Source organism: Pseudomonas sp. S3_C06, from assembly GCF_054667675.1.
Map to the genome: position 1 here is coordinate 6,557,295 of NZ_CP162747.1, position 113,443 is coordinate 6,670,737.

Sequence of the window (113,443 nt, forward strand, 5' to 3'; positions counted from 1 at the left end):
CACATTCATTTCCCTGACAACCTCATTTCCGATAATTTGCTCAGACAGCAACGGATTCCCTGCCTTTGCAAGGTTTCAAAGCAGTTCGAAATTTCCTTCTCGGATACGGTCCCTGAGTCATCCGGGATCGTATCGGGCTGGAGTCGTGAGGAACTGGAACGACGGGCGGTCGCCGGGGCGGGTGGTCAATACACTCACTATGCCAATAGTCTGATTACGTTAAGTAAAATTAGCGAAGGCCTTTACCAAATCATTGATCTTGAAATGTTCTACCGAAGCTTTGGTTGGTGCGCTGTTTTCCGGGATGGACAATACGCACCCGCAGGAAATTTCTGGGACGATGAGCCAACGCAAAACTAAAACGCCCCGAACTCTATCGGGGCGTTTTCATTTATCAGGCCGAGCCAGCAACGTGTTCACCGAAACGCCGGCACCACATGCTTGATAAACAACTCCAACGACTTCTTCTTCTCCTCATGCGGCAAGCTGTTGTCACACCAGAAACTGAACTCATCCACCCCCAATTCCTGGTAGTACTTGATCCGCGGAATAATCTCTTCCGGCGTACCAATCATCGCGGTCTTGTGCAGACTTTCCAGCTCAAACTCCGGACGTCCGGCAAACTTCTCTTCCGGGCTTGGCGCGAGGAAACCATTGACCGGCGTTTCCTTGTTGCCAAACCACGCATCGAACGTGCGATAGAAACGTGAGATCGCTTTTGCGCCAACTTTCCAGCCATCCGGATTATCAGCGGTGTGCACGTGGGTGTGACGTAGCACCATCAATTGCGGACGCGGCACATCCGGGTTGTTATCCAGCGCAGTCTGGAACTTGTTCTTCAGGTCGAGGACTTCTTCGTCGCCCTTCATCAGCGGTGTGACCATGACGTTGCAGCCGTTGGCCACGGCGAAGTTGTGCGAATCCGGGTCGCGGGCGGCGATCCACATTGGCGGGTTCGGCTGCTGGATCGGTTTTGGCACGCTGGTGGAGGTGGGGAATTTCCAGATGTCGCCGTCGTGGGCGTAGTCGCCTTGCCACAGGGCGCGGACCACCGGGACCATTTCGCGCAATGCCTGGCCGCCAGATGAGGCAGGCATGCCGCCGGCCATGCGATCGAATTCAACCTGATAGGCGCCACGGGCCAGGCCGACTTCCATGCGGCCGTTGCTGATCACGTCGAGCAACGCGCATTCACCGGCGACGCGCAGCGGGTGCCAGAACGGCGCGATGATGGTGCCGGCGCCGAGGTGGATGGTGGTGGTTTTAGCGGCGAGGTAGGCGAGCAGTGGCATCGGGCTTGGCGAGATGGTGTATTCCATGGCGTGGTGTTCGCCGATCCACACGGTGCTGAAACCGCCGGCCTCGGCCATCAGGGTCAGTTCGGTGAGGTCTTCGAACAGTTGGCGGTGGCTGACGCTTTCGTCCCAGCGTTCCATGTGGATGAACAGGGAAAATTTCATGACGCTTCCTCGGATCTTTTGTTGTTGAGGCTACAAAACTTGTAGGAGTGAGCCTGCTCGCGATGGCGGTGTGTCAGAAAACATATCGACATCGGATAAATCGCTATCGCGAGCAGGCTCACTCCTACAGTTGATTTGTGCGGGGCTGACGATCAGGCCAGGACGGGCAGGGCGCCCATCTTGCCGTGGCAATACACCAGCGGGCCGGTGTGCTGCTCGGGGACGATCAGGTTCTTCACCGCGCCGACCATGATGGCGTGGTCGCCGCCTTCATATTCGCGCCACAGTTCACATTCGATGATAGCTGTCGCGTTGGCGAGGATCGGGTTACCCAGTTCGCTCAAGGTCCACTCGATGCCTTGGGCCTTGTCTTTGCCTTTGCGGGCGAAGGCGTAGGCCTCGCTTTGCTGGCCGCCGGACAGAACGTGGATGGCAAAGCGTTTGTTTTTGATCAGCACCGGGTAGGAATCAGAACTGTAGTTGGGGCAGAACAGCACCAGCGCCGGGTCCATCGACAGCGAGCTGAACGCGCTGGCAGTCAGGCCGACGATCTGACCGTCATCGTCCAGGGTGGTGATAACGGTTACGCCGGACGGGAACGAGCCCATGACTTGTTTGTAGATGGCGGCATCGATCATTGGTCGGTCCTCGGGTGTGGTGCTGCTGTTTTTATGTGTTTGTTGGTCTGATGGTATACCAGTATTCGATCTTTGCAAGGCCTTTTAAGCTGAACCGATAAACGTGCTGCGTTCGTCGGAAACTCAGTATTTACGGGGCTTGCGGCTGGTCTGCACGCCACGGTTTCAGCGAGGATGGCGTATCAGTTGGCACCGCAAACTACGGATCAGTCTTGTGAATTGTTTGGAATACCATAATATGGTCTGCATCTGAGGGGCGGCCAGAGAGTCCCCCCGGTTTGGCTTCAAACAACGATAAGAACAGACAAACTCGAGTTCATGCATATGTCCCAGATGTCCCGGCAAGATCCGTTGATCGAGAACCATACGGTCGACTACGTCCCACTCGCGGAACGCCACGGGAAGGCCCGCGACCTGTTCACCCTTTGGTTCAGCACCAACATTGCGCCACTGCCCATCGTCACCGGCGCCATGGTGGTTCAGGTGTTCCATCTCGATTTGCTTTGGGGGCTGCTGGCGATTGCGCTGGGGCACCTGATCGGCGGTGTGGTGATCGCGCTGGCGTCGGCGCAAGGCCCGCGTATGGGCATTCCGCAAATGGTCCAGAGTCGCGGCCAGTTCGGTCGTTACGGCGCGCTGCTGATCGTGTTCTTCGCCGCGCTGATCTACATCGGTTTCTTTATTTCCAACATCGTCCTGGCGGGTAAATCCATCGTCGGCATTGCGCCGTCGGTGCCGGCGCCGCTGAGCATTCTGATCGGTGCATTGGCGGCCACGGCGATCGGCGTGATCGGCTACAACTTCATTCACACGCTGAACCGCATCGGCACCTGGGTGATGGGCAGTGCGTTGCTGGCCGGGTTCATCTATATCTTTGCCCATGACTTGCCGGCGGACTTTCTCACTCGCGGCAGTTTCAACTTGTCCGGTTGGCTGGCAACGGTGTCGCTGGGGATCATCTGGCAGATCAGTTTCTCGCCGTACGTGTCCGATTACTCGCGTTACCTGCCGGCGGATATCGGCATTGCCAAGCCGTTCTGGGCGACTTATCTGGGCGCGACGCTGGGCACGATTCTGTCGTTCAGCTTCGGTGCGGTTGCTGTGCTGGCGACCCCGGAAGGCACCGAAGCGATGGTCGCGGTCAAGCAATCGACCGGGTGGCTGGGGCCGATTCTGATGGTGCTGTTCCTGCTGAATATCATCAGCCACAACGCGCTGAATCTGTATGGCGCGGTGCTCTCGATCATCACCTCGATCCAGACCTTCGCCAGCCAATGGACGCCGAGCATCAAGGTGCGCGTCGTGTTGTCGAGCGTGGTGCTCGCCGGTTGCTGCGTGGTCGCGCTGGGTGCGTCGGCGGATTTCATTTCCGAGTTCATCGGTTTGATTCTGGCGCTGTTGTTGGTGCTGGTGCCGTGGGCGTCGATCAACCTGATCGACTTCTACCTGATCAAGCGCGGCTGCTACGACATCAGCTCGATCTTCCGCGCCGATGGCGGGGTTTACGGGCGCTTCAACCTGCACGCGATCATCGCTTATTTCATCGGCATCCTCGTGCAACTGCCATTCGCCAACACGTCGCTGTATGTCGGACCGTACGCCAATCTGGTTGAGGGTGCGGACTTGTCCTGGCTGGTGGGCCTGGTTGTCACCGTGCCGTTGTATTACTGCTTGGCAACACGCAGCCAGACACAGCAGAGCAGGGCGGCGAGATTGGGTTACACCGACTGAGCTGATCTGTTACTCAACAATGCCCGGCCAAGTGCCGGGCATTGTTGTTTCCGCATCCCGGCGGTCAATCAAATTGGCCACATCGATCCCCTTTTGGCCCATCCCCCACTGTGCTCCAGCTACGCTGTCAGCAAGAATCAAAACCATAACCAGACGCTGAACCTTTTTTACCCTTGGCTACCTTTACAGCCGCTGCCGTGTACAGAACATAAAAACCATCGAACTCACGCTGCCTTTTGGGGAACAACCATGGTCACGATGAAACGCATTCTGGGTGCCACTGTGTGTGGGCTGACGCTGCTGGCCGGGGCCGTCCAGGCTGAGCAACGCGAACTCCGCGTGTACAACTGGGCGGATTACATCCTGCCGTCCGTGCCCAAGGATTTCGCCGCAAAAAGCGGCATCAAAGTGACCTGGGACACCTTCGACACCAACGAATCCTTGGAAGCCAAACTGCTGACCGGCAACTCTGGTTACGACCTGGTGGTGCCGTCGAACCAGTTCCTCGAAACGCAGATCAAGGCTGGCGTGTTTCAGAAACTCGATAAATCGAAGCTGCCGAACTGGAGCCACCAGGATCCGGAACTGTTGAAACTGCTGGGCAAGAACGATCCGGGCAACCAGTACGGCGTGCCTTACATGGTCGGCACCGTGCTGATCGGCTTCAACCCGGCCAAGGTCAAAGCCGCACTGGGTGACAACGCGCCGGTGGACAGCTGGGATCTGGTGTTCAAACCGGAGAACATGGAAAAGCTCAAATCCTGCGGCGTGGCGATGCTCGATTCGCCGACGGAAATCCTGCCGCTGGCCCTGCATTATCTTGGCCTTGACCCGAACAGCCAGAACCCCGCCGACTATGAAAAAGCCAAGGAGTTGATGCTCAAGGTTCGTCCGTACGTGACCTATTTCAACTCGGCCAAGTACATGACTGACATCGCCAACGGCGACATCTGCGTGGCCATCGGTTACTCCGGCAGTTTCTACCAGTTTGGTAACCGCGCCAAAGAGGCCGGCAACGGTGTGGTGGTCGACTGGCGCTTGCCGAAGGAAGGCGCACCGATCTGGTTCGACACCTTCGCCATTCCGAAGAGCGCGAAGAACGTCACCGAGGCGCATGAGTTCCTCAACAACCTGCTCGACCCGAAAGTGATCGCGCCGATCAGCGACTTCCTCGGTTACCCGAATGCGAACAAGGATTCGATGCCGCTGATCAACAAGGAAATCACCGACAACCCGAACCTGACGCCGACCCCGGAAGCGCTGAAAAACCTCTACGTTGTGCAGCCGTTGCCGCAGAAACTTGAGCGTGTGCGTACACGGGTGTGGACCAGCATCAAGTCCGATAAGTAACCACCACCGCAATCCAAATGTGGGAGCGAGCCTGCTCGCGAAAGGGGAGTGTCATTCAACTTCGATGTTGACTGGTCCGACGCCTTCGCGAGCAGGCTCGCTCCCACAGGGTTTTGTGCGGTGTCATTCAGTGCTGCGGTCGCTCTCTCTGGTGGTCAATAGGCTCAGCAAAACCGAACTCAGGATGACCCCGCCCACCACCGCCAGCGACCACTCCACCGGCATGTGCAACCACGGCATCAACACCATCTTGCCGCCGATAAACACCAGCACAATCGCCAGCCCATACTTGAGCAAATGAAAGCGGTCCGCCATGTCCGCCAGCAGGAAGTACAGCGCGCGCAGGCCCATGATCGCGAAGATGTTCGAAGTGAAGACAATGAACGGGTCTGTCGTCACGGCGAAGATCGCCGGGATGCTGTCCACCGCGAACATCAGGTCACTGGCCTCGATCAGCACCAGCACCAGAAACATCGGCGTGGCCCAGCGCACGCCGTTCTGCAGGACGAAAAACCGTTCGCCATGAAACCCGCTGGTGATGCGCATATGCCCGCGCACCCAGCGCAGCAACGGATTCTTGTCCAGGTCCGGTTGGTGGTCGGCAAACACCAGCATCTTGATCCCGGTGAAGATCAGGAACACGCCGAACGCATACAGCAGCCATTCAAACTGCGACACCAGCCACACCCCGGCAAAAATCATCACCGCGCGCATCACGATCGCCCCGAGCACGCCGTACAGCAGCACCCGCCGCTGTAACTCCGGCGGCACGGCGAAGTAACTGAAGATCATCACGAAGACGAACATATTGTCGATCGACAGCGACTGCTCGATCAGATAACCAGTGAGGAATTCGAGGGTCTTCTCCCGCGCGATTTCAGCGCCGAACGCGCCGTGCAGATACCACCAGAGCAGCGCCGCGAAACTCAGTGCCAGCAAGCACCAGGCGATGACCCAGGACAAGGCTTCGCGCACTGAGACCCGATGCGCCTTGCGCCCACCGAAGACAAACAGGTCCAATGCCAGCATGGCAAGCACGAAGACGATGAAGGCGGCCCACATCCACGGTTCGCCGATATTGATGTTTGTGGCTGGCATGTCACGCTCCCTGTCTATTCTTCGATTGGGGTCAGACGAGGCCATGCTAGCGACGGGATTGCCGCAAAGAAAAATCGTTTATTTCTGCGCAACAGTTCGATAAAAACGAACTATCCGCCCTCGTTAACAGCTCGGGCACTTTTTACGGAGCAATGTTTTCAACGATGAATACCGACATTCTCGAACCTCAAGCGGTGTGCAGTCCGATCACCAGCAGCGCGATTTTCATCGTCGCGACGTTGAATCCGGGGGCTGAAGCCGCGCAAACCGTCAAAGACTGGTGCGGCGATGTCGCCGGGCTGGTGCGCTCGGTTGGCAAGCGTGTACCGACCGGCAATCTGACTTGCATCTGCGGCTTTTCCTCGAACGCCTGGGATCGCCTGTTTGGCCATCCGCGCCCGGCGTCGCTGCACGGTTTTCGCGAATTTGGCGGGGAAGGGCGACATGCCCCGGCAACCCCGGGTGATCTCCTGCTGCACATTCGCGCCGATCAAATGGACCTGTGTTTTGAACTGGCCACGCAGATCATGGCGGTTCTCGGCGATGCGGTGACCGTGGTCGACGAAGTGCAGGGTTTTCGCTATTTCGACATGCGCAGCATCATCGGTTTTGTCGACGGCACGGAAAACCCGGTCGGGCGCAAAGCGCTCAACTTCGCCATCGTCGGTGACGAAGACCCCGACTTCAGCGGCGGCAGTTACGTGCTGGTGCAGAAGTACCTGCACAACATGACCGCATGGAACGGCTTGAGCGTTGAAGCGCAGGAACGCGTGATTGGTCGCACGAAACTCTCCGATATCGAACTGGATGACGCGGTCAAACCGAGCAACTCGCACAGCGCACTGACCACTATCACCAACGCAGCCGGCGAGGAAGTGAAAATCCTCCGTGACAACATGCCGTTCGGCCGTCCGGGAGCAGGGGAGTTCGGCACGTTCTTCATCGGTTACGCGCGCTCGCCCGAGCCGATGGAGCAGATGCTGGAAAACATGTTCGTCGGCAAGCCACCGGGTAACTACGACAAGTTGCTGGATTTCAGCACGGCGGTTACCGGCAGCCTTTATTTCGTGCCGTCAGCGGACTTGCTGGAAGAACTGGCGGATCGCTGATCAGCGAAAAAACTCCCCCGGCGTTTCACCAAACTGCTGTCGAAACGCCGCGATAAACGCCGACGTCGAGTCGTAACCACAGGCCAGCGCAACATCGGTAACGCGTTCACCTTTCTCCAACGGCGTCAGTGCGCCAAGCAGGCGCAAGCGCTGGCGCCAGGCGCGGAAGGTCAGGCCGGTGTCGCGCAGAAACAGACGGGTGAGGGTCTTTTCGGTGACGCCGAACTTCTCGCTCCAGTGGCTCAGCGTGGTCTGCTGTTCCGGATGTTGTTCCAGGCTCTGGTAGATCTGCTTCAAGCGGGCGTCTTGCGGCAACGGCAACATCAGGTCGATCTGCGGCGCTTCGGCCAGTTGATCGAGGATCACTTGGGCGAGACGTCCATGCGGGCCGCTCTGGTCGTATTCCACCGGGACCTGACTGAACGCGCGGATCAGTTCTCTGAGCAGATCGCTGACGCCGAGCACGTGACAACGCTCGATTGCCCATCCGGCGACGCTGCAATCGATGTACAGGCTGCGCATTTCGGTGTGCGGCGAGCTGAACACCCGATGCGGCACGCCCGCCGGGATCCACACCGCGCGCTCCGGTGGGGCGACGAAACGGCCGGCGCTGGTCTGTATTTCCAGCACACCCTGAATCGCGTAGGACAACTGCACCCACGGGTGACTGTGGCGCCGAGTAAGGGCGCGATTGGGCAGCGATTCGGTGCGCCCGTAGAGTGGACGCGGCAGGCTGGGCAGCCCGGGAATGCTGCGGCGCACGCTTTTGTCATGTCCTTTAGGCGGCATCTTGTGGCCCTTCGGCGTTAGTCGGTAATTGGCAGTCACGTTAGAGTCGTCGGCACGCACTGGCAACCCCCGGATGAACCGACCATGACTCGCCCCCGCTTTTTGCCCGACAACTTCACCCTGACGCTGATCGGCGTCGTATTGCTGGCCAGCTTCCTGCCGGCCAGCGGCCAGGTCGCCGTCGGCTTCGGCTGGCTGACCAACATCGCCATCGCGCTGCTGTTTTTCCTGCATGGCGCCAAGCTCTCGCGCGAATCGATCATTGCCGGCGCCGGACACTGGCGCCTGCATTTGCTGGTGTTTGGCCTGACGTTTGTCCTTTTCCCGTTACTGGGCCTGGCGCTGAAACCGCTGCTGTCACCGCTGATCGGCGACAAGCTGTACATGGGCATGCTCTACCTGTGCGCACTGCCGGCCACGGTGCAGTCGGCGATCGCGTTCACCTCGCTGGCCCGGGGCAACATTCCGGCGGCGATCTGCAGCGCGGCGGCATCGAGCCTGTTCGGGATTTTCCTCACGCCGCTGTTGGTCACGTTGCTGCTCGACGTCCACGGTGATGGTGGTTCGACGCTGGATGCGATCCTGAAAATCAGCGTGCAATTGCTCCTGCCATTCATTGCCGGACAGATCGCCCGGCGCTGGATCGGCGCGTGGGTCGGACGCAACAAGAACTGGCTGAAGTTCGTCGATCAGGGCTCGATTTTGCTGGTCGTCTACGGCGCGTTCAGCGAGGCCGTCAACGAAGGCATCTGGCATCAGATTCCGGTCGTTGATCTGCTGGGATTGGTGGTGGTCTGCTGCATTCTTTTGGCGCTGGTGCTGCTGGCGTCGACGTTGCTCGGCAAGGCATTCGGCTTCAGCCAGGAAGACCGCATCACCATTCTGTTCTGCGGTTCGAAAAAGAGCCTGGCCACCGGCGTGCCGATGGCGCAGGTGTTGTTTGCCGGCAGCACCATCGGCGTGCTGATCCTGCCGCTGATGCTGTTCCATCAGATCCAGTTGATGGTCTGTGCGGTGCTGGCGCAGCGCTACGCCAAGCGCCCGGAATCGGTGCCAGAGCTGATGGCACAAGTCGATCCATGACTCCGACTCGGGTCTATCGGAGCGCTGATGACGAAGTATTAGCCCGGTTGCACCGCGAATGCAGGTGGTCGCAAGGCGTCTTTCAGGCGCTTAGCTGAAACGTGCACCACGCCGCACTGTCGTTGCGCTCCTTTACTCCCACGGGTGCTCCGTCGTGGTAGATACGAACATCTGTAGTGGGCGAACGACTCCCTTTGGCGTTATTCGCGACGTGTACGACTGTGCGACCGACAGACAGAGCACGGAGCTTGGCACCGAGAATATGCCAACGGCCCATCAGTGAGTGGGCCGGATTCACCAGAACGTCAAAAGGCAGTTGGATTTCAGCTTTCGCCAAACCATCGGTGTTGAAGGCGTTGATTTCACCGCAGAGTATGAATGAGACCTCACGATGGCGGATCTTGAACGTCCGGCCCTGAAAACTCGATTCCAGTTGTCGCAAGTTTTCAGCGTTTGGGGCTTGAGCAAAAATCTGCTTTGGCATCCCGATGATTTCCGTCGGGGAAACGAGCCAGGGAGTGACTGATTGCTTCTTTCCCGACTCCAGGAAAACCTTGGTGCCGGGGTGGAGTACTTTCTGAATGGCCGCTGCAGCAGGAATGTTTTCTGCGAAGCCTGGCAGTACAACGAGGTCTGAACGAAGGGTCGATATCAGGTCGACAATAGACTGCGGTGTTGCGCTGTTCAACGGTGAAATGGCTGTGATTTTCATGCCTTTTTCTTCCTGAAATTATTGACGGCCAGTCCAGTGACGACGGTGTTTTGCCACTTCTCGACGAGCAATGCTCTACGGCAAAGATCGGCGCTGATTGGCGCTTGGCACGAGGCGGGCACAACGTTACAACACCGCGCTGCACCGTTGCCAGCAGCGATTGCACTTCATACGATGTCGTCGATCAGAATGTGGTTTACCCCACGGCTGCACTGCTCGATGCGCGCCTCAACCTTGTAGACATCGCGCAGCATCTGTTCGGTGATCACCTCATTGCTCGGGCCGCTCCCCTGACTGGTGCCATCAGCAATCACCAACACCTGATCGGCGAAGCGCAACGCCTGATTCAGATCATGGATGGCAATGAACACAATCACCTCGCGTTTGCGCGCGAGGCTGCGCATGAAGTTCAGCACTTGCACTTGTCGATGCATGTCGAGGGCGCTGGTCGGTTCGTCCATCAGCAGGATTTCCGGCTCGCGCACCAGCGTCTGGGCAATGGAGACCAACTGCTGCTGACCGCCGCTGAGTTCACCAAGGTTACGAAACGACAGCCCGGTGATGCCCAGCGCGGCGAGAATTTTGTCGACCAGTTTCAGCTCATCATCGTGGACCACCCAGCCTGGCGTCAGTTGCTTGCGCGCCAGCAGCACGGATTCGTACACCGTCAAACGCGCACTGGCATTCAGGCCTTGCGGCATGTAGCTGATACCGGTCGGGCCTTTTTTCGAGTCCTGCAAAATCACCTGCCCGGGGCCTTCGATCAGCCCGGCCATACGTTTGAACAACGTCGATTTGCCGGCCGCATTAGGCCCGACCACGGCAACCACCTGACCGCCAGAAAACGTTGCCGTCGAGACACCACGAATGATCTCGCGCTGACCGTAGCGGGCGCCGAGATTTTCCAGTTGCAGCGTCACCATGAGTTTTTCTTCCCGCCGAGAATCAGTGAAATGAAGAACGGCACGCCGATCAGTGAGGTGACCACGCCGATAGGGAAAATCGCACCGGGGATCAGGGTCTTGCTGACCACCGAACTGGCCGAGAGAATCAACGAGCCGGTGAGCAAGGAGGCCGGCAAAAAGAAGCGCTGATCTTCACCGATCAGCATGCGCGCGATGTGCGGCCCGACCAGTCCGATAAAGCCGATGGTGCCGACGAAGGCCACGGGAAACGAGGCGAGCAGGCTGACCATGATCAGCGTCTGAAAGCGCAGGCTGCGCACGTTGATGCCGAAACTGGCAGCCTTGTCGTCGCCCAGGCGCAGGGCGGTCAAGGCCCAGGCGCGTTTGGCGAAAATCGGCAGGGTGATCAGGATCACCAGACAAATCACCCCGAGTTTCGGCCAGGTGGCTTTGGTCAGGCTGCCCATGGTCCAGAACACCACGGCGGCGACGGCTTGCTCGGTGGCGAAGAACTGCACCAGCGCCAGCAGCGCATTGAAAGTGAATACCAGCGCGATGCCGAGCAGCACGATGGTTTCGGCAGTGACGCCACGGCGCATGCTCAGAAAGTGAATCAACAGCGCCGAGAGCATGGCCATGATGAAGGCGTTGAGCGGCACCATGAATTGCGCGGCCAGCGGGAACAACGCCACACCGAAGGCCAGGCCCAGCGCCGCGCCGAAACTGGCGGCGGCGGAAATACCCAAGGTGAACGGACTGGCCAGCGGGTTGTTGAGGATGGTCTGCATCTGCGCGCCGGCCAGCGACAGCGCCGCGCCGACCGCCACTGCCATCAGCGCCACCGGCAGACGAATGTCCCACATCACCACGCGCACTTGTGGAGACGCGCTGTCCGGTGAAAACAATGCGCCAAGCACTTCGCTGAAACTGTAACTCGCCGGGCCCAGTGCCAGATCGAGCAGCACACTGCACAGCAACAGAACCACCAGCCCTGCGAGGATCAGGCGTTTACGCAGCACCAGTCGCCGATAGGTTTCGCGCTGCACCTCGACGGTCTCGGTCAACGAACTCATGGTTTGACCTCAGGATTACGCAGGCTGACGAAGTAGCCCGGCTCATACGGCACAGGCAGAAAACGCTCGTGCAGTTCGCGGAAGGAGTCGTCCGGGTCGAGATCGGCAAACAGCTCCGGGTGAAACCATTTGGCCAATTGCTGAATGGCCACGAACTGATAAGGGCTGTTGTAGAACTGATGCCAGATGGCGTGGAAGGCTTGTGTCTCCTGAGCCTTGATCCCGGCGTAGGCCGGACGCTGCGTATACCACGCGAGTTTTTTCCGTGCCTGGTTCATGTCGGCGCCGGGCCCGACACCGACCCAGTGGCCACCGGGTGCAAAGGCTTCCCAGTTGGCCGTGGTGACCACCACGTGCGCCGGATTGGCGACGATGACCTGCTCGGGATTCAACTGGCCGAACGTGGTCGGGATGATCCCCCGGGCGATGTTGTTGCCGCCGGCCATGTCGACAAACAGACCAAAGTTCTCGTTGCCGAAACTCAGGCAGCAATCGTCGGTGTAGCCGCCAATGCGCTCAATGAACACGCTTGGACGCGGTGGGTGCTGTTTCTCGATGACGTCGGTGACGCGGTGAATCTGCTGGTTGCGAAAATCAATGAAGGCTTCGGCGCGTTGCTCTTTACCGAACAGTTTGCCGAACAGACGCATGGTCGGTTCGGTGTTCTGCATCGGGTTGTTGCGAAAGTCGACGTACACCACCGGGATGCCCAAAGCGTCGAGCTTCTCGATGTAGCGTGCATCTTCGGTGGCGTGCTGCGCTTCGATATTGAGGATGATCACATCCGGGCGCTGCGAGATCGCTTGTTCGATATCAAAGGTGCCGTCTTCAAAGCCGCCGAAGGTGGGGATTTTGGCAATGCCGGGGAATTTGCGCAGGTAGGCATTGTAGGTGTCCGGGTCGGACTGGATCAGGTCCTTGCGCCAGCCGACGATGCGTTCGATCGGATTCTGTGTGTCCAATGCGGCGACCAGATACAACTGCCGGCCTTCACCGAGGATGACCCGTCTGACCGGCAGATGCACCTTGACCTTGCGCCCGAGCAGATCGGTCACTTCGGTGCGCGCCGTATCCGCTTCGGTGGCGTTTGCATTGCGCGGCGCCAGCGCAGACAGGCTCAGCAGTCCTGCCAGTAACAGCGCAGCCAACGCGAGGCTGCGTCGATCGAAAATCACCATGGTCAAAGCCTTTGCAAAGGTCAGTTCGGCCAACGGCTCACACCGCTGTCCGGCTGAACGTTTCAGAAATCGACAGTCGCCGACAGTAATAAGGTGCGCGGTGAGCCTTGGGAGAACGCGCCGTAGGAAGCGACGCCCGACCAGTACTCGTGATCGAACACGTTCTGCACGGTGGCGCGAAACGTGGTCGGTCGATCATCGATGCGCGTGCTGTAGCGGGCGCCGACATCGAAGCGGGTCCAGTCATCGAGTTTTTGTGTGTTGGCCTGGTTCACGTACTGGCTGCCGGTGTGGATCGCGCCTCCGGTCAGTGTCAGCCCTTCGACCCAAGAGGTGTCCCATTCGGCCCAGAGGTTGACCTGAACCTCGGGCACGCCGACCGGTTTGTTGCCGCGGTTGGCGGCCACGCCGGTTTTCGTCAGTTCGGCATTAAGCAGGGTCACGCCGCCGAGCAGGCGAGTGCCCGGCGTGACTTCGCCGAACACGTTCAGCTCCAGCCCGCGATTGCGTTGTTCGCCCTGCACCGAGAACACCCCGGAGGCCAGTTCGCCGCTGGGTTTGGTGATCTGAAACAGGCTGATGGTGGAGGTGAACGTGCCGTAATCGGCTTTGACCCCGAGTTCGTGCTGGCGGGAAACATAAGGGGCAAAGATCTCGCCAGCGTTGGACGCGGTGGAAGGCGCGATGTCGCCCTTGCTCAGCCCTTCGAGGTAGTTGTAGTAGAACGAAACGTGGTCCCAAGGCTTGATCACCGCGCCGAACAACGGGGTCGTCCGGCCGTCGTCGTAGGACGTGGTCACCACGCCGGCGGCGTTGTAGTTGTCGGATTTGATGTTCTGTTTGCGCAAGCCCAGGGTTACCTGCGCGCGGTCATCGAGAATCGACAGCGTGTCGGCAAGCGCCACGCCAGTCAGTTCGCTCTGCGAGACCTTCGGCGTATCCGGCTTGGGGATGTAAGGTTGCGGGCGATCCACCGGGTGATAAATGTTCGACAGGATCGGTGCGCCGGAAATGATCCCGCGCGACAACACATCGCGATAGCGACTGACCTGCACAGTGGTGCGGTGACTGATCGGCCCGGTATCGAAGCGCAGCCGCGCACCGGTATCAACGGTGTAACGCTCGACTTCGAACTTGTAGTAACCGGGGATCGATGAGGTGTCGCCTGCGGCATTGATAATGGTCGGCGTCTGGTCGGACATTCGCGCCACATCCGATTTGCCGCCGCCGGCATGGGCGAACACCGTCAATGCGTCGCTGAGGTCATATTCGCCGCTGAGCAGCGCCGATTTGTCACGGGTTTTCGACCAGCCCCAATCCTGACTGACGTTGCTGCGACCGTTGGCGGCGGAAGGAATGTCCACGCCCGGAGCAATCAGGAACGGCCGCGAAGCGGCGTCGAAGCTTTCTTTCTGGTTGAGCCAGTCGAAGGTTGTGCGCAGGCGTTCGCCCTGATAGTCGAGGGAAATCGCGCCGATGTCGACGTGGCGCGATTGATCGTCGATCGCTGTGTTGCCCAGTTGCGTACTGCCGTTGAAGCGCACACCAAAACGACGCTCTTCACCGAAACGTCGACTGACATCGAGATGGCCACCGGCCTGAGCATCCATGGCGTAACTGGCGGTGAAACGGGTCAGGTCTTCATCGAGGGAGCGTTTCGGCACCACGTTGATCACGCCGCCCACCGCGTTGTTGGGTGACATGCCGTAGAGCAGGGCGCCGGGGCCTTTGACCAGTTCGATGCGCTCGGCGTATTCGGTGAACACCCGATAGTTGGGCGCCACACCGTACACGCCGTCGAAGGCCAGTTCACCGAGGTTGCCTTCGCCGACGGGAAAGCCACGGATGAAGAACGAGTCGACAATCCCCCCGGTCTGGCCAGTGGAGCGCACTGAAGAATCACGTTCCAGCACATCGCCGACGGTGACGGCCTGTTGATCCTTGATCAGCGCCGAGGTGTAGGTGCTGACGCTGAATGGTGCGTCCATGACATCCGTATTGCCAAGAATGCCCAGGCGCCCGCCGTTGGCCACCTGGCCACCGGCATACACCTGCGGCAGGGCATCGCTGCGCTTGTCGGTGCCGATCACGGCGGTTTCATCCAGCGTCACCCGGCGCTGCACCAATGTGTAGCTGCCGTCGCTGCGCAAGACCATGTCCAGGCCACTGCCGGCCAGCAAGCGATTGACCGCCTCCTGCGTCGAGTAATTACCGATCAGCGCAGGGCTGGTCAGGCCTTCGGCCAGCGAGGGCTGGAACGACAGGGCAATGTTGGCGTCCACGGCGAAGCTCGACAGGGTCGCACCCAGCGGCCCAGCGGGAATGTTGTAGGCACGAACCGCGACAGCGTCCAGTTGCACCGGCACGGCGGCCAAGGCAAACGGGCAAACGGCACCGATCAGGACAAGGCTTAGCAACGCACTGCGAACAACGGGTTTGAGCTGACGTTCCGGGCGCAGGTGGCGTGCGGCAAGCATGGATGAATGAGCCTATGAACAGGACGAAAAGGTGCTTCTCCCCAATAGCCAGTCGAGATCGAAAAAAGTATCACCGCAGCGGCAATTATTTTTTCACTCAGGCCGGGGAGAGCATGACCCAGTAGCCATTCAAATGGCCGCTGACGAGGATCGGGTAGGTTTGCGCCAGCATGTTCAAGGTGCGCTGGCTGTCGCTGATCGGGTAGGCGCCGGAAATGCGCAGATCGGCAAGCGCCGGATCGAGGCGTACGAAACCGCGGCGATAGCGCGTCAGCTCGTTGACGAAATCGGCCAGGCGCATCTTGTCGGCCATCAGCATGCCTTGCGTCCAGGCACCGACATAACGGTCGGCAACGCTGAGCTGGCCGAAGGTGTCGGAAGAGAAATCAGTGCGTTGACCGGCGTTGACGATCAGCGGCGTGGTCTGGCGATTGTCCGCGAGCTCGACTTTGACCGCGCCTTCCAGCACGGCGAGGTGGGTGCGCGGTTGCAGTTCGCGCACGGTGAAACGCGTGCCCAGCGCCTGCATGCGACCTTGGCGGGTGCTGACCAGAAACGGTCGCGCCAACAGTGAAATGTCCGGCGCGGTCTGCACCAGTATTTCGCCTTCGCGCAGGTGGATGAGGCGTTGATTGGCGTCGAACAGCACGTCGATGGCGGTGTCGGTGTTCAGGGTGATTTTCGAGCCGTCGGCCAGGGTCAGCTCGCGTTGCTGGCCAACGGCAGTGCGATAGTCGGCTGACCATTGCTGCGACTCTGCCAGCTTCCAGCTGCCCCAACCGGCCGGCAGGATGGCCAGAATCATCGCCAGTTTGCCCAACGCCGCACGGCGCTCCGGGCTGCTCGGGCGATCGAGCGCCGACATCGCCAGTGACGGTGGCAGGCCGCCGAGTTTGCTCTGCAACAACTGCGCCCGCGCCCAGGCACGACCGCGCTCGGGCGTGCTGGCTTTCCAGTATTCCCATTCGCCGCGCTCGCTGTCGCTGAGTTCACCATCACTCATGCGGATCAACCAGTCGGCCGCTTCCTCGAGGGCCTGATGATCAAGGTGTGGTTCATTGCGCCGTGCGAGCATTTACTCCACCAGCAACAGGCACTGCACGAAGGCTTGCTTCATGTAGCGTTTGACGGTGATCAGCGACAAGCCCAACTGCTCGGCAATGTCGTCGTATTTAAGGCCGCTGATCTGCGACAACAGAAAGGCGCGTTTGACCAGCAGCGGCAGGGCGTCGAGCATCGCGTCGATTTCGTGCAGGGTTTCCAGCACCATGAAACGCACTTCCGGCGAAGGCACTTCCGGCGCCGGCACATGGGCGAGGGCGTCCAGGTAGGCACGTTCCAGCGCCTTGCGTTGATACCAGTTGACCAGAATGCCTTTGGCCACGCAGCTCAGATACGCGCGCGGCTGCTCAATGACGGTGACTTGCGAGGCTAGGATGCGCGTGAAGGTGTCCTGCGCCAGATCCGCCGCATCCATGGAGTTTCCCAGTTTTTTCTCAGCGTCGCGTACAGCCAGCCGTGATGGCCGCTGTACAGGGCTTCGATCGCGCGCAGGTGATTGGCATTATTCGCGGGAAGGGTTTCGCTCATGGCTGCAGATTTTCATGCAATTGAGAAGTATTCCCAATGCTAGTTTACAACCCCTCTTTGACGCAAGCGCCGATTGGCGTCCTGCTCAGGCACCCTGCAAACCGCGCAGTGCAGCAACCATTGTGTCGATTTCCGCCTCAGTGTTGTACGCATGCACCGACGCACGGCTGACCTCCAGCAAGTCCCTGTGCTGCATGTCGAGCAGGGTCGAACGGAACGTCGAGGTGCTGACGTTGATGCGCTTTTCCTGGCCGGCCAGCCACTGCTGAACGTGCGCGGCGCTGCTGTCGCGATGAGTAAACGTGACGATGCCGGACTTCTGCACCCCGAGGTCTCGCGGCGTGATACCGGGGATATCTGTCAGTTGCCGGCGCAGGTAATCAGCCAATTGCTGAATCCGCTGCCACATCGGTTCGATGCCTTGCGCCAGCGCGTATTCCACCGCCGCACCGAGGCCCAGCTTGGCGGCGACGTTGCATTCCCAATTCTCGAAACGTCGGGCATCGCCGCGGATTTCGAACGTCTCGGCGTCCTGCAATGAGGCGGCATGCAAATCGAGAAATGCCGGTTCCAGGTTCTGGCACAGGGACTTTTCGACATACAAGAAGCCCATCCCGCGCGGCCCGCGCAGGTATTTGCGACTGGTGGCCGCGAGCATATGACAGCCGATTTTTTGCACGTCGATCGGCATCTGCCCGACACCCTGACAGGCATCGAGCAGAAACAGCACGCCAGCCGAACGGGCGAGGGCACCGATCTGCTCGATGGGTTGCACCGGGCCGCCATTGGTGGCGATCACCGGCAGGGAAATCAGCGCAACCCGATCATCGTCGAGCATGGCCGTTAGTGCCGACATGGAAACCTGGCCGTGTTCATCGTTAGGAATGACCCGAATCTCGATACCACGCCGCTGCTTCATTTGCAGATAAGGAATGTAGTTGCCGGCGTATTCGGTGGTCGATGTCAGCACTACATCGCCGGGTTGCAGCGGTAACGAATAGAACGCCATGTCCCAGGCGCGGGTCGCGTTCTCGATCACCGCAATTTCGTCAGGCTGAGCGTTGATCAATTGCCCGATGGCGGCGTAGACATTTTCCACTTCGGCCGATTGCTGCCCGGCGGCTTCGTAGCCGCCCAGAGTCGCTTCAAGCTGAATATGACGGGTCATGGTCTCGATCACCGGCGCGGGCATCAGCGCCGCGCCGGCATTATTGAAGTGGATCAGTTGCGCGACGGCGGGGGTGTGGGCGCGCAGTTGTTCAATGTTCAAAAGCAGACTCCTTTCATTCCCCGTCCGGGGCAGGGCTCGGTTGCATCGCCGCCGGCCAGTAGCGCAACGCGACGATCGGGATCAGTGCGACGACGTAAGCGAGGCAAACAAACAGATAGGTGTACTGCAAACCGTAGACCTGACTGAGCAGGCCGCCGGCGGAAATCCCCGCAATCGAAGCGAATTGCGCAGTGCCCTGAGCGATGCCCAGTACATGACCCTGTTGCGAGCTATCGGCGGTCTTCGAGATCAGCGCCATCAACACCGGCGTTGTTGCACCGAGCAGTACGCCCCAGATGAAGTAGGCGACCACGAACACCAGCGGGTTGTGAGTGATTCCCGCCACCGCAGTGAGGACGATGCAGCCGATGACCACGTAAGTCATGCGCTGCAAGGTGTCCTGCTGACCACGGTGTTCGAAATAACGCGACCACGCCGTGGCCGACAGAATGAAGCCCAGCGCCAGCAAGCCGTAGCAGAGACCGACCACCGAATTGCTGACCTCGAACACCGAGCTGACATACAGCGAAAACGAGGTCTGCGGCAGCATCCGCGCCAGCAACAGAATACCCATCACACCGAGCAGCGACAGCAATGGCGAGCCTTGCCAGAGGCTGCCGGAACGAACCGGCGCAGTTTTGTCGACGATCACGGCTTTCTTCACCGGCGGCACGTCCGGCAAGGTCACGGCGGCGATCACGGTACACACCGCACACAGCGCCGAAGCGATGATGTTGATCCAGAAGAACGTCGCGTAATCGAGGATCAAGCCGCCGACCACCGCACCCAGCAGCGAGCCGACATTGGTCGAGATTTGCAGAATGGCGAACAGCCGAGCGCGCCGCGACGGCGCTTCAATGCTGACGCCATAGGCCTGTGCCGGCGCGATATAGCCGGCAAACGCGCCTTGCAGAAAACGCAGGATCAGAATCACCCAGATATCACTGAAGAGCGCCAGCCCAAGCTGGGTCAACGACAAGCCGGCGAGGGCGCGGATCATCATCAACTTGTGGCCGTAGCGATCACCGATCCGGCCCCAGAATGCACTGGTGAGAATAATGCCCAGCATCGGCCCGACGTACACGGCGATGCTGGCGAAGCTGAAAAGCGACTCTGACGTCGTCAGCCCACGCAGGTGGACAGGCCAGAACGGCCCGCTCATTTCCATCGCGCCCATCGATACCAGCTGGATCGCAAATAGAAGATAAATCAGGATTCTTACTCTCGAACCCTGGATGGCACCTGCTTGGGACATGAGTCAGCCTCGGTTAAACGCTAGCGAGCGGGTTGGTCAGGGTGTGTTGCAAACGATAGTTGCTGTACTGCATCAAGTGCATGCGCAACAACGAACGGGTTGGCCAAGCCTCTTCGACGAACGCCTTGTGCTCGGTTTCCCACACGTCTGCCGCGACCCGGTCACGCACCGCTTCGAAGGCGAGGTCGGTTTCCTCGCGCAACACCTGCCAGAGCCGCGTGTTGTTGAAAGCGTATTCCTTGGTCAGCCACAGGGCGATTTCATGCAGGTGCGTGAGGAACGCCGCGTCGAGCACAAACATGCGTACTGGCTCGATATCACCGGAGAATACTGTCGGCAGAATACCCGGCTGCACGTGCGGTTGCAGGCTGTAACCACGGCCCTCGAGCAACGGCGCGTAAGTGCGGCCATCGCCGAAATCGCGGATCAGCAGACTACGTGCTTTGCCGTCCGGGGAGAACAGCACCATGGTGTTTTGCTGGTGCGCCTCAAGGCCGATGCCGTACATCAAGTAGATCGCCACCACCGGGTGAGTCACCACTTTCGCGTACTCGCGAAACCAGTTCTCGACCTGCGCAGTATTGGCGCGCACACCGTCACGTTCAATCAGATCAGTGAACAGCGGACGACCGCTGCCGGGCAACCGGGTGAACAGTGAAGCCACGGTTATCGGCAGACACTTATCGTTGCGTTCGAACGCTGGTGCGCTGGCGCGATACACCACGGACAGATGACGGCCCGGGTGATCGTCCTGCGTCACCGCGTTTTTGTAACGCACACCGATTTCTTCCGGGAAGATTTCCAGGCGCTGATCGAAGCCGTTTTCCGTCTCGAGAATCTTGCTGATCACCGTACTGATGCGCGGACCCATGTGAATCGACTTGGCTTGCAGGCTGCGCAGTTCGCTGGTCATCCATACCGCGATGGGCAGTTTGATCAGCGGCGCGGATTCGTCCAGTACCGGCATCATCGTGCGATAGGACATGGTCGGCAGGGTTGGCAGGTCCGGGCCATCGGTGATCAGAATGCCGTCGGCGATTTCCTGCGCGAAGGTTTCCAGCACGTAGGCTTGTAAATGCCAGCTGTGGATCGGCAAGGGCAGCCACTGGTTTTCGTCCAGTCCCTTGCTGTTGAGCGAGGCTTTCCATTGCGCCCATTGCGTCGGGAAATGCTCGGCGAACCAGGCGCGGTAATCGATCACGTGCGGCATGCTTTCGCTTTTCGCGTTGTCGGCGCGCAGTGCGGCGATGCGCAGGGGCACCTGTGCGTTGAACTCGGGCGACAGTTGCTCGACCTCTTCATCGGTCAGGCCCGGGCGGGCTTTCCAGGTCGGGTAATAAGGATGGCCTTCCAGCGAACCCCACTGGTCGAGAAGAATGGCGGCGTCCTTGGTTTTGGCGTGCTGGCGCAAGTAATCAGTAAAGCTGTGCAGTCCTTGATCCTTGGCGGCTTGTGCCAGTCGGGCGTTCCAGTGCTGGCGATGCTGACGGGCGTGGGCGTCGTTGGTCAGGCTGTTTTCCATGTCGGACTTGAGCCCGGCCACGCCTTCGTCGGTCGGGGCGAAGTCGAAACTGTCGCGCAGCACATCGAGCATGTCCTGGTGGCTGGTGATGAGCTGGCGCACGCCTTCATCGGTCACCAACACCACGTCGCCGTCGTTGACCACGGTATCGGCCGGGCTTTTGGCGATGTCGGAAAAGGCCAGATGGGCGCGTCCGCCCTTGAGCGGGTAAGTCGCCTGGTGTCCCTCGACGGAAAAGCTCAGGGCCGAACGGTCGAGGATGTTTTCCGCAAACAGGCAACGCACCAGACGGCGCATGGCGTTTTTGCGGGAGTAGGCGATCAGTGTCTTGAAGTCATCCATATCAGCGGTCTGCTCATCGAAAATTGAATAAAAAGATCAAGCGGCGGCGCTTGTCGTGTGCGGCCATTGGCGCGGGAAATAGTCGAGTGCCGAGCCGCGCAGGCCTTCCATGTAGGCCACGCTCCACTGCAGGACTTCCTCGATGTAAGGCACCTTGAAGTCGAAACGCTTGGCCATTTCCACCAGCAGCACCAGGCCATAAGCGACGTCTTCGTTGAAGGCGCGGCTCTCGCGCTCGATCACGTAACCGGCGCGGTTGTCGGCGGCCGGCACCATCGGCGCGAGGATGTCGTTGTAAGCCTGATTGGTACGCAGGATCGAGAGCATGCTGCTCGGGTCGCGGATCTGCTCGCCGTAAGCCTCGACGATTTCCTGTTTCAGCGATTTCACCGAGGACAGGTCGATGCCCAGTCGCTGGCTGATCACCGCACACAGTTCCTGGCTTTCCTGATCCATGCGTTCAAGGAAATACGCGCCGAGTTCCGGGCATTCGGTCCACCAGCACATGCGTTGCGGGAAGATCTTGCGGTGCCACTGGCCGTAGGGGCCGATCAGGCCGTAGATCACCGAGCTGTGCATGATCGGGTTGCCCGGCGTCAGGGTGATTTCCAGAAAATGCTTGAGCATCGTCACGCACGGGCCGTACAGCCGCGTGAGTATTTTTTCCAATTGGCGGCGCGCGGTTTGTGGCTCCCGGGCGTGGGTCGCGACGTACAACTGGCTTTTGCCGCCGCCCATTTTGATCGAGCGTCCGGGGGTCAATTCGAACGCGGTGTGCGGCACATCCTTCATGCCCCAGATCACCACGTTCGGTCGATCGGGCAGGGTGGCTTCGGCCAGCCAGTCGAAACCGCAAAAACCGGGAATAGCGCCGATGAACACCGGTTTGCTGGTGGTCAGATGCGGCGCGATATCTTTCAACGTTTGCGGACGCGCATGGGCCGGCACGGTGATGATGACGATGTCGGCATCTTCCACCGCGGCTTTCGCGTCGCTGGTCACCCGGTCCAGTCGGGCGCTCAGCGACGAGCCGTCCGGCAACAAGGCCTGCATCGGCGTGTGACGGACGTGGTGTTCGATGACCTCCTGATTATGGGTGTGCATCGAAACCTGAACATTGGGTAGCTGCTTGAACAGGATGGCGTTGAGATGGCCGGTCCTGCCGCCACCACAGATGGCGACTTTCAACAGATTCATCGAGAGGCGTTCCTGTGTGAAGGGTGGGTCATGCGACGCTCAGTTGCAGCGGCGCGGAAACGCTGTCCAGCCAGTGGGTCTTGCCCAGCCAGGCGTCCAGTTGCGGGGCGATGCTCGGGTCGATCAGATCGCGCTCCTGCAGCCACTTGTCGTCGAACACGGTATGCAGGTATTTCTCGCCGCCGTCGGCAATCGGCACCACGACGTTGCCGCTCAGCACGCCTTTGTGGATCAACTCCAGTGCCTTGAAAATCGCACCGCCAGTGGAGCCGCCGACTAGCAAGGCGAAGTTGCGCGCGATATAGCGCGCGGTTTCGAACGCCTGCGAATCGGTGACTTGCACGCCCAGATCGATGCAGCTGTAGTCGAGCACCAGACCCACGGTGTCGCCGGCCGGTGTACCGGTGCCGGATTGGTAGTACGGGTAGCCGGGGTGACCGAAGACAATCGAACCGGCCGGCTCCACCGCGACGGTGACGGTGTCCGGGTTGTGCACTTTCAAGCCGCGCGCAATGCCGGTCATCGAACCGCCGGTGCCGACACAACCGACGTAAGCACCGACAACACCTTCAGCCTGCACAATGGTTTCGCGGACGAAATCGCTGTAACCGCCGGCATTGGCCGCATTGTCGGACTGGTTCATGAACACCGCGCCGGGAATCTCGCTCGCCAGCTCGGCGGCCATCTGTTGGCGCTCGACCACCGCGACTTCATCTTCGCGATAAGTGCCTTTGACGAAACGAATGTCGGCACCGAGGGCCTTCATCACGGCGATCTTGTCTTGCGCGGCGTGGTGATCGACTACGGCGATGAAATGCAGACCGAACTCGACCGCGGCCATGGCCAGACCAATCCCGGTATTGCCCGACGACGACTCGACAACGACACCGCCGGGTTTCAGGCGACCGGACTTGAGCGCCGCCAGCACCATGTTGCGCGCCATGCGGTCTTTGATACTGCCGCCGGGATTGTTCTTTTCAATCTTCAACAACAATCGCGCGTTGGTATCCGGAACATCGATGCCCAACATCGGTGTATTACCAATAAGGTCAGAGACTTTATTCAAGATCATTGCAATTGTTCCCTTTAGTAGTCAGGTGAAAACGCATAGTTACCTTCCGTACAACAGGTCGCCGTCAACCGCCGGGGCAGGGGATGGCGATGAAACTCGTTTTCCAGCAAGTCCATCTGGTAACCGGCGGTGTTGATATAAATCAATAGGTCACCGGTTTGCGGTGCCGTCGCAAAGTTGATCAGGCGATGGGTAATGACGTCATCGTCCAGGCAACTATGGCCGGCGATATAAGCCTGAGTCGGGGTGTTTGGCTGTTGTGTGGTGCTGATGAGTATCGGATCTACCAGATATTCCGAGGTAAACCAGGTTTCGCAAGCGCTGAAACTGCTGCCCTCCACGAAGATCACGGTTTTATTGTCAGCCAATTGTTTGCTGCGCGTGACGCGAAATACTGACATGGCGGCTTGATCGACCAGACTTCGGCCGGGTTCGAGTGCGAGCGTTATATTCTGAGCCTGCAAGTAATTGGCAATCGACAAACCCTGCGAATGCTCGGCTTCGAGCAATAATGTCAGCCATTGTGTCGCGGTCAGTTCACTGCCGTAAGGATAATAAGTGGCGGGAACTTTCTGGTTGTAATAGTGGCTCGGGTTATTGTCATTTTGCAGGAACTGAGCGTAGGTCTCAGGTTCGACATAACGAATCGGCAAGCCACCACCGATGTCGATCATCTGCGGATTCAAGCCCATTTCCCTGGCCGCTTCGATAAATCCGCTGACCTCGCGAAAGGCTTGTGCGCGGGATTCGAATCCATAGTCGCCGAGGTGAAAATGGAAACCTTCAAAGTGAAAAAGCTCAGGTTGTTCTGTTAACCGTTGCAGGCATTGCAGCAGGTCTTGCGAGCCCATTCCGAATCGGCTCTTCTGGCTGCTTTTCGGTCTGTAACGCAATAGAACTCTGGTTTTCGTCGGTCCTGGCTGTGTTGGAATCACGCTATGCAGGTGATCGAATTCCTCCCGCGAATCCACACAAATCAGTGAACCGGCGCTGATCAGCGCTTGATGGAAAACGGCTGTTTTGGCCGGTCCTGTGGCACAGATATTTGCGCCTGGCACACCTGCGCGCAGGGCAGCATTCAACTCGTGAATGCTCGACACATCGACGCCGATCCCCGAATTCGCTGCAGCGCCGAGCATGCATTGCGACTTGTTGGCCTTGGCCCCGTAGAAAATGGCATGGGGCACTTGGTATTGCTTCAACACGTTCAGCAGCGCTTGCGTGTTTAATTCAAACGCATGGGGCCAGACCAGATTTAACGGCGAGCCCTGTTGTTCCACCAAGTCTGTAAGTTTGTTCGGGAACTTGTTGATAAGCGTGGAAATAACCGGGTCGATCAGCGGCGTTAACATCTCCGGGTGAAGAACTTTATACGGCTGTTCAACAGCAGATTTATTTGTTGTAGGCATAGTTAACCCCTGGCGTCGAAAGTTGCGTCGCCATTGATAGTTCGAACACCGATCGTTATCGATGCAGGTCGTCTTTTTTACTCGTCAGCGTCGAGGCTTTAAACAACGTGGAGGCGGATGCCAAGTGAAATTCGTTATTGGATCTGTAGCCCTGATCGTAATAAATGGTTCACAAAACAATTGCATGAGAACCCCATTCCATAAGGTTTGTGCGGATGTACTGAATGGCCATTAGTTGCTGGCCATTGCCCTGTAGCAGCCTGTAGCTGATGTTTAAGTGACATCACTGACAGGTACTTTTGCAGATGCCGATGACTTGCTTTGAAACGAGAATAGTTCCTCTTGGCGGCGTGAACAATATTGCGAACAGGAACGATTATCAAGTAAGGTTTTCAAATATTTTTCAATAACAACCTGCTCAAGGCGAATCCATGAACGTGTATTTACACGCTCAAGGACTCGTTCGTCCCGAGATTAAAAAGTCTCTTAATTGCTTGATCAATAAGGCGTTAAGGGCTGTTGCGATAAGCCCCGGAACGGCAGGCAAATCTGCCGTTGAACGGGCCTGAAAATTTTCACAAACCACGACGGGTTCACGTCAAAGGAGCAACGCCATGCAATCCGATCGACTCAGCCGCAAAGCGCCACTCGCGATCAGCTACCTGTTCGTGCCGGGCAACCGCCCCGAGCGTTTTTCCAAAGCCTGCGAAGCAGGGCCGGACGCGATCATTCTCGACCTCGAGGATGCCGTTCATCCTGACAGCAAAGCCGCCGCCCGTGACGCCATCCAGGCGTGGCAGGAGAAAACGCCGAGCGTTGCTTGTGAGCGTTACATTCGCCTCAACAGCGTCAGCAGTTCGCTGTTTCGCCAGGACCTGAGCTGGCTCAGCGACATGCGTTACCCCGAGCGTTGCAGCGGGATTTTCCTGCCCAAGGCCGAATGTCCCGAGACGCTGGCGCGGGCGGTCGAGCGCTTGCTGGAGTGGCAACCGACGCTGGCGATCGTCGCGATCATCGAGACCGCGAAAGGCCTGCAGCAGGTCGAGTCGATCGCTGCGATTGCGGGCGTGGCGCGGCTGGCGTTTGGCTCGCTGGATTTCTCGCTCGATATCAACTGCAGCCAGGTGCCCGAGGCGTTTCTGTTTGCCCGCAACCGCATCGTGCTGGCGTCGCGCACGGCGGATCTGCCGTCGCCGATCGACGGCGTGACGCCGGCAATCAGCGACTTGGCGGTGGTTGCCCAAGACGCGCAATACGCGCGTTCGCTGGGCTTCGGCGCCAAACTGTGCATCCATCCCGGGCAACTGGCGACGGTGCAGCGCGCCTTCCTGCCAGACTCGCGCCAACTGGCGTGGGCCGATCGCGTGATGCGAGCGGTCGCCACGGGCAGCCACGCGGTGCAGGTGGACGGCGAGATGGTCGACTTGCCGCTGATCGAACACGCCCAACGCCTGCTCGATGTGGCCAGCCAGCATGCGCCGGTTGCCCGCGCCGATGCCTGCTGAATCCCCGGCGAATCAGGAGATCATCATGGATCACGGTTATCAGATTGCGCTGCGGCCACTGTGCGACGTGTTGCAGTCGGAGCAGGTCGATCCGGCCAACGTGACGCTGCTGCGCGAGTCGATTGTCCGCGCCGGGCATTGGCTGGAACCGATCATCGTCGAGCGTTCGCGCGGCATCGTGATGGATGGTAATCACCGTTTCACCGCGGCGTTGCAGCTGGGTTTGAAACGGGTGCCGTGCATCCAGCTCGACTACTCCGATCCGCGCGTCTGTGTGCGGCATTGGCAGACCGGGCAGGCGTTCGAGGTGGCGCGGATTTTCACCACCATCGCTCGCGGCGAGATTTTGCCTTACAAGACCACCCGGCACGCGTTTGACCCTGCGTTGCCGGTCGTCGCGATCCCCCTGGAAAGTCTCTACGCCTGACCCTGATCGAGCCACAGCAAAAAAACTTTACTGCGGGTGATACTTTTTCGCAGATCGACTGGCAATAGGAGTGATTACCATTTTCCCTCGATGAAAAGGATCCTCACGTCATGCCTGTTGTCAGTCGTCCTTGCGGTGAGCGGGTGTTAGCACTCGCCGTGCGTACCGCCATGCTGAATTTCGTTTTGGTCGCAGGAAGCGCCAACGCTTGGGCCGCCAGCCCCGAGCAACCAGGCGTTGCCGCCGACCCGACTGCGAACGCCGCGCCGGACGCGCTGACCCTCGACACCACCAACGTCAACGCCCGTTACAACGGCGCGACCGCGTTGCCGGAAACCCTCGCCGGCGGCCAGGTGGCGCGCGGCGCACGGCTGGGCATGCTGGGCAACAAAGACGTGATGGACACGCCGTTCAGCGTCACCAGCTACACCGCCAAAACCCTCGCTGATCTGCAAACCGTGACCGTCGCCGACGCCTTGGAGCGCGATCCTTCGGTGCGCTCAACCGGGCAGACTGGCGGAATTGTCGACTCGTTTTTCATCCGTGGCTTCCCGATTGGCGAAGGCAACCTTGGTGAGCTGGCGTTCGACGGTGTCTACGGTGTCGCGCCGAATTATCGGGTGTTCACCGACTACGCCGAGCGCGTCGAAGTGCTCAAAGGGCCGGGCGCGCTGATGTATGGCATCTCGCCGAACAGCGGCGTCGGCGGCGTGATCAACATCGTGCCCAAGCGTCCGCTGGATGAAGACCTGACCCGGTTCACCGGCACCTATGCCTCGGATTCTCAGGTCGGTGGGCATCTGGATCTGAGTCGGCGCTTCGGTTCGGAGAACCAGTTCGGCGTGCGTTTCAACGGCAACCTGCAGGGTGGCGATACCGCCGTCGATGATCAGCATCGCGACCTCGGTGTCGGCGCGATCGCCCTGGATTATCGCGGCGAGCGTCTGCGCCTGAACCTCGATTACATCAGCCAGAAAGAAAGCTGGGAGGGCGCTTCGCGGCCCTTCACCATTGCGCCGGGCGTTGATGTGCCGTCTGCGCCGAACGGCCGCACCAATCACTCGCAGGACTGGGGCTGGTCGGATACCAAAGAGCAGTCGGCGTTGCTCGGTGGCGAATATGACCTGACCGACAACGTCACCGTGTTCGCTCATGCCGGCGGTGGTAGATCCGACGTCAAACGCCTGTCCGACCAGGTGCCGAGAATTCTCAATGACGCCGGTGATACCAGCAACATTCCCGGCTACTACAAATTCAACGTTGATCGCTCGACGGCTGACGTCGGTATGCGTGGTGTGTTTGCCACTGGCCCGATCACTCACACCACCACGGTCATGGCGACCCGGTATCAGGATGAGCTGTCACGCGGCATCAACAACGGCACGGCCATCCTGTCGAATATCTACCACCCGATCGACAGGCCGCAGCAGTACATCAACTCGCCAAAGGTGTTGCGCGTTTCCGAATCGGAGCTGTCCGGCGTGGCGTTGACCGACACAATGTCGATGCTCGATGACCGCTTCCAGTTGACCCTTGGCGTGCGTCGCCAGGACATCGAATCGCGTAACTACAACGCGGCCGGTGCGGTCAGTTCGAAATACAAGGACAACGCCACGAGCCCGCTGGTTGGCGTGGTGGTCAAGCCTTGGGAAGACGTTTCGCTCTACTACAATTATGTCGAAGGCTTGAGCAAGGGCGACATCGCCCCGGGCACGGCGTCCAACGCCGGCGAAACCTTCGCCCCGTACGAATCCAAGCAGCATGAGATTGGCGTCAAGTACGAGCACGGTACGTTCATGACCACGCTGGCGTTGTTCCAGATCGAGAAACCCAGTGGCGAAGTCGGTGCCGACAACGTGTTCTCGGTGCAGGCCGAACAACGTAACCGTGGCGTTGAATTGAGCATGTTCGGCGAAGTGGCCCCGGGCACTCGCCTGATGGGCGGCGTGACCGTGCTCGACGGCGAGCTGACCGATTCGGCGACCAAGGCCAACCGTGGCAACAAACCGGTCGGCGTGCCGGACGTGCAAGCCAACGTATGGGCCGAATGGGACACGCCATGGCTTGAAGGCTTCACCCTCACCGGCGGGGCGATCTACACCGACAGCCAGTACGTCAACCAGGCTAACACTCAGGAACTGGATGCCTGGACCCGCGTCGACGCCGGCGCGCGTTATGCGACCAAAATCGAAGGCCGGCCAACGACGTTCCGCGCCACCGTGCAGAACGTCTTCGATCGTGAGTACTGGTCGGGCGTGGCGTCCTACGGCGCGTTTTCTCCGGGTTACCCGCGGACCTTGCAGCTGTCGGCCACGGTCGATTTCTGACGGGGCGGGAGGGGCGGCGCTGTCGTGAGCTTCTATATAGATAGTCACGATCACGTTGCCTGTCCGACACGTGGTCGGCAGGCGGGCAGCAATTGCTGTCCGCCTGAACCTTTAAAACAAGGAGTATTCGCCATGTTTAACAACCCAGGCGTTGGCGCGGTAAACGCACCGTTGGCTTTTCGGACAGCGAACAACCCATTGGCCTTTGAGTTTGATCGCAGCGCCAATACGCATATTCGCGAACTGCTGCGCCACTTCGGACTGCGCACCAGCCTGATCCGCTTCAAAGTCATCAATGCACTGGTGGTGGCCGGCCGCGACGGGCATGGGATCGGGGTGAATGGTGTGCATGCGTTTGTCGAGTCTTCATCGCCCGAGCTGTCGTTCGTCAGTGTGCGTGAAGTGCTCAAGCGTCTGGGTGAAGAGGGGCTGATCGTGCTCGGGAGTGACAAGACCTACCGATTTTCCTCTGAGGCCATGGAATTGCTGCAGCAACACACAGATCCCGTGTAGGAGCTGCCGAAGGCTGCGATCTTTTGACTTTGTTTTTTAAAAGACAAGATCAAAAGATCGTCCGATCGCGGCCCGAGCCTTCGGCAGCTCCTACAGAGTCCCCGTGTATTTCACGGCGGCGGCCGCTCGCGAGGGCACGTTCAGCGTGCGTAATAAAGAAGACACATGAATCCGCACCGTGAACGGTGAAATATCCAGTTCACGGGCGATTTCCTTGTTGGTCTTGCCTTGGGCGATCAAGCGCAGGACGTCTTGCTGACGAGGCGTAAGGGCGGCGCCGGTTTCCAGCGGCAACAGCCCGGACGGCGCGAACTTCACCAGCACCTCTCCTTCACGAATCGCCAGAATCGCTTGGCCGATTTCGTCCGGAGCGATGTTTTTGCCGATAAAACCGTCGATACCGGCGGCCATGACTTCGCTGATCAACGACTCGTCATCGACCATCGACACCACAATCAGCGTGGTACGCGGCAAGCGTCGACGAAGTTCGGCGAGCTGGCTCACACACGTGAGCCCGGGGAAACGCAGGTCGAGAATCAATGTGTCCGGCTCATCACCCAAAGGCAGCAGCGCCAGCACAGCGTCGAGATCGCCGGCTTCGTCGATAACGGCCTCGGGCAGCAAACGCTGTACCGTACGCAGCATCGCCTCGCGAAACAGCGGGTGATCGTCGGCTATGATAATTCGGCATGTCATGGCGTGACCCTCCCTGGGTCAGGCGTTACTCAAGGCTTGCACCTTAGCACCGGGCGCGAAGGTTGCCTGTAGGCTGATTCGGAAACTGACGATTGCCGCACAAGGACGTTTAACCATGAAGTTCGAGAAAAACACCGAACTCGACCAGGCCAATCTGCGCATCATCATCGCCAGTATTGCCGTGGTTTACATGCTCATACTGGGTTTTTTGCCAGGCCAGCGCTTCGATACCTATCTGCCGGTTGTCACCTACATCATCCTGTTTTTGCTGGCCTCGATCGGTTTGCGTCAGGCGATTGCGCGCTGGCCGGGGCATTACCCGGCGCGGCGGATTTTCGCCATGGTCCACGATTACACCGGCACCTGCTTTGGCCTGGTGGTCGGTGGCGAGGCGGCGTTGCCGCTGTATGCGGTGATCATCTGGGTCAACCTCGGCAATGGTATGCGCTATGGCTCGCGTTATCTGGCGATTGCCACGGCATTGGCGTTGCTGGCGCTGGTGTGTGTTTATCGCCTGACCCCGGTGTGGCAGGCGCAACCGTTCATGGTGTTGATGCTGATCATCACCAGCACGGTGATCCCGTTTTATGCGCATTTGCTGCTGGAGCGTACGCGCAAGGCCTCCGAAGAGGCGGTGGCGGCGAATCTGGAAAAGTCGCGGTTTCTCGCCCAGGCCAGTCATGATCTGCGCCAGCCGATTCATTCGATTGGGCTGTTTACCGCGTGCCTGCGGGAGTCGCGGTTGGGCGATGAGGAGCGGCGTCTGGTCGATAACATCGATCGATCGCTGCTCAATGTTTCGCAACTGTTCCGCTCGATTCTCGATCTGTACACCCTCGATAACGGCCGGGTTCTGCCCAAACTGCAAACCGTCAATTTAGGTGAGTGGCTCGCGGATCTGATTCGCCAGAACGCTGAAGCAGCGCGTTGGGCTGGAGTGGAGTTGCGGTTGCGCCCCTGTGAGTATTGGGTGCAAACCGATCCGGCGTTACTGGCGACCATGGTGCAGAACGCGCTTTCCAACTGCTTCAAATATGGCGCGCATCGGCCGGTGCTGATCGGTGTGCGCCGGCGCGGGGCAGGGCTGGCCATCGTGATTTATGACCGCGGCAACGGTATCGCCGAAGAACATCTGACCAAGGTGTTCGAGGAGTTTTATCGGGTGCGCCAGGTACGCGACAAAGACGTCGAAGGCGTTGGGTTGGGGCTGTCGATCGTCAAGCGTCTGGGCGAGTTGATCGGTGTCGGCGTTGCCCTGCGGTCGCAGCTTGGACGGGGTACGGCGGTGACTTTGTACGGCTTGCCGATCACCGCGCCGCCGCAGGTGACGGTCAATCGGGATGAAGCACGTCAGGTCGGTTTGCTGACCGGGTTGAAGGTGTGTCTGGTGGAGGATGATCGCAACGTATTGCTCGCGACTTCGGCGCTATTGGAGCGTTGGGGCTGTGTGGTTCAGGCCGAGTTGACGGCTCAGGACCTGGTCACCGATTGCGACATCATCGTCGCTGACTATGACCTCGGCACTCATGCCACCGGCATCGAATGTATCGACGACGTACGCAGGCGGAGGGGCTGGGCAGTGCCCGCGATGATCATTACCGGACATGACGTCGAAAAAATCCAGGCCGCCCTGCACGACCGCCACATCGCGATCTTGTCCAAGCCGGTGCGCCCGGCCGAGCTGCGCGCGACGTTGCGAACCTTGCGCGACCGCCGACCGCAAACCCGAGCCTTGTAGGAGCTGCGGCACGCTGCGATCTTTTGATCTTCATTTTCAGGATCAAAATCAAAAGATCGCAGCCTCGTTGCACTCGACAGCTCCTACAACGTTAATGCGTGCTCAGCGTTTGCACAGGTAATCCTGGGTGATAGTGGTTTGCAGGCAGTTGTACTGGCCCATGGTGCGGCAGATGTTTTTCTCGGAGCCGGTGACCTCGGCGTTTTTATAACCCCAGGTCTTGCAGCGTTGGGCGGCGACGGTCAGGCCTTGTTCGGCGCTGGTCTGGCCGCTTTCGAACTGGCCCAGTTCATAGGAGACCTGGACAACGCCATCGTTTTTGCTGCCGCCGGTGGCTTCCCACTGTTTCGGCGTGGCGCAGCCAGTGAGGAAAAGGGCGCTGAGAGTGAGTGTTGCGATCAGGGTTTTCATGGGCGAACGGTGTCCTTTACCGGGCGGAGAAGTTATTGCAGTGGGATTGGCGAAGCGCCTTTCGGCAGGCACGACAGCGGCGGCGACATAATGCCCATGCTCGCCACGGCGATGATTACGCCGCTGGGCAATTCACAGTTGTATTCCCCGGCCGGGGTGTACGCGGTGTAGTAGGTGAGGGTGCTGTCGTTGCGGATGTTGTCGATTTTCGACACCGGTTTACCAATCACCGTTTGCGCGCGTTCTTTCATGCTCGCTTCAGTGGGTTTGACGGTCTGGCAGCCGGCCACGCCGAGCAGCACGGCGCCGACCACGGCGATCTTGCAGAGGCCTGCATGGAGTTTCATGGTGTTTCTTCCTTGGTGTTGTTCTGATTTCCAGGCACAACGATCCCGCACGCTGCGAACAGGCAGCGTTGAGGAACATCGTGGGTTGCGGGGGAATATAACGTCAGCTGACAGGGCGGTCGATTAGCACAAATGTGCTAGTGCAGTGGGGGGATCGACGGGCATTAGGCGCTTCTCTTCCTGCCCGATTCGGGCAAAGCTCAAATCGGTCTAAAAACGCCGGGGCGATCGGGCGAGCCTTTGCTAGGCTCAAAGATGTAGGCGAAGACGCAGACTGATGCGCAATCGGATAGCAAGGGGGCGTGGGGCGCGCTCCGAAAGGTACACGGTTAGAAAGATCTCCGCGCTGAGATCCAGCCCTTATGCCGTGTGAAGCAGTTGAGGCCGTACTTTTCATTGGGCCCGGCTGTGGGAAGCCCGATAAACCTTGTAAGCCAGAGACCAGCACTGGCCGCCTGCTCGAACACCAAAGCCCGCGTCGTGCGGGCTTTGTCGTTCCTGCAAGGTCAGATCGATTGCAGCGCCTGCGCCAGGTCGGCGCGCAGGTCTTCGACGTCTTCAACGCCCACCGACAGCCGCACCAGACCATCGCCAATCCCCAGTTTCGCGCGGGTATCAGCCGGAATGGTCGCGTGGGTCATGATCGCCGGGTGCTCGATCAGGCTTTCCACGCCACCGAGACTTTCCGCCAAGGCGAAGATCTTCACGTTCTCAAGGAAGCGCCGCGCGCCCGCCAGATCACTGTTCAGATCGACGGAAATCATCCCGCCGAAACCGCGCATCTGCCGCTTGGCCAATTCATGCTGCGGATGCGAGGCCAGCCCCGGGTAGTAGACGCGTTTGACCTGTGGCTGCTGTTCCAGCCACCGCGCCAGATCCAGCGCGTTGCTGCAATGACGTTCCATGCGCAGCGCCAGGGTTTTCACCCCGCGCAGTGTCAGAAACGCATCGAACGGCCCGGCAATCGCACCGACGGCGTTCTGCAAGAAGCCCAGCTTCTCGGCCAGTTCTTCGTTCTGGCCGACCACGGCGATGCCGCCGATCACGTCGGAGTGACCGTTCAGGTACTTGGTGGTCGAGTGCAGCACGATGTCGAAACCCAGCTCCAGCGGTCGCTGGATATACGGGCTGGCGAAGGTGTTGTCGGCTACGCAAATGATCCCGCGCGCCCGGCAGATGCGCGCAATGGCGGCCAGATCCGAGAGGCTCAGCAGCGGATTGGTCGGGGTCTCGACCATGACCATGCGCGTGTCGTCCTGCAACGACGCTTCGAACGCCGACAGATCGGCCAGATCAACGAAGCTGAAGCGGTGCCCGGCGCTGCGCTGACGGACCTTGTCGAACAGGCGGAAGGTGCCGCCGTACAAGTCATTGCCGGAGACGATGTGCGAGCCGGCATCAAGCAATTCCAGCACCGTGGAAATCGCCGCCAGCCCGGACGCGAAAGCGAACGCGCGGGTGCCACCTTCCAGATCCGCCACGCAGCGCTCAAGGGCAAAACGCGTCGGGTTGTGCGAGCGTCCGTAATCGAAACCCTTGTGCACGCCGGGGCTGTCTTGCAGGTATGTGGAGTTGGCGTAGATCGGCGGCATCAGCGCGCCGGTGGTCGGATCCGGCGTCTGCCCGGCGTGGATCACCCGGGTCGCGAAGCCTTGGGAATTTTCGTCGTGCTGACTCATGCGAGGGATCTCCGTAATTGGTTGAGCATGTCGGTGCGGGTGATCAGGCCATGGAAGCCCGACGCGTCGGCGATGATGGCGACGAGGCCACGGCTGAGCACCGCTTCCAGCTCGGAAAGGCTGGCACCGGGGGCAAGGGTTTGCAGCTTGTCGGTCATCACGCTGGACACCGATTGGCTGAAGCGCGCGGCGTCTTCGTGCACCGGCAGCAGGATGTCGGATTCGTCGATCACGCCGACCAGTTGTTTGCCTTCCACCAGCACCGGCAATTGCGAAACATCCGCAAGGCGCATGCGCTGGAACGCGGTCAGCAACGTGTCGTCAGGGCCGACACTGATCACACGGCCGTCTTCGAAGCGGCGGGCGATCAGGTCACGCAGGTCACCGTAACCTTTGCGCTGCAACAGGCCTTGATCGGTCATCCACTGGTCGTTGTAGACCTTCGACAGATAGCGCGTACCGGTGTCGCAGACAAAGCTGACAACGCGTTTCGGCTCGGTCTGTTCGCGGCAATAACGCAGCGCCGCCGCGAGCAGGGTGCCGGTCGACGAGCCGCCGAGAATGCCTTCGGCCTTGAGCAACTGGCGGGCGTGATCGAAGCTTTCTTCATCGCTGATCGAGTAGGCGTGACGCACGCTGGAAAGGTCGGTGATCGACGGAATAAAGTCTTCGCCGATGCCTTCCACCGCCCATGAACCGGGCGTCGGCAGCGAGCCGTCACGGCTGTATTGCGCCATCACCGAACCGACCGGGTCGGCCAGGACCATTTCCAGATCAGGTTGCACACGCTTGAAGAAGCGGCTCAGGCCGGTCAGCGTGCCGGCCGAACCGACACCGACGACGATCGCGTCCAGATCATGTTCGGTCTGCGCCCAGATTTCCGGCGCGGTGCTGCATTCGTGGGCCAGCGGGTTGGCTGGGTTGTTGAACTGATCGGCGAAAAACGCGCCGGGAATGTCTTTCGCCAAACGGGCGGCGACGTCCTGGTAATACTCGGGATGGCCCTTGCCGACGTCGGAGCGGGTGATGTGTACCTCGGCGCCCATGGCCTTCAAGTGCAGGACTTTCTCGGTGGACATTTTGTCTGGCACCACCAGCACCACGCGATAGCCTTTGGCGCGGCCAACCAGTGCCAGGCCCAGGCCAGTGTTGCCGGCGGTGGCCTCAACGATGGTGCCGCCGGGTTGCAGGCGACCATCACGCTCGGCGGCGTCGATCATCGCCAGACCGATGCGGTCCTTGATCGAACCACCGGGGTTCTGCGATTCAAGTTTGAGAAACAGCGTGCACGGCCCGGTGTCGAAGCGGGTGACTTGCACAAGCGGAGTATTGCCGATCAGCCCAAGTACGGCAGGGCGTGATTCCTTTGACATTTCTTCACCTCTTTGTGGTGTTGATCGCGTTCCAATCGCGGGGAAAAGACTCGCGTGCAACATAGGCTCAGACATCGGCTGTCGCAACCTTTAGTCGGTCGCCAATACAGCCATTTCGATCTAACGATAGATCGAAATCAAAGACCTGCCGGGGCGGGTTCGAGAGCGTTTACACAGAGGCGTCATCGAGTTTTCAAAGAGCGTCTTCATGGCAACGAACAGCTTGAATTGCCGACAAGTTTCCTGCCGAAAAAAACGTTCAGCCGTCCCAAGCATTCTCACCTCAGCAGTATTTTCAGGAGACAGACTGCGATCATTTGATCATGAGGGAAACTTGTGTTGATCAAGATTAAAATGAGTTTGTCTCAATAATGACCGATGCCGACAATGGCCGCCATCAACAAGACATTGGAGTTGTTTGTTATGGCACTGGCCCATTCCCTTGGATTTCCGCGCATCGGTCGCGACCGCGAACTGAAGAAAGCGCAAGAGGCGTTCTGGAAAGGAGAACTGAACGAGGCCGGCCTGCGTGATGTTGGCCGTGAGCTGCGCAAGGCTCACTGGGATTTGCAGAAAAACGCCGGCATCGAATTGCTCCCGGTCGGCGATTTCGCTTGGTATGACCAGGTGCTGACGCACTCGCTGATGTTTGGCGTAATCCCTGAGCGCTTCCGCCCGCACGATGGCAAAGCCAATCTGCAAACCCTGTTCGCCATGGCCCGTGGCGTCAGCGACAGCTGCTGCGGCGGTGCGCACGCCCAGGAAATGACCAAGTGGTTCGACACCAACTATCACTACCTGGTCCCTGAATTCAGTGCTGATCAGCAGTTCCAGTTGGGCTGGGATCAACTCTTCGAAGAAGTCGAAGAAGCCCGCGCGCAGGGCCACAACGTCAAACCGGTGATCATCGGCCCGATGACGTATCTGTGGTTGGGCAAGGCCAAAGGTGCCGAGTTCGACAAGCTGGAATTGCTTGATCGCCTGCTGCCGTTGTACGGGCAGATCTTCGCGCGTCTCGCCGCCCAAGGCGTCGAGTGGGTGCAGATCGACGAGCCGATTCTGGTGCTCGACCTGCCACAGGAATGGAAGAACGCTTTCGAGCGTGCCTACAACCAGATTCAGCGTGATCCGTTGAAAAAACTGCTCGCTACTTACTTTGGTGGTCTGGAAGAAAATCTTGGTCTGGCGGCGAACCTGCCGGTCGACGGTTTGCACATTGATCTGGTGCGCGCGCCGGAGCAGTACCCGACCATTCTTGATCGTCTGCCAGCCTATAAAGTGTTGTCCTTGGGCGTGGTCAATGGCCGTAACGTCTGGCGCTGCGATCTGGAAAATGCCTTGGCGACGTTGCAGCATGCCCATGAACGTTTGGGTGATCGCTTGTGGGTGGCGCCGTCCTGCTCGCTGCTGCACAGCCCGGTGGATCTGGGCCGCGAAGACAAGCTCGACGCCGAATTGAAAAGCTGGTTGGCCTTCGCTGTGCAGAAGTGCGAAGAAGTGGCGATTCTGGCGCATGCCGTCAATGAGCCCGAAGCGCCGAAAGTGCTGCGTGCATTGACTGAAAGCCGCTCGGTGCAGGCTGCACGTGCAGCTTCCCCGCGCATTCACAAACCGGCCGTTCAGGCCCGTGTCGCCGCGGTTACAGCCAAGGACAGCCAGCGTCAATCGCTGTTCGCCCAGCGCATCGCCAAGCAGCGTGCCGGTCTGGATCTGCCGCTGTTCCCGACCACGACCATCGGTTCGTTTCCGCAAACCGCGTCGATTCGCCTCGCTCGTCAGTCGTTCAAACAAGGCAAGTTGAGCGAAGCCGAATACACCGAGGCCATGTACAGCGAGATCCGCCACGCCGTGGAAATCCAGGAACGTCTGGGCCTCGATGTGCTGGTACACGGCGAAGCCGAGCGCAACGACATGGTCGAATATTTCGCCGAACAACTGGACGGCTATGTGTTCACCCGTTTCGGCTGGGTACAAAGTTACGGTTCGCGTTGCGTGAAACCGGCGGTGATCTTCGGCGACCTCAGCCGTCCGAAAGCCATGACTGTCGAGTGGATCCGCTACGCCCAAGGCCTCACCGACAAGGTCATGAAAGGCATGCTGACCGGCCCGGTGACCATGCTGATGTGGTCGTTCCCCCGTGAAGACGTCAGCCGTGAAGTGCAGGCGCGGCAACTGGCGCTGGCGATTCGCGACGAAGTGGTCGATCTGGAAGCCGCTGGCATCAAGATCGTGCAGATCGACGAAGCCGCGTTCCGTGAAGGTCTGCCTTTGCGTCAGGCGCAGTGGCAGCATTATCTGGACTGGGCGACTGAGGTGTTCCGCCTGTGCGCCTCTGGTGTGCGCGACGAAACGCAGATCCACACGCACATGTGCTACAGCGAGTTCAACGATGTGATCGAATCCATCGCGGCGATGGATGCCGACGTGATCACCATCGAAACCTCGCGTTCCGACATGGAATTGCTGGATGCCTTCGAAGCCTTCGCTTACCCGAACGACATCGGCCCGGGCGTTTACGACATTCACTCGCCACGCATCCCGGATGCTGCGGAAATGGCTAATCTGCTGCGCAAGGCCGCCAAGCGGATTCCGGCTGAGCGGCTATGGGTCAACCCGGATTGCGGTTTGAAAACCCGTGGCTGGCCGGAGACGGAAGCGGCGCTGGTGCACATGGTCACCGCCGCCCGGCAGCTGCGTAAAGAGTTGGCGTAACCCTCACCCGGCATGAAACACAACACCTGTGGGAGCGAGCCTGCTCGCGAAAGCGTCCTGTCAGTCAACATCATTGTTGGATGATCTGCCGCCTTCGCGAGCAGGCTCGCTCCCACAGGGTTTTGTGCAAGTCATGAGATTGGATGGCTTCGCGGGACCTGTTGTTGCTACTGTGGCCAGCCGCAGTCCAGGCGCTTTCGCTACATGAAACATCACCCCTTTATTCAAGCTGTTTCCGACGCCGACATTCCTGCCGTGCTGGATTTTGTCTTCAAGGCCCGTGCCGAGCTTTTCCCCAAGCTCAACGCGACCGGCATGCCTGACGATCTGGCGCGTTTTGCCGAGGTTTATCTGCGTGGGGAAGGGCGCTTTCTGATTGCTCGTCACGAAGGGCAGATCGTTGCCTCCATCGGCTATCTCCCTTACGACCGGCGCTTCCCGAACCTTGATTATCCCGGCCGCAAGGTAGTGGAAATCGTGCGCCTGTTCGTCGTGCCTTCACAACGGCGTTCCGGGTTGGCCGCGGCGTTGTATCGATCACTCAAAGACCTGGCACTCGCCGACGGAGTCGGGGTGATCTACCTGCACACCCATCCGTTTCTGCCGGGGGCCATCGAGTTCTGGCAGCGGCAGGGTTTCGAGATTATTGACGTCGACGCTGACCCGGTGTGGCAGACCACGCACATGCACAACGTCATGAGTGAAATCTGAGAATCTGCGCCCCATCAAACGGATCTGTCAGATAGTGCGCCCTGACCCCGAAAGTGTCTTGTAACCGCTGCGGTGTCAGCACTTCCAGCGGCGCGCCCAGCGCCACCAGTCGCCCGCGCTCCAGCACCGCCAGACGATCGCATTTCAACGCCTGATTAAGATCATGCAAGGCGATCAGCGTGGTCACCGGCAACGCCTGCACCACGTTGAGAATGGTCAGCTGATGCTGAATGTCGAGGTGGTTGGCCGGTTCGTCCAGCAACAGGATTTGCGGTCGCTGCGCCAGGGCCCGAGCGATGTGTACCCGTTGTCGCTCACCACCGGACAGGCTGCGCCAGAGACGGGTGCGCAGGTGCATCGCGTCGACGTCGGTCAGCGCCTGCTGAACAATGGCGTCGTCGGCCGCGGACCACGGTTGCAGCGCCGACAGCCAAGGCGTACGCCCCAGCGCCACCGCATCGAACACGCGAATGCCGTCGTCGGTGTCGGCCTGTTGCTCGACCACCGCAAGCTTTTGCGCAATGCTGCGCCGGGCCATTTTGCCCAGGTGCTGACCTTCGAGCAGCACCTCGCCAGCGCTCGGTTCACGCAGCCCGGCCAGCAGTTTGAGCAGGGTGGATTTGCCGGATCCATTCGGCCCGACGATGCCGAGGGTTTCGCCGCGCTGAACTTCAAGGCTGACACCGCTGAGCAACTCGGCGCCGCGCACTCTGAAGCTCAGACCAGAACAACTCAAAACACTATTCATCGAGCGGACCTGCGGCCTACCAGAATCAAGGCAAACACCGGCGCGCCGACCAGCGCGGTAATCACCCCGACCGGAATCACCTGGCCCTTGATCAACGTGCGCGACAGCACATCAGCGGCAATCAGAAACACTGCGCCGCCCAACGCACTGGCCGGCAACAAGCGCGCATGCCCGGTGCCGAGCAACAGCCGCGCGGCGTGGGGAATCACCAACCCGACAAAACCGATCGAACCGACAATCGACACCATCACCGCCGTCACCAGTGCCGCGCAGCCAATCAGCAGAATCTGCACACGTCGCACCGGAATGCCGAGGGATGCCGCCGAATCCGCACCAAAGGTAAACGCATCCAGCGCCCGCCGATGCCACAGACACACAACCAACCCCAACACGGCCACCGGCACCGCCAGCCACACCGAAGGCCAGCGCACGCCGCCGAGATTGCCCAACAGCCAGAACATGATGCCGCGCGCCTGTTCAGAGCTGGCCGAGCGGGTGATCAAAAACGCCGTGAGCGCGTTGAACAGCTGCGAGCCGGCGATCCCGGCAAGAATGATCTGCCCGGTGCCGCTGGCCGAACCGCTGACTCGCGCCAGTACAATCACCAGCACGAACGCCGTGACTGCGCCGGCAAATGCGCCGACTGACAACGAGATGATCCCGGCGCCAACACCGAGTAACGCCACCATCACCGCCCCGGTCGAGGCGCCGGCAGAAATCCCCAGCAGATAAGGATCGGCCAGCGGGTTGCGCAACAGCGACTGCAAAATCACCCCGCACGTCGCCAGACCGGCACCGCATGCAGCCGCGACCAGTGCGCGGGTCAGGCGGTAGTTCCAGACGATGCCTTCGTCGATAGGATCCAGCGCGTACCCGGCGCCCCACAATTTGTTCGCCAGCACTTGCACGACCACGCCCGGTTCAATCGAGGTTTCGCCGATGGCCACACCAGCGACCACTGCAATCAACAGTGTCACCAAGGCCAGCAGCGTACGGATCAGACTGGCACTCATTGCGACAGGTCATTGCCGTTGATGGCCGTGGCCAATTGCTCGATGCCATCGAACATGCGCAGGCTCGCCTGCATGGCCATGGCGTCAAGAATGATGATGCGGTTGTGCTTCACCGCGTCCATGTTGCGCGTCACCGGGTCAGTGCGCAGGAAGGCGAGTTTCTTTTCATAGTCGTCGGCGGGGAAGCGTCGACGGTCCATGCGCGCGATGACGAGAAAGGTTGGATTAGCCTTGGCGATGGTTTCCCAGCCGACCGTTGGCCACTCTTCATCGGACGCCACCACGTTACGCACGCCGAGGGTGCTGAGCATGAAATCGGGAACGCCTTTGTGCCCGGCCACGAACGGCTCGATGTCCATTTGTGCGCTGGAAAACCAGACCAGCGCGCTGGCATCCTTCAGCTGTTTGCCTTGGGCTGTGGCAATCGATTTGGCGAGGCTGGCTTTGAGCTCGTCGTTGAGCTGCTGGCCACGCTCCTGAACATCGAAGATCTGCGCCAGTTGGCTCACGCTTTTGTAAATCGTCTCGATGCGAAACGGCGCCAGTCGCGTGCCATCGGCGCCGACGAGGTTGTCCTTGGCTTCGCAATCGGAAGGCAGCAGGTAGGTCGGAATCTTCAGTTCATGAAATTGCTCGCGAGTGCCGACCGCGCCTTGCGGGCCGACCATCCATTCCAGCTCCACGGCGACCAGTTCCGGGCGCTTGCCGATCACCGATTCGAAACTTGGCTCGTTGTCAGCCAAACGCTCGATCTTGTCGTCCTGGGCTTTGTATTTGGCCAGCACATTGTTGAACCACAACGAGGTGCCGACGACTTTGTCGCCCAGGCCCATGGCGTAGAGCATTTCCGTGCCGGCCTGGCCGATGGTCACGGTGCGCGTCGGTGCGTGCTGGAAGGTCAGGGTGCTGCCGCAGTTTTCGACCGTCAGCGGATAGACCGTCGGTGCCGCATGCGCCATGGCGCCAAAGCTCAGGCCGGTGATCAGGGTGGCAACGCGGGGCAGCAGCATGGGGCAGTCTCCAGGGGAACCGTACGGGAGCGGGAGAGTACGGATTGGAAACACACCATCGAACGCAGTCAGGAAAACAGCGCAAGGCCGGGCAGCCAACGAAGACGCGCACGGCACGATGTCCTTCCCGGACACCCCGCCGGTTAGTAATCACTGTGCCGGCAGGTCTCCTGACTGATGCGTCATCGCCTGGCTCCGGCCTTCCCGGGATTCACCCAGTGGCAGTCGTGGAGCAGGCTCGGCATCTACAGTTGCGGGGGCAGTTCCGATCAGTGCTGAGCAAGCACCTCGGATTCCCTGTTAGTCCCGTTCGGGAACCGGCGGCGGCATGGTAGTCGATCGAGCCGCTGAAGGGGAGACGAATCTGCCGTGACGAGGATTAGTGCTGGCTCATCAAACCGTGCAACACGCCTAAACGCAGGCCCGGTTCGGAGGGCAGCATTTGCGCGATGCCGAACACCTTGAACGCCGCCAGCATCAACACCAGACCGCCGGGCAGAATGCTTTGGCGATGCGCTTGCAGGCCGGCGAGCTTGAGCTGTTGCACGTTGTTCACCTTCAGCAGAAGCAACGACAGGCGCAGCAGTCCGCCGTAGGTGATACCGTCCTGACCGTAGTCGTTGAGGCGATTGGCCTTGAGCACTTTGGCCAGCATGCGCGCGGTGCCGGACGAACCGATGGTTTGCTGCCAGCCCTGAGCGCGATAGCGTCGGGCAACCTTTTCAAACTGCAGGATGGCAAAGCGTTCGGCCTCCTGTAGGGCACCGGCGGACACGTCACCGCCGCGAAAGAAGCGCGTGCTCAAGGTGCCACTGCCGATGGCGATGCTTTCGGTGAGCAATGGTTGTGAGCCTTGGCCGAGGATCAGCTCGGTGGAACCGCCGCCGATATCGACCACCAGGCGCAGGTCTTCAGCGCTTGGCAAGGCGTGGGTCACGCCGGCGTAGACCAGCCGCGCCTCTTCATGGCCGCAAATGACGTCGATGGGAAAGCCCAGATGCCGCTCGGCACTGGCCAGAAACAGTTGCGCATTGTCGGCCTCGCGCACTGCGCTGGTCGCCACCGCGCGAACCCGGCCGGCCTCGAAACCGCGCAGCTTCTTGCCGAACCGCGCCAATGCCTGCCAGCCGCGATCCAGTGCCAACGCATCCAGCGCACCACCATCAAAACCTTCGGCGAGACGCACGGGTTCACGCAGGGTTTTCACTTCCTGAATCTGCAAGCCCTTTCGACTGCGCACTGACTGGCCGATCATCAGGCGAAAGGCGTTCGAACCCAGGTCGATGGCGGCAAACAGCGAGGCGTCGTCTTTCATGGGAATCCTTGCAATGCATCCGTCGCGAGGCTCAAGACGGTTTGCGAGGATTCTGCCGTGATCTTGATGACATCCTGATGACGGGGGGCGGGGCGGTCGAATGAATGTGCGGCTGTCATGACACTGTCATTATCCGGCGTCTATGCTGAGGCCAATACATCGCGTGTTCTTAAAGTTTTTGCTGCCAGTTTTGGCAGCTTTTTTTTGCCTGCGATTTGGCAATGCCGCGAACTGATCGTTCCCACGCTCCGCGTGGTAATGCCTCTAGGGACGCTCCGCGTCCAGTGACGCGGAGCGTCACGGGCTGCATTCCCACGCAGAGCGTGGGAACGATCAGGGGTAGGGGCTACTCAGCAGGCTTGCGGGGTTTCGCCCCGGGCCAGACGCGCATTGATGTCTTCGATTACCTCGGGCAACTCGGCGATGGTGTCGATCAGATAATGCGGGCGCGAGGGGGCGAACATCTTGCCGATCCGCGCACGTTCTTCCGCCAGTCGATCCGACGGCAATGCCTTGTATTGCTCATAGCTCAGGCCCAGCGCGTTGCCGGAACAGGTCAACGCCACCGTCCACATCCCCGCGCTACGCCCTTCAAGAATTCCGGGCCAGGTGTCATCAACCTTGACGCACGCGGCCACATCATCGATGCCCAAGGCAATCACGTTAGCCAGTGCCTGCGCCGGATGCGGGCGGCCATTCGGCACTTCATCGGTGGCGACGACATGGTCAGCGACGTAGCCATTTTCCCGCGCCAGTTCGACGACCTTGGCCATCACCACCGCCGGATAACCGGAGCACGAACCGATTTTCAAGCCCTTGTCGCGCAACGCGGCAATCGCCTCGAGCGCGCCCGGAATCAGCGCCGAATGCAGGGCGATTTTCTCGATTTGCAACGGCATGAAGCGCTCGTAGATCGCCGTCACATCGTCATCGCTCGGCACGCGGTCGAATGCTGCACGATAACGCTCGGCAATCTGTGGCAAGTTGCACAGCGTGCGGATGTGATCCCACTTGCCCATGCCCATCGGCCCGCGCGCTTCTTCCAGCGACACGGCAACGCCGAACTCGGCAAAGGCCTCGACAAAAATCTGCGTCGGCGCAAACGAGCCGAAATCGACAACGGTGCCGGCCCAGTCAAGGATCGCGGCTTGCAGGTGAGTCGGTTGTTGGTACTGCATGGTCAATCTCCGTTTTCAGGTAAGCGTGGGCCGTCCCTCGGTAATGAGGTAGGCGGTTCAAGGGGCAGTGCTGATCAGGTCAGCGGTGGATTCGCATCAAACAGTTCGGCAATCACTGGCCGGTTCCTGCGGATGCCGAGGCAGCACAGGTGGTATTCGATAAAGAACGGGTGGTCGACAAAGGTGATCGGCGTGGTGCCGGGTGTTTCGGCGTACTCGACGGCCGAGACAAACCCGATGCCGATGCCCTTGACGATGGCGTGCACGATGGCTTCGCGGCTGTTGAGTTGCATGACGCAATTGAGCTCGATATCGAGGCGCTTGCAGCTTTCTTCCACCAGTTGGCGGGTGCGCGCACTTTGCTCGCGCATCACCCATTTTTCTCGGCTGATTTCGTTGATGTGAACCTGCGACTGGCTGGCCCACGGATGGTCATCGCGCACCACGGCAATGATCGGATAGCGGTGATACAGCCGCGTGTGGAAGCGCTCATCGAATTCCGACAGCGCCAGAATCGCCACGTCGATGTCGAAGTTGAACAGCCGCGCCAGGGTGTCCTTTTCCGAGGAAAACGAGGTTTCCAGTTCAATGTCCGGATGTCGCTGCATCAGCTCGTAGGTCAGGTTCATCGCGATCGGCGGCGACACCGCGCCGAGGCGCAGCATGCCGTTTTTGCGTTGCTTGAAGCTCTGCAGCAGTTGCACCGCTTCATCTTCCTGGCCGAACAGACCTTGAGTGATCGCGTAGAGCTTGTGCCCGGCGGCGCTCATCTCGATGTAGCGTCCACGGCGATGGAACAGCTCGACCGAGAAGGTTTTCTCCAGCGCGTTGACCTGCTCGCTGACGGTCGGCTGACCGACGCAGAGGTACTCCGCCGCGAGGGTGAAGCTGCCGGTCTTGGCCACCGCATGAAACGAACGCAACCACTTGTGATACTGGTACATGCAAGCCCCGTCAGCGTCGGATGAACAAGGCCACTGCCGCACTGCACAGGCAGGCGCTGGTGACCACTATGAAGATCAGAGACGTATTTGCCGTGGTGTCAAGCAGACGCCCGATCAGTGGCTCGGCCAATCCGGCGAACAGGTAGGAGGAAAAGTTCATGATCCCGGTCGCCGTACCGGCGCGTTTGGCACCGACCAGATCCGGGCACAGCGCCCAGAAACTCGACGCTGGGCCGTAGACGAAGAAGCCGCAAAGGAACAACGCGACCAGGCCGATGATGCTGTGTGGCGGCAGGCTCCACATCCACAGGCTGGTGGCGGCGCCGAGGAACATGTAGAGCATGATCGCCAGATACCGCTTGGAGCCGAACAGTTTGTCCGACACCCAGCCGTTGCTCAGTGCACCGACCGCCATGCCGACGGGGAGGGCGACAGTGATCCATTTCGGATCGATCATGCCGTCACCACTTTTCCAGTCAGCGCCGAGAAAGTGCACCGGCACCCAGACGATCAAGCCGTAGCGTGCAGCGTTCTGAAAACCCAGTGACAGCGCGGCGATCAGCAGCCGGGGATTTTTCAGCACGGCTTTGTAGCGTTGGGCCGAGGACTCGACTTCGCCCTGCGCGGCTTCCTGATGCTTGTCGTCAGCGTTGGCCACACCGGTATCGCCCACCGGTTCGAAACCCATATCCTGCGGCCGTTCGCGGGCAACCAGATAGAAAATGATCCCGCCGGCGAGCATTAGCAGCACCGGCAAACGGAAGATCCAGCGCCATTCCAGTTGCAGCACTTCAAGCACAACGATAGAGGTGACGTACGACAGAATCGACGCGCAACCGGCGGCGAAAGTGTAGAAGCCATAGACCTTGCCGCGCTCGCCCGCCGCCCACCAATTGGCAATCAACCGACCGCCCGGCGCCCAGCCCAAGGCCTGAAAGTAGCCGTTGACGCCCCACGGCAGAATCAGGCTGGTGAAACCGCTGGCGAAACTGGTCACCCAGTTGGCACCGCAGGACAACACCGCACCCAGCGTCATGATCCGCCGGCCACCGAACTTGTCGGCGAGGTTGCCGTTGATGGCCTGGCCAATGGCGTAGGCCCAGAGCATCGCCGCAGAGGCCCAGCCGAGGGTTTCCTTGCTCAAGCCAAATTCAGCCTGAATGCCCGGAATGGCAAAACCGAAGGTCTGCCGCCCGGTGTAGAAAAACAGGTAACAGAACATCGCCGCCAGCAGCATGCGCCACTGCGCGACCCGGAACGAGGCAGAACGGACGGCGAGACCAGGCATTGTTTCGGCACGATTCATGATCTTTTCCTTATTGTTGTCGGTTCCCGTCGGTTGTCGTCGGCGGGTGCACTCTTTTTCGGTGCGGCAGGAAATCACCGCGGCGTTGTACGCCGCCGGCTGTGCTTGGGTCGTTCAGGTTGCGGGCGAGGTCAGGCGGCTTGTGAACCGATGAAGTTCTTGCCGCGCGCGCCCTGCATCGCGAGGTGGATGATGTCTTCGGCATCCTTGGCCGAGACGCCGTAATCGGCAAACTCGGTCTTTACCCCGAGGCTGTGCAGGAACTCGCGCAATTGCTGTTGCGCAGTGAGCAGATCTTCGCCGAATACCCGTTGCAGGATGCGGTCACGCGTTGCGTCATGACCCCAGGCCAGGCCGAGCACTAACGGCAGGGTGAAAGAGCAGGCGATGCCGTGGGGCAAACCATGGCGTAAGGTCATCTCATAGGAAATCGAATGCGCCAGCGCGGTTTTGGTGTTGGAAAACGCCAGCCCGGCCTTGAGTGCGGCCAGTGCCATGCGCGTGCGCAACTCTTGGCTCGACAGATCTTTTTGCAGACGCGGCAAGCATTCGAGAATGTCTTCAATCGCAGAAATGGCGAAGGTGTCGGAGACCGGATTGGCGTTCACGTTCCAGATCGCCTCCAACGCATGGGACAGCGCATCGAGACCGGTGGAAACGGTCACGCCGGCCGGTACGGTGAGCATCAGTTGCGGGTCAATGATCGCCACCCGTGGCCAGGTGCAGTCCAGGTGCAGCGAATATTTCTTCTGGCTGGCGCTGTCCCAGATCGTCGCCCACGGGGTGACTTCGCTGCCGGTGCCGGCGGTGGTTGGTGCGGCGATCAGTTGTTTGCAACGGGCCGGGGTGAACGGTTTGCCGATCGACAGCAGGCTCAACAGTTCATCGAAACGGCCGGATTCGGTGCCGACGATCAACGCCTTGGCGGTATCGATGGCGCTGCCGCCACCGACCGCGAGCACCACGTCGCAAGCAGCGGCGTGCTGCCAGAAATGCTCGTAGGTGTTGCGCAGATGGGCGACGTCGGGGTTGGGCTGAACGTCTTCGAACACGTAGACCAGCCGCTCACCGAGCAAGGCTTGCAGGCGATCGACCAGCCCCAGGCTACGGGCCTCAGGGAAGGTGACGAGGGCCACGGTTTGCTGGTCGGTAATGGCAGCGAGGTCTTGCAGGCTGCCCCAGCCGAAACGGGTATCGACGGGGTTCTGGAAGCGGGCAGTCATGGTGGATCCTTATTGTTGTTGTCGTGTGGCGCCATACTCAGCGCCCGTCGACAACGGCTCAAATCGATAATTCGCAGGTTTGAATCGGCTCAGCCGATAGCCGCTCGACGTCAGTGTGCCGAACCGCTCTGGATCGCCGCGCGCAGGCGACTGGAGATGGCGTCGGCGACGATCACCATGAAGGTAATGACGATGATGCAAGTCGCGGTTTCCTGGTATTTGAACAACTTCAGGCTGCTCACCAGTTCGAAACCCAGGCCGCCGGCGCCGACCATTCCCAGCACCGTGGCCGAGCGCAGATTGACCTCGAAGCGATAGAGAATCACGGCAATCCACGCCGTGATGACCTGTGGCAGGACGCCAAACACGATCACCTGCAACGGCCGCGCACCGGTCGCTTGCAGCGCTTCAATCGGGCCTTGGTCGATCTCTTCGATGCTCTCGGCGAAGAACTTGCCGAGCATGCCCAGGCCATGCAGCGCCAGCGCCAATACACCGGGGAACGGCCCGAGCCCGACCGCCGAGACGAAGATCAGCGCGAGGATCAGTTCGTTGATGCTACGGGTGAAATTCAGCGCCTGACGGGTGGCGTGAAACACCCAGCGATTGCGGCTCAGATTGCGCGCGGCGAGGAAGGATAGCGGAATCGCCAGCAACACGCCGAGCAGGGTGCCCCAAATGGCGATCTGCAAGGTTTCCACCGCTGGCGCGAGCAGACGCGGAAGAATGCTCAGATCCGGTGGGAAGGTGCGCGAAAGGAAATCACCGATCTGCGGCAATCCCGCTGCCAGTTCACCAAGGCTGAGCTGCGCGCCCTGAGCGCTCCAGTTCAGCGTCCACAGCACGATCAGGACGACGGCGCCGGTGGTCAGCCAACTGCGTGGGCCACGGGGACGATCGCCGACCCACTGGTAGTTTTGCGATTGCATGTTCAGGCCCTCGAGGCAGCGCGGTAGGACAGGGTGGGCGTCGGGATGTCAGCGGAGAACTCTGTGGGTTGCCCCGGATAGATTCGCGCCAGATCCGCTTCGGTCATGCTCGACGCTTTGCCATCGAACACCAGGCTGCCGTGAGCGAGGCCGACCACGCGGTCGCCAAACTCGCGGGCGTATTCGACCTGATGCAGGTTGCACAGCACGGTGATGCCCAGCTCGCGAGTGGCATCGCGCAGATACTGCAACACCAGTCGCGCGGTTTTCGGGTCGAGGCTGGCGATCGGTTCATCGGCCAGAATCACCTGCGGTCGTTGCGCCAAGGCGCGGGCGATGCCGACGCGCTGCTTCTGCCCGCCGGACAATGAATCGGTGCGTTCGCCGGCCTTGTGCGCCAGTTCGACGCGCTCCAGGCATTGCATTGCCAGCGCCACATCGTCACGGCGGAACAGTTGCAGAATCGAGGCGAGGGTACCGACGGAACCGAGGCGACCGGTCAGCACGTTCTTCAGCACACTCAGGCGTGGCACGACGTTGTGGTGCTGAAAAATCATCGCCACTTCACGGCGCAAAACGCTGGTGTCAGGGCAGGAGAGGGCGTCGATGCCGGCCACGCTCAGCGTGCCGCTGTCGGCCTGCGCCAGACGATTGATGCAACGCAGCAAGGTCGATTTACCGGCGCCTGATTGACCGAGCACCACGACGAATTCGCCCGCAGCGACTTCAAGGTCGATGCCGCGCAATACCGGGTTGCTGCCGTAGTGTTTGGTCAGTTGGCGGATGCTGATCATTTCATGCTCCGCAAATCGAGATCGAGCACCTTGGCGGTTTCGCGCACCACGTCATACGACGCGTCGGTGGTCGGCTGGAAACCATTGAGCACGCCCTGATCACCCCACGGCACGTCATTGATCGAAGCCAGTGCGTCGGCGACTTTTTTCTTCAATTCCGGATCAAGCGCCTTGCGCCAGACCATCGGCGATTCGGGAATCGGCTTGGAACTCCAGACAATTTCGAAGTCATCCTGCTTGACCACGCCTTTGGCCACGGCGCTGGCGAAGATGCGGTCAGCCACGGCGGCGGCGTCGACTTTCTTGTTCTCGACCGCAAGGATGCTGGCGTCGTGGGAGCCCGAAAAGATCACTCGTTTGAACAGCGTGTCCGGCGCAAATCCTGCCTGCTCCAGACCTGCTTTCGGGAACAGATGACCGGAGGCCGAACTCGGGTCGACGAACGCGAACGTATGGCCCTTGAGGTCGGCCAGCGTATGAATACCGCTGTCCTTGCGCGCCAGAATCACGCTTTTGTAAGCGCTCTGGCCGGTCTTCTTGGTCACCGCCACCGAGAACGCTTCGACGTCCGCCACCGAGGTCGCCAGCACGTAAGAGAACGGCCCGAGGTAGGCGACGTCGAGTTTGCCCGAACGCAGCGCTTCGATGATGCCGTTGTAGTCGGTGGCCACGAACGGCACCACCGGCATGCCGATTTTGGCTTGCAGATCGTCGAGTACCTGTTTGCTCGATTCGATCATTGCCTGGGAGTCTTCGGAGGGGATCAGGCCAATGGTCAGTTTGTCCTTGGCCCACACCTGACTGGCACTCAGGGCAAGTACGGCAAGGCTGGCGACACGTAGAAACTGGTTAATTGTTTTCATGGCATTCCACGGTGTGGTTGGGAGTTGCCACAGGCTAGGTCTGTCACGTGACAGTCATTCAATCAATTCAATATGCGAAACCGCAGCTAACTATTGATGGAGTCTATGGATGTCGAGCGCCAAATTGCGGGCCTTTCTCGCCGTCGCCCGCCACGGCAGTTTCAGTGCCGGGGCGCGGGCGTCGGGGCTGAGCCAACCGACACTGACCACGCAAGTGCAAAGTCTGGAGCGACAGCACAACGTCGAACTGTTTCATCGGCGTGGGCGGCGGATTGAATTGTCGGATGTCGGGCGGCAGTTGCTGCCGATCGCGCAACGGCTAGCCTTGCTGGAACTCGAAGCGCACAACCTGCTGCGCGACTCCGGGCGGCTCGACAGCGGCCAGCTCAAGGTCGGTGCGGTGGGGCCGTTTCATGTGATCGAAATGGTCGACAGTTACCTGCAACAGCATCCGAATATCGACGTGTCGATCCGCGTCGGTAACTCGGCGCAAGTGTTATCGGATCTGGAAAATTACGTCACCGACATCGCCGTGCTGGCCGGGCGTCAGGACGATCCGGCGTTGTGTTCGGTACGTTATGCGCGGCACGCGATCATCCTCTTTGCCCACCATGAGCATCCGCTGGCCAATCGCGGCAGCGTGCGTCTGGAGGAATTGGAAGGGCAGCGCCTGCTGCAGCGCGAACCCGGCTCGACCACGCGGCTGGTTCTGGAGCAGGCGCTGAATGCGGCGCAGGTCAAACCGCGCATCGCCATGGAAATCGGCAGTCGTGAGGCGTTGCGGGAAGCGGTGGTGCGTGGGTTGGGGTTGGGTGTGGTGTCGGAAGCGGAGTTTATTGCTGACCCCAAAATACGCACGATCAGAATCGAAGGCGAGGAGCTGTTTACGGAAACGTATTTGTATTGTCTGGCCGAGCGGCGTTCCAGTCGGCTCATCTCATCGTTTTTCGACGCGGCGCTGGGTTGATTTGCAATTTCGCATAAGGCTTGGCTAATATACGTTCCATATACACATCGTATCGGATTCATATATGGGCATCGTAAAGATTTCAGAGGACATGCACGAGAACCTGCGTATTTCCAGCAACGCCCTCAGCCGCTCGATCAACGCGCAAGCCGAGCACTGGATGCGTATCGGCATGCTCGCCGAACTGCACCCCAACCTCGACCACAGCGCCATTTGCCGCTTGCTGATCCGCGCCGAACAAAATGGCGGGCTCGACCTGCAACAACTGACTCAGGAAGCCGTCAGCGCATGAGAAACCAGATCAAGATCAACACCCCGGCCGACATCGCGCAATCTCGCGCTGCCGGCAAACTCGCCGCTGAAGTGCTGGCGATGCTAGTGCCACACGTCAAGGCCGGCGTCACCACTGATCAGCTCGATCAACTGTGCAACGACTACATCGTCAATGTGCAAAAAGCAGTGCCGGCCAACGTCGGTTATCACGGTTTTCCGAAAACCGTGTGCGCCTCGGTCAACGATGTGGTGTGTCATGGCATCCCATCGGGGACGCCGTTGAAGGATGGTGACATCGTCAACCTCGACATCGCGGTGATCAAGGATGGCTGGTTCGGCGACACCAGTCGCATGTACGTGGTCGGTGAGGCGACGCCTGAAGCGCAGCACCTGATCAAGACCACTTATGACGCGATGTGCGCGGGTATTCGTGTGGTGAAACCAGGTGCGACGCTGGGTGATATCGGCCATGCGATCCAGACGCTGGCGGAGAAAGAAGGCTTCAGCGTGGTGCGCGAGTATTGCGGGCACGGGATTGGCAAGGTTTATCACGATGAGCCGCAGATTCTGCATTACGGCTTTCCCAATCAGGGCATGAAGCTCAAGGCCGGGATGATTTTTACCGTGGAGCCGATGCTCAATGCTGGCAAGCGCCATGTGAAAAACATGCCGGATGGCTGGACGGTGCTGACCAAGGATGGCTCGTTGTCAGCGCAGTGGGAGCATATGGTGGCGGTGACGGAGACGGGCTTCGAAATCCTCACGGCGTGGCCGGACGAAATCGAAGGCTACCGCGCTATTGTCTGATACCGCGTCGACTGTTTCCCTCACCCTAGCCCTCTCCCAGAGGGAGAGGGGACTGACCGGGTTGTTTTGGCGTTATACATCGACTTGAAAGTCCTGAGTCGAACTCAGGTCCTGAAAAGCCCCCGATCGGCTCCCTTTCCCCCTCGCCCCCCTGGGGGAGAGGGCTGGGGTGAGGGGGTAGATATCACAGACAACACGATTTCAGTGGGAGCCGGCGGCTTTGTTGAGGTCGCTTTCGGTCCATTCGGTGTAGACGCAGGCATCAGCGGTGGCCCAGCGCACTTGCACCGGATCGCCAGCCTTGAGCGGCATGCCGGCGGCGGACAATGCTTTCACTGTCATTGATGTGCCGCCTGAGGTGACCACGCTGCAAGTCTGGCTCTCACCCAGAAATAGCACTTCCACAACCTTCGCTGAAACCTCATTCCAACCCGACGGCAACGGTTCGCTAATCGCCTGCGCCACGCTCAACGCCAGTGCCTTTTCCGGCCGCACCATCAGCAAAACATCCTGATCGCTGTGCAACCCAGCGGTCAGGCGAATCGACAATGACTGTCCTTCAAACGAAGCCGCCGCATTGCCCTGCGCCTTGAGCTTGAGGAAGTTCGAATTGCCCAGAAACGACGCGACAAACGCATTCGGCGGATTCTGATACAGGTCATAACCGCTACCCAGACCAACAATCTTGCCGTGACTGAAAATCGCAATGCGTTGCGACAAACGCATGGCTTCTTCCTGGTCGTGGGTCACGTAAACAATGGTGATGCCCAGACGACGGTGCAATTGGCGCAACTCATCCTGCAGATCTTCACGCAGCTTTTTATCCAAAGCACCGAGCGGTTCGTCCATCAACAAAATGCGCGGCTCGTAAACCAAGGCACGGGCAATGGCGACACGTTGTTGCTGGCCGCCAGACAGTTGCGAAGGGCGGCGATGGGCGAACTGCTCAAGCTGCACCAGTTTCAACATCGCATCGACGCGCTTCTCACGTTCAGCCGCCGCCAGTTTGCGAATCGCCAAAGGAAAGGCAATGTTGTCGCGCACCGACAGATGCGGGAACAGCGAATAGCGCTGGAACACCATGCCGATGTCACGCTTGTGCGGCGGCACATTCACCAGCGACTGACCGTTGACGAGGATCTCGCCGCTGCTCGGCGTTTCAAACCCGGCGAGCATCGACAGCGTGGTGCTTTTGCCTGAGCCGCTGGAGCCGAGGAAGGTGAGGAATTCTCCGTCCTTGATGTCCAGCGAGATGTTGTCGACGGCGGCAAAGTCGCCGTAGTGTTTGTTCAGATTGCGCAGGCTGACCAGGGGTTTGTCGTTCTGCTGGGAGGCGTCTTTGATCACGGCACTCATGTCGTACTCCTGGGCGCTCAGGCGCTGATTTCGTTGCGCCGGCGCAATGCGGCGGCGATGACCATGACCAACACCGACAAGCCGATCAGCAGCGTCGAAGCGACGGCGATCACTGGCGTCAGGTCCTGGCGCAAAGTGGTCCACATTTTCACGGGAAGGGTTTGCAGGGTCGGGCTGGCCATCATCACGCTGAGCACCACTTCGTCCCACGAAACCAGAAAGGCGAAGAGGGCGCCGGCGACCATGCCCGGACGAATCGCCGGGAACGTTACCTTGAACACCGCTTGCAGGCGTGAAGCACCGCAGATCACCGCCGCGTCTTCAATAGACTGATCGAACAGCTTCAGCGAGTTGATGATCGAGATGATGGTGAACGGCAACGCGACAATCACATGGCTGACCACGAAGGCGAACATGGTCCCGGTGTAACCGAGCTTGAGGAACAGCGCGTACACCGCCACAGCAATGATCACCAACGGCACGATCATCGGCAGGGTGAACAGACCGTAGAGCATTTCCCGGCCAGGAAAGCGTCCGCGCACCAGCGCAAATGCAGTCGGCAGACCGAGGGCCACGGCGCAGATCGTGGTCAGCACGGCAACCTTGAGGCTGGCCGCGGCGGCGTTCATCCAATCGGGGTTGGAGAAGAACTGGCCGTACCATTTCAGCGTCCAGCCCGGCGGCGGGAATACCAGCCACTGCGATGAACCGAACGACAGCAGCACGATGAACACGATCGGCAACAGCAGGAACAGACCGATCAGCCCGGTGGTTGCATACAAGCCGAAGCGCATGCGTCGGCTCATCGCATTGGGGGTCAGGAGCATGTCGGCTTACCTCGCGTTACTGGCGCCAACCGGGGATTCCGGCTGAAGCTTCAGGTAGAAGTAGAACAGCACCAAAGTGATCGCGATCAGCAACGCGGCGCCGGCACTGGCCAGGCCCCAGTTGAGGAACGATTGCACCTGCTGAATGATGAACTCCGGCAGCATCATGTTCTGCGCCCCGCCGAGCAGCGCCGGGGTCACGTAGTAACCGAGCGACATGACGAACACCATCAAGCCACCGGAGGCCAGACCCGGTCGGCACAGCGGCAGGAACACCCGGAAGAAGTTGCTCCACGGACTGGCACCGCAAATCGAGCCGGCCTGCAGAATCATCGGGTCGATGGCCTGCATGGTCGCCTGCAATGGCAACACAATGAACGGGATCATGATGTAGCTCATGCCGATCACCACGCCGGTGAGGTTGTGCACCATCTCCAGCGGCTGATCGATGATGCCCATCGCCATCAAGGCTTTGTTGATCACGCCGGACGCTTGCAGCAGCACCAGCCACGAATAGGTGCGGGCGAGCAGGCTGGTCCACATCGAGAGCAGCACGATATTGAGGATCCAGCGTCCCCAGCCGCGCGGCACCAGGGTGATCGCCCAAGCCAGCGGAAAGCCCAGCAGCAAGCTGAACAGCGTCACCAGCCCGGCTACCGAGAAGGTGTTGAGCAGGACCCGGGCATACGCCGAGTTGGCGAACAGTTGTTCATAGTTGCCAAGGCCAGGCGTCGGTTCGAGCACGCCGCGCAACAGCAGGCCAATCAACGGCGCGAGAAAGAACAGGCCGATGAACAACAGCGCCGGCGCGAGGTTGCCGGCGCCGCGCCAGCGTTGTCTGAGGGACAGGGTTTGCTGCATCGCAACCGCCTGTGTTCCGTGGGCCGAACCGGCAGCGCCGTTGGCGCTCCCGGTGGCAGTGGAGGGACGGGACGCGGTGGCCGCCATTTTCATTTGACCAGCCATTCGTTCCACCGTGTCGCGATGGCCTGGCCGTTTTTGGCCCAGTACGCGAAATCAAGAGTGATCTGATCCTTAGCGTAGGCAGTCGGCAGGTTGGGGGCCAGCGTCGAATCCAGACGCTCCACACTGTCGAGGTTGACCGGGGCGTAGGCGGTCAGGTTGGAGAAGTCAGCCTGGCCCTTGGCGCTGCTGGCGGCGGCGAGAAACTTCATCGCCGCGTCCTTGTTTTTCGAGCCTTTGGGGATGACCAGAATGTCGGCCATGACCAGGTTCTGTTTCCAGCTCACGCCGACCGGTGCGCCGTCTTCTTGCAGGGCGTGAATGCGGCCGTTCCAGAACTGGCCCATGCTCGCTTCACCGGACGCCAGCAGTTGCTGCGACTGCGCGCCGCCGCCCCACCAGACGATGTCTTTCTTGATGGTGTCGAGTTTTTTGAAAGCACGATCCAGATCCAGCGGGTAGAGCTTGTCAGCCGCTACGCCATCGGCCAGCAGCGCCAGTTCGAGCACGCCAGGGCTTGGCCATTTATACAGGGCGCGTTTGCCGGGGTAGGTCTTGGTGTCGAACAGCGCGCTCCAGTCCTGCGGCTTGTTGGCGCCGAGTTTGCCCTCGTTGTAGCCGAGGACGAAGGAGAAGAAGAACGAGCCGACGCCGTGATCGCTGACGAAACGCGGGTCGATCTTGTCGCGCTGAATCACTTTGAAATCGAGGGGTTCGAGCAGGCCTTCAGCCGCGGCGCGCAGGGCGAAGTCGGCTTCGACATCGACCACGTCCCACTGCACGTTGCCGCTCTCGACCATGGCTTTGAGTTTGCCGTAGTCGGTCGGGCCATCCTGCACGACGGTGATGCCGCTGGCCTTGCTGAACGGATCGGCCCAGGCCTGTTTCTGCGCATCCTGGGTGCTTCCGCCCCAGCTGACGAAATTCACGCTTTCGGCAGCCATTGCAGCCTGGCCGGTGACGCTGAGCAGTCCCGCAAAAAAGATCGCGGTTGCAGCTTTGTTCAACACCATGTTCACGCCCTCATTGTTGTGTTTTTGAGCGGGCTTGCGTTGTTGCCCGCCTATCGGGAGCAGTAGATGGACGTTCGTTGGAGTGTCCGGTCTATGGAATATCATATTATGGTATTCCAAACTTTGTGCAAGCACTTTGCCTTACCGGTTATCTGGCCGGGCGGTTATTTGATGCGTTCGGCTTGGATGTTTTTTGTGAATGTTAGATCCAGCCCCTCACCCCAGCCCTCTCCCTTCGGGAGAGGGGGCCGATCGGAGGCTGTTCAAAACCTGAGTTCGGCTCGGTATCTCAGGTCGGTGTATAGCGACTAAACAACTCGGTAGCTCCCTCTCCCTCCGGGAGAGGGCTGGGGTGAGGGCAGCTTTATTCAGTGAACGGAATACTCTCAACCACCTCCAGGTCATACCCGGTCAGGCCAGCGTATTTCAGAGGAGGGCCCAGGTGACGCAGTTTGCCAACCCCAAGGTTCTGCAAAATCTGCGCTCCAGTCCCGACTTCCGAATAAATCCGCGATTGCGAACGGCTGAACTGCCGTGGCGGCTGGGTCAATTGCGGCACCCGCTCGAGCAACGCCTGCGACGACTCATGATTGGCCAACACCACAACAACCCCATGTCCCTCAGCCGCAACCCGTTGCAGTGCCGCCCACAGCGTCCAGTTGGTCGGCCCGCTATATTCCGCGCCAACCAGATCCCGCAGCGGATCGATCACATGCACACGCACCAGCGTCGGCTCTTCGCGGCGCAGATCGCCCATGACCATCGCCATGTGCACGCCGCCCTCGATGCGATCCTCAAACGTGATCAAACGGAACGTGCCATGCACCGTCGGCAGCTCGCGTTCGCCAATCCGTTCGATGGTGTGTTCGGTGCTCAGGCGGTAGTGGATCAGATCGGCGATGGTGCCGATCTTGATCCCGTGCTTGCGCGCGAACACTTCCAGATCTGGCCGACGGGCCATGGTGCCGTCGTCGTTCATCACCTCGACAATCACCGAGGCCGGAGTGAAACCGGCCAAACGCGCCAGATCGCAACCCGCTTCTGTGTGACCCGCGCGAGTCAGCACGCCACCTTCCTTGGCGCGCAACGGGAAGATATGGCCGGGCTGCACCAGATCTTCAGCGCGAGCATTCGGCGCGACGGCGGCGGCAACCGTGCAGGCGCGATCCGCCGCGGAGATGCCGGTGGTCACGCCAACCGCCGCTTCGATCGACACGGTAAACGCGGTGCTGAACACGCTGCCATTGGCCGGCACCATTTGCTCCAGACCCAAACGCTGGCAATGTTCGTCAGTCAAGGTCAGGCAGATCAGCCCGCGCGCTTCACGGGCCATGAAGCTGATGGCCTCGGGCGTGCAACGGTCGGCGGCCAGCAACAGGTCGCCTTCGTTTTCGCGGTCTTCGTCATCGACCAGCAAGACCATTTTGCCGAGACGATAATCTTCGATGATTTCTTCGATGCTGTTGAAGGCCATGCTGGACTCTCAGGGTTCGTTGGAAATATATTGGTATACCATAATACAAAATTAACAAAGAGGTCACTATGAAGGCGTACTGGATAGCTCATGTGGATATAGCCGATGCCGATCACTACAGCCAATACACCCAGCGCGCGCCGGCAGCCTTCGCCGCGTACGGCGCGAAGTTTCTGGCCAGAGGCGGGCGCAGCGAGGCGATGGAAGGACGCAAGACGCCGCAGCGCAGCGTGGTGATCGAATTCGAAAGCTATGAGAAAGCCGTGGCGTGCTACCACTCGGCGGCGTACCAAGAGGCGAAAAGTTATCGCGAAGAATGGGCGAGGGCGGAGATCATCATCGTTGAAGGCATCGCCCCAGTTTAAGCAACACCACTAAACCCCCGTATTGATCGTTCCCACGCTCCGCGTGGGAATGCAGCCCGGACGCTCCGCGTCCCTTTCAAAGCCGAACGCGGAGCGTCCGAAGAGGCATTCCCACGCGGAGCGTGGGAACGATCAGGCAGAAAGCGAAGCGTTGTCAGCGGATGAAGTGGATCTTGCCGCTGTCGTCATTGCCCATGTAAATCCCGTACACCCCAGCCTCGCGCTCTTCGATATAGCGCTCAAGAATCTGCCGGATCGCCGGGTAATAGATCTGTTCCCACGGAATCTCTTCAGGCGCGAAGAATTTGTAATCCATGGTTTCGGGGCCGTACTGCCCGGTGATCTCCAGTGCGATCGCACGGAAGATGATGTACACCTCGCTGATCTTCGGCACGCTGAAAATCGAGTACGGCGAGACGATTTCCGCGCGTACACCGCTTTCTTCCCAGACTTCACGCAGCGCGGCTTGCTCAGTGGTCTCGCCGCTTTCCATGAAACCGGCCGGCAGCGTCCAGGTGCCCGGGCGCGGTGGGATCGCGCGTTGGCACAACAGGTATTTGCCGTCCTGCTCGATGATGCAGCCGGCGATGATCTTCGGATTGACGTAGTGGATGTAGCCGCAGCCGCGACACATCAGGCGCTCGTGCGTATCGCCCGCCGGTATCTGCTGACCGAGGTCAGGGCCACCGCATTTCGGGCAATAGCTCGGGCTGAACATATCAGTGACCTATACGGGGTTCTTTCAAGGCGATCGGCAGGGTGATTGGCGGGGTAGCCCCGGTCTCTTCCTGTTTGCGCTTGAGATAGTCGAGCGCCACGGCAGCAGCGGCACGAACGTGATCAACACAGGCCTGATGCGCCGCCAGCGGATCGCCGCTTTTGATCGCTTCGACCATTTTTTCCATTTCGTGGTTACTCGCGCCACGACGGTTTTCCTGGGAAACCGAGGTCGCGCGCAGGTAGCTGATGCGCGCCTGCAACTGACGCAACTGAGTCGCCGCGACATGGTTGCCCGAGCCTTCGAGCAGCACGTCGTAGAAGCCTTGCACCGAGTCGATCACCTGCTGCAGCTCGCCGTCCTTGAGCGCCTTGCGGTTGTCGTCGAGGGCCTTTTCCAGGGCTTTGATGTCCTTGGCCTTGGCGCGCAGGGTGAACAGCTGGACGATGAGACCTTCCAGTACACAACGCAATTCGTAGATATCGACGGCATCGGCGAGGGTGATGATTGCTACGCGCGGGCCCTTGGCATCGGCGAACTCGACCAGGCCTTCGGATTCCAGGTGACGCAAGGCCTCGCGCACGGAGGTGCGGCTGACGCCGAGGCGATCGCACAGATCGCGTTCGACCAGACGATCGCCTGGCATGAGCTGGAAATTCATGATCGCGCTACGCAGTTTATCCAGCACGATTTCGCGCAGGGTAACGGGGTTGCGATTGACCTTGAAGCTGTCGTCGAGTGGCTGGCGTTTCATGGGGTCCGCTCTTTAAGTTGGCTGTCCATGCCAGACGGGCATCTAAACAGCCGAGGGGTTGACTGAGGCTTCGGCGTCGGCTTCGGCAAAGGCTTCACGGGCCAGCCGGAAACTGTCCACGGCTGCCGGAACGCCGCAATAAATGCCGACCTGAAGCAGAATTTCGCGTATTTGCTCACGACTCAGGCCGTTACGCAAGGCGCCGCGCACATGCAGCTTGAGTTCATGCGGGCGGTTGAGCGCCGAGATCATCGCCAGGTTGATCATGCTGCGCTCCTTGAGCGACAACCCCTCGCGCCCCCAGACATGGCCCCAGCAGTATTCGGTGACCATTTCCTGGAGTGGGCGGGTGAAGTCGTCGGCGTTGTCGATTGAACGCTGCACATAGGCTTCGCCGAGCACCTGAGTGCGGATCTTCAGGCCTTTCTCATACTTCTCATTACTCATAAATCCTCCAGTCACCACAAATCCCTTGTAGGAGTGAGCCTGCTCGCGATAGCGGACTGACATTCAACATGGATGTCGACTGATCCACCGCTATCGCGAGCAGGCTCACTCCTACAGGGTTTTGTGTGAATCCGTCAGGCCAGGGTCGGCAGGGGGCCGAGCTTGCCTTTGTGGTAGATCATCGGCGTCACCGGTTGCGCCGGCAGGATCAGGTTCTTCACCGCGCCAACGATGATCGCGTGATCGCCGCCATCGTATTCCCGCCACAACTCGCACTCGATGATCGCCGTGGCCTTGGCCAGAATCGGGTTACCCAATTCGCTTAAATGCCACTCGATGTCTTTGGCCTTGTCCTTGCCTTTACCGGCAAACGCATAGGCCTCAGCCGTCTGGTCAGCGGACAGCAAATGGATCGCGAATTTCTTGCTGTCACGCAGCACCGGGTAGGTGTCGGAAGCATAGTTGGGGCAGAACAGCACCAGCGCCGGGTCAATCGACAGCGCACTGAAGGCACTGGCGGTGATGCCGACGATGCCGCCTTCGGGGTCAACGGTGGTGACCACCGTAACGCCGGACGGGAACGAGCTCATGACGTCTTTGTAAATGCCGGGTTCGATCATTTCGCTGGACTCCTAGCGCATCACAAACGGATCAGGCATCGGTGCCTGAGAGAGGTTGATCCACACCGTTTTCAGTTCGGTGTAGGCCAGCACCGAATCGATGCCGCTTTCGCGTCCATAGCCACTGTTCTTGAAGCCGCCGATCGGCGCCATCGCTGACACCGCGCGGTAAGTATTCACCCAGATAATCCCCGAGCGCACATCGCGCGCGAGGCGATGGGCGCGACCGAGATCGCGGGTCCAGATGCCGGCGGCGAGGCCAAACTGCGAGTCGTTAGCAATGGCCAGCGCTTCGGCTTCATCTTTAAAGCGAATCACCGAAGCCACCGGGCCGAAGACTTCTTCTTGCATGATCTTCATCGAATTGCGGTCGCACTCGAACAGCGTCGGCTCGTAGAACCAGCCTTCGCCGAGATCCGTAGGGCGCTTGCCGCCGGTACGCAAACGCGCGCCTTCAGCGATGGCATCAGCGACCAGACCTTCGACCACCGCCAATTGTTGCGCAGTGGCCATCGGGCCCATTTCGCTGTTGTCTTCTTGTGGGTTGCCGATGCGAATGCGCTGAGCGCGTTCAACCAGTCGATTGACGAACTCGTCGTAGATCTCGTCCTGCACCAACAGCCGCGAACCGGATACGCAACTTTGACCGGAGGCGGCGTAGATCCCGGCAATCGCGCCGTTGATCGCGCTGTCCAGATCGGCGTCGGCGAAGATGATGTTCGGCGACTTGCCGCCCAGTTCCAGCGACAACTTGGCGAAGTTCTCGGCGCTGCTGCGCACCACATGCCGCGCCGTCGCTGCGCCGCCAGTGAAGGCGATTTTGCGGATCAACGGATGGCGGGTGAGGGCGGCGCCGGTGCTCGGGCCGTAACCGGTGACGACGTTGACCACACCCGGCGGGATCCCGGCTTCGAGGGCCAGGCGCGCCAGTTCAAGAATCGTTGCGGAAGCGTGCTCGGAGGGCTTGATCACAATCGTGTTGCCGGCGGCCAGCGCCGGGGCGAGTTTGATGGCGGTCAGATAGAGCGGGCTGTTCCACGGAATGATTGCGGCAACCACACCCATCGCTTCATGCACGGTGTAGGCGAACAGGTCGGGCTTATCCAGCGGCAGCGTGCCGCCTTCGAGCTTGTCGGCGAGGCCGGCGGTGTAGTGGAAGAACTCCGGCAGATAGCTGACTTGCCCACGGGTTTCGCGGATCAGTTTGCCGTTGTCGCGGCTTTCCAGCTGCGCCAGTTGTTCCTTGTTTTCCGCGATCAAGTCACCGAGACGACGCAGCAATTTGCCGCGTGCGGTGGCGGTCAGACCTCGCCATGCCGGGCTGTCGAAAGCGCTCTGCGCGGACTGCACGGCGCGTTCGACATCGGCCTCGTCAGCGTCGGGCAGTTGCGCCCAGGCTTGCGCCGTGGCCGGGTTGAGGCTTTCGAAGGTTTTGCCGGAGAGGGCGTCGACCCATTCTCCGCCGATGCACATCTGGAAGCGTGCGAGTGTCATGCAACGATCCCCTTTATATGGTTTTGTCGGGAGTGTGCGAATTGGAGAAATTCCAGCAGCGTCTGATTGACCAGACGCGGCGACTCTACGGGCATCATATGCCGTTGCTCGGGCAGCACAGCAACCTTCGCACCGGGGATGCGCCGGGCCAGTTGCTCGGCCATTTCCGGGGTCGAACCCGGATCGAGTTCGCCAGTGGCGATCAGCGTCGGCGCCTGAATGCTGCCCAGGTCGTCGGCGCGGTACATGTCTTGGGTGGCGAACAATTCATAAGTGGTCAGGTAACCCTGCGGATCATTATTGGCGAGGGTCTGGCGCAATGCGGCGATCTGCGCCGGATTGGCCGCCTGATACTCGCGACTGAACCAGCGTGACAACGCCGCTTCGGCATTGGCGTCCGGGCCATGTTCGGCCGCTTGCGCGGTGCGCGCGATGACGCCGGCACGCTGTTCTTCACTGCGGTTGAACACGCTGTTCAACACCACCAGGCTTTGCAGGCGCTCCGGGTAATGCAGGGCAAAGGCCCGCGCGACCAGACCGCCCATGGAGAAACCGATCACCGCTGCCTGCGGCAGATTCAAGTGATCGAGCAACTCCAGCAACTGATCGGCGTAACCGAGCAAGGCAGTGCCGCTGGCCGGTCGCGGGCTGGCGCCATGACCGAGCATGTCATAGGCGATCACCCGGTATTGGCTGGACAGGCCGACAATCTGGCCGCCCCACATTTCTTTGTTCAGGCCCACGCCGTGGATCAAAACCACGGGCTGGCCTTGGCCGGTCGCCAGGTAACTGGTGCCAGCCGGGGTGAGTTCAGCGGTGAGCCGAATCATGGAGCGCTCCTGCAGTGCCTTTTTATTGTGATTACTGGGCTTTTTCGGCGGCCAGTTCTTCCAGATCGATGTAGCGGTTGCCGATGCGCGGGTGCAGGCGACCACCGTCGGCGCAACCCAGCACGACGACGATTTCGTCGGCACGCGGCGCGTCTTCGATCTGCATTTCCAGAGTGATGTAGTGCGAACGCTGACCTTCGTCGTCCTTGTGCATCATCGGGATCTGAATCGAGGTGCCCGGACCGCCGCGCTTGTTGGTGAAGCTCAGGTAGCTCTTGGCGTTGACGGCTTCGCGGTAGTGGTTGCCGAAACGCAGGGTGTGGATCACGGCGGAGGCGTGTTCGATCTCGCCATCGGCACCGACCACAGCGGCTTTACCGTAAGCCTCGATTTTTTCCGCACCGCCGATGATGCCGACCAGACGTTCGACCATCAGCACACCGAGGTCGGAGCAGTTGGCGCGGATCTGCGGCTTGAGGTCTTCAACGAAACCGTTGCCCACCCAAGGGTTTTTCATCACCACGGCGAGGCCGACCATGGTCACTGGCTTGTCGGTGGCTTTGCCGCCTTCGATGAAGGTTTCTTCGACATAGCTGACGATCTTGCGAATTTCGAAACTCATGAGCTGCTCCGTAGGGGGATTGAGAGTGTCTGTGCGTCTGATGGTATACCATAATACCAATCGTGCAAGTCCCCCGCGCAAGAATTGCGTCATACATCCGGCGAATGGCGCCGCATTCACTGACAACCACAAATACCAAGACCACCCCTAACCCCTGTGGGAGCGAGCCTGCTCGCGAAAGCGGTGGGTCAGCCAATAAACTGGGTGACTGGTGCACCGCATTCGCGAGCAGGCTCGCTCCCACAATGGAAATCAGCGTCGGTAGAGGGCCGCTTTCGGTTAACAAAAGATAACGTGGCGCCGATTGTCAGACGTTTCGAAAGCCCGATAGGATGAGCCAGCTTCCGAAGTGGCTCTGGATTGCGGGTTTCAGGACTATGCTCCTGAGCAGCCATCAGCGGAGCACACTTGCGGCGCCCTTGAAGGTCAGATGGCCTAACAATAATAAATAGGGGAAGGTCTATGAGTCGTTGCCGCCCGCCGGCGTTACGCAACACCGCGTTGCTGGCCACAGCACTCTCTCTGCTGGGCTTTGCCACGTTGTCGGCACCCGTGATTGCCGCCGAGGCCCCGGCCGATGTGGTCTATGCCACCGAATCCGCCAAAGCCGCGAAAAGCCTGATTCTCGACGTCGTCCACGCCGGTGCGCGACTGGTCGCGGTCGGCGATCGCGGGCACATCCTTTATTCCGATGACCAGGGCAAAACCTGGAAACAGGCCAAGGTGCCGAGCCGGCAGCTGCTGACGGCTGTGTATTTTGTCGACGACAAGCACGGCTGGGCGGTCGGTCACGACGCACAAATCCTCGCCAGCGCAGACGGCGGTCTGACCTGGACCAAACAATTCGAAGACCTCAAACGTGAATCGCCGCTGCTCGACGTCTGGTTCAAGGACGTCAACAGCGGCCTCGCCGTCGGCGCTTACGGCGCGTTGATGGAAACCACCGACGGCGGTAAAAACTGGCAAGACGTCAGCGACCGCCTCGACAACGAAGATCAATTCCACCTCAACGCCATCGCGGCGGTGAAGGATGCCGGGCTGTTCATCGTCGGCGAGTCGGGCAGCATGTTTCGCTCCGCCGACGACGGCCAGACCTGGGAAAAACTCGAAGGCCCGTACGAAGGTTCGCTGTTCGGTGTGATCGGCACGGCGCAGCCGCAGACCCTGCTGGCGTACGGCTTGCGCGGCAATCTTTATCGCTCCACGGATTTCGGCAGCACCTGGGAGCAGGTCGAACTGAAAGCTGCACGCGGGGCGCTGGAGTTCGGCCTGTCAGGTGCGACCCTTCTTGAAGACGGCTCGATCGTGATCGTCGGTAACGGCGGCTCGGTGATCAGCAGCAGCGACAACGGCGAGACCTTCAGTGTGTTCAACCGTCCGGACCGCATTTCGCTGTCATCGGTCACTGCGGCCGGCGACGGCAACCTGATTCTGAGCGGGCAGGGCGGCGTTCACACCACACTGCCTAACGGTGCCGAGATCAATAACAAGAAGGCGGGGCTATGACTTCCTTGATCACTCCTCAGCAGGACAAGGCGACGTTTCTTGAACGCCTGATCTTCAACAACCGCCCGGCAGTAATCCTGATCTGTCTGGTGGTGAGCATTTTCCTGTTCTGGCAGGCCACGCTGATCCGGCCTTCCACCAGTTTCGAAAAAATGATCCCGCTCCAGCATCCGTTCATCGAGAAGATGATGGAGCACCGCAATGATCTGGCGAACCTCGGTAACACCGTGCGTATTTCGGTGGAAGCCAAGGACGGCGACATCTTCTCCAAGGAGTACATGGAGACCCTGCGGCAGATCAACGACGAGGTGTTCTACATCTCCGGCGTCGACCGCTCCGGCCTGAAGTCGCTGTGGAGTCCGAGCGTACGCTGGACCGAAGTGACCGAAGAGGGTTTTGCCGGCGGTGAAGTGATCCCGCAGAGCTACAACGGCTCGCAGGACAGCCTCGATCTGCTGCGCAACAACGTGCTCAAATCCGGCCAGGTCGGGCGTCTGGTGGCCAACGACTTCAAGTCGAGCATCGTCGACATTCCGCTGCTGGAGTCCTACCCGGATCCGGAAGACCAGGGCAAGTTACTGGCGCTGGACTACCGCAAGTTCTCCCATGAGCTTGAAGACAAGATCCGCAACAAGTTCGAAGCGCAGAATCCCAACGTCAAAATCCACATTGTCGGTTTCGCCAAGAAGGTCGGTGACCTGATCGACGGTCTGGTGATGGTGGTGCTGTTCTTCGGCATCGCCTTCGTCATCACCCTGATCCTGCTGCTGTGGTTCACCAACTGCGTGCGCAGCACCATCGCCGTATTGAGTACGACGCTGGTGGCGGTGGTCTGGCAGCTCGGCTTGATGCACTTCTTCGGTTTTGGACTCGATCCGTATTCGATGCTGGTGCCGTTCCTGATCTTCGCCATCGGTATTTCCCACGGCGTGCAGAAGATCAACGGCATCGCCCTGCAATCCAGCGAGGCCGACAACGCCCTGACCGCAGCGCGGCGTACCTTCCGGCAACTGTTCCTGCCGGGGATGATCGCGATTCTGGCGGATGCGGTGGGTTTCATCACGCTGCTGATCATCGACATCGGCGTGATCCGTGAATTGGCCATTGGCGCGTCGATCGGCGTGGCAGTGATCGTGTTCACCAACCTGATTCTGCTGCCGGTGGCGATTTCCTATGTCGGCATCAGCAAGCGCGCGATTGCCCGGAGCAAGAAGGACGCCAACCGCGAGCATCCGTTCTGGCGCCTGCTGTCGAACTTCGCCAACCCGAAAGTCGCCCGCATCTCGGTGCTGCTGGCATTGATCGCCTTCGGTGGCGGCCTCTGGTACAGCCAGAACCTGAAAATCGGTGACCTCGACCAGGGCGCACCGGAACTGCGTCCGGACTCGCGCTACAACAAGGACAACAACTTCATCATCAACAACTACTCGACCAGTTCCGATGTGCTGGTGGTGATGGTCAAGACCAAGTCGGAAGGCTGCTCACGCTATGAAGCCATGGCGCCGATCGACGAGTTGATGTGGAAGATGCAGAACACCGAGGGCGTGCAGTCGGCGATCTCGCTGGTGACCGTGTCCAAGCAGATGATCAAGGGCATGAACGAGGGCAACCTGAAATGGGAAACCCTGTCGCGCAACCCGGACGTGCTGAACAACTCGATTGCCCGCGCCGACGGTCTGTACAACAACAGTTGCTCGCTGGCGCCGGTGCTGGTGTTCCTCAACGATCACAAGGCTGAGACCCTTGATCGTGCGGTGCACGCGGTGCAGGAATTCGCCAAGGACAACAACAAGGACGGCCTGGAATTCATCCTCGCGGCCGGTAACGCCGGGATCGAAGCGGCTACCAACGAAGTCATCAAACAGGCTGAGCTGACCATCCTGATTCTGGTGTACATCTGCGTGGCGGTGATGTGCATGATCACCTTCCGTTCGTGGGCGGCGACCTTGTGCATCGTCCTGCCGCTGGTGCTGACCTCGGTACTCGGCAACGCGCTGATGGCGTTCATGGGCATCGGCGTGAAGGTTGCGACCTTGCCGGTGGTGGCGTTGGGTGTGGGGATTGGTGTCGACTACGGCATCTACATCTACAGCCGTCTGGAAAGTTTCCTGCGTGCCGGGTTGCCGTTGCAGGAGGCCTATTACCAGACGCTGAAATCCACCGGTAAAGCGGTGCTGTTCACCGGCCTGTGCCTGGCAATTGGTGTGTGCACCTGGATCTTCTCGGCGATCAAGTTCCAGGCCGACATGGGCCTGATGCTGACCTTCATGCTGCTGTGGAACATGTTCGGTGCGCTGTGGCTGCTGCCGGCACTGGCGAAGTTCCTGATCAAGCCGGAGAAACTGGCGGGGCAGAAGGGGAACTCGCTGTTTGCCCACTGATCTGCAAGCCTGAAACGACAAAGCCGCAACCTTAGGGTTGCGGCTTTTTTTGTGTTTTAAGATCAAGAGCCCCTCACCCTAACCCTCTCCCGGAGGGAGAGGGGACTGACCGAGGTGTGCGGCTTGATCCATCGACCTGAGATACCGAGTTGATTATGGATTCACAGCAAATCGTTCAAGTCGGCGTAAATCTCGAATATCCCCCAATCGGTCCCCTCTACCTCTGGGAGAGGGCTAGGGTGAGGGCAGAGGATCTCAAGCGTTAAGTGAGTTCAGCGCCAAGCACAACACTCAACGCACTACGCGCATCATCCAGCTGCACCAACGTCGCATGCCGAGCACCCAGCGCATCACGATTCTCAATGGCGGTCAAAATCGCCTTATGCCGTGGCAACGCCAATTCATGCAGATTCGGCCGCTGATTCGAATGCTTCAATGCCTCGGCAATCGCCACCGACAACATGTTGCACAGGTTCGCCAGCAAATCATTGTGCGTCGCATCGGCAATCCGGCTGTGGAAGTCCAGATCCGGCTGCAACAACGCTTCCGGCGTCGGCGCGGCTTCCATGCGCTGGTAAGCCTCACCGATCCCGGCAATTTCGGCATCGGTGGCATGCTGGGCGGCGAGGGCAGCAGCGGCCGGTTCGATAATGCTGCGCACACTGGTCAGCACATTGAAGAATTCATTCTGCGGGCTGCTTTGCATCAGCCAGTGCAGAACGTCCGGGTCGAGCATGTGCCATTCGCGGCGGGCCTTGACCACCGTGCCGACGCGTGGCTTCGAATACACCAGACCCTTGGCTACCAGTACTCGCGTGGCTTCGCGCAACACTGGCCGGCTGACCGCGTACTCCTCGCACAGCAGGGCTTCGGCGGGCAGTTTGTCGTCGGGCTTGAAGCGTCCGGAGACGATCTGCATGCCCAGTTCCTGGACGATGCGCGAGTGCATGCTTTTGCGGTCGGAGGGTTTGCGGTAATCCATGGGGAACGGCGCGATCCTGAGCGATGGAGATGCCGCGCATCATAGCAGGCACGGCACAATCTTGAGGCGGGTAATGATCGTTCCCACGCTCTGCGTGGGAATGCTGCCCGGGACGCTCTGCGTCCCATTTCAGAGCTGGAACGCGGAGCGTCCCTTGAGGCATTCCCACGCGGAGCATGGGAACGATCGGTGGAGAAGGTCAGTGGGAGTGGCGGGGGACTTCAGCGCCTCGGCAACCGACCAGGAAGTCGAAGTCACAACCCTGATCCGCCTGCAACACATGGTCGATGTACAACTGGCGATAGCCACCCACCAACAACTGCTGCGGCGGCTGCAGATCCGCCATGCGTGCCGCCAGTTCGGCGTCCGGAATGTCCAGGTGCAAGCGTCCGGTGGCGCAGTCCAGCTCGATCCAGTCGCCTTCTTTCACCGTCGCCAAAGGCCCGCCAGCCGCGGCTTCCGGCGCCACGTGCAAAACCACCGTGCCGTACGCCGTGCCGCTCATCCGCGCATCAGAAATCCGCACCATGTCGGTCACGCCCTGCGCCAACAGTTTGGCCGGCAAGCCCATGTTGCCGACTTCAGCCATGCCCGGATAACCCTTCGGCCCGCAGTTCTTCATCACCAGAATCGAATCTTTATCGACATCCAGCTCCGGATCATTGATCCGCGCCTTGTACATATCGAAGTTTTCAAACACCACCGCACGACCGCGATGCTGCATCAGTTCCGGCGTTGCAGCGGACGGCTTCAGCACCGCACCGAGTGGCGCCAGATTGCCGCGCAGCACACAAATCCCGCCGTCGGCGCGAATCGGATTGTCGAGCGTGCGGATCACCTCGTCTTCGCCATAGATCGGCGCGTCCTTGGTGTTCTCGCCGATCGACTTGCCGTTGACGGTCAACGCATTCGGGTTAGGAATCAGATTGGCCTCGCCGAGACGTCGCAGCACCGCTGGCAAACCACCGGCGTAATAGAACTCTTCCATCAGGAAACGCCCGGACGGTTGCAGGTCGACGATGGTCGGCATGCCGCGCCCGATACGGGTCCAGTCGTCCAGATCCAGCTCGACGCCAATGCGCCCGGCGATGGCTTTCAAGTGAATCACCGCGTTGGTCGAGCCGCCGATCGCGGCGTTGACCCGGATGGCGTTTTCGAAAGCTTCCTTGGTCAGAATCTTCGACAGTTTCAAATCTTCGCGAACCATCTCCACCGCCCGCATGCCGGACATGTGCGCCAGCACATAACGCCGCGCATCCACGGCCGGAATCGCCGCGTTGTGCGGCAGCGAAGTGCCGAGTGCTTCAGCCATGCAGGCCATCGTCGACGCCGTGCCCATGGTGTTGCAGGTGCCCGCCGAGCGCGACATGCCGCCCTCGGCTGCAAGGAAATCGTCGATGGTGATGGTGCCAGCCTTGACCTGTTCGCTGAGCTGCCAGACCACCGTGCCGGAACCAATGTCCTTGCCCTTGTGCTTGCCGTTCAACATCGGCCCGCCGGTGACAACAATCGCCGGCACGTCGCAACTCGCCGCGCCCATCAGCAGCGCCGGGGTGGTTTTGTCGCAACCGGTCAGCAGCACCACGCCGTCGATCGGGTTGCCGCGAATCGCTTCCTCAACGTCCATGCTCGCCAGGTTACGGGTGAGCATGGCGGTCGGGCGCAGGTTCGATTCGCCGTTGGAGAACACCGGGAATTCCACTGGGAAGCCACCGGCCTCGATCACCCCGCGTTTGACGTGCTCCGCGATCTGGCGGAAGTGCGCGTTGCACGGGGTCAATTCCGACCAGGTATTGCAGATGCCGATGATCGGCTTGCCATAGAACTGGTGGTCGGCGATGCCCTGATTCTTCATCCAGCTGCGGTACATGAAGCCGTTCTTGTCGGCCGTGCCAAACCATTGGGCGGAGCGCAGGGTGGGTTTCTTATCAGACATGATCGATTCTCTTATTGTATGACTATAGTGTTCCAGCTACGGCTTAATCTAAGCGCAAAATCCTAGGTTTGGAAGTGTTGTTGGTGAATTAGTATTACTATATAGTCGTTTTCGACGGAGGGATGGCCCTGACGGTTTTCCGTGAGAGGCGTCCCCCGAGGTTCTATAAAAACAACAATCGGAGACCGATCTCATGAGCCAGGAACTGCGGCTGATACGGCGCATTACGCTGAAACTGATTCCCTTCCTGATCCTGCTGTACCTGATCGCCTATGTGGATCGCTCCGCCGTCGGCTTCGCCAAGCTGCACATGGGCGCCGACATTGGCATTGGCGATGCGGCTTACGGCCTCGGCGCCGGGCTGTTCTTCATTGGCTACTTCCTCTTCGAAATTCCCAGCAACCTGATGCTCGAACGCTTCGGCGCACGACGCTGGTTCGCGCGGATCATGATCACCTGGGGCGCCATCACTATCGGCATGGCCTTCGTCCAGGGCCCGCACAGTTTCTACGTGATGCGCTTTCTGCTCGGCGCGGCCGAGGCGGGGTTCTTCCCCGGTGTTCTCTACTACATCACTCAATGGTTCCCGGTGCGCCATCGCGGCAAGATCCTCGGGCTGTTCATCCTCTCGCAACCGATCGCAATGATGATCACCGGCCCGGTGTCTGGTGGTTTGCTTGGCATGGACGGCGTCCTTGGCCTGCATGGCTGGCAGTGGTTGTTCATCGTCATCGGTACTCCGGCGATCCTGCTCACCTGGCCGGTGTTGCGCTGGTTGCCGGATGGTCCGCAGCAAGTGAAGTGGATGGATCAGGCGGAAAAGGACTGGCTGACCGGCGAGCTGAAAAAGGATTTGCAGGAATACGGCCAGACTCGCCACGGCAACCCGCTGCATGCGCTGAAAGACAAACGTGTGTTGTTGCTGGCGCTGTTCTATCTGCCGGTGACGTTGAGCATTTATGGCTTGGGTTTGTGGTTGCCGACATTGATCAAACAGTTCGGTGGCAGCGATCTGGTCACCGGTTTCGTCTCGTCGGTGCCGTACATCTTCGGCATCATCGGATTGCTGATCGTGCCGCGCAGTTCCGATCGCTTGAATGATCGTTACGGCCATCTCGCCGTCCTTTATGTGCTGGGCGCGATTGGCTTGTTCATGAGTGCGTGGCTGTCGTTGCCGGTGGCCCAGTTGGCGGCGCTGTGTCTGGTGGCGTTTGCGCTGTTTTCCTGCACGGCGGTGTTCTGGACCTTGCCGGGACGGTTCTTTGCCGGCGCGAGTGCAGCGGCGGGGATTGCGCTGATCAATTCGGTGGGGAATCTGGGCGGGTACATCGGGCCGTTTGTGATTGGGGCGTTGAAGGAATACACCGGGAATCTTGCGTCTGGCCTGTATTTCCTGTCGGGCGTGATGGTGTTCGGTTTGATCCTGACCGGCGTTGTCTACCGCGTACTTGAGCGCAAACACGTCCTGCCGGTTGACCAATTTGCTGCCAGCGCCCGTGGCGCCACCCGCACCTGAATTTTTAAAGCAACGCAAATCCCTTGTGGGAGCGAGCCTGCTCGCGAAGAGGCCGGCACATTCAACATTTGAGGTGACTGACACACCGCTTTCGCGAGCAGGCTCGCTCCCACAGGGGATAGCGGTGTTTTTGAGAGAATAGGAGAAGAACATGCATCTGGTTCAATTCGAATTAAGCAACCGCGAACGCCGCGTCGGCGTGGTCGACAACGGTCTGGTGCGCGAAGTCCAGGACGCCCGCAGCGTGCGCGATCTGGCACTGGCCGCCATCGAAGCCGGCAACACCCTTGAGCAGCAAGTGCAAACCCTCGGACTCGGCATCAGCCACGACTACGCCGAGTTGCTGTCCCAGTTGCGCATCCTGCCGCCACTCGACCACCCGGACCCGGCGCACATGCTGATCAGCGGCACCGGCCTGACGCATCTGGGCAGCGCCTCGGCGCGGGACAAAATGCACCAGCAGGCCGGCGATGAAGCGACGATGACCGACACCATGCGCATCTTCAAATGGGGCGTGGAGGGCGGCAAACCGGCGGCGGGGCAGGCTGGCGTACAACCTGAATGGTTTTACAAAGGCGACGGCAGCATCGTCGTCCGCCCGGGCCAACCCTTCCCGGTACCGCCATTTGCCGAAGACGCCGGTGAAGAGCCGGAAATGGCCGGCCTGTACATCATCGGCAACGACGGCAAGCCTTATCGCCTGGGTTTTGCGGTCGGCAACGAGTTCTCCGATCACATCATGGAGCGCAAGAATTACCTGTACCTCGCGCACTCGAAATTGCGCAGTTGCAGTTACGGCCCGGAACTTCGCACCGGTGAACTGCCTCAACATCTGGCAGGCACCAGTCGCATTCTGCGTGACGGCGAAGTGCTCTGGCAGAACGAATTTCTCAGCGGTGAAGCGAACATGTGCCACAGCCTCGCCAACCTCGAATACCACCACTTCAAGTACAGCCAGTTCCTGCGTCCCGGCGACGTGCACATTCATTTCTTCGGCACTGCGACCCTGTCGTTCGCCGATGGCATCCGCACCCAGCCGGGCGACGTCTTCGAAATCAGCCAGGCCGAATTCGGCGCGCCGCTGGTCAATGGCATCGTTCCGGTTCCAGCGGCTTTTGTACCGGACAGCATCGGCACCCTTTAAGGAGATCCCATGACTCAGATTCTCGGTCACAACTACATCGGCGGTCAGCGCAGCGCCGCTGGCAACGTCAAACTGCAATCGGTCGACGCCACGACGGGCGAACAGCTGCCGCACGATTTCATCCAGGCCACGGCTGAAGAAGTCGACGCCGCCGCTAAAGCCGCCGCTGCCGCGTATCCGGCATACCGCAGCCTCAGCGCCGAACGCCGCGCGCAGTTTCTCGACGCGATCGCCGATGAGCTGGATGCGCTCGGCGATGATTTTGTCGCCGTGGTCTGCCGCGAAACGGCGTTGCCGGCCGGACGCATTCAAGGCGAGCGCGGTCGCACCAGCGGGCAGATGCGTCTGTTCGCCAAAGTGCTGCGTCGCGGTGATTTCTACGGTGCGCGGATCGACCTGCCGCTGCCGGATCGTCAGCCGCTGCCGCGCCCGGATCTGCGTCAATACCGCATTGGTCTTGGCCCGGTGGCGGTGTTCGGCGCGAGCAACTTTCCACTGGCATTCTCCACCGCTGGCGGCGACACCGCATCGGCGCTGGCCGCCGGTTGCCCGGTGGTGTTCAAGGCCCACAGCGGTCACATGGCCACGGCTGAACGGGTCGCCGATGCGCTGATTCGCGCCGCCGAAAAAACCGCCATGCCCGCCGGTGTGTTCAACATGATCTACGGTGGCGGCGTCGGCGAATGGCTGGTCAAGCATCCGGCGATCCAGGCAGTGGGTTTCACCGGTTCGCTCAAGGGCGGTCGTGCGCTGTGCGACATGGCCGCTGCACGCCCGCAACCGATTCCGGTGTTTGCCGAGATGTCGAGCATCAACCCGGTGATCATCCTGCCGCAGGCCCTTGCCGAGCGTTCGGAAACGGTCGCCCGCGACCTGACTGCTTCGGTGGTGCAGGGCTGCGGTCAGTTCTGCACCAATCCGGGCCTGGTCATCGGCATCCGCTCGCCAGAGTTCAGCGCGTTCGTGCAGCAGGTTGCGGGTTTGATCGGTGATCAACCGGCGCAAACCATGCTCAACGCCGGCACCCTCGGCAGCTACGGTAAAGGCTTGCAGCAACTGCTGGCGCATCCCGGCATTGAGCATCTGGCCGGCAATCCACAGCAGGGCAATCAAGCGCAGCCGCAGTTGTTCAAGGCCGATGCCAGCCTGTTGATCGATGGCGATGAAGTGCTGCAGGAAGAAGTGTTCGGCCCGACCACGGTGATTGTCGAAGTGGCAGACAAATCGCAACTCAGCGCTGCACTTCACGGCCTGCACGGGCAACTGACGGCGACCATCATTGGCGAGCAGGCGGACTTCGAACGCTTCCCTGAGCTGACGCCGTTGCTGGAACAGAAGGTCGGGCGGATCCTGCTCAACGGTTATCCGACCGGTGTCGAGGTGTGTGATTCGATGGTGCACGGCGGGCCGTATCCGGCGACATCCGACGCACGCGGCACCTCCGTCGGTACGCTGGCCATCGACCGTTTTCTGCGCCCGGTGTGCTTCCAGAACTACCCGGACAGCTTGCTGCCCGAGCCGCTGAAAAATGCCAACCCGTTGCGTATCCAGCGCCTGGTTGACGGCAAGTCCTCACGCGACGCGCTGTAACTGCCAGGCAATATCCCTGTGGGAGCGAGCCTGCTCGCGAATGCATTCTTTCAGTCAGCCTTTCATGGCCTGACACACCGCATTCGCGAGCAGGCTCGCTCCCACAAGGGTTCCCATAAGGCCTCTGGATCACATTGAGCTATCATTGGCCCTTTCCCCCCTAGAAAGACTGTTTGCCATGACTGCCCAAACCCTTCTCGACGTCCTCGAACAATCCGATATGGTCGAAATCGACGGCTTGCACGCCTTCGAATTTTTCCTCGATGAAGACGACAATCTGCACATCGAATGCATCGACGGCCGAGCGGCCAAGCATTGGGAATTCACCCCGGTTCAGGTTGCCGCTGCAACTTTCGACGACTCTTTGCAGAGCTGGTTGATCGTCGGTTATTTCAATGAAACCAAAGCGATCGGCGAACACCGCTTGGTTTGTCATGGCGACGTAGTCAGCAGCAGCGATGACGAGGATGACAATCAATGAAAATGCGTAAATTCTGGCCGCTGCTGATGGCCGGCAGCGTCGGTGCCATGGGGCTTTCCAGCGCATCCGCCGAGAACTTCCAGTTGCTGGTCGGTTCCTACACCGCCAACACCAGCCAGGGCCTCTATCGAATGAACTTCGACAGTGCCACCGGCCAGATCGCCGCCAAACCGCTACAGGTGGTCAAGAGCGAAAACCCGTCATGGCTGACCCTGTCCAAAGACCAGCGTCGCCTGTTCGTGGTCAACGAAAACGGCCCGGGCCAGAAAGACCCGGTCGGCCGTGTCAGCAGCTATTCGATCGATCCGAAAACCCACACGCTGACCCTGATCAATCAAGTGCAGAGCCTGGGCAACGAGCCGACCCATTCGAGCCTCAGTGGTGATGCCAGCCACTTGTTCGTCAGCAACTATTCGGTGATGGAAGATCCGGGTGGAACGCTGGCGGTATTGCCGGTCGGTGCCGACGGCAAACTCAAACCCGTCGTGCAGATGAGCGCGCACCCGGCGAGCCGGATCAATCTTGAGCGCCAGGCCTCCAACCACGTGCACTCGACGGTTTCTTCGCCTGACGGCCGCTACGTGTTCTCCAACGATCTGGGCGCGGACAAAGTCTTCGTTTACCTGTTCGATCCGAAGGCCAACCCGGACTTGCCGCTGACGCCGGCGATGACCGCCGCAGTGCCCTTGCCGGCCGGCAGCGGTCCGCGTCATCTGCTGTTCAGCGCTGACGGTAAACACGCCTGGCTGACCATGGAAATGAGCGCGCAGGTCGCGGTGTTCGATTACCACGATGGCGTGCTGACCCAGACGCAACTGGTCGATCTGGCCGCTGGTCAGCCAACGTCGGACAAGGCCGGCGCCGCGCTGCATGCCTCGGCCGATGGCAAGTTCCTCTACGTCAGCAACCGTGGTACCGCCAATCAATTGGTGGTGTTCGCGATCGATCCGGCCACCGGCCAGCTCAAAGAGCTGCAAAAGCGTTCGGTGGACGGTGATCACCCGCGCGAGTTCAGCCTCGATCCAAGTGGCAAATTCCTGTTGATTGCCAACCAGAAGAGCAACGAAATTGTCGTCGTCGAGCGCGATGGCAAGACCGGTCTGCTCGGCAAAACCGTGCAGAAACTGCCGATGGACGCGCCCAGCGACCTCAAGTTTATCGTGCGACAATAAGCCACAGGCCCCGGTTTACGGGGCCTGTCTCTTTGTATTAATCGCGCTGATATCCGGTAATGCTACAAAGCATTTCAAGCGATCAACCCTCGAGCGTTAAGTTTGCTCCACGGCCCAACCGGGCAAACCAGCTAACTGAACACGAGGGTTACCGCCATGAACTTCAATCTCTTCTCCGTGATTGCCGCTTCCGCCATCTCTGCCACCGTTGTGCTGCCAGCCAGTGCCAACGTTGAAATCAACAGCAAAAAATCCCACACCCAGAGCTACACCCAGAAATACCTGCAACAAAGCGCCAACTTCTACGCCGCCCTGGATCACAAAGCCCAACACTGAAATGCCCGTTCTGCACAACTCCCTGTAGGAGCTGCCGAAGGCTGCAGTCTTGATCTTGCCCTTGGGATCGTTCCCACGCTCCGCGTGGGAACGCAGCCCGTGACGCTCCGCGTCACTGGACGCAGAGCGTCCCGAGAGGCATTCCCACGCTGAGCATGGGAACGATCAGATCGCAGCCTTCGGCAGCTCCTGCACGTGTGTTTTTCGCAGCACGATAGTTTTGTTCAAACACGCAAATAGACTGGCTAAATAATCAACGAAGCTGATGTTTACTATGGCAAACCCTGAGTGGTTAGCGCGGCTTTTTTGATTGATTCTGTGGACATCGAAACATGCCCACGGGAGAACACCATGGCCAGCGCAATCCTTCATTCAGCCAAACGCGGCGCCTACCTGGTCATCGGTCTGTACCTGGCCGTGGTGCTGGTCGTCAGCATCGCCTCGCAGATGGAACACAGCTTTGACGCACCGATTCAAGTCGACCACCCCGGCATCCAGTTCGAAGTCCGCTCGCAAAGCGTGATGGTCCACCGGGCCGAACTCGCAGGAGTCGGCGGAGCATGAAAGGCTACAGACTTTGGGTAGTCGCCGGTTTGGCGTTTTTCACCAACGGCGCTTCATTATTGGGTATCGGTCAAGGCTCGGTGGGCGCACTGGCCCGGGCCATAGAGGCCAATCACAACATTGCGCACAATATCGAACGGGCGAACACGCTGGGGCTGATGGCCGGCAATCCACCGGTAAAGGCTTCGGCCGATTTTCTCGGGCCATTCGAAGTGGATTGCATGGCGCTCGGCATGTGCCAAGCGCTGGCCTGACTGATCGTTCCCACGCTCCGCGTGGGAATGCAGCCCCGGACGCTCCGCGTCCGATTGGAACGCAGAGCGTCCCTTGAGGCATTCCCACGCAGAGCGTGGGAACGATCATCAAGCAGGAAGGTGAGGGTTATTTCTTCATGATCGAGGTGAACAGTTCGGACTCGAGGAAGCGCTGCAACCAGGCCTGTAAGCGAACATAAGGCGTCTGTGCAAACCACTCACGATCAACATGGGCAAACTGCCGAACGAAGGGCAGCAGGGCGATATCGGCCAGGCACGGATGGTCAGCCAACAGGTAGTCGTATTCACCCAGCGTCAGATCCAGATGATGCGCAATCATTGAGCATCGCATCCGATAGACCTCCATCGGCTCCTCGGGAAAGCGCTCGGCGTATTTGTAGTGGTTCAGCGATGTTTTGAAAACCTCATCGTTGGTTTTGATCAGCATGTCCATGATGACTTGCGCACCTGCGTCATCTTTGAGCAACCAATCATCCGGATCATTCTGCGCCAACGCCCAGCGCATGATCTCCAGGCTCTCATCAATCACCCGCCCATCGGCATCCAGCACCGGCACTGTGCCCTTCGGCGAGATCGCCAGCATCTCCGCTGGCTTGGCCTTGAGGCTGACTTCAACGATGTCCACCGCCACGCCCGAATAACGCAGCGCCATCCGCGCCCGCATCGCGTACGGGCAACGGCGGAAGGAATACAGCGTGTTCATTTCACCTCCAGCGTGCTCAAACCATTGCCTTGGCGCTGCACCTGAATCTGCACCGGAATCCGCTCGTGCATTTCCTGCACATGGGAAATCACTGCGACCTTGCGCCCCTGCGCCTGCAAACCATCGAGCGCATCCATCGCCAGTTGCAGCGATTCCGGATCAAGGCTGCCAAAGCCTTCATCGATAAACAGCGATTCGATTTTCAGCGTGCTCGACGCCATCGATGCCAGGCCCAATGCCAACGCCAGCGACACCAGGAACGTCTCGCCGCCGGACAACGAGTGCACCGAACGCAGTTCATCGCCCATTTCGGTGTCCATCACCAGCAGGCCAAGCATGCTGCCACCGCGCTTGAGGCGATAGCGTTTGACCAGTTGGCGCAACTGCACGTTGGCGTGGTGCACCAGCAGGTCGAGGTTGTAGGCCTGGGCGATCTTGCGGAAGGTGTCACCGGTGGCCGAGCCGATCAAGGCACTCAGTCGCGCCCAGCGTTGATATTCGGCGTAGGCATCGGCGATCTGCTGGGCCAGCGCCTGGTTGGCGTTCTGCCGGCGCTGATCTTCAGCCTGTTCGGCACGCAGTTCGGCACATTGCTGCTCGCTGACATTGAACTGATTCTGCAAATCGCTCAGGGCGGTGGCCAGTTGCTCGGCATCAAGATTGCCGTTGTGTTGCGACTGATGATCGAGCAACAACCGATCACGCTCCTGCAGCAAGACCCTGGCTTGTTCGATGGCTTTTTCATTGAGCTGCAAGCGCTGGCGCAATTGCGCGACTTGCTCATCATCGACCCGCAACAAGTCTTCGAGGCCGCCGTCATCCAGCTCGGGATGACGAGCGCGCCAGTCGGCAATCTTGCTTGCCAGATCCTGTTCCTCGCTTTGCAGCGCCTGCAAACTCTGTTGCTGCGCCTTGAGTTCAGCGGCGATCTGCACAATCTGCGTGCGTACGTTTTGCAGGTCTTGAGCGGTGCCAGTTTCGGCAGAGCGCGCTTGCTCCACAGCCTGTTCCAGTTGCTGCTGCCACTGCTCGGCGCTGCCGTGTTCACCCAGCAACTGCGCAAGTTTGTCCTGGCAGAGTTGTTGCTGTTCGGCCAGCGCATTGAACTGTTGCTCAGCCGTTTGCGCCTGCTGGACGCGGGTCTGCTGGCGATCCTGCTCTTTCTCCAGCGTCTGCTGACGCTGTTGCTGCTCGGTGAGTTCTTCCTTCTGCTGGTCGACTTGCGCCAGACGCTCGGCGATCTGCCGGTCGAGCTGCATGAAGGTCGCCGCCGGTTCCTGGCGCAAGGCTTCAAGTGTATCGGCGGGGAGCAGAGTGGCGAACGCTGTCAGTTCCTCATCAAGGCGCTGACGGTCGCTGCCGAGTTCGCGCTGCTGATTGCTCAGGTGCTGCGCGGCTTGCTGATGCGCGGTTTCGGCCTGACGCAATTGCTGGGTCAGGCGCGCGGCATCCTGTTGCAGGGTGAGCAGGGCGCTCTGGCGTTGCTCGTCCTGAGTAATGCTCTGGTTCAGTTGCTCGTTTTGCCGGGCGAGCCAGGCATCGCGCTTGGCGGCGTCCTGATTGAAAAACTGCGCGGACAGCGGATGCGCATCGAGGCTTGGCGCCAACGCTTGCTGCTGGTTCACCAGTTGTTCTTGCTGTTGCAGCAGTTCTTTCTGTTGCGCAATCACGCCACCGACTTCGGCGCGCAGTTCGATGAGCTTTTCCTTGAGCTGATCGACCACTTGCTGGGCGTTGGCCTGTTCGCTTTCATCATGGCGACCAAGACTTTGCAGCAGCGCTTCGGGCTGATGATACGGATGCTCGTTGCTACCGCAGACCGGGCACGGCTGATCGTCCTGCAACTGCGCGCGCAACTCTTCGACACTGGCACTGCGCGCCAGCCGCTGGCGTTCAAGCAGCTCGCGGGTGACGTTGAGGGTTTGTTCGGCGACGGTCAGTTCGGCTTTGCTTTTCACCCCGTCTTGAGTCAGGCGATCACGCTCCTGCTGGGCGTTGAGTTGACGCTGTTGCAACTCGGCGCTGCGCTTGTCGAGATCCTGCTGCGTGGCCCACAGGCGCGACAGGTCTTCGAAGGCGCGCAGTTGTTTGCGGTTGTCCTGCAGCAGCGTGCCGAGGATGCCGATTTGCTCGGCGACGGCATCGGGTTCGGCGCCGGCCTCTTTGAACAGCACTTCCAGTTGCTGCTTCTGCGTGGTCAGTTCTGCGGCGCTGCGCGTGGCATTTTCTTCGAGGCTCGCCAGTTCGGCTTGGCCCTTGTTCAAGCGGTTGCCGATCAGCATCAGCTGTTGCAGGCGATCGCGGTAGGCATTCCACGCGTCACTCAACGGCGCCAGATGAGCGCTTTGTTCCAGTTCGGCGGCGATGCGTTGCAGGCGCTCGGCGACTTGGGTCTGTTTATCCAGCAAGGCTTGGATGGCGTTTTGGCCGTCAGTGCAAGCCTGCTGCGCACTGAGCCTGGCTTCGGCACTTTGCGCGACATCCTTGGCCAGACGGGCGAGGGTGCTTTGCTCATCAAAGGCCTGACGCAACAGCGGCGCGTTTTCACTCTGCCGTTGCTGCGCTTCGCTCAGGGCGACTTTCGCCGTTTCGAGGTTGTGCTCCAGTTGCGTTTGGCGCTCGGTCAGCTCGGTGTGTTGCTGCGAGTGCGCAGCAATCTGTGCGGCCAACGGCGTCAGCAGCGCATCGAGTTCGGTTTTACGCGCGAACTGGTGCCGCTGCGGGCCGAGCTGCTCCAGTCGCGTCAGTGTCACCCGCTCGCCGGCCAGACTTTCCGATTGCTGCTGGGCACTGTGCAGTTGTTCTGCGGCGGCTTGCTGCGCGTCCTGCAATACACGCAAGTCCTTGAGCCAGCCGTGCTGCTGCTCAAGTTGTTTGAGCTGCGCCTGCTGCAACTTCAACTGCTGCTGCGCGGCGTTGAAGCGCTCGTCCAGCTCGGCCCGGGCTTCGGGCGCCAACGGGGTCACGCCGGTGGCCTGATCCTGCAACAGCTTGTGCGCTTCGCGGGCCTCTTTGGTCTTGTCGAAGGCGCGGCGGCCGAGGCGGGTATACAGCGCGGTGTCGGTGAGTTTTTCCAGCAGTTCGCTGCGGTCGTTGTCGTCCGCTTTGAGGAATGCACTGAACTCGCTCTGCGCCAGCAGCACGGCGCGGGTGAACTGTTCGAAGTTCAGACCGAGCGCGGTTTCCAGTTGAGTTTTGTATTCGCCTTTCTGGCTGGCGAGCAGTTGATCCTGATCGATGTCGCGCAGGCTCTGACGGCTGGCCTGCAACTTGCCGCCGGCCTTCTCACGGGCGCGATTGGCCTCCCAGCGCGCACGGTAGCGCCGGCCATCGACACCGACGAAATCCACTTCGGCGTAGCCTTCACCGGTACCGCGACGCAGCAACGTGCGCGGGTCGCCGGTGGCGATTTCGCCGTCGGCATCCGGGACTTTGGCGTCGCGGCCAGTGTTGTTCAGGCGCGGCACGGCGCCGAAGAGCGCCAGGCACAAGGCGTCGAGCAAAGTACTTTTACCGGCGCCGGTCGGGCCGGTGATCGCGAACAAACCGGCACTGGCCAGCGGTTCAGCGGTGAAATCAATCTCGAACGGCCCGGCCAGCGAGGCGAGGTTCTTCAAACGAATGGCGAGAATCTTCATGGCTGCTCGCCCTCCAGTTGCACGTCTTGCAGCAGTTCGGCGAAGTCCTTCAGCGTCTGTTCATCGACCTCGTTGCCGTAGTTGTCGAGCCAGGCACGGCTGAACAATTCTTGCGGGGTGAGTTGGTCGAGTTCGATCAGCGCAGTGCCGTCCTCGCTGCCGTCAGCGCCACGATTGCCAGCGTATTCGGCGGCGATGCGCACCAGGCGCACGGCTTTGCCTTGCAGGGCGCTTTCGACTTGATGGCGCAGATCCGGCTGTGGTTCATCGAGGGTTACGCGCACTTCTAGCCACGGCTGCCGCTGGGTTTCGGCGAGCAGGTCGATGTTCGGCAGATCCGCCAGTTGCAGCAGAATATCGGCCAGCGGTGCCGGGCCGATGCGCTGCAGGTTGACCGAGCGCGGGATCAGTTTCGGCTCGACGCTGACCAGGGTTTCGCCGTCGAGGGTGATGTCGAGTATCTGGTGCTGATAGCTGATTTCCGAAAACGACAACGGGATCGGCGAGCCGCTGTAACGAATGCGTTCTTCACCATTGACCTTCTGCGGCTTGTGCAGGTGGCCGAGGGCAACGTAGCTGATGCTCGGCCCGAACAGGCTGGCGGGCAGGGCTTCGGCGTTGCCGATGATCAGGCTGCGTTCGGAGTCTTCCGACACCGAACCGCCAGCCATGTGCGCGTGGCTGATGGCGATCAGCGCCTGACCGGGTTGGCGCTTGGCGTTGGCGGCTTCGATCAGCCATTCATGCACCTGACCGATGCCACGCAAATAGTTGTCGCCCAGATGCGCGCCGGTCACCTCCGCCGGGCGCAGAAACGGCAGCGCCAGGCACCACGCGGCGACTTCGCCGGTTTTATCCGGCAACGGCAGCAGCAGGCGTTCGGCATCCAGTTGCCCGTCATCCAGCCACAACACCCGACCCAGCGCATGCGTGCGCAAACGCCTCATCAACGGCGCGGGCAGTTCGATCCGCGAGCCGGAATCGTGGTTGCCGGCAATCATCACGATGGTCAGCAACGGCTGCTGCTCGTGGGCGCTGACGATGAAATCGTAGAGGCGTTCCTGGGCTTTGACCGGCGGATTGACCGTGTCAAAGATATCCCCGGCAATCAGCAGCACATCCGGCTGCGCCAGTTGCAGTTGGCGCAGCAGCCATTCGAGAAAACAGGCGTGCTCGAAATCGCGCTCCTGGCCGTGCAGGTTTTGCCCAAGGTGCCAGTCGGAGGTGTGAAACAGACGCAAGGTGGACTCCGCAACAATTAAAGAGGTGATGGCCGCAGGGACGTGATGGGCGGCGAAAGAGGGGAGAGTTTACAGACTATTGCGGCGGGAGGGCTTGTCCGGACCGGACGTAGCCGGGCATTTCGACGAATCTCTTCATTGACGACCCAACGCCGGTTACCTACCATTGAGCCACTATATTGATATCATTTTGAAGTCGAACAATCCGTCGGGCTTCTACCTCCACGCCACGATAGCTCACACAGCGATATAGAGTTTGGAGCAAGTGCAATGAAACGGGTCAATTCGATACCTTCTGTTACTGACACCCAAGCGTATTGTTCCTGGAAAAAACAATGGTCTAGCCAAGAAGATCTGGATGTTCATTCGTACATCTTTGATCAATGCAGGCCCGACCATGTTTTGATGTTTTCCACTATGCTCTTCCCTGACTTTGTGGTAGCTGAGGGTGGTGTATTTTTAGGACGAAATTTTTCAGACGAAGTGTTCGACACGTGTTTTGCCCTTGCCTCCGGTGATCTTTCAAAGACTGAGCAGTTATTGAATGTTGTGAGGATCTATGACGTTTTTGGTCAGGGTGCCCGTGATGTTTCGGATGATGTTTTTCTTCAATTGTGCAATGTGATTGGTTTTTCGTGGCGCATGGTGCTGAAAGAGAAGTTTCCAGAGAAGATCTTCTGTGTAGAGGTGTCGAACTCAGAGCAGAACTATGGCCCGGATATTACTTTCTACCAGGTTGGGCCACTGAGTTTGGGAGCCGGAACATGAGACGTCAGGACTTGGAGCAAGAGGCGGATTTTTATGGGACTTCGAGAAAACTCTCGTCTTTGGATGAGTGGCATCTATCCGTGCGCTATACACCCGTGCAGCACCTGGTGCTTGGCGGAGTGGCGTGATGCTTGAGGGAAGTGTGTGAAACTTAACAGTGAAATGGAGCAAATGCTCGCTCGTGCGGGACGTGCTTCTCTGGACGGCGAGTTGGCGGATATCGCAAGGTCCGGTTTCGTGGAACGGGATGGCTGTGTTTTTCTGGCGAGTCTGGAGAGCTTCCAGAAGCACGTAAGCCTGAAGAGTTTCCTAGATAGAACGGGATATGAATGTTTCGTTAACTCGATCCATGCCGATGATTATGTAAACGCTGATTTTTTGGCATGTGCGCGCTCGTACTTGTTTTTAGTGTTTGAGGCGTGGAACAAGTCAGGTCTGCCGGGGATTCTGCAGGGAGTCATTTCGGGTGACGAATTCGATGCGACGGTGAAGTTTCATCTGCTGCGCCCAGGGGAAACCTGGCTGAGCGATGACCTCGAGGGGTATGCAGAAGCAGTGCTTACCGTTGAATCGAATGACAAGGGATTTCTTGAGACATACGGGTAAATCATGGGACAGACCACGTTTAGAAAGTACTCCGGAAACGTAATCTGTCCCCGTTTTACTAACCTTACGTATCGGATGCATTCATGGAACTGAAGTTTTTTCATCATTCAGCCGGTCCTCATCCTGTTGTGGGTGAGGTCTTTTATGACATGGCGCAAGTGAGTCCTGGACAGGAAGGGGCTCAACGCTATGAGCTTTATGTCTGCAGTGTGCTGGATGCCGTCGCACAAACCCCCGCAAGTTGTGATCGGCTGCTTGGGTATCTGGCGTCCGTACTGGATGGCACAGAGCAATCAATTTGTGCGGGTGGAAACGACGTTGTTTTGAATATTGATACAACGGGTGTACAGGTTGACATATCGATCAATGACGACTGGATCGGTCAGCCTGAAAGCAAGTTCACCTTGCAGGAATGGCAAAAAATTCTTGAGAGTTGGAAGTACCTCTTGGAGATGCCCAAGGGGTCAGATGAGGTTGTGTTAGTCCAACTGCCATAGAAAATGTTGACGCCTCAGCGTACGAGCTGAGGAGTAGTCGTAAATTCCAAGGCGTTTATGGAACTGAAATTTTATCAAACCGCCGGCGGTACCTACCCTGAAGGACAGTAGGATAATGGGACAGACCACGTTTAAATAAACGTGGTCTGTCCCCGGTTCTGCCCGGTTCTGCTTCCCAGTTCTGCTTTTCAGAAACGAACCCCACCAAATTCCGGAGGTTATTTAGTGATCACTGAAGATATAAAAATTTTCGAAGAGATTTTCCAATTGGTCGAAGCAGGCATCGTCCATGGCTATGACGCGTTCCGATACGGTGTTGAGCTGGGTGAGGGCTATATAGAAACGGAATTGGCCGTCGAGAAAGACGGGATTGAGGACTGGAACGCCGAAACCGATATAAACGGGGCGATAATTCTTCGTCTGGTCGATCAATTGCAGGCAAACGCAGTCAAACGCGGTGAACCCTGGAAGGCGTTTGTTCTCTCTTATCGCGAAGGCGAACAAGTGAAAACGAAATTCAAGTATTGATCGGGGACGCCGCATTTCCGCGTTCCGGGTAACGAACGGGTGGCTCTGGCCACCTGTCGTTTATCTGACCAGCGCAGCAAGACAGACCCAGAGTGATGCCTGTCTATCCAGTCCGAAGGGGGAGTTTCTTAGTGCCCTTCGGCAGGCGAGCGTCAGCTTGTTGCAAGTTGGTAAATGGGGGACAGACCACGTTTAGAAAGTGCTCCGAAAACGTAGTCTGTCCCCGTTTTACCCTCCAGTTCCATGAAAAGGTTTATATGCTTTGCCCAAGATGTCAGCAGGACTATATTGTCAAGGCGAAAATCAAAGTAACCGAAGCTGTTATTTTTACTTGTCCGGAGTGTGATGCAACGTGGTTCAAGATCGAAGAAATTGGGGTTGTGCCTTTTCTGGATTACGCTACTTACATGAATAGTATTGGCCTTACCGGAATGTGGGAAGAGCTAGAGATTATTGCTGAAAGAATATGAGTTTAATTAATTTCGGGCGAGGAGTGAAAAGGTCAACGTGTTGTTAGGGACAAGCCTGCCAGAGATGACAGTGCGGTATAGCCTGCTCTGGGAGTTGGTGTAAATTCCCACGCTAGCTTCCTGGCGTTAGTGGGATAAAAGGGACAGGCCCCGTTTAAATTGACGTGGTCTGTCCCCGGTTCTGCCGGTTCTGCTGAAAACGAAATTCGACTATTGATTCCGATTGTCTTCAGCCTTTTATCCCTAAAGCAAAATCGAAAGATCGCAGCCTTTGGCAGCGCCTACACATACCCTCTGTAGGAGTTGCCGAAGGCTGCGATTTTTTTCTTTTACTTCGGATAAAGCGGCGGCAACCCGCTGTCACCCACCGGATCCTGAACCCGTTCCGCCGCCGGAATCGTGCGGATCGCCCGCCACAAATCCTCACCCTGCCAGTGCTGCCCCGTCTCGCTGTACAGCGCACCATTCAACCCATCCAGCGCATCCGACAACGGCACAAACCGCGCCGCCATGTCCGCCAGCGTCTCCGGCTGCTGCCGCGCCCAGGCATCCAAGGCCTGCCGCGTCGCCTGCGGATCATTCGCCTGGCTCGCCCGTTTGATGTCATCCATCAACGTGCGTGGGCTCGGGCCGGTTTGGGCGGCGCGGTGCACGGCCGGTTGCCAGCGTGCGCGCCACCACAGGCCGAAGCCGAGGAGGGTGGTGCAGGCGAGGATCAGCGTGCTGAGTTTCCACCACCACAACACATCGTTATCGACGGCGCTCACTTGCAGATTGCCGGCCGGGGTGTCGACTTGCAGGCTCGGGTTGTTGGCCACTTGCAGGGTGCGCGCGGGCAGGCTGCTGTGTTCCAGATGATCTTCGAAGGTGTTCCACCAGACCACGTCCACCGTCGGCAAATCGATGGCGCCGCTGCGGCTTGGCACCAAGGCTTCGCGTTCTTCGCGGCTGCCGATCAGGCCACGGTCGCTGCTCTGGTTGCTGAGTACCGGTTGGTCGGGGTAGCGGCGCAGGCCGTTGACGTCGGTGGCGGGCAGCGCTGGCAGTTGCGAGGCGGCCAGGCCTTCGACTTTCAACGTCAGGCTGCGGGTCAGGGAATCGCCGACCTGAGTGTGTTCCGGTTCCGGGTTCCAGCTTTCACTGAGGCTCAGGCTGCGCGCGGGCAGCCATGGCGCGTCGACCGGATAGGTCAGGGGTTTGGGTTTGACGGTCAGGGGGATTTCAGAAGAACTGACGCGCATCAGTTTGCCCGGTTTCGGTCCCTGCGCATTGGCGTCCTGAGACGGCTGAGTGTCGACCAGTGTCGCGCTAAAAGTCTGCGGAGTAATGGTCAGCAAACCGCTGTGCTGCGGGTAGATCGCGTAGCGCATTTCGATCACGCCATGGCGCACACCATTGAGGTCTTTTTCGTAGGTGCGCGTGTCGCCCAGTTGCTCGATGCGTGCATCGGCGATTTGCAGCGGCGTCAGGCTGCTGTCGTCGTACAGCGACACCGAATGGTAGATGCGCAACGTCAGGATCGCCTGCGCCTGCACATAGACGCTGGACTGATCGAGGCTAGCCTCGATGAACACCGGATCAAGGCTGTTCTTGTTCTCGCGGGTGTCGCTTTCGACCACTTGTACGGTGATCGGCTGGCTCTGCGCGTCGCCCAGTTGCAGCGGCGGGATCACCACGCTGCCGTTCTCTTTCGGCAGCAGGGTGATGATCCAGCGCGTGGTCGCGCGGTTGTCACCGTTGAGGGTGTTGAGCTGGTTGACCTGGCGCGTGCCGCGCACTTCGAACAACGCTTCGAGCGCGGTCAGGTCGGGTTTGCCGAACTGGGTGACGTCGCTGGTTTCGAGGGTGAGTTCGACCGTCTCGCCGGAGTTCAGGCGACTGCGATCCACGCTGGCCGTCAGCTCGGCCGCCTGGGCGGTGGCCGTGCAGAGCAGCAGGGGCAGCAAGAGAGCGGTGAAGCGGGTCATCGAGTGTTTTCCTGATCCTGATGTTGTTGCTGTTCGTACCAGAATTTGCGTCGCAGCAGTTCGCCCGGATCATCCGGGATCTTGCCCAGCCATTGTTCCAGTGCCTGGCGTTGCTCGCCTTCGAGGTTGTCTTCACTCGGGCGCAGCGTCGGCACGGTGTCCGTTTGTTCTTCCTCGTCGCTGCCCGGCACTTCGTTGGGGCCTGGCTGCGGCGGTGTAGTCGGTGGCGGTTCGCTGGCCGATTCGCTCGGTTGCGCTTCGCTCTGGGTTTCACTTTTTACCGCCGGTGGCGGCGTGGTCGCGGGCGCTGGTTCGTCGCCCGGCAGACTTTGCTGCTCGCTGGGCTGGGTGTCCGGCTCGGCGGGCGGGGGGGCGTTTTTCTGCTTGAGCAGATTTTCCACCAGCGCCTTGTTGGTCTGCGCCGGACGTAAATCCGGTTGCTGTTCCAGTGCCTGCTCATAGGCGTCGATCGCCGCTTCCAGCTCACCGCTTTTCGCCAGCGCGTTGCCACGATTGTAGTGGGCGCGGGCATCGCTGCCTTCGGCGAAACGCTGAGCGGCGCCACTGTAGTCGCCGGCCTCGTACAACGCCACCCCTTGCCATTGGTGATCGTCAAAATGCTGCGCGGCTTCGGCCGGGCGCTTCTGTTTGAGCAGGTGCAGGCCCTGTTGGTCGGGACGCAGCCACAAATCCTCAAAGTCAAAAGCGTAGCTCGGCTGCGGCAAGCAAAACAGCAGCGGCAAGCAGAACAACCAGCCACGCCGCCCGGCGCAAGCGGCGAGCAGCAACAGCGGCAACAGCAGCCAGTAACCCTGATCGGCCCAGGTATCGAGGCGTACGGTCTGGCCATCGTCGCGCAGGCTGCGTGGTCCGTTGAGCAGGCCGAGCGCGCCAAGATCCGCTTCGTCGAGGCGGACAGGGCGGTATTCGCCGCCGACACTGTTGAGGAACGCACTCAAGGCCGGGCTGTCGAGCTGCGGCACGCGGATCGCGCCTTGTTCGTCCTTGAGGAAACTGCCGTCCTCTTGAGCGATTGGCGCACCTTCGGCAGTGCCGACGCCGAGCATCAACAATTGTGCCGACTGTCCGCTGAGTGCGCGGCGAATGCCTTGGCGTTCTTCTTCGTTCAATGACGAACCAATCAGCAGAATTCGCCCCTGACCGAGCGCGCCCTGTTTCAGCAGGGCCAGCGCTTTGCTCACGGCCAGATCGGCGCGATGACCGCTTTCCGGCATCAACGAAGGCTTCAGGGCATCGAGCAAATTGCGGCTGGTCGCGAGGTCATCCGACAGCGGCACCAGCGTGTGCGCGCTGCCGGCATAGACGACAATGGCGGTCTGCGCATCGCTGCGTGCCTGCAGCAGATCGAACAGCTTGCGCCGCGCCTGTTCCAGTCGCGTCGGTGGTGAGTCGGTGGCGAGCATTTCCGGGGTCAGCTCCAGCACCACCACCAAGGGATCGGCCGGTTTCTGGCTGGTCTGTTCGACGCGCTCCCAGCTTGGCCCGGGCAGCGCCAGAATGGTCAGCAACCACGCCACGCCGAGGGCAATCCACGGTAATTTGCTGTCGCGACCGTTCCCGCCGCTGAGCAGGGTTGCATGAAACGCCGGTGGCAAGATCATCTGCCAGCGCCCTGCACGTTTCTGCCGGTGCCAGAGTTGCCAGATCAGCCAGCCCAGCAGCGGTAGCAACAGCAACCACCACGGACGGAACCAGTGCGGCCAGAGCGCGATCATCGGCGCCTCCGCAGACGCAGGCGCTTGAGGCGCTCGCGCCAGTCGGGCAGCGGACTTTGCAGATACAGCTTTTTGGTAAACAGGCGTTGCAATGGGTTGTCCGGCCACAATTCACGGGTGACCTGCAACAGGCTCAACCATAGCGCCAGCGCCAATGGCCAGTGATACAAGGCTTGCGCCGGGCGCGCCTGGGTTGGTTGCTGGGTCACGGGTTCGAGCTGGTCGAGGGTGTCTTTGATCGCTTGCAACTCTTTGCCGTCGTGGGCGCGGAAATACTGGCCGCCGGTGACTTCGGCGATGGCTTTGAGCGCCGGCTCGTCGAGGTCCAGGCTCGGATTGACCCCGAGCAGGCCGGTCGAACCGCTGTCCTCAGGATTGGCGCCAATGCCGATCGGATAAATCTTCACACCTTCTCTGGCAGCCAGTTTTGCCGCCGTCAGTGGATCGATTTCGCCACCGTTGTTGGCGCCGTCAGTGACCAGAATCAGCACGCGACTTTGCGCCGGACGCAGGCGCAGGCGTTTCAGTGCCAGACCGATGGCATCGCCGATGGCGGTGTTCTTACCGGCAATGCCGATCCGCGCTTCGTCGAGCCAGACGCGCACGGTGTGGCGATCAAAGGTCAGCGGCGCTTGCAGATAGGCCTGACTGCCGAACAGGATCAGGCCGACACGGTCGCCATCGCGACTTTCAAGGAAGTCGCCCAGCAGATGCTGAACCAAGGTGAGACGACTGACTTCTTCGTCCTGCCACTGCATATCCGGGAAATCCATCGAGCCGGACACATCCACCGCGACCAGCAAATCCCGTCCGCTGGCAGCAATCGGCAGTGGTTCGCCGAGCCATTGCGGGCGCGCGGCGGCGGTCAGCAGCAACAGCCACAGCAACATGAATGGCGCCTGTTGACGCCACGCTGGCAGATTGGCGCGAGCGCGGCGGCGGGCGAGGCCTTCCAGGTCGGCGAGGAAGCTCACTTTCAGGGCTGGCTCGCCACTGTCGGCCACCGGCAGCACGAGGCGCATCAGCCACGGCAGCGGCACTAGCACAAAAATCCACGGCCAGGCGAACTCAAACATGTTTGCGAATCCACGTGTCGACCGCTTGGGTCAGGCCGGCGATGGCTTTGTCGTCGAGTTTGCATTCTGGTTTGTACGCGCCTTCGACCAACACCATCCAGCGCGTCAGGCCGGCGGCCGGGCAACGGTTATCGAGGAACGCCAGCCATTTACGCCCGTTGAGAGTATGGCTCTGGCTGTAGGGGTAGTGGTTGCGGCACAGGCGTTTGAGCAGGCCGTTGAGTTGCTGCAGCCAGGCACCGGCCGGGGCGCCGTCGTAAGGTTTGGGCATCTGGGCGAGTTCGGCGAGGGCGGCAATGCGCACAGGATCGAGTGGCTGTTCGGCACGCACGAGCGGGCGTTTTTTTATCGGGATGAAACGGCGCAGACGCCACACAGCGAATCCGAGCAGTGGCAGCAATAGAAGCAGCAGCCACCAGCCCGGCGCCGGCGGCCAGAAGGCAATCGGTGGCGGCGAGATCAGCGGTTGCAGTTGTTCGAGGCCGTTCATCGACCTTTCCCCGGACGCTGCGGATTGAGGAATTCGCGCATCTGCTCGACCATTTCGCTTTGCGTGCTTAGCGGCATCAGCAATACCCGCAGCTTCTGCGCGAGCAATTCCCAGCGCGCGATGCGCGCTTCGGCCTGGGCGCGATAGGTCTGGCGCAGGTCGAAGTTCAACGTGTCGAGCTCCAGTTGTGCACCGCGTTGCGCGAACCGCAAAAGCCCGGCGGCGGGCAGGGCGTGATCGAGCGGATCGGACAACGGCAGCATCAACAGATCGCAATGCCGCGACAACAGACTCAGCTGCTGTTCGGCGCTGTCGGACAACGCACGCTCGTCGCAGATGACAATCACCAGACTGCCCGGGCGCAACACTTCGCGGGCACGGCGCAGGGCCACGCCAAACGCATCGCGATCCGGCTCACGCTCGCTGTGCAGCGACTGATTGACCTTGACCAGACGGTTGAGCAATTGCAGCAGGCTTTGTTTGCTGCGCCGTGGCTTGATTTCGTAGTGCTCGTTGTCGCCGAAGACCAGCCCGCCGACGCGGTCGTTATGGCCGAGCGCGGCCCAACCGATCAACGCCGCGACTTGTGCCGCGAGCACCGATTTGAACATCAGCCCGGAACCGAAAAACAGCCGCGTGCTTTGCTCGACCATGATGAAAATCGGCCGTTCGCGTTCTTCATGGAACAGCTTGGTGTGCGGCTCCTGAGTGCGCGCCGTCACGCGCCAGTCGATGGTGCGCACATCGTCGCCGGCCTGATAGACCCGCACCTGATCGAAGTCGACGCCACGACCACGGAATTTCGAGTGATGCAGGCCAATCAGCGGGCTGCGCTGGCTCGGCGTGGAAAACAGCTGCACTTCGCGCACGCGGTGGCGCATCTCGATCAGCTCGGCGAGGCTGACGCGGATGCCCGGTTCGGACGGCAGGGGGGCGTTCATGGGGGTCAAGCGACGGCTACGACGTCGAGAATCCGCTGCACCACCCGATCCTGATCGATGCCGGCGGCCTCGGCTTCAAACGACAGAATGATGCGGTGACGCAACACATCGAACAGCACCGCCTGAATGTCTTCCGGGCTGACGAAGTCGCGTCCGGCCAGCCAGGCGTGGGCGCGGGCGCAGCGGTCGAGGGCGATCGAACCACGCGGACTGGCGCCGTAGGCGATCCACTCGGCCATTTCCGGGTCGAACTTGGCCGGGTTGCGCGTGGCCATGACCAGTTGCACGAGGTATTCCTCCACGGCGTCGGCCATGTACAGACCGAGGATTTCCTTGCGCGCGGCGAAAATCGCCTGCTGGCTCACACGGCGCTCGGGCTTGGTCTCACCGTTCAACGCTTCGCCACGGGCCTGCTGCAGAATGCGGCGTTCGACGGCAGCGTCCGGGAAACCGATTTTCACGTGCATCAGGAAACGGTCGAGCTGCGCTTCCGGCAGCGGGTAAGTGCCTTCCTGCTCGATCGGGTTCTGCGTGGCCATCACCAGAAACAGCGGCGACAACTCATAGGTGCTGCGGCCGACACTGACCTGACGCTCGGCCATGGCTTCGAGCAGCGCCGATTGCACCTTGGCCGGGGCGCGGTTGATTTCGTCCGCCAGCACCAGGTTGTGGAAGATCGGCCCTTGCTGGAACACGAAACTGCCGGTTTCCGGGCGATAGATCTCGGTGCCGGTGATGTCGGCCGGCAGCAAGTCCGGGGTGAACTGGATGCGATGGAACTGGGCTTCGATGCCCTCGGCGAGTTCTTTGATCGCTTTGGTCTTGGCCAGACCCGGAGCGCCCTCGACCAGCATGTGGCCGTCGGCGAGCAGGGCGATGAGCAAACGCTCGATGAGTTTTTCCTGGCCGAGAATCTGCGTTGAAAGAAAGGTTCGCAGCGCCAGTAGCGCTTCACGATGTTCCATCGATGACTGTTCCTGGAAAGGGGTGGCCACCGGCGTTCGGATAACGCCGGGGCTGGGGGCGTTACTTTAATCCATCGCGGGGGGTGGCGACTAACGGCATTTTGCGCAAAGTGCGGGAAATGACTGGGGGATTTGTTGGATTTTTGTAGTGCCGGGGAGGGGTAGTGTTCTTTCGGGCCTCTTCGCGAGCAGGCTCGCTCCCACATTTTGAGCGGCGTAAATCCGTCAATGTGGGAGCGAGCCTGCTCGCGAAGGGGCCAGCCCAGACACCATCAAACTTCGTTAATGAAGGTGCCAGTCCCATCAAGGATATTCTTCAAAGTCTCGACTACCTCATCCATATCCACCATATCCGGGTTAAAACTGATCTCCAGCACATCATCCCCGTTCAACGCATCGGCATCCGCCGCCGCGATCTCGATCTTCAGCAGATTCGAAGTCAGCGTGACTTTCACGCCATCTAGAGTCGAAGGCTCGCCATCCAGCGTAATCTCCAGCTCATCCTCGTCCGGATAGCGGCTCATCAGGAACATGTCGCCCTTGTCGCTGTGGCAGCAGAGCATGGCCATGTTGTCTTCTTCGTCATCGCACGGGTTGACGATGAGTAGGGCGGTGTTCATTTGCATGGTCAATTCCTGCCTCGAGGGACGTGTTGGTCGCTAATGGGCGCGATTCTGCCAGTCCTCGGGAATTTCTGCATGTGAGAGTGTCAGAGGATGTGTCGTGAACGCGACGTGGGTCAATGGTCATTTCTGGCACGCATGTACCGTAAAAACGGGCATTCAGACCAGCGTGTTGCGCCACGAGTGCTAGTGTTTACCGATGCCAAACCCTCGGTTTACGTGCCAATGACCGAATATGTCGCAGCACCGCAAGCAGACACATTGTCGCACCCTTTAAGCTGCGCAACGGATGAGCACCCGTAAAGGCATTGTCGGCACCGCTGGCAGTCGCTTTTGCAGATGCTCATTCTATGGAAGGTGAATGTGACCTGAGTGTCCCGTCCAGCTTCACCCACCTGTCCCCCTGTTTCCTCTGCCCGAGAATCAGGAACAGGGCGACACAAGCCCCGAAAGGGGTGTTGCACGCGACGCTTTCCATCAATAACAAGCTTAAGCGGAGTACCACAGATGGCGTTCTTCACCGCAGCCAGCAAAGCCGACTTCCAGCACCAACTGCAAGCGGCACTGGCGCAGCACATCAGTGAACAGGCACTGCCACAAGTGGCGCTGTTCGCTGAACAATTCTTCGGCATCATTTCCCTGGACGAGCTGACTCAACGTCGCCTCTCCGACCTCGCTGGCTGTACTCTTTCTGCGTGGCGCCTGCTTGAGCGCTTCGATCACGCGCAACCGCAAGTGCGCGTCTACAACCCTGATTACGAGCGTCATGGCTGGCAGTCGACCCACACCGCGGTCGAAGTCCTGCACCATGACCTGCCATTTCTGGTCGACTCGGTTCGCACCGAGCTGAACCGTCGCGGCTACAGCATCCACACCCTGCAAACCACCGTGCTCAGCGTGCGTCGTGGCAGCAAGGGCGAGTTGCTGGAAATCCTGCCGAAGGGCAGCACCGGCGAAGGTGTTCTGCACGAATCGCTGATGTACCTGGAAATCGACCGCTGCGCCAACGCGGCCGAACTGAATGTGCTGAGCAAAGAGCTGGAACAGGTTCTCGGTGAAGTCCGCGTTGCGGTCGCCGATTTCGAGCCGATGAAAGCCAAGGTGCAGGAAATCCTCACCAAACTCGACAACAGCGCCTTCGCCGTCGATACCGACGAAAAGAACGAAATCAAGAGCTTCCTGGAATGGCTGGTGGGCAACCACTTCACCTTCCTCGGCTACGAAGAGTTCGTGGTCACCGATCAGGCCGATGGCGGCCACATCGAGTACGACCAGAACTCCTTCCTCGGCCTGACCAAACTGCTGCGCACCGGCCTGACCTACGAAGACCTGCGCATCGAAGACTACGCCGTTGCCTACCTGCGCGAACCGACCCTGCTGTCGTTTGCCAAGGCTGCGCATCCAAGCCGCGTTCACCGTCCGGCGTACCCGGACTACGTGTCGATCCGTGAAATCGACGCTGACGGCAAAGTCATCAAGGAACACCGCTTCATGGGCCTGTACACCTCCTCGGTGTATGGCGAGAGCGTGCGGGTCATCCCGTTCATCCGCCGCAAGGTCGAAGAAATCGAAACGCGCTCCGGCTTCCAGTCCAAGGCTCATCTGGGCAAGGAACTGGCGCAGGTCCTCGAAGTGCTGCCGCGTGATGACCTGTTCCAGACCCCGGTCGACGAACTGTTCACCACCGTCATGTCGATCGTGCAGATCCAGGAACGCAACAAGATCCGCGTGTTCCTGCGCAAAGACCCGTACGGTCGTTTCTGCTACTGCCTGGCGTACGTGCCGCGCGACATCTACTCCACCGAAGTTCGCCAGAAGATCCAGCAAGTGCTGATGGAGCGCCTGAAGGCTTCCGACTGCGAATTCTGGACGTTCTTCTCCGAGTCGGTACTGGCGCGCGTGCAGTTGATCCTGCGTGTCGATCCGAAAAATCGTCTCGACATCGACCCGGTGCTGCTGGAAAAAGAAGTCGTGCAAGCCTGCCGCAGCTGGCAGGACGACTACGCCGCACTGACCGTCGAAAGCTTCGGCGAAGCCCACGGCACCAACGTGCTGGCCGACTTCCCGAAAGGCTTCCCGGCCGGCTACCGCGAGCGTTTCGCAGCGCATTCGGCCGTGGTCGACATGCAGCACCTGCTGAGCCTCAACGAAAAAAATCCGCTGGTGATGAGCTTCTATCAGCCGCTCGGTCAGGTCTCCGGCCAGCGCGAGCTGCATTGCAAGCTGTACCACGCCGACACCCCGCTGGCGCTGTCCGACGTCTTGCCGATTCTGGAAAACCTCGGTCTGCGCGTGCTGGGTGAATTCCCGTACCGTCTGCGTCACACCAATGGCCGCGAGTTCTGGATTCACGACTTCGCGTTCACTGCCGCTGAAGGCCTGGACCTCGACATCCAGCAACTCAACGACACCCTGCAGGACGCCTTCGTCCACATCGTTCGCGGCGACGCCGAAAACGATGCGTTCAACCGTCTGGTACTGACCGCCGGCCTGCCATGGCGAGACGTTGCGCTGCTGCGTGCTTACGCGCGTTACCTGAAGCAGATTCGTCTGGGCTTCGATCTGGGTTACATCGCCAGCACCCTGAACAACCACACCGACATCGCTCGCGAGCTGACCCGGTTGTTCAAGACCCGCTTCTATCTGGCGCGCAAACTCAGCGACGACGATCTGGAAGACAAGCAACTGCGTCTGGAACAAGCGATTCTGACCGCACTGGACGACGTCCAGGTGCTCAACGAAGACCGCATCCTGCGTCGTTACCTCGACCTGATCAAAGCCACCCTGCGGACCAACTTCTATCAGACTGATGCCAACGGCCAGAACAAGTCGTACTTCAGCTTCAAGTTCAACCCGCACGCGATCCCTGAACTGCCGAAGCCAGTGCCGAAGTTCGAAATCTTCGTTTACTCGCCACGCGTTGAAGGCGTGCACCTGCGCTTCGGTAACGTCGCGCGTGGTGGTCTGCGCTGGTCCGACCGTGAAGAAGACTTCCGTACCGAAGTCCTCGGCCTGGTAAAAGCCCAGCAAGTGAAGAACTCGGTCATCGTGCCAGTGGGTGCGAAGGGCGGCTTCCTGCCGCGTCGCCTGCCTCTGGGCGGCAGCCGTGACGAGATCGCGGCCGAGGGCATCGCCTGCTACCGCATCTTCATTTCCGGTCTGTTGGACATCACCGACAACCTGAAAGACGGCGCGCTGGTACCGCCATTGAACGTGGTTCGCCACGACGATGACGACCCGTACCTGGTAGTGGCGGCGGACAAGGGCACTGCAACCTTCTCCGACATCGCCAACGGCATCGCTATCGACTACGGCTTCTGGCTGGGTGACGCGTTTGCGTCCGGTGGTTCGGCCGGTTACGACCACAAGAAAATGGGCATTACCGCCAAAGGCGCGTGGGTTGGCGTACAGCGTCACTTCCGCGAGCGCGGCATCAATGTTCAGGAAGACAGCATCACTGTGGTCGGCGTCGGCGATATGGCCGGTGACGTGTTCGGTAACGGCCTGTTGATGTCCGACAAGCTGCAACTGGTCGCTGCCTTCAACCACATGCACATCTTCATCGACCCGAACCCGAACCCGGCGACCAGCTTCGTCGAGCGTCAGCGCATGTTCGACCTGCCGCGTTCGGCCTGGACCGACTACGACACCAGCATCATGTCCGAAGGTGGCGGTATCTTCTCGCGCAGCGCGAAGAGCATCGCAATCTCCCCGCAGATGCAGGAACGCTTCGACATCAAGGCTGACAAGCTGACCCCGACCGAACTGCTGAACGCCTTGCTCAAGGCGCCGGTGGATCTGCTGTGGAACGGTGGTATCGGTACTTACGTCAAGGCCAGCACCGAGAGCCACGCCGATGTCGGCGACAAGGCCAACGACGCACTGCGCGTGAACGGCAACGAGCTGCGCTGCAAAGTCGTGGGCGAGGGCGGTAACCTCGGCATGACCCAACTGGGTCGCGTGGAATTCGGTCTGAATGGCGGCGGCTCCAACACCGACTTCATCGACAACGCCGGTGGTGTGGACTGCTCCGACCACGAAGTGAACATCAAGATCCTGCTGAACGAAGTGGTTCAGGCCGGTGACATGACCGACAAGCAACGCAACCAGTTGCTGGCGAGCATGACCGACGAAGTCGGCAATCTGGTGCTGGGCAACAACTACAAGCAGACTCAGGCCCTGTCCCTGGCGGCACGTCGTGCCTACGAACGCATTGCTGAGTACAAGCGTCTGATGGGCGATCTGGAAGGCCGTGGCAAGCTGGACCGTGCCATCGAGTTCCTGCCGACCGAAGAGCAACTGGCCGAGCGTATTGCTGAAGGCCACGGTCTGACCCGTCCAGAGCTGTCGGTGCTGATCTCTTACAGCAAAATCGACCTGAAAGAGCAGCTGCTGGGCTCGCTGGTACCGGACGACGATTACCTGACCCGGGACATGGAAACGGCGTTCCCGCCGACCCTGGTCAGCAAGTTCTCCGAAGCCATGCGTCGTCACCGCCTGAAGCGCGAGATCGTCAGCACCCAGATCGCCAACGATCTGGTCAACCACATGGGCATCACCTTCGTTCAACGACTCAAAGAGTCGACCGGCATGAGCCCGGCGAACGTGGCCGGCGCTTACGTGATCGTGCGCGACATCTTCCACCTCCCGCACTGGTTCCGTCAGATCGAAGCGCTGGACTACCAAGTCAGCGCTGATGTGCAGCTGGAGCTGATGGACGAACTGATGCGTCTGGGCCGTCGCGCTACGCGCTGGTTCCTGCGTGCCCGTCGCAACGAGCAGAACGCTGCCCGTGACGTCGCGCATTTCGGTCCGCACCTGAAAGAGCTGGGCCTGAAACTCGACGAACTGCTGAGCGGCGAAATCCGTGAAAACTGGCAGGCGCGTTATCAGGCGTACGTCGAAGCCGGTGTGCCGGAACTGCTGGCGCGTATGGTTGCGGGTACCTCGCACCTGTACACGCTGCTGCCGATCATCGAAGCGTCCGACGTGACTGGCCAGAACCCTGCCGAAGTGGCCAAGGCTTACTTCGCCGTGGGCAGTGCGCTGGACATCACCTGGTACCTGCAACAGATCAGCGCTCTGCCGGTTGAAAACAACTGGCAGGCTCTGGCCCGTGAAGCGTTCCGTGATGACGTCGACTGGCAGCAACGGGCGATCACCATCTCCGTCCTGCAACAGGGCGACGGCACACTGGATGTGGAAGCACGTCTGGCGCTGTGGATGGAACAGCACGAAAGCATGATCTCGCGCTGGCGCGCCATGCTGGTGGAAATCCGCGCGGCAAGCGGCACGGACTACGCCATGTATGCCGTGGCCAACCGTGAACTGCTGGACCTGGCGTTGAGTGGGCAAGCGGTCGTGCCTGCGGCTGCTGCGAATGCCGAGCTTGAATTGGCGTAAGTAGTGGTTGAATGAGAAAGCCCCGCTCTCGGAAGAGGCGGGGCTTTTTCATTGTTCTTATTTACACCAGTTCCGAACAACGAAAGGCGAAACCGCGTACGCCATCGGCATGAGGCAAGGAAGTGCCAGCCCCGATAATCTGATCATTTTGGGTGGCTATGGATACGCCTAAATCGAGAACATCAGTTAGATTAATGGTCAAAAAACCTTTATCTGCAAAGTTGGTGTCTTGAACACCGTCCAGGTCGAACTTGGCAATGATCGTTTTTGAATCTTCCTCTCCTAAGGTGTCGGCGATAACCATTATGTGCTTACCCTGTCGCAGGGTGCCTTGATGCCATTGAATACCCATCGGCGCCCGTGGATATGCGGTAATCAATGGCTCGCCTTGATTAAAGGAAGAGACCAATGCGCCTTTGTTGTCGATACAAAACAATAGGCCACTTTGAATCCCGTCTGACGACGTGCTACCAATACCCAGGATATTGCCGTCAGGTAATTCTATAAGTTGACTTGTACCGCCACTATGCTGATCAGTTTCAATCACAACGAAGCCTTTGTTTCCGAACTCTTTAATGATCTCGCCCTGTGCATTGAAGCGAGCAATCATCGGCATCATTTTGCCTTCCACGGCAGTGTTTCCGCCAACGACAAACGATCCATCCTGGAGCATTATCAGTGAGTTAGCCGTTGTGTAATTAGCAAGGTACTGGACAGCGACATAGCCTTTCCGATGAAAATCCATGTCCAGCGAACCGTTCTTTTCCAGCCTGATTAATAAACCGATATTGTCGCTGAAGCTATATAGATGATTGCTGATAATCATCAGCTTGCCGTCTGGCAACTCAATGGAGTGTCCACCTTCGCGGGACGTCGATGCGTCTTTATTGGCGATCTCTTCTTTGGACAATCGGTAGGCGGGTGTCGAGATGGGAGCAACGATCAGTACCCCATCGTTTCCAAATGCCTTGACGGGCATTCCTTTATCGTCAAAAAGAGCCAAACCACGCAGCAATGGGGACGAAGGATCGTACTCGAACCACCCTTCAAGCAGTATTGTCTTGTCTTTGAGTACGCGAACACCCCTGCCCGTTGATAGATCGCCGACTGCGAACTCACCAATGACACTTCCTTGATCACCGAAATCGGGATCTTGTCGACCATCAGTCTTCAGGCGCACGATTGAGAAACGTTTTCCAGCTCTGCCTGCGATCAACAGTTTGTTGTCCGGCGCGACGGTGATGCCCCACACAAATCCATTGGTGCCATCCGGATATTTTAACCAACTCACGCCTGATTCATCAGATCCGAAAGTCGGGTCGAGAGCTTCCACGTTGGCGCTATTGATAATGTTAGACATTGCCTGCTCCTCAAACCTGTGGTTTCTGCATACGCCGATAACCGACCTGGGATCGAGAGATCAATACAGTCAGATTATTGGAAGCCAATTTGGCGAGACGGTCTACTGTCAGGGTTGACAGTAGACAGATGGGCATATGTGTGAAGTTCGAGGGCGCGGTATCTCGCCTTTGCTGCCAATGCCGAGTTTTACTCGGCTTGGGCAGTGGTTGAACGAGGAAGCTCCGGTGTCGTGAGATGCCGGGGCTGTTTTATGTCTGAGGGGGTTGTGCTGGCAGTTCCGGCGCCATCGCGAGCAGGCTCGCTCCCACAGGGGAATGCATTTCAAATGTGGGAGCGAGCCTGCTCGCGAAAGGGCCCTTACATTCAATACAACTTCTGACCGTGTTGACTATTCAGCATTGACACTTTATTCGCAGGCATCGCGACTAAATTGCTGAGCGACTGGTCAAACTTCTGCAACGCCCGTACTTGCACATCCTGCTGCTGATTAATATCCGCCACTATCTCTTCCGAACCCTTGAAGTCCGCCCATACCGGCGTCAATTCCCGTGCATCCGAACCTTTCGCCGTGCCGATATAGTTCAACTGCGCATCATAAAAGTCGGCACTGACATCCGCCTTGATGTCGGAACTGCGCGAGGTGATCAACTGGCTGTGGGTGTCGACGATTGCGACTACATCCGGTCTGGCCGCGCGCAGGCTTTGCATGTCTGGATACACCGTCACTGAGCCGAACTGACGCTGCAGGGACGCGTTGACCCAGTCCACCGTCATGTCCGGTTTCGAGCTGGCGACGTAGGCGTCATGGATCGGCTGCACCAGCAGGCTCTGGCCGAAACCGGTGCCGGCGTTGGCCTGATAGTCGCGCAAGTATTCGCGGTTGGTCTGGGTGCTTGGGCTGTAGACCACGCCGAGCGACACGCCGGGACCGCTTTTTACCTTGGTGGCGCTGCTGCGGCCGGTGGGATGGGGGAGCAGGGTGTCCAGTGAGGAAACGGCTTGAGGCGCGGTGGGTACCGAACAGGCTGACAGAGCTAAAACCGATATCGCCAGTACACTGGTGAGCGCAAGTTTCATGGTATTTCTCCCGTGAAACAACAGACGGAAAGTTTGCAATGCCGTCGGCGACGACAGTTGATTCAGACTAAACCCGCCAAGCTGACAATTTGCTGTAATAAAAGCAGAGCAATAGTTTTATTGGCTTTAACCCGTAACCGCTAATTGCGCCGCGAAATAAAAAGGTGCCAATCGTCGATTTGCGCCTGTTTATTTATGGCTGGTAAAACAGCCATCAGTTTTTCAGCGGGATCAACACTTCTTCATCCGGAGCCAGGACCATGAACACCAGCAACTTGGCAGGCTTGGTCTGGCTGGCGTTTTTCGAGACCAAATGTTCGGAACCAGCAGGCTCGTACCAGAACTGGCCCTTGTTGTAGGTGATCGGTTGTTCGCCTTTGACCTGGGAAATCACTTCGCCTTCGAGCACGTAGGCCATGGCGGTGCCGTCGTGTTTATGGGCGATAGAGGACTGACCGGGTTTGTAATCGACCTCGATCATCATGGCTTTTTTGCCGGGGGCGTTTTTCAGCATCTGGTCCTGGAGGACGGTGACTTTTTCCGAGGGATCGTGGGCTAAAACGGCCGAAGTGCAGAGGCTCAAGGCGAGGACGGTGAAGAAGGGCAGAGCTTTCATGGCGGGTTACCTGTGAGGGTTGGGGTTGCTGATCACAGTAGTCCGCAGGGCGGGGCATTCAAACGGCCAATATTCGGGAAGATTGGGTGACCAATTGGCGGTGTTTCAGAAAGGTTGTCGGTGCGGCTGAATACGCCTTCGCGAGCAGGCTCGCTCCCATAGGGTTCAGCGTCGTTCGATAATTAATGTACGACACAAAAACCTGTGGGAGCGAGCTTACTCGCGAAGGCGTCAGATCAGACGATAGGGAAGCTATTGAAGTCGACGCTATTGGCCAACCGACTATCGATCAGGTCAATAAACCCCTGCGCCTCGGGCCGGTTGAAATGCGCCTGCATCGCCGCTTCCGACTGCCAGCGGGCACTGACCGTCCAGCGGTGGCTGTCCTCGGGGCAGCGGTCGACCAGGTAGGAATCGCAGCCCGGCGTTTCGCGCAAGGTTTCGACGATCTTCTGCAGTTGCCTGCCCAGTTCATCCGAGCGGCCGGCGGCAGCCTGCACCTGGACCGTATTGATCACTTCGTTGGACATTGCTCACACTCCTGAATCAGGCCGGACGAATCCTGCTCATTGAGGGATAACGCCTGTGCAGGATAGGCCTGCACCCCCGGAACACCAATAACCAATCGGCGGTTAAATCTTTAGGCCAATCGCTCAGGCGACTTGCTGGAGGATGTCGCGCAGGCGATCCAGAGCGATATCGATGTCGAGGGTTTCGATCGCGCCGAAGCCGAAATACAGGCCATTCTTTGCCGGTTGTTGATGGTAGAAACCATTGATCGAGTACAAACCGACTTCGACCTTTTTCGCCAGTTCGATCACCAGCGGCAGGTCGATCGGCACCTTGCAGAACACCGCCATATGAAACCCGGCGCTGGCCGGCACCGCCTCCAGCCATGGCGCCAGATCGCTGGCCATACGCGCGAGAATCCGTTCGCGGCGTTGGGCGTAGATCGCATGACAGCGGCGGATATGCTTGAGCAGACAACCCTCGGCGATGAACTTGGCCAGCGCCCATTGCGGCAGGGTCGAGGCGTGCAGATCGGTGAGTTGTTTGGCACGAGTCACCGCTTCGAGGATCGCCGGCGGCAGGATCGCATAGCCCAGTCGCAACTCCGGCAGCAGGGTTTTCGAGAAGGTGCCGACGTAAGCGACGATGCCGCGCTGGTCGAGATTGAACAGCGAATCGGTCGGCCGGCCTTCGTAGCGAAACTCGCTGTCATAGTCGTCCTCGATGATGATCGCGCCCAACTCATGAGCGCGGGCCAGCAAGGCTTCACGGCGCGCCTGACTCATCGGCATGCCCAGCGGGAACTGGTGCGACGGCGTGACATAAATGAGGCGCGTGCCATCGGGAATGTGCTCGACCTGAATACCCTCGGCATCCACCGGAATCCCGACCACCTCGGCGCCATGGGTGCCGAACAACAGGCGTGCTGGCGGATAACCGGGATCTTCCATCGCCACCAGACTGCCGGGGCGGATCAACACGCGGGTGATCAGGTCCAGCGCCTGTTGCGCGCCGTTGCACACGACGATGTCTTCGTCCTGACAGTTGATCCCCCGGGAAAACGCGATGTGCCGGGCAATCGCATTGCGCAGCGCCGGCAGGCCTTCGGCGACGCTGTAGAAGCCTTTGGACTGGCTCATCTGACGCATCGCATGGGCGACGCAGCGGCGCCAGTCATCCTGCGGGAACTGGCCCTTGCTGGTCGCGCCGCCGATGAAGTCGTAGCGCAGCGAGCCTTCCAGCGTCGGGTGACGCAGGAACACCGGCAGATTGCGCCAGCTCTCGATCACTTCGGCACTGGCCAGTTCGCTGTGGCTTTGCTTGCGCTGGACCTGTGCAGGGCGCGCGTTGACGTAGGTGCCTTTGCCGATGACCCCGGTGAGGAAGTTCTCGTAAGTCAGCTGAGCGTAGGTGTCGGAAATGGTCTTGCGCGAGATGCCCAGTTGCTCGGCGAGCAGACGGCTGGGTGGCAATTGCGTGCCAGCGGCGAGGCGCCCGGACTCGATGGCCCCGCGCAGTTGCTGATACAACTGACCGGCAAGATCCTTGCGGCCGTTGATCACGACGTGAAGTTCCATACCGACGAGGCTCCCGGGGCTATTTGGCGTGCCCGCCAGATTACCGCTGTTGTTTGACTGGCAATAGTTGCCTACCCGAAAAACCCGAAATTGGCCTAGATCCCCTGTAGGAGTGAGCCTGCTCGCGATGACGGTGGCACATCCGACATCAATGTTGCCTGACACACCGCTATCGCGAGCAGGCTCACTCCTACAGGGATTTGTGCTCGGCTCATGGTGATTGGTGTAGCGGTTTTCCGTGCAATTGGGGCTGTAATGCGCCGCTGTCGGCGTTTACGGTGAACTCATTATTCCGTCCACCGAGAACCGCCATGTCCCCGCGCCTGGATTACTACAACGCTTCGCCCAAGGCGATGAAAGCGATGATTGCCATGGAGGCGCTGACCGCCAACCTCAGCATCGAGCAGCCGCTGCTGCAATTGATCCGGATCCGCGCCTCGCAGCTCAACGGCTGCGCATTCTGCACCGACATGCACTCGGTGGATGCGCGGCGGGCCGGGGAGAGTGATCGGCGTTTGTATGCGATCGCGGTGTGGCGCGACAGCAACTTCTTCAACCCGCGTGAGCGTGCGGCGCTGGCTTGGGCGGAGGCGGTGACGTTGTTGGCGGAGAGCCGTGTGCCTGATGACGTTTATGAGCAGGCGCGCGAGCAATTCAGTGAAGGCGAACTGGTCGACCTGACCATGGCGGTGACCACCATCAACAGCTGGAACCGCCTCGCCGTCAGCTTCCGCCAAACCCCAAGCGACTGAACACCCATGATCGTTCCCACGCTCCGCGTGGGAATGCCTCAACGGACGCTCTGCGTTCGGCTCCGGATGGGACGCGGAGCGTCCCGGGCTGCATTCCCACGCGGAGCATGGGAACGATCGGTGGGGTGTCATTGCGGTGGGCGTTGTGGTTTTACTGAGGTGCCAAAGGTATTGCCCATCCGCGTGCTGGTCGCCGCCGGTGTCGCCAGCCCAATTTGATTCGGCGGCCGCTTATTCACCGGTACATTCAGCGCCTCTTGATTCTTCTCCGCCGCCGCAGCACCTTCCGGGTTGTTGCCCATCTGCTGGCTCAGACAATCGTAATTCGGCGCCTTGTAGCCGCCGACCGTCACTTCCACACAGCCCAGCGGCTGCTCGGCATAAGCGCTCGACAGCGCCATCAACAACAGCCCGCCAAGGCTCAATCGCCACAGTGTTTTCATGCTCGCCTCCTGGCCGGCCCAAAGGGGCCGCGCTATGGCGTGAGTCTAGTGCAAGCCGTGCGCAATTCCCGTGATGGTTTTTTTGCACCGCCCGTCACACCAGATTCATAAACAGCCCTCAGGATGACGATTTCCAAGGATTCGTCAGCCGTGCAGCGAGGCAATTCCACGGACGGTTTTCAGCGTTCAACGAGGCTTGTGCGCCGGATGTGTCTGGGGTGGCTGCTTGGCTGTGCGCCGGGCCACGCCATGGCCGACGCGGTGCCGGCGGACCTGCGCATGTCGCTGCACATTCCGGCACAGGATCTGGCGCACGCGCTGGATCAGTACAGCCACGCCACCGGCGTTGCGGTGCTGGTCGACAGCCAGTTGAGTCGCGGCCGACGTTCTCTGGCGGTGGACGGTGAATACACCGCCGCCGATGCCCTGCGTCGATTGCTCGGCGGCAGTGGATTGATGGCGCGGTATGCCCGCGACGATGCGTTTACGTTGCAAGTGGCTCAGGTCGAAGACGTACCGGCGCCGCCGCAAAAACAGACGCCGGAGAGCGTCGCCGTCAACCGCAATTACGCGACTGCGGTGCAAGCGGCGATCGAGCGCAACCTGTGCCGCTCGCCGCTGACCCGGCCGGGCAGTTATCGCGCGGTGTTGCAGGTGTGGGTTGGCCGCGACGGCTTGGTGCAGCACAACCGGTTGGTCACTTCGACCGGTGATGTACGGCGCGACAACGCGCTGGTGGAAAGTTTTCGCAACCTCAAAATCGACCGGCCAACGCCCAGCGCCTTGCGTCAGCCGGTCACGTTGCTGTTGTTACCGGAGTCGTCAGGGAAACGCATGGAATGCACCAAATGGGAAGGAGTTTCCGGGGGATGAAAGACACCGGACAAGGTTCGATGGTCCAACTGTTCCTGACGTCCTACGAGGACTTTCGGGTGCGCCTGCGCAGGCGTCTCGGTTCGGAAGATCTGGCCAACGACGTGCTGCACGAAACCTACCTGCGCGTCGACCGCATGGAGACGCCGCCGAACGTCCTGCGGCCCAATGCCTACCTCTATCGCATGGCCCTGAACATCGCCGCCGACCGCCGTCAGGCCGATGCGCGCCTGCTCACCGGCGAGGAAGTCGAAGAGCTGCTGCAAATCGGTGACGAAGCCCTCGACCCGGCGCGGGTAGTGGGCGGGCAAAAGGAAATCCAGTCGCTACTCAGTGCGTTGTACGAGCTGCCCGCACGGCGCCGGAAGATCTTCATCGCGGCGCGTCTGGAAGAGGCGCCGCACTTGGAAATTTCTCAGCGCTTCGGCATTTCTACGCGCATGGTCGAGAAGGAAATCAAAGCTGCATTGGGCTTCTGCGCCGCGAAACTGGAAAGAAAAGTGTTTCAGCGGTTCGGTCGCGGGGCCGGAAAACCGTCTTCTGAATAGTGCCCGATCAATTCGTTGAGAATCTGCGCGTTTGAACATCTTTCGACTGACACCTGCCGAGCCATCGGCGGCCGACCATCTGCACAGCGAAGCCCGCGACTGGCTGGTCCTGCTGACCTCCGGCCGCGCCACCGTGGCCGATGCCCGCGCATTGCGCGAATGGTGCGCGCAGAGCGCCGAACATGCGCGCGCGTTCGAAGAGGCCAAGCGGTTGTGGCAGCAACTGCAACCGGCCGTGGAGCAGATGCAGGCGCCACGCGGGTTTGGTCGACGTGCTTTTCTCGGTGGGGCGATTGCTGCGTCGGCTGCGTTTTTGCTGGTGCGCGGGACGATTCCTGGTGGTTTTGAAGGGCTGGGCGCTGACTACATCACTGAAGTTGGCCAGCAGCGTCGCTTCGAACCAGCGCAGGGTTTGAGCCTGGAGCTGAATACTCAGACGCGGATCAATCAGCGTGCGGTGTCTGACGGTGTGCAGGGTTTTGAGTTGGTTAGTGGTGAAGTTGAAGTGCAGACCGCGCGGTTGCCGTTGGCGATGCAGGCTGGGGGAGGGTGGTTGCGCGCGAGTCAGGGGCGTTTCAACCTACGTAATACCGATCAACAAGTTTGCGTGACCTGCCTCGATGGCGCGGTGGAAGTCGACGTAGAAGGCCGCAGCCTGCGCCTCGAACCGGGCCAGCAAGTGACCTACGACGCGCGGCAGGTTGGCAGCGTACAAAGCGTCGACACAACTGCAGTAATGAACTGGCGCCAACAAGTGCTGGTCTTCAACGGCGCGACCCTCAGCCAGATGATCGACGAAATCAACCGCTACCGCCCCGGCATGTTGCTGCTGCTCAATCGTGAGCTCGGCCAACGCCGCGTCCAGGCCCGATTCAGCCTCGACCAACTCGCCGGCGTCGCACTGCTGATTCGGGATGCCTATGGCGTCAAATGCACCGAACTACCCGGCGGCGTCGTCGTTTTGAGTTAGTGAGTTTGACTGGGTACATATCCGTTGCTGCGGTAACGGCTGCTTAGGGTTTCGCCCTTACGGCGACTCACTTTTTTTACAAACGCCTAAAAAAAGTAAGCAAAAAAACGCTTGCTCCTACGTACGGCCCGCTCGCTGAGGCTCGGGGTTCCTTCGCTCCGGGATCCATTCGGGCGCATCGCCTACGGTTTGCTTCGCTGCACCTCCTCTCGATGCATTTGGCTGCGCCAAACGGTCGCTGCGCTCCCACCCCCGGATGAATCCCTCCACTCAGCCTTCCGACGTCGCCCGTGGATCAAGATCAAAAGCTGCAGCCGAGCTAACGCTCATCCTGTTGAGTGGGGCGGCTTTGCCGCTTGGGTTGTACGCAAATTTAAAACTGTGGGAGCGAGCCTGCTCGCGAAGACGGCCTAACAGCCAACCAATCCCCAACTGACTCCACCCAATCCAATTGTAGGAGTGAGCCTGCTCGCGATGACGACCTCACAGCCAACCAATCCCCAACTGACCTCACCCAATCCCACTGTGGGAGCGAGCTTGCTCGCGAAGACGTCCTGACAGCCAACCAATCCCCAACTGACTACCCCCAATCCAATTGTAGGAGTGAGCCTGCTCGCGATGACGACCTCACAGCCAACCAACCTCCAACTGACTACCCCCAATCCAATTGTGGGAGCGAGCCTGCTCGCGAAAGCGTTCTATCAGTAACAACCATGTCGACTGACCCACCACATTCGGTCGCAAACCCCCTCCCACATTTAGTTCATGGCCAGCAAATCACTCCAACGGCCCAATCACCTGCCGATACTTCTCCACCCCCTGCGCCGTCCCCCGACTCAACCGAATCTCCAACCCCAACGGATCCTCCCGCCGATTCCCACTCAACTGCCGCCACCCCTTATCCACCTCCCAAACCCGCACCTGCACATCACTGACATCACTCAAAACAGCAACCCCATTCCCAGGCGCCGGCAACGGATACCGACTCCGCGCCTCAGCCACCGCCCGATACAACGTGTCGCCCTTTACCCACCACCGCACCCGTTGCAACGCCCCCGGCTGATCCGCCGCCGTACGAATAATGTCCAGCCGAAACCCCTTACTGTCGCTACTGCGCACAGTAAGGGCGGGCGGTGCGCTCGGCGGTTCATCATCCACCCCAACCTTCTTCGGCTCAGTCAACTCAACCCCCGCGCGCATCTCCACATCCCGCTGCAACTGATTCAGCGCCCGCAACAAACCGTCACTCTGCTCACTGCTCGCCTGCAAATGACTGTCCGCCCGCGTCACACTGTCCAGCCCCCGCCAGGCAATCAAACTCACCACCGCCATCAACAAAATCGCGACCATCACCTCAATCAACGTAAACCCTTGCTGGCGCTTCATTGCAGGCTGATCCTTCCGCTGCCATCACGCAGCACACTCAAGCGATTCACCCCATCCGACAACGTCAACTGCAGCGGCGGATTAATCCACTCAGCGTTCAGCACAACCCTCTGTTTCGGCTCCACCCGCACCTCCATCTTCGGACTCTGCCAGGCACGCGGCCGCAACTGCGGATCCTGCGCGAAATGATCAAACCCCTTGCCACTGTCACTGCGCCGACTAAAGCGAAACCCCTTGGCATCACTCACCCACACAATCGGCCGACCATCGGCGCGCGCCTCCGCCTGCGCCACCTGCAGCAACTGCGCCACACGCTCGGCATCCTTGCGCAGCAACTGCAACGGATCCGGCTTGATACTCAGGCTGATCGCCGCACTGGCGATGCCGATGATCACCAGCACCACCATCAACTCGATCAGCGTAAAACCCTGTTGCCTGTTCATCGCGCGCGCGCTCCTTTGCGTCCTGCGCCATCGTGCACGGCCAACATGTAAGGCGTGTGAAATAAAACGGAGAGAATTGCCGCGTAGGCTGACAGCAGGGATAAAAAGGAGATTCAACCCATGACCTTCACCGCATGTTTTGCCACACCACAAATGGTTCAGGCACTCGCGCTGCTGGCGGTGGAGGGTAATGCGCTGGTGAGAGAAAAGAGTAGGGCGACGCTCCGGCGGGTGCTGGATAAGTTGCCGGCAGGTCCGTGGTTGCCCGTGTTGGCCGGGCCCTGACGGTCTCTGTGTGGTGACGACCGTTCGTCGAAAAAACACTGCTACCTGTCAGATCTGACAGGTGTGCATTTGCGTTTTTCAGCGTTGAATTACTCCGTCCCATTTATCTCACTATCGGAGTTTTCACCATGTCGACATCCCAACCTAATGCAATTGCACCCACTATCACTTCGGTCAAAGGAGCCAACGGCGTTGAAATTGCGAATGGCGCTAAAACCACCGAGACCAGCGTGACACTTGCCGGTAACGCGCAACCAGAGCAGGAAGTTGAAGTGTTTGATAGCAATTTATTCAAAGGTAAAGTCGCTGTTGATCTAACGGGGAACTGGACCTTTTCCTTGAGTAGATTGAGCGTAGGTGTGCACAGCATTACAGCCAAGGCCGCTGGTGGAGAAGTGTCCCAGCCTCGGACCTTCACCGTGGTTCCAAACAAGTAAGCTTAAAAATTGGCTCCTGGCCTGCCCCTCTTCTAAATATGAGGGCCAGGCTCAGGAGCTTTATGGGCGGCTCAGCAGGGTATCGAGTGTGGCCAACGGTAGTGCCTCCTGACTACGGTCAAACACCCGCACGCCAACCTTGAGCGACCGCCCATTCCCCGCCGCACCAATGACCTGTTCATAGCGCAACAACCGCATAACTCGGCCATGCGGACTACGCAATCAGGCCCATCGAACGCTCATTGCTCCGCGTCTCAACCCGGCCCCGGCGAAGAACACCAGCACCACCATCAACTCGATCAGCGTAAAACCCTCTTGCCTGTTCATCGCGCGCGCTCCTTTGCGTCCTGCGCCATCGTGCACGGCCAACCTGTAAGGCGTGTGAAATAAAACGGAGAGAATTGCCGCGTAGGCTGACAGCAGGGATAAAAAGGAGATTCAACCCATGACCTTCACCGCACGCTTTTCCCCACCCCAAATGGTTCAGGCACTCGCGCTGCTCGCAGCGCTGGTCGGCGTGGCGACATGGTCGTCGCTGCTGCTGACCACCGCCGAATCCCACACCCCGGCAGCGGCCCCGCAATTGCTGGCGGCGCGCAGTGATAGCCCGGCGTTGCAGTGGTTTTCCAATCAAACGGCGCCGATGGATATCAAGGTGAGCGGGGTGATGGCGGGGAGTCGGGGGGCGGTGGCGATACTGAGCCTGAACGATGGGCCGCCGAGGAGTTTTTTGCAGGGGGAGAAGGTCGGGCCTGGGGTGAAGTTGGTGGCTGTGGAGGGGGATGGGGTGGTGATTGAGCAGGGTGGGGAGAGGGTAAGGTTGGGGGTGGAGAGGTTGGAGGATGGGGTGGTTTTACCGAGGTTGACTCGACCCTGATTTTATAAAATAAAGGTTAGTCATTTTTACCGCTTAATCGGATTGCAGTTCAGGTGGCTCGACAAAAAAAGTAAATGGGCATTTAAGGAGAATTTGCGTTTATTTTCAGTCAGAAGCGGATCGTTGTGAATGTCCGCTTCCAACCTGAACTGCCACTCTCCCCAGTAAGCGGCGAAAACTGAATGCAGTACTTTGTCAGACTACTGTATGTCAGTATGCGGCTTCAAATAATATGTGATTGATTAAATGCTCATGAGTGCTCCAGTGCAGATTAACTCGTATATTGAAAAGCTAATATTGGACTTGACCTTTGGGTCTTTGGTGAAAAAAATTGAAGGGCATGTATTTTGTAAGTGCTGGCTGCAGCTCTTTTAATATGGCGTCATCCTCGCCCAGCAATGTATGAATCTCTCTTTCTACTCGTTCGAAAGAAAGTCCGTCACCCCATCCCATTATTCTGTAAACACGTTCATGCTCAGAGACTAGCTTGAGTTGAATTTTGAACATGTCATTGCTTATTTTTTCGCGCTTGCGTTGCTTCTCTATTTCCGGCAGTTCCTTGTCGACGTAAAAGAAATCACTGTAGAAAAATTCTATTATGTGTTGAGTTCGCCAGAGCGGGCTGTAGTATCGATCTGAAAATTCATATTGTCCAAGTATTAGGTTATTTGATAAAACGGCAGAAATAACTTCCATCGAGAAAGATTCATTCTGAAATTCTTTTGGTGATACGGCCGGATGATCAAGCATTCGCCAGAAAGTGGAAGCGAAGCTTCCAGCTTTTTGATCAGCATCCATTTCAAGGACTCGACGAATTGTGTTGTCCAACGACTGCTCAGATTCAGTTTCAGGCGCTTCGTAAATCTCTCCTGAGTGAGATAGCTCTGATCTTAAGTACGATATATGCCCTCTTAGAAAATGAGCATATTCATGAAAGACTACGAGCATCGCTGCTTTTATGCTTACTTCTGTGGCTATTGCACTGAATATTGGGTTGGATGATAGAGTGTTTAAATAGCCAGGATTTGCTTTGAAAGGTATATCAGGGGCGAGTTTGTCGTGCCACAACAGTTCCATGAAACCGGGTATCGAATATGAAATGTGAATCCTATTAAGATTCTCAAGTAGAATTCCGATATTTATGAAGATCAATGTGGTATTGTCTTTTTCATCTTGTGATAGTCGTACCCAAGCGTTGAA

104 protein-coding genes, 3 pseudogenes and 1 riboswitch (2 of these 108 only partly in view) are annotated in these 113,443 nt (G+C 59.5%); of the genes and pseudogenes, 38 read left to right on the forward strand and 69 right to left on the reverse strand.

What is annotated here, in order from left to right:
- Positions 1-360: the 3' portion of a hypothetical protein gene (locus AB4N44_RS29210; RefSeq protein WP_150751903.1), read on the forward strand. 9 nt of this gene lie to the left of the window's left edge; only the last 360 of its 369 coding nucleotides appear in the window; its start codon lies off the left edge, out of view; the stop codon is at positions 358-360.
- A 56-nt stretch (positions 361-416) separates the two neighbouring features.
- On the opposite strand, the gene AB4N44_RS29215 is transcribed toward AB4N44_RS29210, so the two are convergent.
- Both AB4N44_RS29215 and AB4N44_RS29220 read right to left on the reverse strand, forming a co-directional pair.
- A complete protein-coding gene (locus AB4N44_RS29215; protein WP_095120371.1) occupies positions 417-1,460 on the reverse strand; it encodes an LLM class flavin-dependent oxidoreductase in 1,044 nt (347 codons plus the stop codon).
- A 152-nt stretch (positions 1,461-1,612) separates the two neighbouring features.
- Entirely contained in the window at positions 1,613-2,098 is a 486-nt protein-coding gene (locus AB4N44_RS29220) for a flavin reductase family protein (protein ID WP_003225754.1), read from the reverse strand.
- A gap of 324 nt (positions 2,099-2,422) precedes the next feature.
- Between AB4N44_RS29220 and AB4N44_RS29225 the strand changes: the two genes are divergently transcribed.
- Together AB4N44_RS29225 and AB4N44_RS29230 are read left to right on the forward strand one after the other, a co-directional pair.
- Positions 2,423-3,829, forward strand: a complete 1,407-nt coding sequence (locus AB4N44_RS29225; RefSeq protein WP_160039509.1) for a purine-cytosine permease family protein — start codon at positions 2,423-2,425, stop codon at positions 3,827-3,829.
- Between the two features lie 249 nt (positions 3,830-4,078).
- Entirely contained in the window at positions 4,079-5,179 is a 1,101-nt protein-coding gene (locus tag AB4N44_RS29230) for a polyamine ABC transporter substrate-binding protein (RefSeq protein WP_077573301.1), read from the forward strand.
- 14 nt (positions 5,180-5,193) lie between these two features.
- Here AB4N44_RS29230 and AB4N44_RS29235 read toward each other — a convergent pair.
- Together AB4N44_RS29235 and AB4N44_RS29240 are read right to left on the reverse strand one after the other, a co-directional pair.
- Positions 5,194-5,310 (reverse strand): annotated as a pseudogene (locus AB4N44_RS29235) (metal ABC transporter ATP-binding protein); the annotation flags it as partial.
- Positions 5,303-6,277 carry a TerC family protein gene (locus AB4N44_RS29240; protein ID WP_460110905.1) on the reverse strand — a complete coding sequence of 325 codons (975 nt, stop codon included), beginning with the start codon at positions 6,275-6,277 and terminating at the stop codon, positions 5,303-5,305. The pseudogene AB4N44_RS29235 and the gene AB4N44_RS29240, both read right to left, overlap by 8 nt.
- A 164-nt stretch (positions 6,278-6,441) precedes the next feature.
- On the opposite strand from AB4N44_RS29240, the gene AB4N44_RS29245 reads away from it, so the two are divergent.
- Positions 6,442-7,386 carry a Dyp-type peroxidase gene (locus AB4N44_RS29245; protein WP_460110903.1) on the forward strand — a complete coding sequence of 315 codons (945 nt, stop codon included), beginning with the start codon at positions 6,442-6,444 and terminating at the stop codon, positions 7,384-7,386.
- On the opposite strand, the gene AB4N44_RS29250 is transcribed toward AB4N44_RS29245, so the two are convergent.
- Positions 7,387-8,175 (reverse strand): AraC family transcriptional regulator, encoded by a 789-nt coding sequence (locus AB4N44_RS29250; protein WP_368967867.1) that lies wholly within the window; start codon positions 8,173-8,175, stop codon positions 7,387-7,389.
- Positions 8,176-8,259: 84 nt separating this feature from the next.
- Between AB4N44_RS29250 and AB4N44_RS29255 the strand changes: the two genes are divergently transcribed.
- On the forward strand, positions 8,260-9,258 hold the full coding sequence (locus tag AB4N44_RS29255) for a bile acid:sodium symporter family protein (protein WP_110720925.1): 999 nt from the start codon (positions 8,260-8,262) through the stop codon (positions 9,256-9,258).
- 82 nt (positions 9,259-9,340) lie between these two features.
- On the opposite strand, the gene AB4N44_RS29260 is transcribed toward AB4N44_RS29255, so the two are convergent.
- From AB4N44_RS29260 to AB4N44_RS29320, 13 genes and pseudogenes are all read right to left on the reverse strand, one after another.
- Positions 9,341-9,970, reverse strand: coding sequence for a hypothetical protein (locus AB4N44_RS29260; protein ID WP_116029146.1), 630 nt, complete (start codon positions 9,968-9,970; stop codon positions 9,341-9,343).
- Positions 9,971-10,137: 167 nt separating this feature from the next.
- Complete coding sequence (locus tag AB4N44_RS29265; RefSeq protein ID WP_150751908.1) at positions 10,138-10,893, reverse strand: ABC transporter ATP-binding protein; 756 nt, start codon at positions 10,891-10,893, stop codon at positions 10,138-10,140.
- Entirely contained in the window at positions 10,887-11,948 is a 1,062-nt protein-coding gene (locus tag AB4N44_RS29270; RefSeq protein WP_150751909.1) for a FecCD family ABC transporter permease, read from the reverse strand. The genes AB4N44_RS29265 and AB4N44_RS29270 overlap by 7 nt, the downstream gene beginning before the upstream one ends.
- A complete protein-coding gene (locus tag AB4N44_RS29275; RefSeq protein ID WP_460110899.1) occupies positions 11,945-13,126 on the reverse strand; it encodes an ABC transporter substrate-binding protein in 1,182 nt (393 codons plus the stop codon). Before AB4N44_RS29275 ends, AB4N44_RS29270 begins: the two co-directional genes overlap by 4 nt.
- A 62-nt stretch (positions 13,127-13,188) precedes the next feature.
- Complete coding sequence (locus AB4N44_RS29280; RefSeq protein ID WP_455805682.1) at positions 13,189-15,603, reverse strand: TonB-dependent siderophore receptor; 2,415 nt, start codon at positions 15,601-15,603, stop codon at positions 13,189-13,191.
- 97 nt (positions 15,604-15,700) lie between these two features.
- Positions 15,701-16,678 (reverse strand): FecR domain-containing protein, encoded by a 978-nt coding sequence (locus AB4N44_RS29285; RefSeq protein ID WP_150751912.1) that lies wholly within the window; start codon positions 16,676-16,678, stop codon positions 15,701-15,703.
- Positions 16,679-17,193 (reverse strand): annotated as a pseudogene (locus tag AB4N44_RS29290) (sigma-70 family RNA polymerase sigma factor). It lies immediately after the preceding gene.
- 85 nt (positions 17,194-17,278) lie between these two features.
- Entirely contained in the window at positions 17,279-18,463 is a 1,185-nt protein-coding gene (locus AB4N44_RS29295; RefSeq protein ID WP_150773863.1) for an aminotransferase class V-fold PLP-dependent enzyme, read from the reverse strand.
- 13 nt (positions 18,464-18,476) lie between these two features.
- Positions 18,477-19,718, reverse strand: a complete 1,242-nt coding sequence (locus AB4N44_RS29300) for an MFS transporter (protein WP_150751915.1) — start codon at positions 19,716-19,718, stop codon at positions 18,477-18,479.
- 13 nt (positions 19,719-19,731) lie between these two features.
- Positions 19,732-21,582 carry an IucA/IucC family protein gene (locus tag AB4N44_RS29305; protein ID WP_460110895.1) on the reverse strand — a complete coding sequence of 617 codons (1,851 nt, stop codon included), beginning with the start codon at positions 21,580-21,582 and terminating at the stop codon, positions 19,732-19,734.
- 36 nt (positions 21,583-21,618) lie between these two features.
- A complete protein-coding gene (locus AB4N44_RS29310; protein ID WP_150751917.1) occupies positions 21,619-22,779 on the reverse strand; it encodes an NAD/NADP-dependent octopine/nopaline dehydrogenase family protein in 1,161 nt (386 codons plus the stop codon).
- A gap of 28 nt (positions 22,780-22,807) precedes the next feature.
- On the reverse strand, positions 22,808-23,851 hold the full coding sequence (locus AB4N44_RS29315; protein WP_077573287.1) for a PLP-dependent cysteine synthase family protein: 1,044 nt from the start codon (positions 23,849-23,851) through the stop codon (positions 22,808-22,810).
- A 14-nt stretch (positions 23,852-23,865) separates the two neighbouring features.
- On the reverse strand, positions 23,866-25,260 hold the full coding sequence (locus AB4N44_RS29320) for a Y4yA family PLP-dependent enzyme (RefSeq protein ID WP_150773860.1): 1,395 nt from the start codon (positions 25,258-25,260) through the stop codon (positions 23,866-23,868).
- 614 nt (positions 25,261-25,874) lie between these two features.
- Between AB4N44_RS29320 and AB4N44_RS29325 the strand changes: the two genes are divergently transcribed.
- The 4 genes from AB4N44_RS29325 to AB4N44_RS29340 all read left to right on the forward strand — a co-directional run bounded on the left by AB4N44_RS29325 (position 25,875) and on the right by AB4N44_RS29340 (position 30,032).
- A complete protein-coding gene (locus AB4N44_RS29325; protein ID WP_127926873.1) occupies positions 25,875-26,765 on the forward strand; it encodes an HpcH/HpaI aldolase/citrate lyase family protein in 891 nt (296 codons plus the stop codon).
- A 25-nt stretch (positions 26,766-26,790) separates the two neighbouring features.
- Complete coding sequence (locus AB4N44_RS29330; RefSeq protein WP_127926874.1) at positions 26,791-27,192, forward strand: ParB N-terminal domain-containing protein; 402 nt, start codon at positions 26,791-26,793, stop codon at positions 27,190-27,192.
- Between the two features lie 110 nt (positions 27,193-27,302).
- A complete protein-coding gene (locus AB4N44_RS29335; RefSeq protein ID WP_460110892.1) occupies positions 27,303-29,519 on the forward strand; it encodes a TonB-dependent receptor in 2,217 nt (738 codons plus the stop codon).
- 132 nt (positions 29,520-29,651) lie between these two features.
- On the forward strand, positions 29,652-30,032 hold the full coding sequence (locus tag AB4N44_RS29340; RefSeq protein ID WP_127926876.1) for a fe2+ zn2+ uptake regulation protein: 381 nt from the start codon (positions 29,652-29,654) through the stop codon (positions 30,030-30,032).
- Between the two features lie 90 nt (positions 30,033-30,122).
- On the opposite strand, the gene AB4N44_RS29345 is transcribed toward AB4N44_RS29340, so the two are convergent.
- Positions 30,123-30,728 (reverse strand): LuxR C-terminal-related transcriptional regulator, encoded by a 606-nt coding sequence (locus AB4N44_RS29345; RefSeq protein WP_460110890.1) that lies wholly within the window; start codon positions 30,726-30,728, stop codon positions 30,123-30,125.
- A 115-nt stretch (positions 30,729-30,843) separates the two neighbouring features.
- Between AB4N44_RS29345 and AB4N44_RS29350 the strand changes: the two genes are divergently transcribed.
- On the forward strand, positions 30,844-32,466 hold the full coding sequence (locus tag AB4N44_RS29350; RefSeq protein ID WP_460110888.1) for an ATP-binding response regulator: 1,623 nt from the start codon (positions 30,844-30,846) through the stop codon (positions 32,464-32,466).
- Between the two features lie 102 nt (positions 32,467-32,568).
- Here the strand turns inward: AB4N44_RS29350 and yecR are convergent, their stop codons facing one another.
- From yecR to AB4N44_RS29370, 4 genes are all read right to left on the reverse strand, one after another.
- Positions 32,569-32,877 (reverse strand): YecR family lipoprotein, encoded by a 309-nt coding sequence (gene yecR / locus AB4N44_RS29355; protein WP_007918065.1) that lies wholly within the window; start codon positions 32,875-32,877, stop codon positions 32,569-32,571.
- A 32-nt stretch (positions 32,878-32,909) separates the two neighbouring features.
- Positions 32,910-33,224 carry a hypothetical protein gene (locus AB4N44_RS29360; protein WP_127926879.1) on the reverse strand — a complete coding sequence of 105 codons (315 nt, stop codon included), beginning with the start codon at positions 33,222-33,224 and terminating at the stop codon, positions 32,910-32,912.
- A gap of 506 nt (positions 33,225-33,730) precedes the next feature.
- Positions 33,731-34,903: a cystathionine gamma-synthase gene (locus AB4N44_RS29365; protein WP_460110885.1), complete on the reverse strand. Its 1,173-nt coding sequence runs from the start codon at positions 34,901-34,903 to the stop codon at positions 33,731-33,733.
- Positions 34,900-36,276, reverse strand: coding sequence for a pyridoxal-phosphate dependent enzyme (locus AB4N44_RS29370; RefSeq protein WP_127926881.1), 1,377 nt, complete (start codon positions 36,274-36,276; stop codon positions 34,900-34,902). Before AB4N44_RS29370 ends, AB4N44_RS29365 begins: the two co-directional genes overlap by 4 nt.
- Positions 36,277-36,699: 423 nt before the next feature.
- Here AB4N44_RS29370 and metE point away from each other — a divergent pair, with 423 nt between their 5' ends.
- Together metE and AB4N44_RS29380 are read left to right on the forward strand one after the other, a co-directional pair.
- The gene (gene metE, locus AB4N44_RS29375) at positions 36,700-38,988 is read left to right on the forward strand and encodes a 5-methyltetrahydropteroyltriglutamate--homocysteine S-methyltransferase (RefSeq protein WP_460111667.1); all 2,289 of its coding nucleotides are present in this window, start codon (positions 36,700-36,702) and stop codon (positions 38,986-38,988) included.
- 204 nt (positions 38,989-39,192) lie between these two features.
- The gene (locus AB4N44_RS29380; protein WP_460110883.1) at positions 39,193-39,699 is read left to right on the forward strand and encodes a GNAT family N-acetyltransferase; all 507 of its coding nucleotides are present in this window, start codon (positions 39,193-39,195) and stop codon (positions 39,697-39,699) included.
- Here the strand turns inward: AB4N44_RS29380 and AB4N44_RS29385 are convergent.
- From AB4N44_RS29385 to phnD, 11 genes and pseudogenes are all read right to left on the reverse strand, one after another.
- Positions 39,683-40,351, reverse strand: a pseudogene (locus AB4N44_RS29385) (ABC transporter ATP-binding protein); the annotation flags it as partial. The gene AB4N44_RS29380 and the pseudogene AB4N44_RS29385 sit on opposite strands and share 17 nt — an antisense overlap.
- Before the next feature lie 92 nt (positions 40,352-40,443).
- On the reverse strand, positions 40,444-41,448 hold the full coding sequence (locus AB4N44_RS29390) for a FecCD family ABC transporter permease (RefSeq protein WP_177413900.1): 1,005 nt from the start codon (positions 41,446-41,448) through the stop codon (positions 40,444-40,446).
- 8 nt (positions 41,449-41,456) lie between these two features.
- A complete protein-coding gene (locus tag AB4N44_RS29395) occupies positions 41,457-42,470 on the reverse strand; it encodes an ABC transporter substrate-binding protein (RefSeq protein WP_460110879.1) in 1,014 nt (337 codons plus the stop codon).
- A gap of 143 nt (positions 42,471-42,613) precedes the next feature.
- Positions 42,614-42,807, reverse strand: a riboswitch (cobalamin riboswitch).
- A 42-nt stretch (positions 42,808-42,849) separates the two neighbouring features.
- On the reverse strand, positions 42,850-43,785 hold the full coding sequence (locus tag AB4N44_RS29400; protein WP_460110877.1) for a Ppx/GppA phosphatase family protein: 936 nt from the start codon (positions 43,783-43,785) through the stop codon (positions 42,850-42,852).
- 350 nt (positions 43,786-44,135) lie between these two features.
- Positions 44,136-44,963 carry a phosphonoacetaldehyde hydrolase gene (phnX, locus tag AB4N44_RS29405; protein WP_127926888.1) on the reverse strand — a complete coding sequence of 276 codons (828 nt, stop codon included), beginning with the start codon at positions 44,961-44,963 and terminating at the stop codon, positions 44,136-44,138.
- Between the two features lie 74 nt (positions 44,964-45,037).
- Positions 45,038-45,907 (reverse strand): LysR substrate-binding domain-containing protein, encoded by an 870-nt coding sequence (locus AB4N44_RS29410; RefSeq protein WP_460110875.1) that lies wholly within the window; start codon positions 45,905-45,907, stop codon positions 45,038-45,040.
- Between the two features lie 10 nt (positions 45,908-45,917).
- The gene (locus AB4N44_RS29415; protein WP_460110873.1) at positions 45,918-47,213 is read right to left on the reverse strand and encodes an MFS transporter; all 1,296 of its coding nucleotides are present in this window, start codon (positions 47,211-47,213) and stop codon (positions 45,918-45,920) included.
- 131 nt (positions 47,214-47,344) lie between these two features.
- Positions 47,345-48,436 (reverse strand): iron-containing alcohol dehydrogenase PsrA, encoded by a 1,092-nt coding sequence (gene psrA, locus AB4N44_RS29420; RefSeq protein WP_460110871.1) that lies wholly within the window; start codon positions 48,434-48,436, stop codon positions 47,345-47,347.
- 110 nt (positions 48,437-48,546) lie between these two features.
- Entirely contained in the window at positions 48,547-49,365 is an 819-nt protein-coding gene (gene phnE, locus AB4N44_RS29425; RefSeq protein WP_127926891.1) for a phosphonate ABC transporter, permease protein PhnE, read from the reverse strand.
- A gap of 2 nt (positions 49,366-49,367) precedes the next feature.
- Positions 49,368-50,159 carry a phosphonate ABC transporter ATP-binding protein gene (phnC, locus tag AB4N44_RS29430; protein WP_460110869.1) on the reverse strand — a complete coding sequence of 264 codons (792 nt, stop codon included), beginning with the start codon at positions 50,157-50,159 and terminating at the stop codon, positions 49,368-49,370.
- Positions 50,156-51,022 carry a phosphonate ABC transporter substrate-binding protein gene (phnD, locus tag AB4N44_RS29435; protein ID WP_460110867.1) on the reverse strand — a complete coding sequence of 289 codons (867 nt, stop codon included), beginning with the start codon at positions 51,020-51,022 and terminating at the stop codon, positions 50,156-50,158. Before phnD ends, phnC begins: the two co-directional genes overlap by 4 nt.
- 109 nt (positions 51,023-51,131) lie before the next feature.
- On the opposite strand from phnD, the gene AB4N44_RS29440 reads away from it, so the two are divergent.
- The 3 genes from AB4N44_RS29440 to map all read left to right on the forward strand — a co-directional run bounded on the left by AB4N44_RS29440 (position 51,132) and on the right by map (position 53,069).
- Positions 51,132-51,989 (forward strand): LysR substrate-binding domain-containing protein, encoded by an 858-nt coding sequence (locus tag AB4N44_RS29440; RefSeq protein WP_400751108.1) that lies wholly within the window; start codon positions 51,132-51,134, stop codon positions 51,987-51,989.
- 64 nt (positions 51,990-52,053) lie between these two features.
- Positions 52,054-52,281: a ParD-like family protein gene (locus AB4N44_RS29445; RefSeq protein WP_007918027.1), complete on the forward strand. Its 228-nt coding sequence runs from the start codon at positions 52,054-52,056 to the stop codon at positions 52,279-52,281.
- A complete protein-coding gene (gene map, locus AB4N44_RS29450; RefSeq protein WP_077573263.1) occupies positions 52,278-53,069 on the forward strand; it encodes a type I methionyl aminopeptidase in 792 nt (263 codons plus the stop codon). The genes AB4N44_RS29445 and map overlap by 4 nt, the downstream gene beginning before the upstream one ends.
- Before the next feature lie 201 nt (positions 53,070-53,270).
- Here map and AB4N44_RS29455 read toward each other — a convergent pair whose 3' ends face one another.
- From AB4N44_RS29455 to ribBA, 5 genes are all read right to left on the reverse strand, one after another.
- Positions 53,271-54,425, reverse strand: a complete 1,155-nt coding sequence (locus tag AB4N44_RS29455; protein WP_460110864.1) for an ABC transporter ATP-binding protein — start codon at positions 54,423-54,425, stop codon at positions 53,271-53,273.
- Between the two features lie 17 nt (positions 54,426-54,442).
- Positions 54,443-55,252 carry an ABC transporter permease gene (locus AB4N44_RS29460; protein ID WP_007918021.1) on the reverse strand — a complete coding sequence of 270 codons (810 nt, stop codon included), beginning with the start codon at positions 55,250-55,252 and terminating at the stop codon, positions 54,443-54,445.
- A gap of 6 nt (positions 55,253-55,258) precedes the next feature.
- Entirely contained in the window at positions 55,259-56,206 is a 948-nt protein-coding gene (locus tag AB4N44_RS29465; RefSeq protein WP_460111665.1) for an ABC transporter permease, read from the reverse strand.
- Complete coding sequence (locus AB4N44_RS29470; RefSeq protein ID WP_007918009.1) at positions 56,203-57,228, reverse strand: ABC transporter substrate-binding protein; 1,026 nt, start codon at positions 57,226-57,228, stop codon at positions 56,203-56,205. Before AB4N44_RS29470 ends, AB4N44_RS29465 begins: the two co-directional genes overlap by 4 nt.
- Before the next feature lie 364 nt (positions 57,229-57,592).
- Positions 57,593-58,702, reverse strand: coding sequence for a bifunctional 3,4-dihydroxy-2-butanone-4-phosphate synthase/GTP cyclohydrolase II (gene ribBA, locus AB4N44_RS29475; RefSeq protein ID WP_095050094.1), 1,110 nt, complete (start codon positions 58,700-58,702; stop codon positions 57,593-57,595).
- Positions 58,703-58,770: 68 nt separating this feature from the next.
- On the opposite strand from ribBA, the gene AB4N44_RS29480 reads away from it, so the two are divergent.
- Positions 58,771-59,067, forward strand: a complete 297-nt coding sequence (locus AB4N44_RS29480; RefSeq protein WP_127926901.1) for a DUF1330 domain-containing protein — start codon at positions 58,771-58,773, stop codon at positions 59,065-59,067.
- 154 nt (positions 59,068-59,221) lie between these two features.
- On the opposite strand, the gene AB4N44_RS29485 is transcribed toward AB4N44_RS29480, so the two are convergent.
- From AB4N44_RS29485 to AB4N44_RS29515, 7 genes are all read right to left on the reverse strand, one after another.
- Complete coding sequence (locus tag AB4N44_RS29485) at positions 59,222-59,785, reverse strand: NUDIX hydrolase (protein WP_460110861.1); 564 nt, start codon at positions 59,783-59,785, stop codon at positions 59,222-59,224.
- 1 nt (position 59,786) lies between these two features.
- Complete coding sequence (locus tag AB4N44_RS29490; protein ID WP_099758791.1) at positions 59,787-60,539, reverse strand: GntR family transcriptional regulator; 753 nt, start codon at positions 60,537-60,539, stop codon at positions 59,787-59,789.
- Positions 60,540-60,581: 42 nt separating this feature from the next.
- Positions 60,582-60,986: a carboxymuconolactone decarboxylase family protein gene (locus tag AB4N44_RS29495; RefSeq protein ID WP_016984498.1), complete on the reverse strand. Its 405-nt coding sequence runs from the start codon at positions 60,984-60,986 to the stop codon at positions 60,582-60,584.
- Positions 60,987-61,120: 134 nt separating this feature from the next.
- The gene (locus tag AB4N44_RS29500; RefSeq protein ID WP_016984497.1) at positions 61,121-61,606 is read right to left on the reverse strand and encodes a flavin reductase family protein; all 486 of its coding nucleotides are present in this window, start codon (positions 61,604-61,606) and stop codon (positions 61,121-61,123) included.
- Positions 61,607-61,618: 12 nt separating this feature from the next.
- Positions 61,619-63,100, reverse strand: coding sequence for an aldehyde dehydrogenase (locus AB4N44_RS29505; RefSeq protein WP_460110858.1), 1,482 nt, complete (start codon positions 63,098-63,100; stop codon positions 61,619-61,621).
- Complete coding sequence (locus tag AB4N44_RS29510; protein WP_095122917.1) at positions 63,097-63,930, reverse strand: alpha/beta fold hydrolase; 834 nt, start codon at positions 63,928-63,930, stop codon at positions 63,097-63,099. The genes AB4N44_RS29505 and AB4N44_RS29510 overlap by 4 nt, the downstream gene beginning before the upstream one ends.
- A 31-nt stretch (positions 63,931-63,961) precedes the next feature.
- Positions 63,962-64,552 (reverse strand): amino acid synthesis family protein, encoded by a 591-nt coding sequence (locus tag AB4N44_RS29515; RefSeq protein ID WP_460110856.1) that lies wholly within the window; start codon positions 64,550-64,552, stop codon positions 63,962-63,964.
- A 462-nt stretch (positions 64,553-65,014) separates the two neighbouring features.
- Between AB4N44_RS29515 and AB4N44_RS29520 the strand changes: the two genes are divergently transcribed.
- Together AB4N44_RS29520 and AB4N44_RS29525 are read left to right on the forward strand one after the other, a co-directional pair.
- Positions 65,015-66,058, forward strand: coding sequence for a WD40/YVTN/BNR-like repeat-containing protein (locus tag AB4N44_RS29520; RefSeq protein WP_127926907.1), 1,044 nt, complete (start codon positions 65,015-65,017; stop codon positions 66,056-66,058).
- On the forward strand, positions 66,055-68,439 hold the full coding sequence (locus AB4N44_RS29525) for an efflux RND transporter permease subunit (RefSeq protein ID WP_150751944.1): 2,385 nt from the start codon (positions 66,055-66,057) through the stop codon (positions 68,437-68,439). The genes AB4N44_RS29520 and AB4N44_RS29525 overlap by 4 nt, the downstream gene beginning before the upstream one ends.
- Positions 68,440-68,701: 262 nt before the next feature.
- On the opposite strand, the gene AB4N44_RS29530 is transcribed toward AB4N44_RS29525, so the two are convergent.
- Both AB4N44_RS29530 and AB4N44_RS29535 read right to left on the reverse strand, forming a co-directional pair.
- On the reverse strand, positions 68,702-69,421 hold the full coding sequence (locus tag AB4N44_RS29530) for a FadR/GntR family transcriptional regulator (protein ID WP_122600168.1): 720 nt from the start codon (positions 69,419-69,421) through the stop codon (positions 68,702-68,704).
- 199 nt (positions 69,422-69,620) lie between these two features.
- The gene (locus tag AB4N44_RS29535; RefSeq protein WP_460158150.1) at positions 69,621-71,357 is read right to left on the reverse strand and encodes an IlvD/Edd family dehydratase; all 1,737 of its coding nucleotides are present in this window, start codon (positions 71,355-71,357) and stop codon (positions 69,621-69,623) included.
- A 193-nt stretch (positions 71,358-71,550) separates the two neighbouring features.
- Between AB4N44_RS29535 and AB4N44_RS29540 the strand changes: the two genes are divergently transcribed.
- From AB4N44_RS29540 to AB4N44_RS29575, 8 genes are all read left to right on the forward strand, one after another.
- Complete coding sequence (locus AB4N44_RS29540) at positions 71,551-72,873, forward strand: MFS transporter (protein WP_127926910.1); 1,323 nt, start codon at positions 71,551-71,553, stop codon at positions 72,871-72,873.
- A gap of 151 nt (positions 72,874-73,024) precedes the next feature.
- Positions 73,025-74,017 carry an AraD1 family protein gene (gene araD1 / locus AB4N44_RS29545; RefSeq protein ID WP_127926914.1) on the forward strand — a complete coding sequence of 331 codons (993 nt, stop codon included), beginning with the start codon at positions 73,025-73,027 and terminating at the stop codon, positions 74,015-74,017.
- 9 nt (positions 74,018-74,026) lie between these two features.
- On the forward strand, positions 74,027-75,607 hold the full coding sequence (locus AB4N44_RS29550; RefSeq protein ID WP_127926916.1) for an aldehyde dehydrogenase (NADP(+)): 1,581 nt from the start codon (positions 74,027-74,029) through the stop codon (positions 75,605-75,607).
- Positions 75,608-75,785: 178 nt separating this feature from the next.
- Complete coding sequence (locus AB4N44_RS29555) at positions 75,786-76,088, forward strand: DUF5629 family protein (RefSeq protein WP_095050106.1); 303 nt, start codon at positions 75,786-75,788, stop codon at positions 76,086-76,088.
- Positions 76,085-77,260, forward strand: a complete 1,176-nt coding sequence (locus AB4N44_RS29560; protein WP_095050107.1) for a lactonase family protein — start codon at positions 76,085-76,087, stop codon at positions 77,258-77,260. The genes AB4N44_RS29555 and AB4N44_RS29560 overlap by 4 nt, the downstream gene beginning before the upstream one ends.
- Before the next feature lie 156 nt (positions 77,261-77,416).
- Positions 77,417-77,596, forward strand: coding sequence for a hypothetical protein (locus AB4N44_RS29565; protein ID WP_007917967.1), 180 nt, complete (start codon positions 77,417-77,419; stop codon positions 77,594-77,596).
- 351 nt (positions 77,597-77,947) lie between these two features.
- A complete protein-coding gene (locus AB4N44_RS29570) occupies positions 77,948-78,160 on the forward strand; it encodes a hypothetical protein (RefSeq protein ID WP_160039557.1) in 213 nt (70 codons plus the stop codon).
- Positions 78,157-78,414: a hypothetical protein gene (locus AB4N44_RS29575; protein ID WP_127926921.1), complete on the forward strand. Its 258-nt coding sequence runs from the start codon at positions 78,157-78,159 to the stop codon at positions 78,412-78,414. Before AB4N44_RS29570 ends, AB4N44_RS29575 begins: the two co-directional genes overlap by 4 nt.
- 127 nt (positions 78,415-78,541) lie before the next feature.
- Here AB4N44_RS29575 and AB4N44_RS29580 read toward each other — a convergent pair whose 3' ends face one another.
- The 3 genes from AB4N44_RS29580 to AB4N44_RS29590 are packed head-to-tail and all read right to left on the reverse strand — an operon-like array spanning position 78,542 to position 84,017.
- Complete coding sequence (locus tag AB4N44_RS29580; RefSeq protein WP_127926923.1) at positions 78,542-79,138, reverse strand: glutathione S-transferase; 597 nt, start codon at positions 79,136-79,138, stop codon at positions 78,542-78,544.
- The gene (locus tag AB4N44_RS29585; protein ID WP_460110851.1) at positions 79,135-82,776 is read right to left on the reverse strand and encodes an SbcC/MukB-like Walker B domain-containing protein; all 3,642 of its coding nucleotides are present in this window, start codon (positions 82,774-82,776) and stop codon (positions 79,135-79,137) included. The genes AB4N44_RS29580 and AB4N44_RS29585 overlap by 4 nt, the downstream gene beginning before the upstream one ends.
- Complete coding sequence (locus AB4N44_RS29590) at positions 82,773-84,017, reverse strand: exonuclease SbcCD subunit D C-terminal domain-containing protein (protein ID WP_460110849.1); 1,245 nt, start codon at positions 84,015-84,017, stop codon at positions 82,773-82,775. Before AB4N44_RS29590 ends, AB4N44_RS29585 begins: the two co-directional genes overlap by 4 nt.
- 270 nt (positions 84,018-84,287) lie before the next feature.
- Here AB4N44_RS29590 and AB4N44_RS29595 point away from each other — a divergent pair, with 270 nt between their 5' ends.
- The 4 genes from AB4N44_RS29595 to AB4N44_RS29610 all read left to right on the forward strand — a co-directional run bounded on the left by AB4N44_RS29595 (position 84,288) and on the right by AB4N44_RS29610 (position 86,416).
- On the forward strand, positions 84,288-84,785 hold the full coding sequence (locus AB4N44_RS29595; protein ID WP_150751952.1) for a hypothetical protein: 498 nt from the start codon (positions 84,288-84,290) through the stop codon (positions 84,783-84,785).
- A 144-nt stretch (positions 84,786-84,929) separates the two neighbouring features.
- On the forward strand, positions 84,930-85,391 hold the full coding sequence (locus AB4N44_RS29600; protein ID WP_150751953.1) for a hypothetical protein: 462 nt from the start codon (positions 84,930-84,932) through the stop codon (positions 85,389-85,391).
- A gap of 83 nt (positions 85,392-85,474) precedes the next feature.
- Positions 85,475-85,888, forward strand: coding sequence for a hypothetical protein (locus AB4N44_RS29605; protein ID WP_150751954.1), 414 nt, complete (start codon positions 85,475-85,477; stop codon positions 85,886-85,888).
- 225 nt (positions 85,889-86,113) lie between these two features.
- Positions 86,114-86,416 carry a hypothetical protein gene (locus tag AB4N44_RS29610; protein ID WP_077573237.1) on the forward strand — a complete coding sequence of 101 codons (303 nt, stop codon included), beginning with the start codon at positions 86,114-86,116 and terminating at the stop codon, positions 86,414-86,416.
- 799 nt (positions 86,417-87,215) lie between these two features.
- Here the strand turns inward: AB4N44_RS29610 and AB4N44_RS29615 are convergent.
- The 7 genes from AB4N44_RS29615 to AB4N44_RS29645 form a co-directional block, all read right to left on the reverse strand.
- Entirely contained in the window at positions 87,216-88,853 is a 1,638-nt protein-coding gene (locus tag AB4N44_RS29615; RefSeq protein WP_460110847.1) for a BatD family protein, read from the reverse strand.
- A complete protein-coding gene (locus AB4N44_RS29620) occupies positions 88,850-90,589 on the reverse strand; it encodes a tetratricopeptide repeat protein (RefSeq protein WP_460158151.1) in 1,740 nt (579 codons plus the stop codon). The genes AB4N44_RS29615 and AB4N44_RS29620 overlap by 4 nt, the downstream gene beginning before the upstream one ends.
- A complete protein-coding gene (locus AB4N44_RS29625) occupies positions 90,586-91,665 on the reverse strand; it encodes a vWA domain-containing protein (protein ID WP_460110845.1) in 1,080 nt (359 codons plus the stop codon). Before AB4N44_RS29625 ends, AB4N44_RS29620 begins: the two co-directional genes overlap by 4 nt.
- Positions 91,658-92,155 (reverse strand): DUF4381 domain-containing protein, encoded by a 498-nt coding sequence (locus tag AB4N44_RS29630; RefSeq protein ID WP_150751959.1) that lies wholly within the window; start codon positions 92,153-92,155, stop codon positions 91,658-91,660. Before AB4N44_RS29630 ends, AB4N44_RS29625 begins: the two co-directional genes overlap by 8 nt.
- Positions 92,152-93,096: a DUF58 domain-containing protein gene (locus tag AB4N44_RS29635; protein ID WP_127926941.1), complete on the reverse strand. Its 945-nt coding sequence runs from the start codon at positions 93,094-93,096 to the stop codon at positions 92,152-92,154. The genes AB4N44_RS29630 and AB4N44_RS29635 overlap by 4 nt, the downstream gene beginning before the upstream one ends.
- Before the next feature lie 5 nt (positions 93,097-93,101).
- A complete protein-coding gene (locus AB4N44_RS29640; protein WP_007913915.1) occupies positions 93,102-94,061 on the reverse strand; it encodes an AAA family ATPase in 960 nt (319 codons plus the stop codon).
- 272 nt (positions 94,062-94,333) lie between these two features.
- Complete coding sequence (locus AB4N44_RS29645; RefSeq protein WP_460110843.1) at positions 94,334-94,687, reverse strand: hypothetical protein; 354 nt, start codon at positions 94,685-94,687, stop codon at positions 94,334-94,336.
- A gap of 504 nt (positions 94,688-95,191) precedes the next feature.
- Here AB4N44_RS29645 and AB4N44_RS29650 point away from each other — a divergent pair.
- On the forward strand, positions 95,192-100,087 hold the full coding sequence (locus AB4N44_RS29650; RefSeq protein ID WP_316918165.1) for an NAD-glutamate dehydrogenase: 4,896 nt from the start codon (positions 95,192-95,194) through the stop codon (positions 100,085-100,087).
- A gap of 61 nt (positions 100,088-100,148) precedes the next feature.
- Here the strand turns inward: AB4N44_RS29650 and AB4N44_RS29655 are convergent, their stop codons facing one another.
- The 5 genes from AB4N44_RS29655 to pdxR all read right to left on the reverse strand — a co-directional run bounded on the left by AB4N44_RS29655 (position 100,149) and on the right by pdxR (position 105,229).
- Positions 100,149-101,447, reverse strand: a complete 1,299-nt coding sequence (locus AB4N44_RS29655) for an NHL repeat-containing protein (RefSeq protein ID WP_460110841.1) — start codon at positions 101,445-101,447, stop codon at positions 100,149-100,151.
- Positions 101,448-101,812: 365 nt separating this feature from the next.
- Complete coding sequence (locus AB4N44_RS29660; protein ID WP_460110839.1) at positions 101,813-102,526, reverse strand: ATPase; 714 nt, start codon at positions 102,524-102,526, stop codon at positions 101,813-101,815.
- A gap of 214 nt (positions 102,527-102,740) precedes the next feature.
- Positions 102,741-103,142 (reverse strand): cupin domain-containing protein, encoded by a 402-nt coding sequence (locus AB4N44_RS29665; RefSeq protein WP_460110837.1) that lies wholly within the window; start codon positions 103,140-103,142, stop codon positions 102,741-102,743.
- Positions 103,143-103,378: 236 nt separating this feature from the next.
- Positions 103,379-103,672 (reverse strand): putative quinol monooxygenase, encoded by a 294-nt coding sequence (locus AB4N44_RS29670; protein ID WP_016984406.1) that lies wholly within the window; start codon positions 103,670-103,672, stop codon positions 103,379-103,381.
- A 123-nt stretch (positions 103,673-103,795) separates the two neighbouring features.
- Complete coding sequence (gene pdxR / locus AB4N44_RS29675; RefSeq protein WP_455805646.1) at positions 103,796-105,229, reverse strand: MocR-like pyridoxine biosynthesis transcription factor PdxR; 1,434 nt, start codon at positions 105,227-105,229, stop codon at positions 103,796-103,798.
- 311 nt (positions 105,230-105,540) lie between these two features.
- On the opposite strand from pdxR, the gene AB4N44_RS29680 reads away from it, so the two are divergent.
- Positions 105,541-105,981: a carboxymuconolactone decarboxylase family protein gene (locus AB4N44_RS29680; RefSeq protein WP_122599514.1), complete on the forward strand. Its 441-nt coding sequence runs from the start codon at positions 105,541-105,543 to the stop codon at positions 105,979-105,981.
- Between the two features lie 128 nt (positions 105,982-106,109).
- Here the strand turns inward: AB4N44_RS29680 and AB4N44_RS29685 are convergent, their stop codons facing one another.
- Positions 106,110-106,424: a hypothetical protein gene (locus AB4N44_RS29685; protein ID WP_460110835.1), complete on the reverse strand. Its 315-nt coding sequence runs from the start codon at positions 106,422-106,424 to the stop codon at positions 106,110-106,112.
- A gap of 207 nt (positions 106,425-106,631) precedes the next feature.
- Here AB4N44_RS29685 and AB4N44_RS29690 point away from each other — a divergent pair, with 207 nt between their 5' ends.
- From AB4N44_RS29690 to AB4N44_RS29700, 3 genes are read left to right on the forward strand one after another with little or no spacing between them, the layout of a single operon-like run.
- Entirely contained in the window at positions 106,632-107,297 is a 666-nt protein-coding gene (locus AB4N44_RS29690; protein ID WP_460111663.1) for an STN domain-containing protein, read from the forward strand.
- Complete coding sequence (locus AB4N44_RS29695; RefSeq protein ID WP_007913935.1) at positions 107,294-107,845, forward strand: RNA polymerase sigma factor; 552 nt, start codon at positions 107,294-107,296, stop codon at positions 107,843-107,845. Before AB4N44_RS29690 ends, AB4N44_RS29695 begins: the two co-directional genes overlap by 4 nt.
- A 31-nt stretch (positions 107,846-107,876) precedes the next feature.
- On the forward strand, positions 107,877-108,815 hold the full coding sequence (locus AB4N44_RS29700) for a FecR family protein (RefSeq protein ID WP_460110833.1): 939 nt from the start codon (positions 107,877-107,879) through the stop codon (positions 108,813-108,815).
- Between the two features lie 777 nt (positions 108,816-109,592).
- Here AB4N44_RS29700 and AB4N44_RS29705 read toward each other — a convergent pair.
- Positions 109,593-110,201, reverse strand: coding sequence for a prepilin-type N-terminal cleavage/methylation domain-containing protein (locus tag AB4N44_RS29705; RefSeq protein WP_008087982.1), 609 nt, complete (start codon positions 110,199-110,201; stop codon positions 109,593-109,595).
- Entirely contained in the window at positions 110,198-110,644 is a 447-nt protein-coding gene (gspH, locus tag AB4N44_RS29710) for a type II secretion system minor pseudopilin GspH (protein ID WP_460110831.1), read from the reverse strand. The genes AB4N44_RS29705 and gspH overlap by 4 nt, the downstream gene beginning before the upstream one ends.
- A gap of 120 nt (positions 110,645-110,764) precedes the next feature.
- Between gspH and AB4N44_RS29715 the strand changes: the two genes are divergently transcribed.
- The gene (locus tag AB4N44_RS29715; RefSeq protein WP_191630271.1) at positions 110,765-110,929 is read left to right on the forward strand and encodes a hypothetical protein; all 165 of its coding nucleotides are present in this window, start codon (positions 110,765-110,767) and stop codon (positions 110,927-110,929) included.
- A 128-nt stretch (positions 110,930-111,057) separates the two neighbouring features.
- Positions 111,058-111,366 (forward strand): hypothetical protein, encoded by a 309-nt coding sequence (locus AB4N44_RS29720; protein WP_460110829.1) that lies wholly within the window; start codon positions 111,058-111,060, stop codon positions 111,364-111,366.
- A 60-nt stretch (positions 111,367-111,426) separates the two neighbouring features.
- Here the strand turns inward: AB4N44_RS29720 and AB4N44_RS29725 are convergent, their stop codons facing one another.
- Both AB4N44_RS29725 and AB4N44_RS29730 read right to left on the reverse strand, forming a co-directional pair.
- Entirely contained in the window at positions 111,427-111,564 is a 138-nt protein-coding gene (locus AB4N44_RS29725) for a hypothetical protein (protein WP_460110828.1), read from the reverse strand.
- A gap of 24 nt (positions 111,565-111,588) precedes the next feature.
- A complete protein-coding gene (locus tag AB4N44_RS29730; protein ID WP_460110827.1) occupies positions 111,589-111,693 on the reverse strand; it encodes a prepilin-type N-terminal cleavage/methylation domain-containing protein in 105 nt (34 codons plus the stop codon).
- 118 nt (positions 111,694-111,811) lie between these two features.
- Here AB4N44_RS29730 and AB4N44_RS29735 point away from each other — a divergent pair, with 118 nt between their 5' ends.
- On the forward strand, positions 111,812-112,243 hold the full coding sequence (locus AB4N44_RS29735) for a type II secretion system protein N (protein WP_460110825.1): 432 nt from the start codon (positions 111,812-111,814) through the stop codon (positions 112,241-112,243).
- Positions 112,244-112,534: 291 nt separating this feature from the next.
- Here the strand turns inward: AB4N44_RS29735 and AB4N44_RS29740 are convergent, their stop codons facing one another.
- Positions 112,535-113,443 carry the 3' portion of a hypothetical protein gene (locus AB4N44_RS29740; protein ID WP_460110824.1) on the reverse strand. Its footprint extends 366 nt past the window's final position, so only the last 909 of its 1,275 coding nucleotides appear in the window; its start codon lies off the right edge, out of view; its stop codon occupies positions 112,535-112,537.

Excerpts from the sequence above, each read along its gene's own strand:
- AB4N44_RS29215 (WP_095120371.1), bottom strand. The coding sequence starts at position 1,460 with ATGAAATTTTCCCTGTTCATCCACATGGAACGCTGGGACGAAAGCGTC.
- AB4N44_RS29220 (WP_003225754.1), bottom strand. The coding sequence starts at position 2,098 with ATGATCGATGCCGCCATCTACAAACAAGTCATGGGCTCGTTCCCGTCC.
- AB4N44_RS29225 (WP_160039509.1), top strand. The coding sequence starts at position 2,423 with ATGTCCCAGATGTCCCGGCAAGATCCGTTGATCGAGAACCATACGGTC.
- AB4N44_RS29230 (WP_077573301.1), top strand. The coding sequence starts at position 4,079 with ATGGTCACGATGAAACGCATTCTGGGTGCCACTGTGTGTGGGCTGACG.
- AB4N44_RS29240 (WP_460110905.1), bottom strand. The coding sequence starts at position 6,277 with ATGCCAGCCACAAACATCAATATCGGCGAACCGTGGATGTGGGCCGCC.
- AB4N44_RS29245 (WP_460110903.1), top strand. The coding sequence starts at position 6,442 with ATGAATACCGACATTCTCGAACCTCAAGCGGTGTGCAGTCCGATCACC.
- AB4N44_RS29250 (WP_368967867.1), bottom strand. The coding sequence starts at position 8,175 with ATGCCGCCTAAAGGACATGACAAAAGCGTGCGCCGCAGCATTCCCGGG.
- AB4N44_RS29255 (WP_110720925.1), top strand. The coding sequence starts at position 8,260 with ATGACTCGCCCCCGCTTTTTGCCCGACAACTTCACCCTGACGCTGATC.
- AB4N44_RS29260 (WP_116029146.1), bottom strand. The coding sequence starts at position 9,970 with ATGAAAATCACAGCCATTTCACCGTTGAACAGCGCAACACCGCAGTCT.
- AB4N44_RS29265 (WP_150751908.1), bottom strand. The coding sequence starts at position 10,893 with ATGGTGACGCTGCAACTGGAAAATCTCGGCGCCCGCTACGGTCAGCGC.
- AB4N44_RS29270 (WP_150751909.1), bottom strand. The coding sequence starts at position 11,948 with ATGAGTTCGTTGACCGAGACCGTCGAGGTGCAGCGCGAAACCTATCGG.
- AB4N44_RS29275 (WP_460110899.1), bottom strand. The coding sequence starts at position 13,126 with ATGGTGATTTTCGATCGACGCAGCCTCGCGTTGGCTGCGCTGTTACTG.
- AB4N44_RS29280 (WP_455805682.1), bottom strand. The coding sequence starts at position 15,603 with ATGCTTGCCGCACGCCACCTGCGCCCGGAACGTCAGCTCAAACCCGTT.
- AB4N44_RS29285 (WP_150751912.1), bottom strand. The coding sequence starts at position 16,678 with ATGCTCGCACGGCGCAATGAACCACACCTTGATCATCAGGCCCTCGAG.
- AB4N44_RS29300 (WP_150751915.1), bottom strand. The coding sequence starts at position 19,718 with ATGTCCCAAGCAGGTGCCATCCAGGGTTCGAGAGTAAGAATCCTGATT.
- AB4N44_RS29305 (WP_460110895.1), bottom strand. The coding sequence starts at position 21,582 with ATGGATGACTTCAAGACACTGATCGCCTACTCCCGCAAAAACGCCATG.
- AB4N44_RS29310 (WP_150751917.1), bottom strand. The coding sequence starts at position 22,779 with ATGAATCTGTTGAAAGTCGCCATCTGTGGTGGCGGCAGGACCGGCCAT.
- AB4N44_RS29315 (WP_077573287.1), bottom strand. The coding sequence starts at position 23,851 with ATGATCTTGAATAAAGTCTCTGACCTTATTGGTAATACACCGATGTTG.
- AB4N44_RS29320 (WP_150773860.1), bottom strand. The coding sequence starts at position 25,260 with ATGCCTACAACAAATAAATCTGCTGTTGAACAGCCGTATAAAGTTCTT.
- AB4N44_RS29325 (WP_127926873.1), top strand. The coding sequence starts at position 25,875 with ATGCAATCCGATCGACTCAGCCGCAAAGCGCCACTCGCGATCAGCTAC.
- AB4N44_RS29330 (WP_127926874.1), top strand. The coding sequence starts at position 26,791 with ATGGATCACGGTTATCAGATTGCGCTGCGGCCACTGTGCGACGTGTTG.
- AB4N44_RS29335 (WP_460110892.1), top strand. The coding sequence starts at position 27,303 with ATGCCTGTTGTCAGTCGTCCTTGCGGTGAGCGGGTGTTAGCACTCGCC.
- AB4N44_RS29340 (WP_127926876.1), top strand. The coding sequence starts at position 29,652 with ATGTTTAACAACCCAGGCGTTGGCGCGGTAAACGCACCGTTGGCTTTT.
- AB4N44_RS29345 (WP_460110890.1), bottom strand. The coding sequence starts at position 30,728 with ATGACATGCCGAATTATCATAGCCGACGATCACCCGCTGTTTCGCGAG.
- AB4N44_RS29350 (WP_460110888.1), top strand. The coding sequence starts at position 30,844 with ATGAAGTTCGAGAAAAACACCGAACTCGACCAGGCCAATCTGCGCATC.
- yecR (WP_007918065.1), bottom strand. The coding sequence starts at position 32,877 with ATGAAAACCCTGATCGCAACACTCACTCTCAGCGCCCTTTTCCTCACT.
- AB4N44_RS29360 (WP_127926879.1), bottom strand. The coding sequence starts at position 33,224 with ATGAAACTCCATGCAGGCCTCTGCAAGATCGCCGTGGTCGGCGCCGTG.
- AB4N44_RS29365 (WP_460110885.1), bottom strand. The coding sequence starts at position 34,903 with ATGAGTCAGCACGACGAAAATTCCCAAGGCTTCGCGACCCGGGTGATC.
- AB4N44_RS29370 (WP_127926881.1), bottom strand. The coding sequence starts at position 36,276 with ATGTCAAAGGAATCACGCCCTGCCGTACTTGGGCTGATCGGCAATACT.
- metE (WP_460111667.1), top strand. The coding sequence starts at position 36,700 with ATGGCACTGGCCCATTCCCTTGGATTTCCGCGCATCGGTCGCGACCGC.
- AB4N44_RS29380 (WP_460110883.1), top strand. The coding sequence starts at position 39,193 with ATGAAACATCACCCCTTTATTCAAGCTGTTTCCGACGCCGACATTCCT.
- AB4N44_RS29395 (WP_460110879.1), bottom strand. The coding sequence starts at position 42,470 with ATGCTGCTGCCCCGCGTTGCCACCCTGATCACCGGCCTGAGCTTTGGC.
- AB4N44_RS29400 (WP_460110877.1), bottom strand. The coding sequence starts at position 43,785 with ATGAAAGACGACGCCTCGCTGTTTGCCGCCATCGACCTGGGTTCGAAC.
- phnX (WP_127926888.1), bottom strand. The coding sequence starts at position 44,963 with ATGCAGTACCAACAACCGACTCACCTGCAAGCCGCGATCCTTGACTGG.
- AB4N44_RS29410 (WP_460110875.1), bottom strand. The coding sequence starts at position 45,907 with ATGTACCAGTATCACAAGTGGTTGCGTTCGTTTCATGCGGTGGCCAAG.
- AB4N44_RS29415 (WP_460110873.1), bottom strand. The coding sequence starts at position 47,213 with ATGAATCGTGCCGAAACAATGCCTGGTCTCGCCGTCCGTTCTGCCTCG.
- psrA (WP_460110871.1), bottom strand. The coding sequence starts at position 48,436 with ATGACTGCCCGCTTCCAGAACCCCGTCGATACCCGTTTCGGCTGGGGC.
- phnE (WP_127926891.1), bottom strand. The coding sequence starts at position 49,365 with ATGCAATCGCAAAACTACCAGTGGGTCGGCGATCGTCCCCGTGGCCCA.
- phnC (WP_460110869.1), bottom strand. The coding sequence starts at position 50,159 with ATGATCAGCATCCGCCAACTGACCAAACACTACGGCAGCAACCCGGTA.
- phnD (WP_460110867.1), bottom strand. The coding sequence starts at position 51,022 with ATGAAAACAATTAACCAGTTTCTACGTGTCGCCAGCCTTGCCGTACTT.
- AB4N44_RS29440 (WP_400751108.1), top strand. The coding sequence starts at position 51,132 with ATGTCGAGCGCCAAATTGCGGGCCTTTCTCGCCGTCGCCCGCCACGGC.
- AB4N44_RS29445 (WP_007918027.1), top strand. The coding sequence starts at position 52,054 with ATGGGCATCGTAAAGATTTCAGAGGACATGCACGAGAACCTGCGTATT.
- map (WP_077573263.1), top strand. The coding sequence starts at position 52,278 with ATGAGAAACCAGATCAAGATCAACACCCCGGCCGACATCGCGCAATCT.
- AB4N44_RS29455 (WP_460110864.1), bottom strand. The coding sequence starts at position 54,425 with ATGAGTGCCGTGATCAAAGACGCCTCCCAGCAGAACGACAAACCCCTG.
- AB4N44_RS29460 (WP_007918021.1), bottom strand. The coding sequence starts at position 55,252 with ATGCTCCTGACCCCCAATGCGATGAGCCGACGCATGCGCTTCGGCTTG.
- AB4N44_RS29465 (WP_460111665.1), bottom strand. The coding sequence starts at position 56,206 with ATGAAAATGGCGGCCACCGCGTCCCGTCCCTCCACTGCCACCGGGAGC.
- AB4N44_RS29470 (WP_007918009.1), bottom strand. The coding sequence starts at position 57,228 with ATGGTGTTGAACAAAGCTGCAACCGCGATCTTTTTTGCGGGACTGCTC.
- ribBA (WP_095050094.1), bottom strand. The coding sequence starts at position 58,702 with ATGGCCTTCAACAGCATCGAAGAAATCATCGAAGATTATCGTCTCGGC.
- AB4N44_RS29480 (WP_127926901.1), top strand. The coding sequence starts at position 58,771 with ATGAAGGCGTACTGGATAGCTCATGTGGATATAGCCGATGCCGATCAC.
- AB4N44_RS29485 (WP_460110861.1), bottom strand. The coding sequence starts at position 59,785 with ATGTTCAGCCCGAGCTATTGCCCGAAATGCGGTGGCCCTGACCTCGGT.
- AB4N44_RS29490 (WP_099758791.1), bottom strand. The coding sequence starts at position 60,539 with ATGAAACGCCAGCCACTCGACGACAGCTTCAAGGTCAATCGCAACCCC.
- AB4N44_RS29495 (WP_016984498.1), bottom strand. The coding sequence starts at position 60,986 with ATGAGTAATGAGAAGTATGAGAAAGGCCTGAAGATCCGCACTCAGGTG.
- AB4N44_RS29500 (WP_016984497.1), bottom strand. The coding sequence starts at position 61,606 with ATGATCGAACCCGGCATTTACAAAGACGTCATGAGCTCGTTCCCGTCC.
- AB4N44_RS29505 (WP_460110858.1), bottom strand. The coding sequence starts at position 63,100 with ATGACACTCGCACGCTTCCAGATGTGCATCGGCGGAGAATGGGTCGAC.
- AB4N44_RS29510 (WP_095122917.1), bottom strand. The coding sequence starts at position 63,930 with ATGATTCGGCTCACCGCTGAACTCACCCCGGCTGGCACCAGTTACCTG.
- AB4N44_RS29515 (WP_460110856.1), bottom strand. The coding sequence starts at position 64,552 with ATGAGTTTCGAAATTCGCAAGATCGTCAGCTATGTCGAAGAAACCTTC.
- AB4N44_RS29520 (WP_127926907.1), top strand. The coding sequence starts at position 65,015 with ATGAGTCGTTGCCGCCCGCCGGCGTTACGCAACACCGCGTTGCTGGCC.
- AB4N44_RS29525 (WP_150751944.1), top strand. The coding sequence starts at position 66,055 with ATGACTTCCTTGATCACTCCTCAGCAGGACAAGGCGACGTTTCTTGAA.
- AB4N44_RS29530 (WP_122600168.1), bottom strand. The coding sequence starts at position 69,421 with ATGGATTACCGCAAACCCTCCGACCGCAAAAGCATGCACTCGCGCATC.
- AB4N44_RS29535 (WP_460158150.1), bottom strand. The coding sequence starts at position 71,357 with ATGTCTGATAAGAAACCCACCCTGCGCTCCGCCCAATGGTTTGGCACG.
- AB4N44_RS29540 (WP_127926910.1), top strand. The coding sequence starts at position 71,551 with ATGAGCCAGGAACTGCGGCTGATACGGCGCATTACGCTGAAACTGATT.
- araD1 (WP_127926914.1), top strand. The coding sequence starts at position 73,025 with ATGCATCTGGTTCAATTCGAATTAAGCAACCGCGAACGCCGCGTCGGC.
- AB4N44_RS29550 (WP_127926916.1), top strand. The coding sequence starts at position 74,027 with ATGACTCAGATTCTCGGTCACAACTACATCGGCGGTCAGCGCAGCGCC.
- AB4N44_RS29555 (WP_095050106.1), top strand. The coding sequence starts at position 75,786 with ATGACTGCCCAAACCCTTCTCGACGTCCTCGAACAATCCGATATGGTC.
- AB4N44_RS29560 (WP_095050107.1), top strand. The coding sequence starts at position 76,085 with ATGAAAATGCGTAAATTCTGGCCGCTGCTGATGGCCGGCAGCGTCGGT.
- AB4N44_RS29565 (WP_007917967.1), top strand. The coding sequence starts at position 77,417 with ATGAACTTCAATCTCTTCTCCGTGATTGCCGCTTCCGCCATCTCTGCC.
- AB4N44_RS29570 (WP_160039557.1), top strand. The coding sequence starts at position 77,948 with ATGGCCAGCGCAATCCTTCATTCAGCCAAACGCGGCGCCTACCTGGTC.
- AB4N44_RS29575 (WP_127926921.1), top strand. The coding sequence starts at position 78,157 with ATGAAAGGCTACAGACTTTGGGTAGTCGCCGGTTTGGCGTTTTTCACC.
- AB4N44_RS29580 (WP_127926923.1), bottom strand. The coding sequence starts at position 79,138 with ATGAACACGCTGTATTCCTTCCGCCGTTGCCCGTACGCGATGCGGGCG.
- AB4N44_RS29585 (WP_460110851.1), bottom strand. The coding sequence starts at position 82,776 with ATGAAGATTCTCGCCATTCGTTTGAAGAACCTCGCCTCGCTGGCCGGG.
- AB4N44_RS29595 (WP_150751952.1), top strand. The coding sequence starts at position 84,288 with ATGAAACGGGTCAATTCGATACCTTCTGTTACTGACACCCAAGCGTAT.
- AB4N44_RS29605 (WP_150751954.1), top strand. The coding sequence starts at position 85,475 with ATGGAACTGAAGTTTTTTCATCATTCAGCCGGTCCTCATCCTGTTGTG.
- AB4N44_RS29615 (WP_460110847.1), bottom strand. The coding sequence starts at position 88,853 with ATGACCCGCTTCACCGCTCTCTTGCTGCCCCTGCTGCTCTGCACGGCC.
- AB4N44_RS29620 (WP_460158151.1), bottom strand. The coding sequence starts at position 90,589 with ATGATCGCGCTCTGGCCGCACTGGTTCCGTCCGTGGTGGTTGCTGTTG.
- AB4N44_RS29625 (WP_460110845.1), bottom strand. The coding sequence starts at position 91,665 with ATGTTTGAGTTCGCCTGGCCGTGGATTTTTGTGCTAGTGCCGCTGCCG.
- AB4N44_RS29630 (WP_150751959.1), bottom strand. The coding sequence starts at position 92,155 with ATGAACGGCCTCGAACAACTGCAACCGCTGATCTCGCCGCCACCGATT.
- AB4N44_RS29635 (WP_127926941.1), bottom strand. The coding sequence starts at position 93,096 with ATGAACGCCCCCCTGCCGTCCGAACCGGGCATCCGCGTCAGCCTCGCC.
- AB4N44_RS29640 (WP_007913915.1), bottom strand. The coding sequence starts at position 94,061 with ATGGAACATCGTGAAGCGCTACTGGCGCTGCGAACCTTTCTTTCAACG.
- AB4N44_RS29645 (WP_460110843.1), bottom strand. The coding sequence starts at position 94,687 with ATGCAAATGAACACCGCCCTACTCATCGTCAACCCGTGCGATGACGAA.
- AB4N44_RS29650 (WP_316918165.1), top strand. The coding sequence starts at position 95,192 with ATGGCGTTCTTCACCGCAGCCAGCAAAGCCGACTTCCAGCACCAACTG.
- AB4N44_RS29655 (WP_460110841.1), bottom strand. The coding sequence starts at position 101,447 with ATGTCTAACATTATCAATAGCGCCAACGTGGAAGCTCTCGACCCGACT.
- AB4N44_RS29660 (WP_460110839.1), bottom strand. The coding sequence starts at position 102,526 with ATGAAACTTGCGCTCACCAGTGTACTGGCGATATCGGTTTTAGCTCTG.
- AB4N44_RS29665 (WP_460110837.1), bottom strand. The coding sequence starts at position 103,142 with ATGAAAGCTCTGCCCTTCTTCACCGTCCTCGCCTTGAGCCTCTGCACT.
- AB4N44_RS29670 (WP_016984406.1), bottom strand. The coding sequence starts at position 103,672 with ATGTCCAACGAAGTGATCAATACGGTCCAGGTGCAGGCTGCCGCCGGC.
- pdxR (WP_455805646.1), bottom strand. The coding sequence starts at position 105,229 with ATGGAACTTCACGTCGTGATCAACGGCCGCAAGGATCTTGCCGGTCAG.
- AB4N44_RS29680 (WP_122599514.1), top strand. The coding sequence starts at position 105,541 with ATGTCCCCGCGCCTGGATTACTACAACGCTTCGCCCAAGGCGATGAAA.
- AB4N44_RS29685 (WP_460110835.1), bottom strand. The coding sequence starts at position 106,424 with ATGAAAACACTGTGGCGATTGAGCCTTGGCGGGCTGTTGTTGATGGCG.
- AB4N44_RS29690 (WP_460111663.1), top strand. The coding sequence starts at position 106,632 with ATGTGTCTGGGGTGGCTGCTTGGCTGTGCGCCGGGCCACGCCATGGCC.
- AB4N44_RS29695 (WP_007913935.1), top strand. The coding sequence starts at position 107,294 with ATGAAAGACACCGGACAAGGTTCGATGGTCCAACTGTTCCTGACGTCC.
- AB4N44_RS29705 (WP_008087982.1), bottom strand. The coding sequence starts at position 110,201 with ATGAAGCGCCAGCAAGGGTTTACGTTGATTGAGGTGATGGTCGCGATT.
- gspH (WP_460110831.1), bottom strand. The coding sequence starts at position 110,644 with ATGAACAGGCAACAGGGTTTTACGCTGATCGAGTTGATGGTGGTGCTG.
- AB4N44_RS29715 (WP_191630271.1), top strand. The coding sequence starts at position 110,765 with ATGACCTTCACCGCATGTTTTGCCACACCACAAATGGTTCAGGCACTC.
- AB4N44_RS29720 (WP_460110829.1), top strand. The coding sequence starts at position 111,058 with ATGTCGACATCCCAACCTAATGCAATTGCACCCACTATCACTTCGGTC.
- AB4N44_RS29725 (WP_460110828.1), bottom strand. The coding sequence starts at position 111,564 with ATGCGGTTGTTGCGCTATGAACAGGTCATTGGTGCGGCGGGGAATGGG.
- AB4N44_RS29730 (WP_460110827.1), bottom strand. The coding sequence starts at position 111,693 with ATGAACAGGCAAGAGGGTTTTACGCTGATCGAGTTGATGGTGGTGCTG.
- AB4N44_RS29735 (WP_460110825.1), top strand. The coding sequence starts at position 111,812 with ATGACCTTCACCGCACGCTTTTCCCCACCCCAAATGGTTCAGGCACTC.